The organism is Streptomyces sp. NPDC102360, from assembly GCF_044766085.1.
Classification (GTDB): Bacteria; Actinomycetota; Actinomycetes; order Streptomycetales; family Streptomycetaceae; genus Streptomyces.
In genome coordinates this window covers 1-111,395 of the sequence record NZ_JBIWLG010000015.1, presented here as the reverse complement: position 1 = coordinate 111,395, position 111,395 = coordinate 1, and the positions used below count along the sequence as shown (strand labels likewise).

Genomic DNA, 111,395 nt, shown 5'->3' with positions numbered 1-111,395 from the left:
CGCACCTCCGGATCGCTGCGGAGGCTCACGAGCAGGATCAGAGCTTCCTCACGCAGCGACAGGTCCCCGTCGGCACCGGCCCTGGCGAACAGCAACCGGTGCACCTCGTCGTCCATCGGCCACCGCTGCGCCAGCACCCCCAGCACCACCGCGCCGGCTCCCGTACGCTCCAGATCGAACAGCAGACCGCGCACCTCGGCATCCGTCGGCCAACGATCGGCCATCACCCTCAACGCATCGAGCCGCATGGCCCAGTCGGACCCCTCGCGCGCAATGTCGAAGAGCCGTGCACGCTCGGTGGTGTTCAGGCGCCACCGGTTCACAAGCACCGCGCGTGCCCGGGAGCGCGCCGTCATGTCCTCATCCTGGACTGCCAGGTCCAGGAGCATCATGTGTATCGGCTCGTCCTCCAACCACTGTGTTCTCAGTATGTCCAACGCCGGTCGGCGCATCGTCGGGGAAGCATCGCCTTGTGCCCACGCCATGAACAGGTCGCGGATCTCCGGGTCCCACTGCCATTGCTCCGCGAGTTCTCGCATCGCCGCGTACTGCACGGCGTAGTCCTCGTCGGACGCGGACCACGCGATCAGCAGCGCACGGACGTCGACGTCCCCCGGCCGCTCCTCGGCCAGCAGCTGCAGGAGGACGACTGGCAGCTCCTCAAAGTCCTCGACACCCATCAAGGGCAGCTGCGGCCCGATGTCCACGGCCCAGCGTTCGACGACGGCGTCAGACGACGCGCCGCTCCCAAGCCGTACGTTCTGGCGGAGGAGGAGTTCCCGCAGCAAAGGTCGAGCATCGATGCCGGCGGGCCGCACGTCGGCGAGCGCCCACAGGGCCGTCCACTGCGCGCTCTCCGCCGTGTCATCCTGAGCCACAGCGGAGAACACGGCACGCACCTCGGCGTCGTCCCGCCAGTGACGTGCCAACTCCAGTAGCGCGACCCGACGCATGCCACTGTCCCTGTCGGCCCGCGCCCGGCCGACGAGCAACGCACGGAGCTCCCGCGCTTCCAACGGGTGCTCGCACAGTGCAGTCAGGGCCGTGCGCCGCACTTCTCCGCTTTCGTCACTGTCAGCCAGCTCGAAGAGGAAAGCGCGCACCTCAGTGTCGTGTTCCCAGCTCTCGGCCAAGGTACGGACGAACACCATCCGGTCGTAGCCACTGTGCGCGTGGCGTGCAAAACGGATCAGCTCCGCCGGGGACGGCTGGAAGAGGCACACGATGCGCGGCGTATCCACATCCGGGGAGAACTGCCCACGCGTGCGAAACCAGCGGAGGAACGCCTCCCTGCCGACCCAGTACTCACCGAACGACGCGAGCGCGGAATGGGCGGCCGGACCGAAAGAACCACCCCACCCGTAGTTGAGCACCTCCGTCATGGCCGCCACGACCCGCTTGCTCTGCTCGTTCAGCATCCCGATCCTGCGCACCTCCGCGAGCGCACGGATGGCCACCTCCAGCAGCTCGCTGTCGTCGAGGTCGTCCCTGCTGTCATGCAGATCGAGCAGCCGGTCGATGGCCGCCGCCGCGTCGACCGGCTCCAACTGGCCGATGAACAGCAGCAGTACCTCGTGCCACGCCGGGTCGTGCGCGTGCGGTGCGATCACCTCGTCGAGAAGCTCCTGCGGCGTCCACTCCCGCCCCCGCGTATAGCGCTGGTAGATGTCGGCCGCCGCCAGGTGCTCCAAGAAGGCCCGATGGACGAAGCCGTACACCTCGCCGCCGTACCGGGCGAGGATGAAGTTGCGCTCACGAAGCTGGGAGACGAGCGCCTGCGCACCCGTCCCTGCGGGGGCGGGAGGCAGTCCGTGCTGCTCAAGCTGCGTGCGCAGCAGCTCCGCCAGGTCGTCTCCGTGGATACGGTTCCCGGCGATGCCGTGCGTGCCCGCCTGCATTGCGTGCGCCAGCGTCATCAGCATCTCTTGGCGGTCGAGCCCGTCGAGGACGTCCTTGATGGCAGGCGGAAGGGCGGCCTCCAGGTGCTTGGCCTGCTGGTCCCACTGCGCGGTGAGTACGGTCACGGCCTGCCGGTACACGCCGATGCGGTCCTTGGGCAGCGCCTGGCGTCGGCCGACTATCGCCAGGATCGTCAACAGCAGCGGATTGCCCGACAGTTCACGGATCGGCCGGGAGTCGCGCACCGCGTCCTGGAGTCGCTGGGCGAGGAGCGCCGCCTTCTCCGTGTCATCGGGTGCCGACAGGGTGTACCAGCGCTCGGTGAACGTGGCGATCTGCTCCCGGTCGAGGTCCTGGAGCATGTAGTGCGTGAAGTCCGCGCCGTCGAAGACATGCCGCTTGTACCCGATGGCACGGGACGTCACCACGATGCGGGCCTCCGGCCAGCGCGCGGCGAAGGCCGCGATCTGCTCCGAGGCCGCCTGCCGCACCTTGGGGTCGAAGACCTCGTCGAGGCCGTCGAAGATGACGACGGCCCGGCCGGTACGGAGCAGATGACGCAGGACCGGCGGCGGCACGCACATGCCGAACTGGTCCTGCCGGTGCGCGAGGAAGTCCTCGTAGTTCCGGTGACACCACTGGGGTTCGGCGTACTGCCGGAGCTCGACGATGACGCCCACCCGGTCGGCCAACGTCTGCGTGAGCGCGAGGTATTTCGCCAGCGTCGACTTGCCGGCGCCGGGATCGCCCAGCAGCACGCACTTACGTGTGTCCTCCTGCCCCAGCACCTGGAGCACGGGGAGCGTCGGCCGCTTCTCGTACGCGCCCCGGAGGTCCTTGAGCGCGTCCAGGGTGCCGCTCGGCAGATGCTCGGACTCCGGGAGTTCTCCCGACTCGACCAGCCTGCGCACCAGCTCGCGCGGCAGCTCCACGGGCGGCGGGTCCGCCCGGACGCTGGGCTCGACGAACACCTCCCGCAACCGGATCTCGGGATGGCGGCCCTGGTCGTCGAGCGGCAGCAGTACCTCCAGGTCCAGGTGACCCCAGGTCTCCCGGGCGCGCTCGGCGTATGCCGCGACGGCGGTCTCGACGTCTCGCGGATCGGGCTCCTCGTCCGTCGGCGCCGACGCCGGCGAACCGGCTGCCGCCTCCAAAGCCCTGACCAACGCCGTATGTTCGGCCTTCCAATCACCCAGGTCGAAACGCGCCGGTGGGACAGGCGCCTTCGTAACACCGGCATGCACCCGGCACGCCTCCACGAACGCCGCGACCACGTCCCAGTCCGGCGCCTTCACGCCTGCCGCGGACAGCAGCCGGCTCACCGTGTTCGGCGTCAGCGTCCGGCCGCCCGGCACCCTGCCCGCCATCCGCCCGGAGGCCGTCACGACGTCGGCGTTCTTCGCGCCCGCCGCGTCCCTCAGATCACGCAAGCGGCGCGCGAACTCCTTGCGCGCGACCGCGGCCGGACCATCAGCGTCGTTCGTCGTCGTCATCCCCACCCCGAGCCACCTGCGCATGTCACGGCGTACCGAGCCGTACCGAGACCCGTCCTCAAGTTAGGCGATGACCTGCGACGACGTCAGCCCACTACCAACTCGTCCCGGTTTGACGGCCGATGAGGACCCGGCGACGCAATCTGGCTCCCGTCACATCCACTGCCCCTACCGGGAGACCACCGTGAACACACTCGTCACCGACACCCTGACCGCCCTCGGCCCCTTCGGTACCCTCGCCCTGTTCGTCTTCCTGCTGCTCTTCGCGGGCATCGTGCTCCCGGCCGTATGGTCCCGCCACGCCTACCGCCGCAACGCGGCCCGGCAGACCCTGACCGCCCTCGCCGACCTCGCCAACCGCCTGCTGCGCCGCGTACGACCCCCGCAGTGAAGAAGCGACCTTCAGCCGACGTCGAACTTCGCCTCCACACGAAGGAGTTCGGACACATCCGCCCCCACCGCCAGCTCCTCCGGCGCGGACCCCCGCCGGAACAGCCGCGCCGCATGCGCGCCCTCCACCGACGCCCGGTCCCCGGCCACCCGCAGCCACGAGCCCTCCCGCAGGCCGAGGACCGGGACGTCGTTCTCCTCCAGGAACTCGGTGAGGCGCTGCTCGCGGGTCTCGCCCTTGTGGGTGGAGGACGGGTCCGGGTCCAGGTAGTGCGGGTTGATCTGGAACGGGACCAGGCCCAGCGTCTCGAAGGACGGCGGCTGCACGATCGGCATGTCGTTGGTCGTCCGCAGGGTGGGCGCTGCCATGTTGGTGCCCGCGCTGGCGCCCATGTACGGGAGGCCCGCGTGGACCGCCTTCGTCACGGCCTCCCGCAGGCCCGTGCGGTACAGCGCGCTCAGCAGCCGGAACGAGTTGCCACCGCCGATGAACACCGCGTCGGCCGACGCCAGTTGGGCCAGCGGGTCGCCACCCTCGTGGACACCGTGGACCTCGATCCCCGCACCCTCCAGCGCGCCGCGCACCTTCGCCGTGTACGCGTCGTGGTCGGCGAGCGCATACGGCACGAACGCGAGCCGGGCCCGCGCCGGCAGGAAGCCGGTGACCGTGTCGAGCGCGTGCTCCAGGTAACCCTGGCCGTGCTGGGTGGAGTTGGAGAGCAGCAGAAGGTTCACGACGGGGTCGCTCCGATCAACGTAATCAACAGGCTGTGCACAAAGGTCAGTTGGTGGCGGCGCGGGTGCGGCGCGGCGGCTGCGGCGGATGCGTCAGGCGCCGCTCCAGGAGGCGGGCGGCCTTGCGCAGGGCGTCGAGGCGGTCGCCCGGACCGTCGGGGAAGCGGTCCTTCGCGGCGCCGAGGCTGAGGCTGCCGTAGGGCTCGCGGCCGAGGAAGACGGGGACGGCGACGGTGCCGATCCCGGCGTCGTACTCGCCGACCGTCCACGCGTACCCCTGGGCGCGGACCCCGAGGAACTCGCGCTCCAGCTCGTCCGCGTCGGTCACCGTGCGCTCGGTGAAGCGGGCCATGGGGCGGCCGCGGAACAGCCGGTGGCGCTGGTCGTCGGGCAGGAACGCGTAGTACGACTTGCTGGTGGCGCCCGCGTGCGCCGGGTACAGCTCGCCCACCAACGGGTAGTAGCGCAGCGGCCCTTCCTCGCCCTCGACCGCCGCGACGCAGCGCATGTGGAAGTTGTCGGGCAGGCAGAACAGGACCGTGTCGCCGGTCGCCGCCCGCAGTTCCTCCAGTACCGGTCCCGCCAGCAGCTCCAGTGAGCCCGAGCGCTCCCACAGCCTGCCGAGCCTGAGCACCGCGGGCCCGATCCGGTAGCGCCGGGTCACGGGGTCCGAGACCAGGAAGCCGCGCCCGGCCAGTGTCGAGAGCAGCCGCTGCGCGACCGACGTGTCCCAGCCGAACTCGGCGGCGACCTCCGTCACGCCCCAGTCCGGCCGCGTCCGCTCGAACGCGAGCAGCACGAGGAGGGCCCGGTCGACGGTCTGCAGGGCGCCGGCCGGGGTCTTGCGGTCGAGCGGGATCTCCGGCACGCCATCTCACCATCCAGACCTGTATTGCAAATAACGGGAAAGACTTGCCGACAACGCTATCCGATCCCGAATCTGCTGTCAGTACCGGTGTAAATCGCGGCCGGGCACGGAGCAGCGAGAGGGACCCCGCATGTTGAAGTACGTCCTCGATGTCGTCGATCTGCTGGACGACCCCGACGCCGACGGCAAGCGCACCGTCGCGTATCTCGACTCGGTCGCGGGCCCCGAGGGCTCCGGAGCCGAGGTGACCACGGTGGAGGGCGAGCGCGGGTCCACCGACTTCGTGCTCGTCCGGATCCCCGGCGCCAAGGGCCGCAGCCGCGGCGGCAGCGCCCGCACGCTCGGCGTCGTCGGGCGGCTCGGCGGGGTCGGCGCCCGGCCCGAGATGACCGGGCTCGTCTCCGACGCGGACGGCGCCGCCGCCGCGCTCGCCACCGCCGCGAAGCTCCTCGACATGCGCCGCCGCGGCGACGTGCTCGACGGGGACGTGGTCGTCGCCACGCACGTCTGCCCGGACGCCCCGACCGCGCCGCACGACCCGGTCCCGTTCATGGACTCCCCGGTCGACATCGCGACGATGAACCGCCACGAGGTCACGGACGACATGGAGGCCGTGCTCTCCATCGACACCACCAAGGGCAACCGCGTCATCAACCACAAGGGCCTCGCCCTGTCCCCCACCGTCAAGGAGGGCTGGGTGCTGCGGGTGAGCGAGGAACTGGGCGAACTCCTCGCCGTCGTCACCGGTGAGCCGTTGGTCACGTATCCCGTGACAACCCAGGACATAACGCCTTACGGTAACGGCGCCCACCACATCAACTCGATCCTCCAGCCGGCCACCGCGACCGCCGCCCCGGTCGTCGGCCTCGCCGTCACCTCGGCCTCCGCGGTCCCCGGCTGCCAGACCGGCGCCAGCCACGAGACCGACATCGCGGCAGCCGCCCGGTTCGCCGTCGAGACCGCGAAGGCGTACGGCGGCGGTCGCCTCGACTTCCACGACGCCGAGGAGTTCGACGCCCTCGTGAGCCGCTACGGCCCGCTCACCCACCTTCAGACCCTCGGCAACACACCTACGGAGTCGTGACGCCATGGCCACCACCAAGAAGAGCGTGGGCAGCGACGACTACGCGCTGTCCAGAGTCCCGAAGGACAAGCGGCTCGGCTTCTGGACGATGCTGCTGCAGTGGCTCGCCCAGTCCGGCTCCATCTCGCAGTTCACGCTGGGCGCCACCATCGGCGTCGGCATGACCTTCGGCGACGCCTTCCTCGCCTTCACGCTCGGCGCGGTGATCCTGGAAGTCGTCATCTTCCTCATCGGCATGGCGGGCATGCGCGAGGGCCTCGCGACGCCACTGCTGACCCGCTGGGTGGGCTTCGGGCGCAACGGTTCGGCGCTCGTCAGCTTCATCATCGCCGTCAGCCTCGTCGGCTGGTTCGGCGTGCAGAACACGATCTTCGGCGACAGCGTCTCGTCGCTGGTCGGCGGCCCGTCGTGGCTGTGGTGCATCGTCGCAGGGCTCGCCATCACCGTCCTGGTGATCTTCGGCTTCCGCTACATGGCGGTCATGGCGAAGATCGTCACGCCCCTCTTCTTCGCGATGGTCGCCTGGTCCGTGATCGACGCGCTCTCCGACCACTCCATCGGCGACCTCATCAGCTCCCCGCCGCCCGGCCAGGCCATCCCGCTCTCGGTCGCCGCGACCGCCATCGCGGGCGGCTACATGACCGGCGCGATCGTCTCCCCGGAGATGACCCGCTACAACAAGAAGGGCACGCACGTCTTTCTCCAGTCGGCGTCCTCGATGATCCTCTCCGAGTACATCGTCGGCCTGACCGGCGTGCTCCTCGGCCACATGGTCAAGAGCGACCAGGTCTCGCAGATCGTGCTCTCCACGTCCGGCGTCTTCGGCGTCCTCGTCGTCCTGATGTCGACCGCGAAGATCAACGACTGGAACCTGTACGGCTCCTCGCTCGGCGTCGTCAACTTCTTCCAGGTCGTCTTCAAGAAGCGCCTGCACCGCGGCGCCGTCACCATCGCCCTCGGCGTCGCCGGCACGGCCCTCTCCGCGGTGGGCATCATGACCCACTTCACGGAGTTCCTCTCCGTGCTCGGCGTGGCCATCCCGCCCATCGGCGGCATCGTCGTCGCCGAGTACTGGGTGGTCCGCACGATGCGCAAGCCACTCGACGAGACGCGCGAGGCGGGCACCCTCCCCGCCACCTCCCCCACCTGGGTCCCCGCGTCCCTGGTCATCTGGGCCGCGGCCTTCTGCGTCGGCAAGTTCTACGACGGCGGCATCCCGGCCCTGAACTCCCTGGCCACCGCGTTCGTCCTCTACGCCGTGCTCGGACTGCTCGGCTGGATCAGGACGTACGGCACCACCACCCTGGCCGACGACGAGGACACCCACGCCGCCGCGACCGAACAGACCCCCGTAGGAGCGGCATGACCACCCTTGCTTCCGAAGAGGCCCAGCGCGAAGTGGTCGAGCTCTGCGCCGAGTTGATCCGCTTCGACACGTCCAACCCGACCAGCGACGAGCGGGCCTGCGCGGACTGGGTCGTGTCCCGCCTCGCCGAGGCCGGCATCGACTCCGAGCTCGTGGAGAGCGCACCCGGCCGCGCGAGCGTCATCGCCCGCATCGAGGGCACGGACCGCACCCGCGGCGCGCTCCTGGTCCACGGCCACCTCGACGTCGTCCCCGCCGACGCGGCCGAGTGGCAGGTCCCGCCCTTCTCCGGCGAGATCCGCGACGGCTACCTCTGGGGCCGCGGCGCGATCGACATGAAGGACACGGTGGCCGTCATGCTGGCCACAGCCCGCCACTTCGCGCGTACGGGTACGAAGCCGTCCCGCGACCTGGTCCTCGCGTTCCTCGCCGACGAGGAGGCGGGCGGCAAGTTCGGCGCGCACTGGCTCGTCGAGCACCGCCCCGACCTCTTCGAGGGCGTCACGGAGGCCATCGGCGAAGGCGGCGGATTCTCGTACGCCCTCGACGACACCCGCCGCCTCTACCCGATCGAGAACGCCCAGCGCGGCATGGCCTGGATGGAGCTGACGTCGACGGGCCGGGCGGGCCACGGCTCGTCCCCGAACGCCGACAACGCGGTCACGGACCTCGCCGAATCCCTCACCCGCATCGGCCGCCTCACGTTCCCCATCCGCCTCATCGAGCCGGTCCGCGCCCTGCTCCAGGAGGCCGCCGACCTCAAGGGCGTGGAGCTCGACTTCGAGGTGGAGGACCTGGACGCGGAACTCGCGAAGCTCGGTCACGTGGCCGACTTCATGCAGGTGGTGCTCCGCAACTCCGCCAACCCCACCATGTTCACGGCCGGTTACCAGACCAACGTCATCCCCGGAAAGGCGACGGCCCGCGTCGACGCCCGCTTCCTCCCCGGCCACGAACAGCAACTCCTCGACGCGATCGACGAACTGCTCCTCCCCTCCGTCTCCCGCGAGTGGGTCAACCACGACATCGCGATGGAGACGACGTTCGACGGACCGCTCGTCGACGCCATGTGCGAGGCCGTGCGCGCCGAGGACCCGGACGGCCATCCGGTCCCGTACTGCAACCCGGGCGGCACCGACGCGAAGGCCTTCACCAAGCTGGGCATCCGCTGCTTCGGCTTCAAGGGCCTGAAGCTGCCCGCCGACCTGGACTACGGGCGGCTGTTCCACGGCGTGGACGAGCGGGTCCCGCTGGACGGGCTGCGCTTCGGGGTGCGCGTGATGACCCGCCTCTGGCAGGGCTGCTGAACGTCTCCGCCGTGCGGGACTGTGACGTGTAATGACGGTGGGACGGTCATCACACGTCACAGTCCGTCCCACCCCCGGGCCGGACCGCCGTCCGCGTAGGGCAGAGTGAGCGGCATGAGCATCACAAGCCGCAGCCACACCCCCGCCCCGGAGGTCCTCGCCGCCTTCGAGGCGGCCAAGGGATTCATGCCGCACGGTGAGGGACTCGCGCTGTACGGGGCCGCCGTCGAGGCGGCGGCGCTCGGCCTCCCCCTGCTGGAGGTCGGCACGTACTGCGGGCGCTCCACGATCCTGCTCGCCGACGCGGCGCGCGCGGCCGGGGTCACGGCGCTCACCGTCGACCACCACCGGGGCAGCGAGGAGCAGCAGCCGGGCTGGGACTTCCACGACCCCGAGACGGTCGACCCCGAGCTGGGGCTCATGGACACCCTCCCCACGTTCCGGCGCACGCTGCACGCGGCGGGCCTGGAGGACCACGTGGTCGCGCTCGTCGGGAAGTCGCCGCGGGTCGCCAAGGCCTGGGGCGGCCCGCTCGGGCTCGTCTTCATCGACGGCGGGCACACCGACGAGCACGCCACCGCCGACTACGAGGGCTGGGCCCCGCACGTCGCCGAGGGCGGCCTCCTCCTCATCCACGACGTCTTCCCCGTCAAGCACGACGAGTGGACGGGGCAGGCGCCGTACCGCGTGTACCAGCGGGCACTCGCGTCCGGGGCGTTCACCGAGGTCTCCGAGTGCGACTCGCTGCGCGTCCTGCGTCGAATCGGCGCAGGGATCTGAGCGCGCGGTTAAGGTCAGGAACGTGTCGTACGCAGGTCCGGAACCCGATGGCTTCGATGAGGACTACTACCGGGACGGCGCCCCCCGGCGCCGCTTCGGCGGGCGTCCCGTGCTCGTCACCTTCGCCGCGCTGGTGCCCACCGCGCTCGCGGCGTGGCTGGTGTGGCAGGTCGTGAGCGGGCCGGGTGACAGCGAGCCGCCGAAGGTGCTGCCCGCGCCCGGCCAGTCCTCGACCGTCTCGCCCTCGCAGGACGAGAAGGCTTCGAGCCCGGCGCCTTCGACGTCCAAGGAGTCGAAGTCCGCCGCTTCCTCCTCCGCCCCGTCGAAGGCGTCCAAGGCCCCCGCGAAGCCCGCCGGTGGCTCGGGCCCTCTCAAGGGCAAGCTGGTCGTCATCGACCCCGGCCACAACCCGGGCAACTTCCGGCACACCACCGAGATCAACCGGTCCGTGAACGTGGGCAACGGCTCCAAGGAGTGCGACACCACGGGGACGTCGACGAACGCGGGCTACACCGAGGCCCGGTTCACGCTGGACGTGGCGAAGCGCATGCGGGCGTATCTCGAACAGCGGGGCGCGACCGTGCAATTGACCCAGGACGGCCATCGCGCCTGGGGCCCCTGCGTCGACGAGCGCGCCGAGATCGGCAACAAGGCGAAGGCCGACGCCGTCGTCTCCGTCCACGCGGACGGCTCGGGCGAGGGCAACCGCGGCTTCCATGTGATCCTTCCCGCATCCGTGCGCGCGGGAGCCGCCGACACCACCCCGATCGTGAAGCCCTCCCGCGACCTCGGCGAGCGGATCGCGGGCCTCTACGTGAAGGCCACGGGCCAGGCCCCGTCGAACTACGTCGGTGGTGGCACGGGCCTCGACACCCGCAGTGACCTGGGAGGACTCAACCTTTCCAAGGTTCCGAAGGTCTTCATCGAGTGTGGCAACATGCGGGACTCGCAGGACGTCGAGCGACTGACCTCGGACGCCTGGCGGCAGAAGGCGGCGCAGGGCATCTCTGAGGGAATCATGAGTTTCCTCGGCGGGTAACTGTCACCCTATGGATCTCGGCAGACACTCCCCGGACCCGGGCGATAGTGTCCTCCGTACGATGTGGGGCCACCCCTGCGCTATGCGCCGCCTCCACCGATGACCGGACGACTGACGAAGGATTTGAAGTGAATATCCGCTCCCTCACTCGAGGCGACGGCGTGGTGATCGGAGCAGCGGTATTGCTGTTGATCGCCTCGTTCCTCGATATCTACAACGTCGACGGGGCTCCCGACAGCTACGAGTTCCCGAACTCCTGGGAGAGCGGCCCGCTTCTCATGAGCGTGGTGCTCGCGGGTGTCATCGGCGCCGTGCTCATCGTGATCAGCCGCGGTACCGCGCAGCCTCGTAAGGTCGCCGGGATCGACCTCGGCCAGTTCGGCATCGCGGCCACGGTGCTGGCCGCGTGGGCGGCGCTCGGCAACATCTTCGACCCGTCGGGCGGCAGCAACAACGTCACCACGGGCCTCACCAACGGGAGCTCCGACGGCCCGGACGCCGGCATCGGCCTCATCCTCGCCCTCGTCGCCACGCTGATCATGGCCGCCGCCGCGATCGCGACGCCGCTGGTCCCGGCCCTGAAGGGCGCCCTCCTCGGCGCCCCGCGCCCGCAGCAGCCGCAGCCGTACGGCGGCCAGCCGCAGCAGGGTTACGGCTACCCCGGCGCCCAGCAGCACCCCGGCGGCCCCGGCGGCCCCGGCCAGCAGCAGCCCTACGGCGCGCAGCAGCCGGGCCCGGGTCAGCAGCAGCCGTACGGCGGTCAGCCGCAGCAGCAGGGTGCTCCGGCGCCGCAGGCGGCCGCGCAGCCGCCGGCCGCGGACTTCTCGCCGTTCTGGTTCGCCGTGCCGGTGCCGCGCCCGCTCTTCGCGGAGGACGGCTCGCAGGCGCAGATCGCGGAACTGGCGCCCGGTACCTGGTACTTGGCGGTCGAGCAGCGGGGCCCCGGCCTCGTCGCCCAGACCCAGGACGGCCGCCGCGGTGTGCTCCAGGACACCTCGGGGATCCAGCGCGGCTGACCCGATCGCCCGATCGCCCTACGGGGATCGAAGCAGTTCAAGGCCCCTCACCCGTCTTCCGGGTGAGGGGCCTTTCGCGTAGTGTCGCTCGCGCAATCTGACATGCCGTCAGTTCAGTTCAGTTTACGGGCAGGGGGCACGCATGCGGCTCGGCATCGCACTCGGCTACTGGGGTCGCGGACCGAACCCCGATCACCTTCAACTCGTGCGCGACGCCGAGGAGTTGGGCTACGACTCGGTGTGGACGGCCGAATCCTGGGGCAGCGACGCGTTCACCCCGCTCACCTGGTTCGCCGCGCACACCTCGCGGATCCGGCTCGGCACGGCGATCGCGCAGATGGCCGCCCGCTCCCCCACCACGACCGCGATGCACGCCCTCACCCTGGACCACCTGTCGGACGGCCGGATGATGCTGGGCATGGGGCTCTCCGGGCCGCAGGTCGTGGAGGGCTGGTACGGGCGCCCGTTCCCCCGCTCCCCGCTGACGGCCACCCGCGAGTACGTGGACGTCGTGCGGCAGGTGCTGCGGCGCGAGGGGCCCGTCGAGGTCGACGGGCGGTTCCACTCGCATCCGTACCGGGGCGAGGACGGCACGGGGCTCGGCAAGGCCCTCAAGCCCATCACGCACCCCCTGCGCCCCGATCTGCCGATCCTGCTCGGCGCGGAGGGGCCGAAGAACATCGCGCAGACCACGCGGATCGCGGACGGCTGGCTGCCGCTGTACTGGTCGCCGACGCGGACGGACGTGTACGAGGCGTCGCTGACCGACCTGCCGGAGGGCTTCACCGTCGCGCCGATGGCCCGTGCGAAGGTCTGTGACGACGTCTCCGAGGGGCTGCTGCCGGTGAAGGCGATGCTCGGCTTCTACATCGGCGGCATGGGGCACGCGACCCGCAACTTCCACGCCGATCTCATGGCGCGCATGGGGTACGAGGCCGAGGCCCGGCACATCCAGGACCTGTTCGCCGAGGGGCGCAAGGAGGAGGCGGTGCTGGCCGTGCCGGACGCGTTCGCCGACGAGATCTCGCTCGTGGGGCCGCGCGAACGGATCGCGGAGCGCCTGGAGTTGTGGCGCAAGGGCCCGGTGACGGACCTCCTGGCCCTGTCCCCTGACCCGCACACGATGCGCGTACTGGCCGAGTTGAACTCGTAGGCCCTGTCCTCGAACTCCCGGGCCCCTACGAGCCCTTGGTGAGTTGTGAGGCCGAGGGGACCTTGTTCGTCACTTCGGCGCCCGCGCCCTTGCCCGCGTCCTTGACGCCGCTGATGACCTCGTTGAAGGAGGAGGTGACGTCGCCGAGGCCCTCGCCCTTGCGCAGCTTGGACGACAGGCCCTTCAGCGACGCGATGCCCGCCGACAGCGGTGCGACCGCCTTCGAGAGCGTCGGGTCACCCTCGGCGTTCTTCTGCGCGGCCTTCAGCCGGTTGTACGTGAAGGCGCCCGCGAGCCCCGCCTTGACCATGGCGAACCTGCGGCCGTCCGCGCCCGCCTTGAACTTGCCCGCGCGGTACGGCTTCACGATCCACTGATACGTGGCCCCCGCCGCGAGCCCCGCGTTCGCCGCGAACCGCGTCTTGGCGAACTTCTGCTTCTCGGCCTTCGTGGTGGCGCTCGACGACGCCTTCGTGGCGGACGCCGAACCGCTGTCGGAACCGCACGCCGTCGCGCCCGCGAGCAGGGCGCCGCACAGCATCAGGGCCGTGAGCAGGCGTCGTACGGGAAGAGGGGAACGGGTGACCACCGACTACCTCCGTGGCTGAAGTGACACTCGTGGCAGCGTCACCCGGCCGCTGCGCGTGCGCCACTTGAGGAAGCCCGTACGGGTTTCACCGGGGCCGGTGGGGTAACCCGGATCGACATGTCTGCGAATCGGCACTACCGAGGCACCAACGAGGCAGCCCGCGTCGTGATGATCGTGGCCGATGTATTCGCCGTGATCCTCGGGCTGTGGATCCTGATGTACCTCCTGGACGCGAACCGCGGCAACGACCTGGTCCAGTTCGTCCACAACGTGTCCGCATGGCTGGCCGCCTGGTCCCATGACCTGTTCACCTTCGATGCGACCTGGGCCCGTGTGGTCGCGGGCTACGGTCTCGCGGCCGTCGTCTACCTGTTCGTCGGCCACGCGGTGGCGAACCGGCTGCGCAGGTACTGAGCCGACGGCAGGGCTACGCGCAGCAGTCCGGTTCGACGCCCGTCGGGAGCAGCTGGCCACCGAACACGGAGCACGTGGCATCGTCCCCGCCGAGGGCCGCCACCGCGAGCAGCACGGAGCCCGCGGTCCACGTGGTCAGCTCCTCCGGCCAGATCGCCTTGTCGTCGAAGACGTAGCCCGTCCAGTACAGGCCGGTCTTCGGGTCGCGCAGGTGCTGGATGTCCTGGAGGATCTCGAGCGCCCAGTCCGACTCGCCCACCGCCCAGAGCGCGAGGGCGAGTTCGGCGCTCTCACCGCCGGTCACCCACGGGTTGGGGACCACGCAGCGCACGCCGAGGCCGGGCACGACGAACGTGTCCCAGTCGGCCTGGATGCGGGCCTTCGCCTCGGCGCCGCGCAGGGCGCCGCCGAGGACCGGGTAGTACCAGTCCATCGAGTAGCGGCCCTTGTCGAGGAACCGCTCGGGGTGGCTGCAGATGGCGTGGCCGAGCGCGCCGAGCGCCAACTCCCAGTCGGGCTGCGGCTCTTCGCGCTGGTCGGCGATGGCGAGCGCGCAGCGCAGGGCGTGGTGGACGGACGAACTGCCCGTGAGGAGCGCGTCGTTCACCGGCGCCCCGTCGGGCTCGCGCTTCCAGCCGATCTGGCCGCCGGGCTGCTGGAGGCGGAGCACGAACTCCGTCGCCGCGCACACGGCGGGCCACATCCGGTCGAGGAAGGCGTCGTCGCCGGTGGAGAGGTAGTGGTGCCAGACGCCGACAGCGATGTACGCGACGAAGTTGGACTCGCGGCCGTGGTCCGTCACGTCGTCCGGGTCGCCGTCGCGGTAGGCGGCGTACCAGGAGCCGTCCTCGCTCTGGTGCCGGGCCAGCCACTCGTAGGCGCGCTCGGCGGCCTCGTGCTCGCCGGCCACGTCGAGCGCCATGGCGGCCTCGGTGTGGTCCCACGGGTCGAGGTGGTGCCCGCGGAACCACGGGATGGCCCCGTCTGCGCGCTGGGCGCCGAGTATCCCGGCGACGGTCTGCGCGGCCTGATCCGCCGTCAGCACACCGGGGAGTACGAGGAGTTCGGTCCGCTCCGGGCTGCTCACTCAGCGGCCCCGTCGACCTTCGGCAGGTGCGGCTTCGTGGCGTACGCGACGAAGCTCTTGCCGACGACGGGGTTGAGGAGGCCCTCCGCGACCCGGGTGAGGGCGGGCTTCTTCATGATGTCCCAGACCAGGAGCTTGTGGTACGCCTTCACCGGCAGCGCCTTGTCGTTGTCGACGCCGAAGGCGCACTTGAGCCACCAGTACGGCGCGTGCAGCGCGTGCGCGTGGTGCGTGCCGTACGGCTTGAGGCCCGCCTCGCGCATCTTGCCGAGCAGCTCGTCGGCCTTGTAGATGCGGATGTGGCCGCCCTCGACCTCGTGGTACGCGTCGGAGAGCGCCCAGCACACCTTCTCGGGGCCGTAGCGCGGCACGGTGACCGCTATCCGGCCGCCCGGCTTCAGGACCCTGACCATCTCGGCGAGCACGCCCTTGTCGTCGGGGATGTGCTCCATCACCTCACTGATGATGACGACGTCGAACGACTCGTCGGGGAAGGGGAGTTGGAGCGCGTCACCCTCCATGGCGGTCGCGGTGGCGCCCGCGGGGGCCTCGCCCGCCTCCTCCATCGCGGCGAACCACTTGGCGACCTCGGCGATCTCCTCGGTGTTCTGGTCGAGGGCGACGACCCGCGCCCCGCGCCGGTAGCACTCGAACGCGTGCCGTCCGGCCCCGCACCCGAGATCGAGGACGCGGTCGCCCGCGGCGAGCGGGAAACGGGTGAAGTCGACGGTCAGCACGTGGCCCTGCTTTCCTGGGGGGTTTCGGTGACAACGGTGTTGCTCGCGGGGCGGTTCTGCCGGGGCGCGGCCTGCATCGCCTCGCGGTAGAGCTCGGCGGTGCCCTGCGCGGCGCGCGCCCACGTGAAGCGTTCCAGGACGCGGGCGCGGCCGTCCGCGCCGAGCCGGGCGCACAGTTCACGGTCGCCGAGCAGCCGGCCGAGGGCCGCGGCGAGCGCGCCCGGGTCGCCGGTCGGCACGGCCAGGCAGGTCTCGCCGTCGCGCCCCGCGACCTCGGGGATGGCGCCGCCCGTGGTGGCGACGAGCGGGGTGCCGGTGGCCATGGCCTCGGCGGCGGGCAGCGAGAAACCCTCGTAGAGGGAGGGCACGCAGGCGACCTGCGCCGAGCGCACGAGGTCGACGAGCTCCTGGTCGCTGATGCCCTTGACGAACTCGACGGCGCCCTCGAGCCCGTACCCCGCGATGGCCTGCGCGACCGGCCCCTCCTCGGGCCGCTTGCCGACCACCACGAGGTGCGCGTCGGGCTGCTCGGCCCGCACCTTGGCGAGTGCCTCGACGAGGTAGACGAGTCCCTTGAGCGGGACGTCGGCGCTGGAGGTCGTCACGATCCGGCCCGGTACCTCCGGCACGGCCGGATCCGGCGAGAACAGATCGGTGTCGGCGCCGATGTGCACGACGTTAATCCGCCCGGGACGCACGCCCAGGTGCTGGACGATCTCGTCGCGGGACGTGCCGGAGACGGTGACCACGGACGGCAGCCGGCGCGCGACCCGCTTCTGCATGCGCGTGAACGCGTACCAGCGGCGCTTGGACATCCGCTGCCGCCAGCTCTCGGCGGCGTCCAGCTCCAGCTGCCGGTCCACGGTGATGGGGTGGTGGATGGTGGTCACCAACGGGGCGCCGACATCGCCCAACAGCCCGTACCCGAGCGTCTGGTTGTCGTGCACGACGTCGAACTCGCCGCGTCTGGCCCGCAGATGACGGCGGGCGCGCAGCGAGAACGTCAGCGGCTCGGGAAAGCCGCCGGTCCACATGGTGCCGACTTCGAGAGCGTCGACCCAGTCGCGGTACTCGTCGCGCTTGGGTGTACGAAAGGGGTCGGGGCTGCGGTACAGGTCGAGGCTCGGCAGCTCGGTGAGCGAGAGCCCCGCCAGGGCGGCGCCGTCGGCCGCCTCGTCGAGCACGGGGTACGGCTGGGAGCCGATGACCTCGACGCGGTGCCCGAGCCGGACCAGCTCCCGCGAGAGGTGCCGGACATATACGCCCTGACCACCGCAGAACGGGTTGCCTTTGTACGTGAGGAGAGCGATACGCAAGGACTCCGCGGTCACTCCAGGCCACCCTTCTTCCTGCTTGCCCGTGGACACTACGTGGGGACGCTAATCTAGAACAAGTTTCAGACTTGATCGTTCAAGAGCATCGAATCTACCGGCTGGTAGCCGGGCCGCGAGAGGTGGATCAGGTGATTCACGCCACGGCGGGCTCCACGGGACACGGAAAGCTTTCTGATGACAGCTCCGGACGCGAGAACCACCACCCGCACGACCCCCGCGCTCACCGAGCGTCAGGAGGCCAGGCGCCGCCGGATCCTGCACGCGAGCGCGCAGCTCGCCGCGCGCGGCGGCTTCGACGCGGTGCAGATGCGGGAGGTCGCCGAGTCGTCCCAGGTCGCGCTCGGCACGCTGTACCGCTACTTCCCGAGCAAGGTGCACCTCCTGGTCGCCACCATGCAGGATCAGCTCCAGCACATGCACACCACCGTCCGTAAGCGGCCGCCGTCCGGCGACACCTCCGCGGAGCGGGTGGCCGAGACGCTGATGGGCGCCTTCCGTGCGCTGCAGCGGGAGCCGCATCTCGCGGATGCGATGGTGCGGGCGCTGACGTTCGCGGACCGCAGTGTGAGCCCGGAGGTCGACCAGGTGTCGCGGCAGACCACGGCGATCATTCTTGACGCGATGGAGCTCGACGACCCGACGCCGGAGCAGCTCTCCGCGGTGCGGGTCATCGAGCACACGTGGCACTCCGCGCTCATCACGTGGCTCTCCGGCCGCGCTTCCATCGCCCAGGTCAAAATCGACATCGAGATGGTGTGCCGGTTGATCGATCTGGCCGCTCCTCGCCCCTCGTGACCCGAGCAAATCAAGCCCCGCCGGCGGGGCTTGGTATTTCAAGCCCCTGCGGCGATTGAGCAGCGGGGTCCGGGGCGGAGCCCCGCGGCCGCAACCACGGTATGGCGCAACAATCAGTCCTCCGGAGGGAAGACGACCTCGCCCGTGTCCGCCAGCGTGAGCGTGATCGCCTCCACCGGACACCCCTCCGCCGCCGCGAGCACCCGCTCGTTCGCGTCGCCGTCCGCCTCCACGGGATGGGACTGCCGCGCGCTGTCGAGGCGGAACCCGTCCGGCGCCGCGTTCACGCACATCGCGGAGCCGATGCACACACTCCGGTCGACCTCCACATGCCACCGGTCACCCATGCTCAGTTCGCCTCCGGCTCGTACCCCGCGGGCAGGTGGATCATCTTGTGCTCGAAGTACTCCCCGTACCCCTCGGGCCCGAACTCCCGCCCAAGGCCGGAGTTCTTGTAGCCGCCGAACGGCCCGAGCATGTCGAGGCTGAACGTGTTCACGCTGTACGTGCCCGTGCGCACCTGCCGCGCGATGTCGACGCCGTGCGCGGTGTCGGCGGTCCATACGCTGCCGCTGAGGCCGTAGTCGGAGTCGTTGGCGATCTTGACGGCCTCGGCCTCGTCGCCGTACGGGAGCAGGCAGATGACCGGGCCGAAGATCTCCTCGCGGGCGATGCGCATGGAGTTGTCGACGTCGCCGAAGAGGGTCGGCTCGACGTACCAGCCCTGCTCGAAGCCCTTCGGAACGCCGCCGCCCGTGAGGATCTTGGCGCCCTCGTCCTGGCCGATGCGGATGTAGTCGAGGGAGCGCTGCTGCTGGCGCTTGGCGACGAGCGGGCCGAGCTCGGTGGCCGGGTCGAGCGGATCGCCGACCTTGAGCGCGGAGGCCGCGCCGGCGAAGGCGTCGGCGAACTCGTCGTAGCGCGAGCGCGGGACGAGGATGCGCGTCTGCGCCACACAGGCCTGCCCGTTGATCATCCAGGCGAACGGGACGATGCCGGAGACCGCGGCGCTCGCGTCGGCGTCCTCCAGAATCACGGCCGCGGACTTACCGCCGAGTTCGAGGGTGACGCGGGTGAGGTTGCGCGAGGCGACCTCCATGACGCGCTTGCCCGCGGCGACGGACCCGGTGAAGGAGACCTTGTCGACGCCGGGGTGACCGACCAGGTACTCGCTGACCTCGCGGTCGGCGGGAAGGATGGACAGCACACCCTCCGGAAGCCCGGCCTCCGTGGCTATCTCGGCCAGCAGATACGCGTCGAGCGGCGTCTCCGGCGAGGTCTTCAGGATCACCGGGTTGCCGGCGAGCAGCGCGGGCGCGAGCTTCGCGGCGGCGGTGAACTGCGGGACGTTCCACGGAACGATGGCCGCGACGACGCCGACCGGCTCGCGCCGCACGAGGAGCTTGCCGAGGGCGCCGTCGCGCGTCTCCTCGTACGTGAAGTTCCGGGCGACGTTGATCGCGGAGTCCCAGACCATCATCGCGGCGAGCGCCTGCACCATGACGCCCGAGGTGTACGGGGTGCCGTTCTCGCTGCTGATGACGCGGGCGATCTCCTCGTGCCGGACCGCGAACGCGTCCTTGATCTTCGTGATGACCTCGATGCGCTCGTCGAGGCTCATTCGCGGCCAGGGGCCGTCCTCGAAGGCGCGGCGGGCGACGGCCACGGCGCGGTCGACATCGGCGGGTGCGGCGTGCGGCACCCGGCCGAACACCTCTCCGGTGTGCGGCGAGACGACCTCGATGACCTCCTTGCCGAGGGGGTCGGTCAACTCTCCGCCGATGAACAGCTGTCCGTGTTCCACGAGCTCGGTCATGGCCAACATCCTCACGCACGACATTTCTGACGGTGTTTCAGAACTGATACCAGTTCTAGTTGCGATCCGGAAGGGTGGTGCGCACCCTGAAGGTGGTGTGCTCGGGCGACCATTGAAACGAGTTCTACAAGTTCCCGTACAGTGGCGGCAGTTCGGCTGGAGCGGCGGAGGGTGTCCGATGGCAGAGGCGACGCAGGTGACCGACCACAGCGGGGGCGTGCACAGCATTCGTGTGCCGATCCCCGACAACCCACTCGGCTACACCCTCGTCTACCTGGTCGACACCGACGCGGGGCCCGTCCTCATCGACACGGGCTGGGACGATCCGACGTCCTGGGACGCACTCACCACCGGCCTGACCGCCTGCGGAACGAGCGTCGAAGACCTGACCGGCGTCCTGATCACCCATCACCACCCGGACCACCACGGCCTGTCGGCCAAGGTGCGGGAGGCGTCAGGTGCCTGGATCGCGATGCACGAGGCGGACGTGGCGGTGGTCAGGCGCACCCGGGAGAACAAGCCGGCGCGCTGGTACGCGTTCATGGTGGCGAAGCTGGTCGCGGCCGGTGCGCCCGAGGAGCACATCGCCCCGCTGATCGCGGCCCGCGACTCCGGGAAGCAGCGCCAACTGCCGGGCTTCGCGCCCGCGTTGCCGGACCGCACCATCACCCCCGGCGACCTCCTCGACCTGCCGGGCCGCAGGCTGCGCGCGATCTGGACGCCGGGCCACACCCCCGGCCACGTCTGCCTGCACATGGAAGAGGACCACCCGGCGAACCTGCCCGGCAACGGCCGCCTCTTCTCCGGCGACCACATGCTTCCCGGCATCACCCCGCACATCGGCCTGTACGAGGATCCGGACGACGCCACCGTCACGGACCCGCTCGGCGACTACCTCGACTCGCTCGAACGGGTGGGACGGCTCGACCCGGCGGAGGTCCTCCCGGCACACCAGCACACGTTCACCGACGCCCCGGCGCGCGTAGGCGAGTTGCTGGACCACCACGAGGAACGCCTCACCGGCCTCCTCACCCTCCTGGCCACCCCCCTCACCCCTTGGCAGCTCGCCGAGCGCATGGAGTGGAACCGTCCCTGGTCCCAAATCCCTTACGGATCGCGGACCATCGCGGTCTCCGAGGCGGAGGCCCACCTGCGCCGCCTGCAGAAAACGGGCCGCGTGGAACAGGTCCCGGACAGCGACCCGGTGACATACCAAGCCACCAGCTAAAGCCCCTGCGGCGTTTGAGCAGCGGGGCCCGGGGCAGAGCCCCGCGACCGCAACCCCGGTGCAGCGGATCTTTGCCGCGCCTTCATGGAAGGGCCGCCCGCAGAGGCGTATCTTCAGCCCCCAAGGGCTCGTACGAGCTGGAACGACAAGGGGGCGCCCGCCGATGACGCCGGACGAGGCAGTGGTCGGCCAAACGGGGAAGCTGGTCCTCGGCACACGTGGGGCCGATGGTCCGGGTGAGGTGTTGGTGCAAATCAGGGGCGGTACCGAGACCTTTCTCGCGTACTCGGACGACCCCCTGGAGCGGGGCGCCACCGTGCTCGTGATCGAGTCCCGCGGCTGCCGGCAGGTCGTGGTCATGGCCTGGCCCGACCCTCTTCTCTCCGGTGGCGAGGGCGACGCCCGCTAAGGAGACGTACAGGCATGTTCGGATATCGCGTTCCCGCGCCCGACGAGGCGATGCTGATCTCGGGCGGCAGGCGGGGACTTGGGGGAGCGCCGTTCCGCGTCGTCACCGGGCACGGGAAGTTCGTGCTCCCGGTGTTCCGCAAGACCCGCTTCCTGTCGCTCGCGATGAGCGAGGCGGAGGTCGTCGAGAAGTGTGTGACCAAGCAGGGCATCGCCCTGACCGTGCGCGCGGTGATCGCCTTCAAGGTCGGCAACGACCATGAGTCGATCGTCAACGCCGGGCAGCGGTTCCTCTCCGACCAGGACCAGATGTCGGTCCTCACCGGGCGCATCTTCGCCGGTCACCTGCGCTCGATCATCGGCTCGATGACGGTCGAGGAGATCGTGACCGAGCGGCAGAAGCTCGCCACGGAGGTCCTCGACACGTCGAAGGCCGAGATGGCGAAGATCGGCCTGCACGTCGACTCGCTGCAGATCCAGTCCATCGACGACGGCCAGACCGGATACATCGAGGCGATGTCGCGCCCGCACAAGGCCGCCATCCAGCGGCAGGCGCAGATCGCGCAGGCGCAGGCCACGCAGGCCTCGGCGGAGGCCGAGCAGGCGGCGGCCCGTAAGCAGGCCGAGTACGCGCGGGAGACCGCGGTCGTACAGGCCGAGTACAACGCCGAGGTCGACCGGGCCAAGGCGCAGGCCGAACAGGCGGGCCCGCTCGCGCTCGCCCGCGCCCAGCAGGAGGTCCTCGCGGCGCAGACGGAACTGGCCATGCGGCAGGCCGAGTTGCGGGAGAAGCAGCTGGTGTCGGAGGTCGTCAAGCCGGCCCAGGCCGACGCGGAGCGCATCCGCGTCCTTGCCCTCGCCGAGGCCGAGCGGATGAAGATCCAGGCGGAGGCGGCGGCGTCGTACGACCGGGTCGCGCTCGACCGCATGCTCATCGACCAGCTCCCGCAGATCGTGAAGGAGGCGTCGGCGGGGCTCGCCGGGGCGAACGTCAACGTTCTGAACGGGGCGGACGGCCTGGGCGAGATCGCGGCGGGTCTGGTGGGCCAGGGCCTGACCATCCTGGACTCGGTCCGCAAGAACCTCTCCGGTGAGGGTCCCGGCTCCCAGGTCGAGCCCTACGTAGGCGCTCCGCGCGGCAGCGACGACGGCCCGGTCGACGTGCGCTAGGCCACGGGGCTCCGCCCCGGACCCCGCGCCTCAAACGCCGGCGGGGCTGGAAAGATCGCCTCAATCGCCGGCGGGGCTTAAAGACCAATCGCCGACGGGGCTTGAACTATCAAGCCCCGCCGGCGATTGAGGCGATCAAGCCCCTGCGGCGATCGAGCAGGCCTCTCAAGCCCCCGCGGCGATCGAGCAGACCCTTTAAGCCCCTGCGGCGATTGAGCAGGCCCTTCAAGCCTCTGCGGCGATTGAGCAGGCCCTTCAAGCCCCGCTCTTGTGACGAGAGCCAGCGGGGTCCGGGGCGGAGCCCCGAGGGCGGGGCCACGGCGCCGGGTACAGTGAAGACGTCGTCAGAACGTACGCGGAGCCGGAGCCGCCCGGTACCTCCGTGTACCGCGCCACCCCGCTCCCCGCAGGGAGAGGCATCCGCCCCACCATGAACATTCGCCGCAGCGCCGCGCTCATCGCCGCGACCGTCGCGATCGGCGCCGTGGGCGCGCAGGCCGCGGCCGCAGACGGTGCGGACAGTGCCTCCCCGTCGCCGAAGGTCGTCGTGCCCTCGGGCCTGTACGGCAAGGGCGACCCCACGTACGACGGAGTCTGGCGGCAGTCCCTCGCGCTCGTCGCGCAGGACACGGTGGGCGTCAAGCCCGCGCAGAAGGCCGTCGACTGGCTGGCCGGTCAGCAGTGCGAGAACGGCGGCTTCGCCGCCTACCGCGCCGAACCGGGCAAGCCCTGCGACGCCAAGACCAAGATCGACAGCAACGCCACCGCGGCCGCCGTCCAGGCACTCGCCGCGGTCGGCGGCCGGGACGGCGAGGTCCGCGCGGGCGTCGACCGGCTGAAGAAGGGCCAGAACGCCGACGGCGGCTGGGGCTACAGCCTCGGCATGGACAGCGACGCGAACTCCACGTCCGTCGTCATCGGCGCCCTCGCCGCGGCCGGCGAGAAGCCGTCCGAGGTGAAGTCGGGCAAGGGGAAGACCGGCACCGACGCCCTCGCCTCGCTCGCCCTCCCCTGCTCCAAGGGCAAGGACGGCGGCGCCCTCGCCTACCAGCCGGACAAGAAGGGCGAACTCGCCGCCAACGCGGATGCCACCGCCGCCGGCGTGCTCGGCGCCCTCGGCACCGGATTCGCGCCCGGCAAGGGCAAGGCCCCGGACGCGTACACCTGTGAGGACGGCAAGAGCCCGGAGGCAATCGCGCACAACGGCGCCGTCTACCTCCAGAACCAGCTCGACACCCACCTCTACCTGAAGTCCCAGCTGGCCGGCTCCACCGACCAGCCCGACTACGGCAACACCGCCGACGCGGTCACCTCGGTCGCCGCGGCCGAGGGCGTCAAGGCCACGAAGGACTCGTACACCTGGCTGGAGAAGAACGCGAAGGGCTGGGCCGCGCAGACCGGGCCCGCCGCCTACGCCGAGCTGATCTTCGCCGCGCACGCCACCGGCAACGACCCGCGCGACTTCGGCGGCAAGGACCTGGTGGCCGCCCTCAACAAGACGGGCCCGGAGCCCGCGTCCGCGAAGTCTTCCGCGTCCGACTCCGACGAGAAGAAGGACGACGGCGGTGGTGGCACCAACTGGTGGATCATCGGCGTGATGTTCATCGCGGCCGTGGGCGCCGGTTTCCTGCTCAGCGGTCGCAAGAAGCAGCAGCCGTGACCGCGCGCCGGTCGGCCGGGCTCGGCGGGCTCGTCATCGGACTGCTCGTCGCGCTGCTCGCCATGACCGTCGCCCCCGCGCAGGCGGCCGGGTACCGGTACTGGTCGTTCTGGGAGCGGGACGGCGGTCAGAAGGCATGGACGTACGCGACAGCGGGCCCCTCGCAGGCCAAGCCGTCGGACGGCGACGTGCAGGGCTTCCGGTTCGCGGTGAGCGCCGACTCGAAGGACGCGAAGCAGCCGCGCGGCGCCGCCGACTTCGACACGATCTGCGCCGATACGTCCGCCAAGGACGGCAAGAAGCGGATCGCGCTCGTCATCGACTCCGGCACGGCGGCCGACGCCCCGGGCAGCGAGACCCCGCCGAAGCCGCGCACCGCATGCGCGCGGGTGGCCGAGAACGCGACGAGCGCCGACGCCCTCGCCGCGGTCGCGAAGCCGCTGCGCTACGACAGCAGCGCGATGCTGTGCGCGATCTCCGGCTACCCGAAGTCGGGCTGCGGCGAGCAGGTGTCCAAGGAGACGTCCGACAAGACGCCCTCGACGCCCTTCGCGAAGGACTCCGCCTCGCAGACCGACGACGACGGCGGCCCCTCGGTCGGCCTCATCGCCGGTGTCGCCGTGGTCGTCGTGCTCGGCATCGCGGCCGGCGTGCAGGCCCGACGCCGCCGCCGCTGACGCATGGCCGCCTCCCAGCTCCGCGCCCCCCGGGCGCACCGCTCCAACTCCCTGCACCCGGGCGCCTGGTGGATCTGGGCGCTCGGCCTCGGCACGGCCGCGTCCCGCACCACGAACCCGCTGCTGCTCGCGCTGCTGATCGGCGTCGCCGGGTACGTGGTGGCGGCGCGCCGCACCGAGGCGCCGTGGGCGCGTTCGTACGGGGCGTTCGTGAAGCTGGCGCTTGCCGTGCTCGGCATCCGCCTGGTCTTCGCGACGCTGCTCGGCTCGGCGATCCCGGGCACGCACCTCCTGTTCACCCTGCCCGAACTACCGCTGCCGGACTGGGCGCAGGGGGTACGGATCGGCGGCCCGGTCACCCTTGAGGGCCTCGTCTTCGCGCTCTACGACGGCCTGAAGCTCGCCACCCTCCTCATCTGCGTGGGCGCCGCGAACGCGCTCGCCTCCCCGTCCCGGCTGCTCAAGTCGCTGCCGGGCGCGCTGTACGAGGCCGGGGTCGCGGTCGTCGTGGCGATGACGTTCGCCCCGAACCTGGTCGCGGACGTCCGCAGGCTGCGGGCGGCGCGACGCCTGCGCGGCCGCCCGGACAGCGGCCTGCGCGGACTGCTCCAGGTCGGCCTCCCGGTCCTCGAAGGCGCGCTGGAGCGCTCGGTGTCGCTCGCCGCCGCCATGGACGCACGCGGCTACGGCCGCACCGCCGAGGTGCCGCCCGCCGTCCGCCGTGCCACGGCCGCGCTGACGCTGGGCGGCCTCATCGGGGTGTGCGCGGGAACGTACGGCCTGCTCGCGGCCTCCGGATCCGGGTACGGACTCCCGGTGCTCCTGGCCGGGGTCGCCGCCGCGCTCGGCGGGCTCTGGCTCGGCGGGCGCCGCACGGTGCGCACCCGCTACCGGCCCGACGTGTGGGGCGTACGGGCCTGGCTGGTCGCGGCGTCCGGAGCGGTGGCCGCGGCGGCGCTGATCTGGACCGGAACGCAGGACCCTGCGGCCCTCCAACCACCGGTGGTCCCGCTCGCGGCACCCGAGCTGCCGCTGTGGCCCGCGGCGGGCATCCTGCTCGGCCTGCTCCCGGCCTTCATCGCACCCGCTCCCGACAAGCCGACGGAGGCGTCGTCATGATCCGCTTCGAGAACGTCTCCGTGACCTACGACGGCGCACCGCGCCCCACCGTCCACGGCATCCACCTCCACGTTCCCGAGGGCGAGTTGATGCTCCTCGCCGGCCCGTCCGGGGTCGGCAAGTCCACGCTCCTCGGAGCGGTGAGCGGGCTCGTGCCGCACTTCACCGGCGGCACGCTGTCCGGCCGGGTCACGGTCGCCGACCGCGACACCCGCACCCACAAACCCCGCGAACTCGCCGACGTCGTCGGCACGGTGGGCCAGGACCCGCTCGCGCACTTCGTGACGGACACGGTGGAGGACGAACTCGCGTACGGCATGGAGTCGTTGGGCCTGACGCCGCCGGTCATGCGCCGCCGCGTGGAGGAGACCCTCGACCTCCTCGGCCTCGCGGACCTGCGCGACCGCCCGATCTCCACCCTCTCCGGCGGCCAGCAGCAACGCGTCGCGATCGGCTCCGTCCTCACCCCGCACCCCCAGGTCCTCGTCCTCGACGAACCGACGTCCGCCCTCGACCCGGCAGCGGCGGAGGAAGTCCTCTCGGTCCTGCAACGCCTGGTCCACGACCTGGGCACGACCGTCCTCATGGCCGAACACCGCTTGGAGCGGGTCATCCAGTACGCGGACCAGGTGGCACTGCTCCCGGCGGCCGGGGAGCCATTGATGGTGGGCGCCCCAGCGGAGATCATGACCGTCTCCCCGGTCTACCCACCGGTGGTGGGCCTGGGCCGCCTGGCGGGCTGGGACCCGTTGCCCCTGACAGTGAGAAACGCGCGGCGAGCAGCAGGCGACTTGCGGGACCGGCTAATTCAAGCCCCGCTCTTGGACGAGAGCCAGCGGGGTCCGGGGCAGAGCCCCGATCTTTCAGCCCCGCCGGCGATTGAGGCGCGGGGCCCGGGGCAGCGCCCCGCGACCGCAACCACTCTGGCCGCAACGAAAAACCTGGGCGTACGCAGAGGACGTATCGAGGCCCTCCGCCACATCGACCTGAGCGTCACCCCCGGTGAAATCCTCGCCTTGATGGGCCGCAACGGCGCCGGCAAATCCACCCTGCTCTCGACCTTGGTCGGCCTGATCAAACCAACCTCCGGCACCGCCACGGTCAGCGGCGCCACCCCGCACAAGACCACCCCCCGCGACCTCATCCGCAAGGTCGGCCTCGTCCCCCAGGAACCCCGCGACCTCCTCTGCGCCGACACCGTGGCAGCGGAGTGCACCGCGGCGGACAAGGACGCGTCCGCCACCCCCGGCACCTGCCGCGCCCTGCTCACCGACCTGCTCCCCGGGATCTCCGACGACACCCACCCCCGCGACCTCTCCGAGGGCCAGCGCCTCACCCTGGCCCTGGCGATCGTGCTGACGGCGGCCCCGCCGCTCCTCCTCCTCGACGAGCCGACCCGCGGCCTGGACTACGCCGCCAAGTCCCGCCTCGTCGCGATCCTGCGGAACCTCGCAGCCGAGGGTCACGCCATCGTCATGGCGACGCACGACGTGGAACTGGCGGCGGAACTGACCCACCGCGTGGCGATCCTCGCGGACGGCGAGATCGTGGCGGACGGCCCCACCCCCGACATCGTCACGTCGTCCCCGTCCTTCGCCCCGCAGGTCGCCAAGATCCTGGCGCCGCAGCGCTGGCTCACGGTGTCCGAGGTAGAGAAGGCCCTGGCATGACGGGGACCACCACGCCGCCACCCCTCACCGGACGAGCGAACCCGGTCCGCCTCGGCCCCCGCTCCATCGCCGCCCTCCTCCTGGTCAGCGCCGTGGGCATCGTCGGCATCGGCTGGCCGCTCATCACCGGACCCGGGTCCGAGGTGAACGCGCACGCGCAGGACGCGCCCTGGCTGTTCGCGGCGCTGCTCGTGCTGCTGGTCGCCGTGGTCGCGGCCACGATCTCGGAGTCCGGCATGGGCCCCAAGGCGGTGGCGATGCTCGGCGTGCTGGCCGCCGCGGGGGCGGCCCTGCGGCCCATCGGCGCGGGCACGGCCGGACTGGAGCCGATGTTCTTCCTGATGGTCCTGAGCGGCCGGGTCCTGGGCCCCGGCTTCGGCTTCGTCCTGGGTTCCCTCAGCATGTTCACCTCGGCGCTGCTGACCGGGGGCGTGGGTCCCTGGATGCCGTTCCAGATGCTGTCGATGGGCTGGTTCACGATGGGCGCGGGGCTGCTGCCGGGGCCGCACATCCTGCGCGGCCGTGCGGAGCGCGTGATGCTCGCCGCCTACGGATTCCTCGCCGCCTTCGCGTACGGCACGATCATGAATCTGGCGGGCTGGCCGTTCATGAACGCGCTGGCCTCCTCCGTGGCGTACCAGCCGGACGCCGCGCTGCACGAGAACCTGGCCCGCTTCCTCGCCTACTGCGCGGCCACCTCGCTCGGCTGGGACCTGGGGCGCGCCGCGCTCACCGTCGTCCTGACGCTGGTCGTCGGCGGCGCGGTCCTCAAGGCGCTGCGCCGGGCCACGAGGCGGGCCGCGTTCGAGGCCCAGGTCACATTCGACGACCCGCGAACGTGAAGCCACCCACATGACCCACGTCACGTACTAAGCAGGACCGTAGTCCCGCCAGGCACCTCTCCCATGTCACACAACGGACATTTAACCCATTTCCCACCACTTCCGACTTTCCTTAGTAAAAGCCAACATTGCCACCACCCCCCGGTCTTTGTTTCTGTGGAGCAACCGCACGGCACCACGCCCTGCACCCCCCTGCCTCCCACGGAAGGTTCCGTTTTGACCGCCACGCTCCTGCGCCGCATCGCCACTCCGAAGAAGGCCATCGCCGGTGTCACCCTCGCCGCCGCGACGACCGGTTTTCTCTTCGCATCGGCCCCGGCCCAGGCCGCGTCGACGTCGGGCTCGGCGAAGGCCATCGCCCAGCAGAAGATCTCGAACTCGGCCCAGTTCAGCTGCTTCGACAAGATCGTGTCCCACGAGAGCGGCTGGAACCCGAACGCGACGAACGCCTCCACCGGCGCCTACGGCCTGGTCCAGGCGCTTCCGGCCAACAAGATGGCGTCGTCCGGTTCCGACTGGAAGACGAACCCGGAGACCCAGATCGACTGGGGCGTGAAGTACATGAACGACCGCTACGGCAGCGCCTGCGGCGCGTGGAGCCACTGGCAGTCCAACGGCTGGTACTGACCGGCACCCTCAAGCCCGGTTCGGCAAAATCAAGCCCCTGCGGCGATTGAGCAGCGGGGTCCGGGGCAGAGCCCCGAGGCCTCAGCCCCATTGTGGGTTGCGGGCTCGGGGGCTTCACCCCGGACCCCACCGCTCAATCGCCGCGGGGGCTTGATGTGGGCACCCGAAGAGTTACAGCCGCTGGATGATCGTGCCGGTCGACAGCGCCCCACCCGCACACATCGTGATGAGCGCGAACTCCTTGTCCCTGCGCTCCAGTTCATGCAACGCCGATGCAATCAACCGCGCCCCCGTCGCCCCCACCGGATGCCCGAGAGCAATCGCCCCACCGTTCACGTTGACCTTCTCCAGGTCCTGCTCGAAGACCTGCGCCCAGCTCAACACCACCGACGCGAACGCCTCGTTGATCTCGACGATGTCGATGTCCTTCAAGGACATCCCCGCCTTGCCGAGCACCGCCCGCGTCGCATCCACCGGCCCGTCCAGGTGATAGTGCGGATCGGCCCCGACCAGCGCCTGCGCAACGATCCGCGCGCGAGGCCGCAGCTTGAGCGCCCGCGCCATCCGCTTCGACGCCCACATGATGGCGGAGGCCCCGTCGGAGATCTGCGAGGAGTTGCCCGCCGTGTGCACGGCCGTCGGCATCACCGGCTTGAGCTTCGCGAGGCCCTCCATGCTCGTGTCGCGCAGCCCCTCGTCACGGTCGACCAGCCGCCACATGCCCTGCCCCGCGGCCTGCTCCGCCTCCGTGGTGGGCACCTGCACCGCGAACGTCTCGCGTTTGAAGCGCTCCTCGGCCCAGGCGGTGGCGGCCCGCTCCTGGGATATGAGGCCGAGCGAGTCCACGTTCTCCCGGGTCAACTCCCGCTTGCGCGCGATGCGTTCGGCGGCCTCGAACTGGTTGGGCAGGTCCACGTTCCACTCTTCGGGGAACGGCTTTCCAGGACCGTGCTTGGACCCCGAGCCCAGCGGCACCCGCGACATCGCCTCGACACCGCACGAGATGCCCACGTCGATGACGCCCGCCGCGATCATGTTCGCGGTCATGTGCGAGGCCTGCTGCGAGGAGCCGCACTGACAGTCGACCGTCGTCGCGGCCGTCTCGTACGGCAGGCCCATGGTGAGCCAGGCCGTGCGCGCCGGGTTCATGGACTGCTCGCCCGCGTGCGTGACCGTGCCGCCGACTATCTGCTCGACGCAGTCCGGCTGGATGCCGGTGCGGCCGAGGAGTTCGCGATAGGTCTCGCCCAGTAGGTAGGCGGGATGCAGATTGGCCAGCGCGCCGCCGCGCTTGCCGATCGGGGTGCGTACGGCTTCGACGATGACGGGCTCGGCTGCCATGACCTACGTCCTCTCCAGGATTCCCGGACCAACGCGACCAGAACTGGACAGACTTCGCGGACCTCGTGCACACGAAACTAGAACGCGTACCAGTTCTGCTTGCAGTCTCGGGTCCCTTACCCCCGGTACGCAAGGGGCGTGCACGCACAACGCACCGAACCAACACGACCGTGGGCCTTGCCACTTCTAGAACCCGTTATTACCTTCGCAGCCAGACCTGACGGTTCGTCAGACCACTACGGGAGTGACCCCATGCCGTGCCCCGCGCTGCCCGACGGGTTCGACTTCACCGATCCCGACCTCCTCCAACACCGCATACCCCACCCGGAGTTCGCCCAGCTCCGGCAGGCCGAACCGGTCCGCTGGATCCCGCAGGAACACGGCATCTCCGGCTTCGACGACGCCGGCTACTGGGCCGTGACCCGGCATGCGGACGTCAAATACGTCTCCACCCATCCGGAGATCTACTCGTCCAACATCAACACCGCCGTGATCCGCTTCAACGAGTCGATCGAGCGCGACCAGATCGACGTACAGAAGATGATCATGCTCAACATGGATCCGCCCGAGCACACCCGGGTGCGCCAGATAGTGCAGCGCGGGTTCACCCCGCGCGCCATCCGGTCCCTGGAGGAGAAGCTCCGCAATCGCGCCGGCGACATCGTCGCCGAGGCGGTCCGGCAGGCGGGCCCGGACGGCTCGTTCGACTTCGTCACGAATGTCGCCGTCGAGCTGCCGCTGCAGGCCATCGCCGAGCTCATCGGCATCGAGCAGAAGGACCGCTCCAAGGTCTTCGACTGGTCCAACAAGATGGTCGCGTACGACGACCCGGAGTACGCGATCACCGAGGAGATCGGCGCCGAGGCCGCCATGGAGATCGTCGGCTACGCGATGAACCTCGCGGCCGACCGCAAGAAGTGCCCGGCCAAGGACATCGTGAGCCAGCTGGTCGCGGCCGAGGACGAGGGCAACCTGTCCTCCGACGAGTTCGGCTTCTTCGTGATCCTGCTCGCCGTCGCCGGCAACGAGACGACCCGCAACGCCATCACCCACGGCATGCACGCCTTCCTCACCCACCCCGACCAGTGGGAGCTCTACAAGCGGGAGCGCCCGGGCACCACGGCCGAGGAGATCGTGCGCTGGGCGACCCCGGTCGTCTCCTTCCAGCGGACCGCCACGCAGGACACCGAACTCGGCGGACAGAAGATCAAGGCGGGCGACCGGGTCGGCCTCTTCTACTCCTCCGCCAATCACGACCCGGAGGTCTTCGAGAACCCGGACACCTTCGACATCACCCGCGACCCCAATCCGCACCTCGGCTTCGGCGGCGGCGGTCCGCACTTCTGCCTCGGCAAGTCCCTGGCCATCCTGGAGATCGACCTGATCTTCAACGCGCTGGCCGACGCGGTCCCGGACCTGCGTCTCGCGGGCGACCCACGGCGCCTGCGCGCGGCGTGGCTGAACGGGGTGAAGGAGCTTCAGGTGGGTGTTTAGAGCCCCTGCGGCGATTGAGCAGGCCTTTAAAGCCCCGCACTTGGACGAGAGCCAGCGGGGTCCGGGGCAGCGCCCCGCGACCTCACCCCCGTCGCAGCAGCCACAGCCCCCCTCGGCCCCGACAACACGTACGTAAGCCCAAACCCGGCCCCAACGACCACCGCACCCCCCACCGCGTCAAGAACCCAATGGTTCCCCGTCGCCACGATCGCGGACACCGTGAAGAAGGGGTGGACGAGGCCGAGCGCCTTCATCCACCACTTCGGGGCGAGGGCCACGATGACGACGCCGCACCACAGGGACCACCCGAAGTGCAGCGAGGGCATCGCCGCGTACTGGTTCGTGACCGCGGTGAGCGTCCCGTAGTCCGGCTTGGAGAAGTCCTGCACGCCGTGGACCGTGTCGATGAAGCCCAGCGCGGGCATCAGGCGCGGCGGCGCGAGCGGGTACAGCCAGAAGCCGACGAGGGCCAGGACCGTCGCGAAGCCGAGGGAGGCGCGCGCCCAGCGGTAGTCCGCGGGGCGGCGCACGTAGAGGACCGCGAGGACGGTCAGCGGCACCACAAAGTGAAAGGACGTGTAGTAAAAGTCGAAGAAATTGCGCAGCCATCCGACCTGAACCACCGCATGGTTCACCCAGTGCTCGATGTCGATGTGCAGGAACCGCTCCAGCGCGTGCACCTGCGCCCCGTGCTCCTCGGCGCGCGGCCTGCCGCCCGCCGCGACGATCCTGACCTGCTGATACGCGGAGTATCCAACGCGGATCAGGAGCAGTTCGAGCAGCAGGTTGGGGCGGGCGAGCGCGCGCCGCCACACCGGCAGCAGCGGCACCCACGCCCAGCGGGCGGGGGCCGGCTCCGTATGGACGGTGGGCCGCATGGCCCCGAAGGCCGGGTCGGTGCGCCGCAGGAACGGGACGGCGCAGGCCGCGGCGAGCACGGCGACCAGCACGAGGTTGTCCCGCAGCGGCGCGAGCACCGGCAGCTGCGGCAGTACCGCCGAGGCCGGGAGCGTCATCACCAGGACGACGGCGACCGGCCACACCGCCCGGTCGGCGGTCTTGGCCCCCACGCGGCCGACGACCGCGAGCAGCACCCACAGCAGCTGGTGCTGCCAGGTCGTCGGGGACACGGCGACCGCGACACAGCCGGTGACCGCGACGGCGAGCAGCAGCTGCCCGTCGCGCGCGTACGCGATGGAGCGGCGCATGCCGAGCACGACCACGGCGGCGCCGAGAGCCAGGAAAAGGGCGATCTCCAGGGGTCCTGAGAGGCCGAAGCGCAGCAGCATGCCGTGCAGCGACTGGTTGGCGATCGCGGCCGGATCGGCGGCGAGTCCGGTGCCCGCCACATGGTGCACCCAGTACGTCCACGAATCCTGCGGCATCGCGAGCCAGGCGATACCGGTGCCCGCGGCGAAGGTGGCCCCCGTCGCGACGGCTGCCCGCCTGCGCCCGGTGAACCAGAGAAGCGGAGCGAACAGCAGCACGGTCGGCTGGAGCGCGGCGGCGACGCCGATCAGGACGCCGGACGCCGTCTGCCCGCGCACCGCGAAGCAGCCGAGCAGCACGAGCAGGACCGGGAGGATGCTGGTCTGGCCGAGCGTGAACGCGTTGCGCACCGGCAGCGACAGCATGAGCAGGCTGATCGCGACGGGCGCCGCGAACTGCGCCGTACGCCGGGACACGGGCGGCGGCAGGGCCCGCGCGACGACCAGGCCGAGCGCCACGACCAGGGCCAGCGAGCCGAACGTCCAGCCCCAGCCGAGCGCTTGCTCGGCCGCGCGCGCGAGCGGCTTGAGGACGAGCCCGGCGAACGGCGGCCCGGTGAACCGGTCGGGCGCGTCGTACAGCGAGCCGCTGACGTGAAGCACCCCTTCGGGTCCGATCCAGGTCTCCAGATCGGTGAGGCGCTCACCCGGAGGAGCGCTTAGCACCGCAACAAGTTGACGCGCGCCGAGCACGGCCGCGATCAGCCACAGGCCGGCGCGCAGCACGCCGAGCCGCCCCGTCACCGGATCCGTGGATCCCGGCGCCGCTCCTCCATGCTCCGCGTTCGCCACGCCTTTCGGACCTCCAGCTCAACTCGTCCGGTTCACCGGCATTCACCGCGCATCCGGTAAGACGCAGGCAACTGCGCCTTTACCTGTCTGTCCACCGGAATTTGACGGGTAGGCAGTGTCTTCGGCCACTTTGTCCAGGCCTTCACACGTGCGGTTCCGCGACATAGATCACAAGAATTTGCATCAGCACCGTGCGAAGGCTTTGACGTTTCCCCAGGCCGGAGGGGCTTTCCTCACGGTGTGGAGTTAACTGAACACTACCCGTTGTGGGTGCGGGCGCCCCTATGGTCGATGCGTCGGCCGTTCCGCGTGAACGGCCGTTGCTCATGTCCCCCACGAAAGGAAGGCGAAGGACCCGTGTCCAGCGCCACTTCCATCGCCCCCAGTACCGGCCGGTCCGACGCCCTCGCGAAGGACCGCACCTCATCCGAGCCCACCGCCACCGACCCCGCGCTGGTCAAGCGCGCGGTCAAGGCGGCAGCCCTCGGCAACGCGATGGAGTGGTTCGACTTCGGCGTCTACGGCTATCTGACCGCGACGCTCGGGCACGTCTTCTTCCCCTCGGCATCGAGCACGGCACAGGTCCTGTCCACGCTCGGCACCTTCGCCGCCGCCTTCCTCGTGCGCCCCCTCGGCGGCGCCTTCTTCGGCCCGCTCGGCGACCGCATCGGCCGTCAGCGCGTCCTCGCCATCACCATGATCATGATGTCGGCGGGCACCTTCGCGATCGGCTTGATCCCGTCGCACGGCGCCATCGGCATCTGGGCCCCGGTGCTGCTGATCGTGGCCCGCATGGTGCAGGGCTTCTCGGCCGGTGGTGAGTACGGCGGTGCCTGCACGTTCATCGCCGAGTACGCGCCCGACAAGCGCCGCGGCTTCTTCGGCTCGTTCCTGGAGCTCGGCACGAACGCCGGTTACGTCGCCGGCGCCGCCCTCGCGACGGTGCTCACGACGACGATGGCCTCCGACGACCTCTACAGCTGGGGCTGGCGCATCCCGTTCCTGATCGCGGGCCCGATCGGTCTGGTCGGTCTCTACGTCCGGATGAAGCTGGAGGAGACGCCGGCGTTCCAGAAGCTGGCGGACGAGGCCGAGGCGAAGGAGAAGTCCTTCCCGAAGCCGAAGCTCAAGGAGATGTTCGTCGGCAACGCGAAGCCGATGTTCCTGTGCATCGCGCTGGTCCTGGTCTTCAACGTGACCGACTACATGCTGCTCTCCTACATGCCGACGTTCCTGAGCGAGGAGCTGAACTACGACGCCACGCACGGCACGCTGATCCTGATCGGCGTGATGCTGCTGATGATGGTCGTGCAGCTCCCGATGGGTCTCGCCAACGACCGCTTCGGCCACCGCTGGGTGATCGGCATCGGCTGCGCCGGCTTCCTCGCGCTGTCCGTCCCCGCCATCCTGCTGATCCAGCAGGGCTCCACGTGGGCGATCGCGCTCGGCCTGGCCGCGCTCGGCCTGCTGCTCGTCTCCTTCACCTCGTCGATGCCCTCGACGCTGCCCGCGCTGTTCGACACGAAGGTCCGCTACGGCTCCCTGGCCGTCAGCTTCAACCTGTCCGTCTCCATCTTCGGTGGTACGACGCCGCTGGTCGTGGCCTCCCTCATCGCGGCCACGGGCAACCTGATGATCCCGGCGTACTACATGATGGCCGCGGCCGTCATCGGCGCCGTCGCGGTGTGGCGCATGAAGGAGTCCGCGGGCAAGCCGCTGCCGGGCTCGCCGCCGGCGGTGTGACAGTTCTTCGAGCGGGCGGGGTCCCGGCGGTGTTCATCGCCGCGGCCCCGCCCGCTTTCGCGTTCCCCTGCCTACGCTGACGGCCATGACGACTCAACCGGCACACCCTGAGCCCGAGTCCGCGGCCGCCGTCGACGCCTACCTCGCGAGGCTTCTCGCCCCAGCCGACGAGGCCCTGGCGGCCGCACTCGTCGACAGCGAGGCGGCGGGCCTGCCCGCCATCAACGTCTCGCCCACCAACGGGAAACTGCTGCACCTGATCGCCCGCGTCCAGGGCGCCCGCCGGATCCTGGAGATCGGCACGCTCGGCGGTTACAGCACGATCTGGCTGGCCCGCGCGCTGCCCGCCGACGGGGCCCTGATCACGCTGGAGTACAGCGACCGGCACGCCGAGGTGGCCCGCGCCAACATCGCCCGAGCGGGCCTGGACAAGGTGGTCGAGGTCCGGGTGGGCGCGGCGCTCGACTCGCTGCCGCGCCTCGCCGAGGAGGGCAGCGACTTCGACCTCGTCTTCATCGACGCGGACAAGGTCAACAACCCGCACTACCTGGAGTGGGCGCTGCGCATGACGCACCCGGGCAGCGTGATCGTCGTCGACAACGTGGTGCGCGGCGGCCGCGTGACGAACCCCGACTCCACGGAGGGCGACGTCGTCGGCACCCGCGCCGCGCTCCAACTCCTGGCTGATCACCCGAGGCTGGACGCGACGGCGATCCAGACGGTGGGCGCGAAGGGGCACGACGGCTTCGCGCTCGCCTACGTCAGTTCGTGACAGAAGCCGACGTGCACGCTGCGCGGCCCGCTCCGGTCGACCACGAGCACGTCACCCCAGGAGCCGCGCGGCAGCGTCACCACCCCGCCGTACGTGACGAGTTGCCCCATCCCCTGCCCCTGCGGCCCGAACCGCAACCGGACCTCCGAGGCGGGGTCGTCCTGCGAGCCGCGCAGCCAGAACAGGACCCACTCGCCTTCAGGGCCGCACCGGAACTCCAGGTGCACCCGCGACACGAACAGCCAGTCATCCGGAGTCACGAGCCGGCACACGCTCGCGTCGCGGCCGACCCGCAGCACAGATCCCGGCTCGCTCCGGGCGTCGGCCATGGCCATCGCGGCCGTCGCCCCCTCGTCGCCACCGGCCGTGGTGGCCATGGTCAGTTCGAGCACCGCGCTCCCCCTACCCACCGTCGAGCCTTCGTCGCCCGTGGTGACGCGCAGCCTATGGCGCCTCGAACCGCTCTGGGACACTTGCTTCATGACCGAACGAAAACCGCCTGGAGTCAGCTTCGAGTCATTCGTCGACAAGCAGATCCGCGACGCGGAACGACGCGGCGACTTCTCCTCGCTGCCCGGCTCGGGCAAACCCCTCGATTCCTCGGCCGACACCACGTACGACGAGAACTGGTGGATCAAGGGAAAGCTGGCCCGTGAGGGCTTCTCCGTCCTGCCGCCCTCGCTCGCGCTGCGCAAGGAGGCCGAGGACACCCTGGCGGCGCTGCCCAAGGCCCCGTCGGAACGGGTCGTGCGCGGCATGCTCACCGAACTCAACGACAAGATCCGCGACATGATGTTCAAGCCGCCGCCAGGACCACCGCTCGGCCTGAAGCCCTACACGCCCGAAGAGATCGAGGAACTCGTACGGGAGTGGCGGGAGGCGCGGCCGGGCCGCGAGTCGGCCTGAGAGGTCGCTGAGGCACGATGGACGCATGAGCATCGTGAAGATCAACGCACTCACCGTTCCCGAAGAGCAGCGGGAAGTCCTCGAGAAGCGCTTCGGCGCGCGGGCCGGCTCCGTCGAGAACTCCGACGGGTTCGAGTGGTTCGAGCTGCTGCGCCCGATCGAGGGCACCGACCAGTACCTCGTCTACACCCGCTGGCGCGACGAGGCCGCCTTCCAGGCCTGGATGGAGGGGCCCATGAAGGCGGCCCACCAGGGCCCGCAGGGCGGTGACCGGCCGAAGCCGGCCGCGAGCGGGTCCACGGTGTGGTCGTTCGAGGTCGTGCAGCAGGCGGCGCCGAAGACGGCGTAACGCCTCCGGGGTGACCGGGATCGGTCGGCCCCGGCCCCTTGACCTGCTGTTCGAGGGCTCGCCCGGTGGCCCGGGGCCGGACCGGTCACCTCCGGGGGTGAAGCTCCGGGCTCTCCCGTCGGTCTGACGCCGCCCCGGGCATCGGCTCAATGCCGACTCGGGCGCGCCCTACCGCCTCCGCGTCCTTCGCCCCCTTCCCACCCACCCGCCCCCTCCGGGGGCTCCCGCTCCGACGGGGCCGGCCCGGAGGGGGCCGACGGGGAACGGCCCCCGACCGGGCACGAGGCGCGGCCCGACGGCGGCGCGGCCCGACGGCGGGCCGGAGCCCGTCAAGTCCAGGCTCCGGCCCGCCCAGGGGCCCACGACTCACAGCCTCAGCAGGCGCTCCGCCGTTTCCCGGTAGTCCTGGAGGGCCAGGCGGAGCCGCTCCGTGTCCTCCGTCGAGCCCTGCCAGGACGTGCGCAGGGTGCGGCGGTGGCCCGCGAGGGTTTCCGTGAGGCGGGCCGTCAGGTCCTCCAGGACGTGGTCGGCCTCCTCCACGGCCGCGCGCGGCTCGTCGACGAAGCCGGTGAGCGCGTGCCGCAGCCGCCCTTCGAGCTCATCGCGCTCACCCGTGGGGACGAGGCCGGAGCGCCCTCCGGAACGTATCCCGCCCTCGGGACCGACCTGGCCACCTGCCGCCGGGCCCATGTCACGGCCCGCCGCGAAGTCCGCGCGACGGCCGGCCCCGCGGTCCACCATGGGGTCCGTGTCACGCCCCGCCCGCCGGTCCGCCACGGGGTCCGTTTCGCGGCCGGTTCCGCGGTCCGCGTCAGGGGCCGCCAGGGGATCCGCCTCGCGGCCCGCCCGCCGGCCCGCCGTGGGATCCACGGCGATCCCCTTGTCGACCCCGTCGGCCTCGGCCCGTCGGATGTCCGTCATGGCCCTCAACTCCCCTTCGCCAGACGTCCCTTGAAAACGCCGGGCCGCTTGTCGCGGTGCTGGTGCGCGGGCCCGTCCGTGGTGCGGGCGCGGGCCGTCGCGCGGTCCGGGCCGACGAGTTCGTCGAAGAGCGGCCGGGCCTCGACCAGCGCCTCGCGGAGCTCCTCCGTACCGGCCCTGCTCTCGTCCGCGCGGCCCGTGCGGGCGTGCGCCGCGCGGTGCACGCGCCGGTAGCCGTGCACGTGCGGGCCGTGGTGGACGGAGAGCGCGTCGAGCTGCTCGTCGTAGCGGCCGCCGTCCGGGAAGCCGCGCTCGTGCGCCAGGTCGGCGAGGAGCAGATCCGCCTCGGCGACGGCGACGTCCGGGGACTCGACGAACCGTTCCTGGGCGTCGGCCCAGCGCGCCAGATAACGCTCGCGGGCGACGGGGTCCAGCGGCCTCTCGCGCAGCGCTCCGTGCCGGCGCACGCGTTCGGCCAGCTCGCGCTCGGCGGCCCTGGTGTCACCGTCGTGCCGCGCCACGGCCCGCTCGTACTCGGGCCCGAACCTGCGCCGCAGCCCGCGTCCGCCACGGGGTGCGGTCCGCGCGGCGAAGACCCCGGCCGCGACGACGATCACGACCCCCACCACGATCAGAGCGATGATCAAGCCTGTGGACATGACTGCCTTCCCTCAACTGTGGCTGTTCCACGCCGAGTTGCCCTGACGGTCCACCTGAAACAGATCCCGGCCCACCGGGACTGCCGGTCACACCACGGGGCTCCGCTGTACAAACGCCGCAGGGGCCGGATACGGGTAATCCCGCTTGCGCCCGGCCGCCCCACCGGCCTCACCATGTCCCATGAACATCACGTCCTGGACCGTCACCCCGGAGCCGTACGACTCCCCCGCCGCGGCCGTGCTCTGGCGCGCGTACTACACAGAGGTGAGCGACCGCTGGTATCTGCTGCACGAGGGACACGCGTCGGACCCGGTCGAGTTGGAGCGGGCGATCGCCGCCGAGTCGGGCTCCGAACTGGCGCCGCCGCGCGGCCGGTTGCTGCTCGCGCGGTACGCGGGCGAGCCCGCGGGGACGGCGGGCGTACGGCTTGTGGACGCGGTCACGGCCGAGCTCACGCGGGTCTACGTCACCGAGGAGCTGCGCGGCAAGGGCGGCGCAGCTCTCCTGGTGGCCGCCGCGGAGGACGCGGCCCGCGCGCTCGGCGCCACCGCGATCCGCCTCGACACCCGCAGCGACCTGGTGGAGGCGCGGTCCCTGTACGCGCGGCTCGGCTACGAGGAGACGGCGCCGCACAACGACGACGTCTACGCCGAGCACTGGTTCAGGAAGCCGCTGGCGCCGCCCCCGCCGCCGCGTGCGGCCGCTCCTCGTCCGAGCCGCACATCTCCCTGTTGAGGTCGGAGACCAGCTGGACGAGGTCGCGGGGGCGGTCCGGGCCCCACCAGTCGCCGAGCAGTTCGGCGAGGGACTCCTCGCGGGCCCGCGAGAGGCGTTCGGCGACCGCGCGGCCCTCGTCGGTGAGGATCAGGTCGGGGCCCTCGCGCACGGCGAGGCGGCGCTCCTCGACCTGCCGGGCCGCGTCGAGGATCACGGGCAGCGGGATCGCCGTGTACTCGGCGAGCACGCCCGGCTCGGCCCACCCGTTGCGATGCGTGCGCAGGACCAGCCAGCTCGCCGCGGGCAGCAGGTCGTAGCCGGCCTTGGCGGTGATCTTCTCGTACACCTCGCGGCGCCCCTCGCGGCTGCCGAGCGTGGACAGGGCGCGCGCCGCCTCGTCGTACGAGGAGCGCTGGACGGGGTTGCTGGCGAGCGTCTCGGTGACGTCGGGCGCGGTGACCGAGCCGCGCAGCGGGTCCTCGTGCAGCAGCAGCGCGAGCGCGAAGGCGAGCAGCGTGACGGGGACCGCGTACAGGAAGACGTCGGTGATGGACGTGGAGTAGGCGTGGATGACCGGCGCCCGGATATCCGGCGGGAGGGAGGCGATGCCGCGCGGGTCGGCGCCGAGCGAGTCCGGGGTGACGCCCGGTGGCAGCTGCCGTCCGGCGAGGGCGTCGCCGAGCCTGCTGCCGAGCTGGTTCGCGAAGATCGTGCCGAAGATCGCCACACCGAACGAGGCGCCGATGGAGCGGAAGAACGTGGCACCCGATGTGGCCACGCCCAGATCCTCGTACGGGACGGCGTTCTGCACGATCAGGACCAGGACCTGCATGACGAGGCCGAGGCCCGCGCCGAAGACGAAGAAGTACAGGCTCATGACGCCCGTGGCCGTGTGCTCGTCCATGTTGTGCAGGAGCAGCAGCCCGATCAGGGTGAGGGCCGTGCCGGCGACCGGGAACATCTTCCAGCGCCCGGTGCGGCTGACGACCTGCCCGGACAGGGTGGTCGACAGCAGGATGCCGAAGACCATGGGGAGCATGTGCACGCCCGACATGGTCGGCGTGACACCCTGCACGACCTGCAGGAACGTCGGCAGGTACGTCATCGCGCCGAACATCGCGAAGCCGATGACGAAGCTGATGATCGCGGAGAGGGTGAAGGTGCGGACCCGGAACAGGCGCATCGGCAGGACCGGTTCCTGCGCCCTGAACTCGACGAACACGAAGGCGATCCCGAGGACGACGCCCAGGATCGCGAGACCGATGATCTGCGGCGAGCCCCACGCCCATGTGGTGCCGCCGAGCGAGGCGACCAGGACGAGGCAGGTGGCGACGGAGGCGACGAGGAACGTGCCGAGGTAGTCGATACGGTGCTTGGTGGAGCGGACCGGGATGTGCAGGGCGGCGGCGATCACGAGGAGCGCGACGACGCCGATCGGCAGATTGACGTAGAAGACCCAGCGCCAGCTCAGGTGCTCGGTGAAGAGTCCGCCGAGCAGCGGCCCGAGGACGCTCGTCGCACCGAACACGGCGCCGAAGAGGCCCTGGTACTTGCCTCGCTCACGCGGCGAGACGATATCGCCGACGATCGCCATGGACAGCACCATCAACCCGCCGCCGCCCAGGCCCTGCAGAGCACGGAAGCCGATCAACTGGCCCATGTTCTGCGAGAGTCCGCAGAGCGCCGAGCCCACCAGGAAGATCAGGATGGCGAGTTGGAAGAGCTTCTTGCGCCCGTACTGGTCGCCGAGTTTCCCCCAGAGCGGGGTCGCCGCCGTCGCGGCGAGCATGTACGCGGTGACGACCCAGGACAGATGCTCCAGGCCGCCCAGATCGCTGACGATGGTCGGCAGGGCCGTCGACACGATCGTCTGGTCGAGCGAGGCAAGCAGCATGCCGAGCAGCAGCGCGCCGATCGACACGAGGACGCCGCCGGACTTGGCGTTCTCCCTGGGCGCGGCGGGCGCTCCGCGACCGCTGTCCCCGGGCCCCACGCTCTCGATGTCCTGGCTGCTCATGACCGCCTCCGAAGCCGGCCCGGCACGAACGCGGCCGGGTGCTTGGTACTTCCCATCCTGGTAGGTGTGACCAGGTTTGGCCTGTTGAGTCATGCGGCGCGGGAAGTTTTACGCGGCGGTGTCCGGTCACGGTGTGCACATGGGCGCTGACGAGGGTTTATGGGACCGGCGCTGCGGGCGGGTCCCATGGGTCTGCATAATGCGCTGCAGCGACCTGGCGGGGGGCCGGAGCGCTCGGAGGGGGTTCGGCAGCGGTGAGTGAAGAACGTCGTACGTGTCCGGAGTGCGGGACCGCGGAGGGTCCCGACGGCGCACCGTCCTGCGCCTGCGAGCCGGAAGCCTTCGCTCCGCTCCGCGTCCGCCCCTACGTCTCGCTGTCGGAGCCCTCACAGCCGACGCCGCCGCGGGCCGCCGACCCGTACGCGTATCCGCCACCGCCCGCGCACACCCCGGACGACGAAGAAGAGCCGGCGCCGGACGAGCCGGCCAGGCACGGCCGGATGCTGCTGCTCTCCGCGGTCACGGGCGTGCTGAGTGTGGCGACCCTGGTGACGGTGCTGATCACGTCACCGGGCGACGACGGGGCCTCGGCCTCCGACACCACGGCCGCGAAAGCGACGGCGATGACGCTCGCCCCGTCCCGCTCGGCGACCCCCACCACGCGCTCCGCGTCCCCGTCGGCGAAGAGTTCCCCGGCCGCCCCGCCCTCACCCACGCACTCCCGGACGCTCACGGCGTCGCCCACCCCGACCCGCGAGAAGCCCGACACGGAGCGCAAGGAACGCAGGACCCCGTCCCCCTCGGCTTCCCGCACGACGTCGTCGACACCGACGGAGGAGACGACCCTGCGCAGGGGCGACAGCGGCCACGAGGTCGCCGAACTCCAGTGGCGCCTCAAGCAGTTGAACCTCTACGTGGGTGAAATCACCGGCGACTTCGACAGCCCCACGGAAACCGCGGTCGGCACCTACCAATACTCCCGCGGCATCACCACCGACAAGCACGGCGAATACGGCCCGTCGACGCGCACAGCTCTTGAGCGGGAGACGGGTGGGCGTAAGGGGCGCGGGGAACTGCGCGCGCAACCGTGAGTAGGCGAATCCCGCGCCGGGGCTCAGCCTCTGTGGCCCAGGGCAAAACGTCACCCCAGGTGCAGCGCGACTCCCCCGTCGGCCAGAACCTCAACCCGTACCGCCGAAAGATCCGGCACACACACGGTCGCCCCCTGCGACACGGCCCGGGGCCCGACCCCCACAACCCGCATCCCCGCGGAGCGCCCCGCCGCGATTCCCGCCCCCGAGTCCTCGAAGACCACGCAGTCCGCCGGATCGACACCCAGCTCGGCGGCGCCCTTCAGGAACCCCTCGGGATCGGGCTTGCTGGCCCCCACGTTCTCCGCGGTCACCCGCACCGCCGGGTACGCGAGCCCCGCCGCCCCCATCCGCGCCGTCGAGAGCGCGAGGTCGGCCGAGGTGACGAGGGCGTGCGAAACGCCGCCCGCGACCAGCGACTCCAGGAAGCGCGGAGCGCCCGGCACGGCGACGACGCCCTCGACGTCGGAGGTCTCCTCGGCGAGCATGCGCGCGTTGTCCGCGTAGTTCTCCTCCATCGGCCGCTCGGGGAGCAGCTCGGCCAGCGTGGCGTGGGCCTGGCGGCCGTGCGCGACGGCGAGGACCTGCTCGGCGTCGAATCCATGGGCGGCCGCCCAGCGCCGCCAGATCCGCTCCACGACAGCGTCGGAGTTGACGAGGGTGCCGTCCATGTCGAGGAGGAGTGCGCGCGCCTTGAGAACAGTGGGCACCGTGGGCGTGGCCGTCATCGGCGGGCTCCAGACCTGCGGAGGCGTAAGAGGGACAAGGCGGCCCCGCCCGCTGGTCAGGGTTGAACGGGCGGGTGCCACTTTGTTTCTTCACGATACAAAAACTCCCCCGAAGATCGCCACCCGCCCCCCTCACGCCCCGCCGACACCCCCGTCGTCGCAGCTCAGCCCGTCGTCGGCGGCGACGACGGGAACGTCTTCGTGTACGGATTCGGCAGCCCAGGCGGTGCGATCAGCGCGACCTGCGGAGCTCCGGGCTGCGGCACCGGCGGGGTCATCTGCGCCTTCGGGACCCGTGGCGGTCCGGTCTGCTCGGCGAGGGCCTGGTCCATGTTGACGAGCCCGGTCTTCTCCAGGACCTCCATGTGGTCGCGCACGACGTCGTTGGCCTCGTTCGCGAGCCGCCGTATCTCGGCGTTCTGCGTGGTGGCCCGGATATTGCTGATGGCCGGGAAGATCTGCCCGTGCGTGACGCGCATGATGTTCGACGCCGTGGAGTCGAACTCCTTGCCGCGCTTGGACTCCACCGTCGCCACGAACTGCTGCTGCTGCGGCGTGGGTTGATTGGGCAGGGTGATGCCCAGATCCTGGGAGATCTTGCGGCAACTGGCGTCCAGCAGGGAGTGCCCGACGACGAGGTGCTGCCCGGCCGTCTTCATCTCCGGCGTCGTACCCCGCTTCAACACCTCCCGGCCCAAAGGGAATTCCCACAGCCCGGCCGACCTGACCTTGACCACGAAGTCCCGGTCGGCCTCGGTGAGCGGGCCCCAGCGGGTGCTGCCGACGACGCGCGCCTGCGTCGTGGTCGTGTTCTGCACGCCGAGCATGGCGGGGTAGGCCAGGGCCGAGACGGTCACGATCAACGCGCCGATCACGAAGAGGTTTCCGGCCGTGGAGCGCGAGAGTCGCATGGTGCCTCCAGTCGCGAACAAGGGATACCGGAAGGTACGGACGAGAGCCCCGGTGCGATCAGCGCTCGACGAAAATCCCCACGTTGTTTTTCACGCCCGGCCCCGGCCAACTCCTGTTTTGCCGGGCCTACTTGTGATCGACCCCCTGGCCCGCCACCATATTGACGCGACCCTGCCACACGGAGCGCCCCACAGCACACGGTGCGGCAGGCCTGCCCCTGGACCTCGTAACTCCACCCCCACATCAAGGGAGTTCACATGCGCCCCACCTCGACCTCGCGCCGCATACGCCCGGTCTACGCGCGTCGATCCTCGTTCGCCGCGGCCGCCACCGGCGTCACCGCCCTCGCCCTGCTGCTCGCCACGCCGTCCGCCCAGGCCGCGCCGCCCACCCCCGTCAGCGCCGCCACCGCCCGTACGTACCTCGGCGAGCTGACGGAGAAGGCGGAAGGTTCCTCCGACGGCTACAGCCGCGAGAAGTTCCCGCACTGGATCACCCAGTCCGGCGCCTGCAACACCCGCGAGGAGGTCCTCAAGCGAGACGGCAAGGACGTCCAGACGGGCTCCGACTGCGCGGCGACGTCGGGGAGTTGGTACTCGGAGTACGACGGCGAGACCTGGACGGCCTCCGGCGATGTCGACATCGACCACGTCGTCCCGCTGTCCGAGGCGTGGAAGTCGGGCGCGAACTCCTGGACCAACGACGAGCGCCAGGGCTTCGCCAACGACCTCACACGCCCGCAGCTCATCGCGGTCACCGACAACGTCAACCAGTCCAAGGGCGACCAGGACCCCGCCGAGTGGATGCCCTCGCGCACCGAGTACACCTGCACGTATCTGCGGATGTGGGTCCAGGTGAAGCACCACTACGCGCTCAGTGTCGACCCGGCGGAGAAGTCGGCGATCCAGTCGGGGCTCAGCGGCTGCTGAGACCTGGGGTCCGGCCGATTCGGGCGTGCCCGGCCCGGTCGTTATAAGTCTGCCGGAACCGCCCCGCCCCCTCCGACGTTCCGTACCGTACGGGGCCGGAACGTCGGAGGAACGAGCGGGAGGCGATCACGTGGCGAGGCTGCGCCTTGGACCACTGCTGCGGTACGTGGACGAGGAGACGGCGACGGTATGGGTCGAGGCGAACCGGCCCTGCGTCGCCGAGGTGCGCTGCGCGGACGGCGCGTCGGGCAGCGCGCCCACGTTCCAGGTCGAGGGGCACCACTACGCGCTGATCCCGGTCACCGGACTCACTTCCGGCACGGAGACCACGTACGAGGTGATCCTCGACGGCGGCGGGGTCTGGCCGCTGCCGGACTCCCCTTACCCGGCCAGCACCATCCGCACCCCGGCGTACGACTCCGGGGACCCGGTCCGTGTCACCTTCGGCTCGTGCCGCTGGGCGGCTCCGCCCGCCGCCGAGCACGACCCGGTGGGCCCCGACGCCCTCGACACCCTGGCCGCCCGCATCGCCGCGGACCCGGACGCCGAGCGCCCCGACGTCCTCGTACTCCTCGGTGACCAGGTCTACGCGGACGAGACCTCACCGGCGACGCAGGCGTGGCTCGCGCGCCGCCGCGACCTGTCGGAGCCTCCCGGCACCGAGGTCGCGGACTACCAGGAGTACACGCACCTCTACTACGAGTCGTGGCTCGACCCGGAGGTCCGCTGGCTGCTCTCCACGGTCCCCAGCTGCATGATCTTCGACGATCACGACCTGATCGACGACTGGAACACCAGCTCCGCCTGGCTCGCCGACATGCGCGCGGTCCCGTGGTGGCGCGAGCGCCTGCTCAGCGGCCTGATGTCGTACTGGGTGCACCAGCACATGGGCAATCTCTCACCGGCCGAACTGGCGAAGGACCCCGTCTACGAGGCGGTCCGCGCGACCCCCGACGGCACGGACGCCCTACGGGAGTTCGCCGCCCGCGCCGACGCGACTCCGGAGTCGGTCCGCTGGAGCTACCGCCGCGACTTCGGCCGCGTACGGCTGCTGATGGTGGACACGCGGGCGGCCCGCGTCCTCGACGAGCAGAACCGGGCGATGCTCTCCCCCGGCGAGGCAGAGTGGCTGCGCGAGCAGGCCCTCGCGGACCGCGGCACGTACGACCACCTCCTCATCGGCACGTCGCTGCCCTGGCTGCTCCCGCACCTCATCCACGACGCCGAGGAGTGGAACGCGGCGCTGTGCCGGGGTGAACGGGGGCCGCGCTGGGCGCGGTTCGGGGAGGATCTGCGGCGCAGGGCGGACCTGGAGCACTGGGCGGCGTTCCCGAAGTCGTTCGAGGCGCTCGCGGACCTGATCGCGGAGGCGGGCTCGGGGGATGCCGCACCGGCGACCATCTCCGTCCTCTCCGGCGACGTCCACCACGCGTACGTCGCCGAGCCGAGCTGGCCCGCGGGCACGGAGGCCCCGAGCGCCCGCGTCCTCCAACTCACCTGCTCCCCGGTCCACAACTCCGTACCGGCGTCCATACGCGTCGGCTTCCGCTTCGGCTGGAGCCGGTTCGGGCGCCTCCTCGGCCGCCGCTTTGCCCGCCATGCCCGCGCGGGCTCCCCGCACATCACCTGGCGCCGCACAGGCGGCCCCTGGTTCGGCAACCAACTCATGACCCTCACGCTCCGCTCCCGCACCGCAACCCTGACCCTCGACCAGGCGACCGCGGGGCGCGGCCTGATCCGGGCAGACGACCGCCACCTGACGTAACCGTCCCCCACGCCACGGGGCTCCGCTGCTCAATCGCCGCAGGGGCTAGATCGCCTCAATCGCCGGCGGGGCTTGATAGATCAAGCCCCGCCGGCGATTGAGGCGATCTTTTCAGCCCCGCCGGCGTTTGAGGCGCGGGGTCCGGGGCGGAGCCCCGTGGCGTAGGGACGGCCCACCCGCACCGGCCGACGGCCAACCGCACCGGGTGACACCGACCACACCCCCACTGGTCTGCACCACTCCCGGCAGGGAACCGGCATGATGAGCCCACCCGTCCACTTCCCAGCAGCCCCACATGCCTCGGGAGTCCCACCGTGCCCGTCCCCCACCCCGAGCCCGCCCTCGCCATCGTCGGCGCGGGCCCCCGCGGCACCAGCGTCCTGGAACGGCTCACCGCCTCGGCGGACGAGCTCCTCCCGCCCGGGACCCGGCTCACGGTCCACGTGATCGACCCGCACCCACCGGGCGCGGGCGCCGTCTGGCGCACGGACCAGGCACCGGAACTCCTCATGAACACGGTCGCCTCACAGGTCACCCTGTTCACCGACGCCAGCGTCGACTGCTCGGGCCCGATCCACCCGGGCCCGAGCCTGCACGAGTGGGCCGCGCGGCACGACGTACCGGTGGGCCCCGACGCGTACCCCACCCGCGCCCAGTACGGGCGCTACCTGCGCTGGGTGTACGCGGAGACGGTCGCGGCCGCCCCCGCCTCCGTCGAGGTCGTCGCGCACGCCACCCGCGCCGTCCGCCTCGACGACGCCGAGGACGGTCTCCAGGCCCTCACCCTCGCCGACGGCCACCGCCTCACCGGCCTGCACGCGGTCGTCCTCGCCCAGGGCCACCTGCCCGCCGTCGCCACCCCGGCCGAGCACGACCTCGCCGAGTACGCCCGGCGGCACGGCCTGCGCCACCTCCCGCCCGCCAACCCGGCCGAGCTCGACCTGAGCCCCCTGGCCCCCGGCGAACCCGTCCTCCTGCGCGGCCTCGGCCTCAACTTCTTCGACCACATGGCCCTGTTGACGCAAGGCCGCGGCGGGCGCCACGTACGCACGGCGGACGGCGGCCTGCGCTACGTCCCCTCGGGCAACGAGCCCCGCCTGTACGCGGGTTCACGCCGCGGCATCCCGCACCAGGCGCGCGGCGACAACGCCAAGGGAGCGTACGGCCGCCACCGACCCGCCGTACTCACCCCCGACTTGATATCCGGATTCCGCAAGCGGGCCGACTCCGGCGACGCCCCCGACTTCCTCGCCGACATATGGCCACTGGTCGCGAAGGAGGTCGAGACGGTCTACTACGAGACGCTCCTGCGGACACTCCCGCGGACCGCGGACACCCCGCCCCGCACCGCCGGCTCCTTCCGCGAGCGCTTCCTCGCCACACCCCACCGCTCCCGCCAAGAGGCCGCCGTCCTCGGCGAGTTCGGGATACCCGAGGACCTTCTGTGGTCCTGGGACCGCGTCTCCCGCCCCGCCTCGGGCCGCACGTACACCTCTCCCGCCACATGGCGCGCCTGGCTTCTCGGCCATCTTCGCGAGGACGCCGCGCACGCCTCGCTCGGCAACGTGGACGGGCCACTGAAGGCCGCCCTCGACGTGCTGCGCGACCTGCGCAACGAGCTCCGGCTCGTGGTCGACCACGGCGGCCTCGCCGGCGACTCGCGCCGCGACCACCTCGACCGCTGGTACACCCCGCTCAACGCGTTCCTGTCGATCGGCCCGCCCCGGCGACGTATCGAGGAGCTGACCGCGCTGATCGAGGCCGGCGTCCTGACGGTCGTGGGGCCGCGCATGGAGGTGACGGCGCGGGACGGCCGTTTCGTCGCGCACTCGCCCGACGTGCCGGGTTCGACCGTGAGGGTCGCCACACTCGTCGAGGCCCGGCTGCCCGAGCCCGACCTCCGCAGGGCCGCCGACGACCTGCTGGTACGCCTCCTCAAAACCGGCGGCGCCCGGCCGCACACGGTCGACGGGCACGAGACCGGGGGCCTGGACGTCACACCTCGGCCGTACCGCCTGATCAACCGTCAGGGACGAGCGCACGCACGACGGTTCGCCTTCGGAGTACCCACCGAGGGGGTGCACTGGGTGACCGCCGCGGGGGCCCGCCCGGGCGTCGACTCGGTCACCCTCTCCGACGCCGACGCGGTGGCACGCGCGGCCCTGCGCACGGCCGGGGCGGACCCCGCGACGGCCGGGGCGGAGGCCGGTCCGGAGGGTGATCATGGCCGGATGTTGAACTTGCAAGCACTAATTAGGTTCCCCTAATCTTTGGCGCCCCACACCGGTGGCGGCAGCGGCGATGACGGCGCTCCCCGCGCCGGTGCTCTCGGTTTCGTCCCCACCGACCGAAGGAGCCCCACCATGACTGGACGTCTCAACCGCGCCCAGCCCTACGCTCTCGGCCTGTTCCGCATCGTCATAGGCCTGCTCTTCGCCTGCCACGGCGCCGCATCGCTCTTCGGCGTCCTCGGCGGCGCGATGGGCGGCGGCACCGTCGGGACCGGCACCTGGCCGGCCTGGTACGCGGCCGTGATCCAGCTCGTCGGCGGCGGCCTCGTACTGCTCGGCCTCGGCACCCGCTTCGCCGCCTTCGTCGCGTCGGGCTCGATGGCCTACGCGTACTTCAAGATGCACCAGCCCGAGGCCCTGTGGCCGATCCAGAACGGCGGCGAGGCCGCGGCCCTGTTCTGCTGGACGATGCTGCTGCTCGTCTTCACCGGCTCCGGCGCGCTGGGCCTCGACCGCCTCTTCGCCACGCGCGGCGAGCGGGTCGAGGACACGGCGCCGGCGGGCGAGGCCGTCCCGGCCTGAGCCCCTGCGCGTACGACGGCGGGCCCCCCCCCCCCCCCGCCCCCGGGGGGGGGGGCGGGGGGGGGGGGGCCCCCCCCCCCCCCCCCCCCGCCCCCCCCGGCCCCCCCCCGGGGGGCCCGCCCCCCCCGCGCCCCGGGGGGGCGCGGGCCGCCGTCGTACGCGCAGACCCCCTCAGGGAAAGACCCCTCAGGAAACCGAGGTGAACGGCACCGAGACGCACGCCACCCGGTCGCCCGACGCGCCCGGCTTGTCGTGGATCACGATGGAGCCCGCGCCGCCTGGCCGTAGCCCCCACTTCTTGTGCACCTTCGCCCGGCCGTCACCGTTCTCGTCGGCCGTGAAGTCGAGCCAGAGCTCGTTCTCCGCGGTCACCCGCTTCGGATCCACCACGTTCTGGTAGTGCCCGCCCGCCGCCTCGGGGTCGGCGCCGCACGACTTCTGGTGCACGTGCGCCCCGTACTTGTGACCTGGAACGAGCCCTCTCACCCGCATGCTCACGGTCATGCCGGAGTCCGTCCCGTGCTGCGCCACCTGGACCGACGACGCCGGCGGCACGAGGGCCTTGTCGTACGTGAGCGCCGTCGACGCGACGAAGGCGTCGGGCGGCGAGAAGTGCCCCGCCACCCGCACCCAGTAGCTCGTCGTCGCACTGGCGGTGCCGCTGCTCACCGCGAGCACGGCCGCCGCCAGGACACCCGTCACGATTCTTGCCTTCATTTCCGTTCCTTCCGATCACTTGGGGTCACCGGATCCGACCCTCTTCCTCCTTGCGATGACTTTTTGGTACGGGACGTGACCGACCCATCACGGCAGGAACACGCGGGAACGTGAGATCAGGAACAACTGTGCCCCTTTCGCCACTTCAGCCACTTCCGAGGCGTACGCTGTAGAGCTGTCATGTCAGCCGCTCCTTTCGGGAGGGAACGGCCGGAAAGCGCACCGGAACGGTCCTCACGGGAGTAGGCGAACAGTGCTGGAGAGTGTCCTGGGGCCGCTGACCGACAGCTCGTGGATCTACGCGATCGTGGCGCTCTCCGTCGTCTTCGACGTGTTCGTGCCCGTGCTGCCCAGCGGCTTCCTCGTGATCGCCGCGGCCACCGCGACCGCGGGCGGCGCGGCCGCCACCGGCGGTGTGCCGCACCCCAACCTCCCGGACCTGCTCGCCCTCACACTCTGTGCCGCGACGGCCTCGGTCCTCGGCGACCTGGTCGCGTACCGGCTCGCCGCACGCGGCAGCGAGCGCCTGGACCGCGCCCTCGCCCGCTCCCGGCGCCTGCGCACCGCGCAGGAACGTCTCGGCGGGGCGCTCGCGCGCTCCAGTGGCGGGCTGCTCGTGATCATCGCCCGGTTCGCACCCGCGGGCCGCTCGGTCGTCTCCTTCGCGGCGGGCACGGCACACCGCCGCGTCCGCGAGTTCCTGCCGTGGTCCGCGCTCGCGGGCGTGGCCTGGGCCGCGTACAGCGTGGCGCTCGGCTACTTCGGCGCCCAGTGGCTCGGCGCGAGCTGGCTCTCCACCGTCGTCTCGGTCCTCGCCCTGGTGGGCGCGGGCGCGGTGGCGGCGTACGTGATGCGCAGGCCGGTACCGGCGGCCCAGGAGGCCTGAGCGGGACCGGCGAGGCCTGTCCCCGCGCGGCTCAGGGGATCCGAGCCGGGCTCGACGGAATGTCGGGGCGGCTCAGGAGGCCCGAGCGGGCTCCGAGGGCTTGCTCGGTGGCCCGCCGGACCCGCGCACCTCAAGGCCGTCGAGCAGCTCGGCGGTCGCGCGGGCGATGTCGTCCACCGCCCGCTCGAACACCTCGCGGTTGTGCGCGGCCGGCGCCCGGAAGCCGGACACCTTCCGTACGTACTGCAGGGCTGCGGCCCTGATCTCGTCCCCGGTGGCCTCTTCGGGGAGCGCGGGCGGGCGAAGGGTCTTGATGCTGCGGCACATGCCTCCAGTCTGCCGCCGGACGGCGCCCTGCACCCGGCGATCGAACACCGTCGACCACACGTTCGCGTGAACCACCCGATGAAGTACCCGAAGTTGCTCGCACCCTGAATTCGAACAGACGTACCATTGCCGGGTGGCAGCGACCGATGATTCCGACTTCGACTTCCCCGACGACCTCCTCGCGGGCCAGGCCGAGCTGCATCAGATCAGGGCCGAGCTCCTGGCCCTGCTCAAGCGGCTCCCCTGGTCGGTCGAGCCCCACGACGCCGTCATGGACACCCAGGGCTGGCGCAAAATGGAGCGCGCGGCCTCGCCCGGCTGGAGCGAGGACGATCAGGCGGAGGTCGAGAAACTCCGCAGGCGCGAGCTGGAACTGGCCGTCTTCGTGACGTGCCATCGGTACTGGTCCGAACTGACGGGCGGCGACGCGGTGCGGGCCCGCGCCCGCCTCAAGCACGTGCACGACGAGCCCGCACGCGACGACCCCGGGAACGACGAAGGCCCCCGGGCTTGATCACCTGAGGGCCTTCGTTCAACACGCTTCACGGTGGGCGCGGACGGTTTCGAACCGCCGACATTCTGCTTGTAAGGCAGACGCTCTACCCCTGAGCTACGCGCCCGTGATCCCGGCGCACCGCCAGGACGAGTCGACAGCCTACCTTGCCGACGCCCATGCTCGGCAAACAGGGACCGCCCCGGCCGACGTGCGGGAAAGTCACCCGGCGAACCGCGAACTAATGGACCCGTGTGTTCGTCATTAACCGATGGGAGAATGTACCGGGCAGGGCTGATGAAGGCACGGACAGCGCGGAGAGGTCAGAGGTTAGTGACGGCGACGACGACCAAAAGGAACCGCCGCGCCCTCACCGACGTCCTGACACTCGCCCTTCTCCCGCTCCCCCTCCTCACGGCGACGCTCACGGGCGCGTTCAACGCCGGAGGCACCCGGCGGTGGTTCGGGGGCCGCGCCGAGTCGCAGCGCGCGCAGGCGCAGGCCGCCAAGGACGACGCGGCCGCCGCTTTCTACGACCTTGACACCGCCCAGCGGGACCTGCGCATCTCGATAGAGACGATCACCGCGGTCGACGACTCGCCGGCGGCCCGCCGCGCCGTCGACGACTTCGCGGGGCTCGGCCGCCGGATCGACGAGGTCAGCGGGCAGTACATCACCGCGGTCGACGCGCACGATCTGGACCGGGACGACCTGGAGGCGTCCGCCGCCTCCCGCGCCCATGCTCAACTGACCGAGGCCAAGCAGCAGTTGACGCAGGTCAAGCAGGACCTGGACCGCTTCGCGCAAGGCATCGGACCGCTGCTCGGCAAGGCGGAGACACAGCTGGCGCGGGTCGCCCCGTCGGTGGAGCGCGCGCGGCAGGCCCTGCTGGCGGCGACGACCGCGCTCGACGCCGTACGGCAGGCGGGCCTCCAGGCCGACGATCTGGCGGCCCGGCTCGCCACCCTCGGCCCCGAGCTGACCAAGCTCAACCAGGGAGCGGGGCAGCACGGCGTACCGGAGACGCTGGAGCGCGCGGAGCGGGTCGCGCGCGACGCCGAGTCCGTACGGGCCGAGGCCGAGCGGCTGCCCGAGCGGGCGGCCGAGATCGACCGCAGGCTCGTCTCCCTGCGGACCCGCGCCCAGGCGCTCCAGACGCGGGCCGGGCAGGTCGAGCCGGTGCTCAGCGAGCTGCGGCGGCGGTTCACCGTCGCGTGCTGGCAGGACCTGCAGTCCGTGCCGGAAACAGCCGCGGAGAACGTGCGGCAGGCCGAGTCCAAGCTCGCCGAGGCGCGGTCGGCCCGCGAGAGCCAGGACTGGCCGAACGCGACGGCGCGGCTCTCCACGGTCCGCGCCCTGCTGAACGCGACGGACGAGTCGGTGTCGGCGGCCTCCGACCGCCTTCAGCGGCTGAACGCGGTGGCGAAGGACCCGCGGGCGGAGATCGACCGCACGCGGTTCGCGATCCGGGACGCGCAACGCCTCGCGATGGCGGGCCGGTCCACGCCCGACCCGCGGCACGCCCGCCCCCTCGACGAGTCGGTGGCGCGCCTGGACCGCGCCGTCGCGGGCCTTGAGGGGCGCCACCCCGACTACTGGCACTTCCTGACCGAGACCGAGGGCGTGCGGCGGACGGTGGCCCGCGTGGTCACGCAGATCCGGGAGGACCGGGGCGGCGGCGTCTGACGTTGGCACAACCCGCGGGACGGGCGGATCCTTGAGGTACGTCCACGTGCGTACCGCAGGTGCGCGCGTACCGCGTACAAGGAGGCGGGGCGATCATGTCCACGCACATACTCCACCCCGGGCCCCGACGCCACGTCACACTCGACGAGCATCTGCCCCTCGACCATCGGCTCAGCAGGGTGTACCGCACCGGAGCCGGTCTGATGGGGCTCGTGCTGCTCGCCTTCGGCATCCTCGGGCTCATCGACAAGATCGGGTTCTTCGACACCCGCGGGGACTCCGTCGCGGGCCTCAGCACGAACGGCGCGCTGAGCGTCCTGTCCATCTGCGTCGGCCTGCTGCTCTTCGCCGGAATGGTGATCGGCGGCAACTTCGCGTCGACGCTCAACATGACGCTGGGGATCCTGTTCATCCTCAGCGGCTTCGTGAATCTGGCCCTGCTGGACACCGGCTTCAATTTCCTGGCGTTCCGCATCCAGAACGTGCTGTTCAGCTTTGTCGTCGGTGTGCTGCTGATGTTCTTCGGGATGTACGGGCGGGTCAGCGGAACGCTGCCGCACGACAACCCGTACTGGCAGGCCAGGCACGCTCCAACTGACCGGGCCTGACCGTACTCTTGGCGCATGCCACGCTACGAGTACCGCTGCCGCAGCTGCGCCGCCACGTTCGAACTGTCCCGCCCGATGTCCGCCTCCGCGGCCCCCGCCACCTGCCCGGAGGGCCACGCCGACACGGTCAAACTCCTCTCCACGGTGTCGGTGGCGGGCACGGCCACGTCCCCGCCCCCGAGCGCTGGGGCAGGAGGGGGCGGCGGCTGCTGCGGGGGCGGCTGCTGCGGCTGAGGGTGGGCTACGGGGCTCCGCCCCGGACCCCGCTACTCAATCCATTTCAAGCCCCGCCGGCGATTGAGGCGCGGGGTCCGGGGCGGAGCCCCGTAGCGGTGCCGCGCAACGAAACGACGGGCGCCGCCCCGGCACAGCCCCGGGACCCCCGTGCCGCGCGCACATCACACCGCCCCGAGGAACCCCCGCAACACCGCCTCCCCCGCCACAACTCCCCGCTCAGCCAACACCGTCACCCCGGGCGACGCCCAGCCCACATCCGCCAGCTCCCCGTGCCCGGGCCGCCACCCCCGGTCCACCACGCGGAGCAGATCCGCGTCCAGGAGCGAATCCCCCGCCCCCAGCGTCAACCCCGCACCGACCCTCCGCGCAACCTCCGAAACCGCCGCCCCCTTGGTCAACGGCTTCGGCACGGCGTACACCTTCCGCCCCTGAAGCGACACACCCCAGCCGAGCCCGTCGGCCCACTCCCCGAGTTCCTTGACCCACCCCTCCGGCAGCGCCGCCCGGTCGACGACCAGGTACGCGAACAGGTCCTCCGCGACCCGCTCCTTCAGGAGCCACGCCGGATCCGCCGCGGCGACCATCCGCTCCCGGACCTCCCCGAGCGGCGCGCACTCCGAGTCGAGCCGCTCCCCGACCGCCCGCCGCCACTCCGGATCCGACACCCCGTCGACCAGCAAGTGCCCACCGTTCGCACAGATCGCGTACGTCGGCGCCGCCCCCGGCAACCGCACCCGCCCGTACTGTTCCCGCGTCCGCGTGGTCGTGGGCACGAACACCGCGCGCCGCCCCAGCTCGACCAGCAGCTCGGCGGCGTCCTCGGTGACGTACGACAGGGGTCTGCCCTCGTACACCTCGACGCAGAGCAGCCGCGGCGCCTCGGCGTCCGGCATGGTCAGGCCGAGCGCGCCGGCGGAGTAGATGAGCGTACGGTCGAGATCGCTCGCGACGACGGTGGTGGTGTTGGTGGTCACTTGGCCGCCACCGCCTTGCCGTCCGTCCCCGTCGCCCCACGCGTGAACTTCGGGTGGATCAACCCGACGCAGGTGTACGGGAGTTCACCGACCATCTCGACCGGGACACCGCGCTGCTCCGCCAGCAGACGCACATGGTCGAGATCGGCCCCGGCGTCCTCGCGCGCCAGGATCTTCCACGGCACCCGCCGCAGCAGCACCCGCGTCGTCTCGCCGACCCCGGGCTTCACCAGGTTCACGTCGTGGATCCCGTACTCCTCGCTGATCCGCTCGACGGCCGCCCAGCCCTCCCACGTGGGCGCCCTGTCGGCCCCCTGCAACTCCTTGACCTCGGCGTCGACCGCCTCCGTGACCTCCGCGAACCGCTCCTCCACCGCGTCGAGGAACCGCCCGGAGACGTCCGCGTCGCCCAGCTCGGAGTAGAACTTCGCCCCGTGGAAGTCGTCGGGCCCGACCAGGTCGGATCGCAGCACCGTCCGCGAAATCAGCCCGGACACCGTGGAGTTGAGGCAGGCCGAAGGGATGAGGAAGTCCTCCCTCGTCCCGTACGTGCGCACGCACGACCCCGGGTCGGCGAGCACGGCGATCTCCGGGTCGAAGCCCTCGAACTCGGCGACCGCGGCCGCGAGTTCGCGCGTGATGGCCCCCTTGCCGGTCCACCCGTCCACGAACACGACATCCGCCGGATCGTGGTGCGCGGCGAGCCAGCGCAGCGCGTTCGCGTCGATGCCCCGACCACGCACGATCGACACCGCGTAGTGCGGCAGTTCGAGGCCGTGCCGCCGCAGCGCCCAGCGCCGCATCAGCACCCCCACCGGCGTCCCGGCGCGCGCGAGCGACACAAGCACCGGGCGCGGCGACCGCTCGGCGAGCACCGTCTCGGTGACCACGCCCACCGCGTGGGCTATTCGGCCCGCCGACGCCTCAAGGGCGGCGTGGAACAACTCCTGGTACTGCGCGCTGGGCTGGTACTCGACGGGCAGCGACTCCGCGTAGTGCGCGCCCCCGCCCTGAATGGCCTCCTCGCGCTCCTCGGTCGGCGCCTCCAGCTGTACGTCCGACAGGTCCTGGAGCAGCCACCCCACCTCGTCCGGCGCGTACGAGGAGAACGCGGGGCCGCGCAACGGCTCGGGCAACGGCATGGGGGACCTTTCCTGAGGAACGTACGACGGCACCACGGCCACGACCACCCGCGAAGCGTGCTCGGCGACCCGCTCCAGCAGCCCGCCGGGGCCTTCGAGTTCGGCGGTGTCGCCGACCGAGTCGAGCACGACGACGACCGTGTCGAAGCCGCCGCCCGCGACGTTGTACGCGAACCGGTCCCCCGGCCCGTCCGCCGGCGCGTCGTGCGCCGGGAAGACGAGGCGGCTGCGGATCGCGTAGCCGGGATCGTCGACGGCGAGGACGGGCGAGCGGGTCGTGGTGGAGTACGCGATGTCGGCGCCCGCCGCCTCCAGCTCGGTGGCGAGGCGCAGTGGCGCGTACATCAACTCCTCGTTACCGAGGACGAGTACGCGCCCGTCGCCCAGGTGCGGTGCGAGGCGCGCGGCCATGCCGGGCAGTGCCGCTTCGAGGCGCTCCCGGTGCTCCGGCGTGAATCCGTGCCGCCCGCCGTCCGGCAGGCCCCGCGGCCAGCCGAGGTCGTCGAGGCGTATGAGTTCGGCGCGCTCCCGGCGGGGTGCGGGCAGCTGCCCGTCCTCGTGCGCGGCGACGAGCGCCTGCCCCTTCTCGAGCACCCCGTCCGGCAGCTTCACCGCGCCGCGCGCCGCGACCACCAGGTCGACCCGCGCCCCTATCTCGCGCGCGAACTCCTCCAGTCGCCCCTGGTCGCCCGGCGAGCGCATGTCGACGAGCGCGACGATGACGTAGTGCCCGCGCGCGTGCAGTTCGTGCAGCGCGCGGATGGTGTTCAGGACCGTGTTCCCCGTGGAGAACTCGTCGTCGACGAGGACCAGCGGGCCGTCCCCCGCGAGCAGGTGCGGATCCTCGGGCAGCAGCAGGTGCGAGGTGGCGTGCGAGTGGGACTCCTCGAAGCCGCCCGCGCGGGCCACGCCCTCGACGGGCCTGCGCGTGGAGTGCAGGTAGGTCGCGAGGGCCAGGCCGTCGGCGACGGAGTGTCCGAGCCCCGTCGCCGTCTCGGCGTAGCCGAGGACGACCGCGCGGCGCGCCGCGTCGTCGCCCAGCAGTTCCCTTACCCGTACGCCGAGTTCGCGCCCCGAACCCCACACCACCGATGGACTCTGCGGGACGTGCTTGCCCAGCACGTTCGACACCAGCAGGTGCGCACGCTTGGGGTTGCGCCGCAGCGCGAGCCCAAGGAGTCCGGGCAGCTCCCGGTCACCCGTCAGCTCGACCCCGAGCCGCTCGGCGACCCACTCCCCGGACCACACCACGTTCCCGCCGCCTCCCGCCTCTTCACGCGTCCCGACCACCGGGCTCACCTCTTCATGCACCCCGAATCCACGCACCCCTGGTTCACGCACCCCGAAAGCCCGACTCTCCTCGTCACTCATCCCGGCAACCCGGCCGTCAGCAGCTCCACGAACCCCACGTCCTCCCGCGCCACCCCGAACGCCTCCGCACGCCGCAGCGTCCGCTCGGCCCACGCGCGGTGCGGCTTCACCTCGTTCATCTTGTTCGTGTACGCCGACCGCAGCACACCGCCACCGCCCCGCTCGGGCCGCAGTATGTCGCAGGCGTCGCTGTACTCCTCGTGACTCACGACGGAGAGCGCGTGCACGGGCAGCACGTGCGTGGGGTGGATGCAGGTCTTGCCGAGCAGTCCGTTGGCCCGGTCCAGCTCGATCTCGCGCAGCAGCCCGTCCATGTCGTGCTGGATGAGCGCCTTCCGCAGGTCGTCGGCCCGGCCCTCCAGGAAGGGGCTGCGGCGCAGCTGCGGCTTGAACATGCGCTCCTGGTGGCGGAAGTACTCCCAGACGGGCCCGGTCACCGTGAACCCGGTGCCGTCCGCCCGGCCCAGCAGATTGACCACGTCACCGATGACGGACGCCACGATCTGGACGTCGTACGCCGTCATGTCCGGCGGCCTGCGCAGCCCGTACGCCGAGCAGAAGTCGGTGACGCCGAGGCGCAGCGCGAGGACGCGCTCGCGGTACTTGTCGACGGTGCGGGCGATGCCGGCCAGCGTCTCGCCGCGCGTCTCCAGGTGCAGCAGGTCGGGCGACTCCAGGACCGGCATGGCGAAAAGCCGCCGTCCGGAGGCCGCCTCGGCGGCGGTGAGGGCCTCCAGGAACGGAACACCCCGCTCCTCGGTGAACTTCGGCAGCACGAATCCGGACAGCAGCTCCGCGGCGGGGCCGAGCCGTGCCACGAGATCGGTGATCTGCTCCGGGGTCCGTACCCGGATGAAGAGCAGGGGCGGCCCGGCCCCTTCGGTGTCCCTGCGCGCGAGCTCGGTGAGCTGCCGCACCAGGTTCTCCTCGGCGCCCGGCACCTCGCCGTCGTGTATCGAGTCCTCGAGGCACAGCACCATGGAGACGACGCCGTGCCCGGCCTGCTTGAGCACGTCGTCCGCGAGCTGCGGGCGGGTCGCCGGACTGTAGAGCGTCGCCCCGAGTGCCGCCGCGAGCATGCGGGGCGGGGAGTCCGCGGTGAAGTCCCGCGGCTCCTCGTGGAACAGGCGCTCCCGCACCTCAGGGGCGATGTGCCCGAAATGACGCATGAGACTCCCCCGACCTGCCGGTCCACCCGAAATGATGTGGCCGGTAATAGTACGTACAAGGGTGTGTCAAAGGTTCCCGACCGTAATGAAGTTCTGGTAACCGGCGCATGTCGCGCGCTGTTTTCCGGCCTCCCACCGGCCGCCCACAGGGCTGTCGATCTTGGTACCCCGCGTTGTCGTGACCAGGACCGGGGAGGCAGGATGACCGCATGACGCACGCGATGCTCAAGGGGGCGAACGTCCCGCTCGAAGCCACGGCGGTGCGCGCCGTGCTCCACTGGTCCCCGGGGCAGGGCGCGCCGACCGTCGAGGCCTCGGCGCTGCTGCTCGCCGCGGACGGGCGCGTCCGGTCCGACGAGGACTTCGTCTTCTACAACCAGCCGCGCCACCCCTCGGGGACGGTCTGGCGGCTCGGCCAGAAGCGCGTCGCCGACGGCATGACGGACACCGTCCAGGCGGACCTCTCGGCCGTTCCCGCGGAGATCACCCGGATCCTCGTGACGGCCTCCACGGACCCGGGCACCACCCCCTTCGAGACCGTTCGGTCGCTGCGACTTTCCCTCTACGACTCCGCGGCCGAGGGCGCCGAGCCGATCGCGTACTTCGACATCAAGCCGGAGACCGGCGCCGAGACCGCGCTGATCTGCGGCGAGCTGTACCGGCGCGGCGACGGCTGGCGGCTGCGCGCGGTCGGCGAGGGCTACTCCGACGGCCTGGTGGGCCTCGCCACGGATTTCGGCATCGCGGTCGACGAATCCGCCGAGCCCGATGCCGCTCCCGCCGCCGAGCCCGAGCCCGTGCCTGCCGTGTCCACCCCGGCCGCCGAGCCGGCACCGCCTCTCGCGGCGCCCGGCCCGATGCCCGAGGCGGCGCCGGTCGTGGCGGCGGCGTTCCCGCTGCCGCCCCAGCAGCCGCCCGCGTACGGCTATCCGCCGGCGGCCGCCACGCAGCAGCAGCCGCCCGCGTACGGGTACCCGCAGCCGGTGTCGGCGTGGCCCGACCCGGCCTTCAAACTGCCGCCGCAGGGGCCGCAGTTCATCGGCCAGTGACGCTCTTGTAGCCCCGACCCCACTGCAGGCCCCACCCGTACAGCCGGTCGAGCTCGGCCTGGAACCCGTACACGAAGCGCACCTCGCGTCGTACGACGAAGTCGCCCTTCACGTTCTCGATGGTGACCACGGCGCACGAGCGGGCCTGGGGTGCCCGCTCGTCGAGGCTGATCTCGATCCGGGGACCGTTGCTCGGGTACAGCGTCACATGGGCGTGCGTACGGTCGAAGGCCGGCGTCTGGTCGTAGATGTAGACGAACACCAGCAGGCGCTTGATGTCGTCGCGGTGATCGAGGTTGACGTAGACGGTCTCGCCGGACCCCGAGCCGAACCGGTCGTCGCCGCTCAGCTTCACGTACGGCGGCTCGTTGAGCGCTCCGAAGAAGCTGCCGAGGGGCTGCACGACCCCCTTCGAACCGTCCTTCAGCTCGTACAGACAGCCGAGGTCGAGGTCCACATTGACCATCGACTGGGTGTGTGCCTGGACCACATCGGGTTTGAACATGCTGAACGGATGCCGCATCAGGCTGTTCCGCTTGGGACCGCCGATGTCCGAAGTCCGCATCCGCCACGACAGGTTGATCCGCAGATTGCCGGTGGCCGCACCCTGCTTGGAGAGCGAGACGACCGGATGTCGCTTGGTGAGTTCGATGGCGTTGGTCGCCGCGCTGCCCGAATCGAACTCGAACTGCGCGGAGTTTCCGCGCCATACCCTGTCCCAGATGGACATACCGCCCCCAAGTGCCGCCGTACATGCCGACGGGGCGGCCGCTGAGGACTTGTCCTCGTACAACCGCCCCGCTCACAGCGTTCCAGGAATACCCCAGGGGTCAAACCCGTGAATCAGACTCCTGAGGACACCTCGGTCTTGTCCGAACTCCCGGAGGAGCCGCCCTCCTCGGCCGCGATCCGCTTGTTGCGCCGCACCGAGGACAGGAAGGACCAGGCGATCAGCACGACACCGATCAGGCCCGTGATGAGCTCGCTGATCTGGTACTGGATGGTGATCAGGAGGAGGACGGCGAGCGCGCCGATCGCGTAGTGCGCGCCGTGCTCCAGGTACACGTAGTCGTCCAGGGTGCCCTGGCGGACGAGGTAGACCGTGAGCGAACGGACGTACATGGCACCGATACCGAGGCCGAGGGCCATCATCACGATGTCGTTGGTGATGGCGAAGGCGCCGACCACACCGTCGAAGGAGAAGGACGCGTCCAGGACCTCGAGGTAGAGGAACATGAAGAACGCGGCCTTGCCGACCATCACCGCCGCCGACTGCGGCTTGCCCTCGCGCTTGGCCTGCTCCTCGGCCTCGTGCTCGCGCTCCTCCTCTTCCTCGAGACGGTGCTCGAAGAAGCCCGACAGACCGTTCACGACGAGGTACGTGATGAGGCCCGCGACGCCCGCGAGCAGCACGGTGGCCTGCTTGTCCGCGTGCACGCCGCCGTGCTGGTGCGCGTGGACCGCGACCGTCATGGAAGCGACGAGCAGCACGATCAGGGCGATGCAGACCGACAGCATGTCGACCTTGCCGAGCTTGGCGAGCGGGCGCTCGAGCCAGCCGAGCCACTTGATCTCGCGCTCCTCGAAGATGAAGTCGAGGAAGATCATGAAGAGGAACATGCCACCGAAGGCGGCGATGGACGGGTGCGCGTCCGTGACCAGTTGCTGGTACCGGTCGGGCTGGTTGAACGCGAGGTCGACCGCCTCGATCGGCCCCAGCTTGGCGCTGATGGCGACGATGACGACGGGGAAGACGAGCCGCATGCCGAAGACGGCGATCAGCACGCCGACCGTGAGGAAGATCTTCTGCCAGAAGGCACTCATCTTCTTCAGGATTCCGGCGTTGACCACCGCGTTGTCGAAGGACAGCGAGATCTCCAGGATCACGAGGATCAGGACGACCCCGAAGGCCTCCCAACCGCCGTAGAACACTGCGGCGATCAAGCCGAGCACGGTGATCGCGAGCGACCAGCCGAAGGTTTTCAGAACCACTGGCTTCCCCATCATGTGAACGGGTTTCCCCGTGCTGGTTGTACGGGGCTCCCCCGCTCCGTGCACGGCTTTACAAGGCATTGTTCCGGAGGGTGGCCCCCGGACCCCCAGCAGCAAAACCCCGGGACCGCCCGAGCTTGAACCTCACCAGGAGAACGCTTTAGGAAACGTTGACTCCGAAGTCTAGAGCGATGCCCCGCAGCCCGGACGCGTACCCCTGGCCGACTGCCCGGAACTTCCACTCTCCCCCGTATCGGTACACCTCGCCAAAGATCATGGCGGTTTCGGTGGAGGCGTCCTCAGAGAGGTCATAACGGGCGAGCTCCTGGCCGTCCGCCTGGTTCACGACACGGATGAACGCGTTGCTGACCTGGCCGAAGGTCTGGCTGCGGTTGTCCGCGTCATGGATCGAGACCGGGAAAATGATCTTGTCGCAGCCGGCCGGCACCTTGGAGAGGTCGACCAGGACCGACTCGTCGTCGCCCTCCCCCTCGCCGGTGAGGTTGTCCCCCGTGTGCTCGACCGAACCGTCGGGGCTCTTGAGCTGGTTGTAGAAGATGAACCACTCGTCGCCCATGACCCGGCCGCCGCTGCAGAGCAGCGCGCTGGCGTCGAGGTCGAAGTCGGCGCCGGTGGTGGAGCGCGCGTCCCATCCGAGCCCGACCAGGATCTGTGTGAGGTTCGGTGCGGCCTTGGAGAGGGAGACATTGCCTCCCTTGGCGAGTGTGACGCCCATGATCGTGTCCTCCCCGAGGTGTGGTGGTGCTGTGGTCGAGCGCGTCCGGCGCCGCACTGGGAGTGCGGCGCCGGACGGGATGAACGTGCTGCGGTGCTTCGGCTCAGACGTTGACGCCGAAGTCCTGCGCGATGCCGCGCAGACCCGAGGCGTAGCCCTGGCCGACAGCGCGGAACTTCCACTCCGCCCCGTTGCGGTACAGCTCACCGAAGACCATCGCGGTCTCGGTGGAGGCGTCCTCGGAGAGGTCGTAACGGGCGATCTCGGTGCCGCCCGCCTGGTTCACGACGCGGATGAACGCGTTGCGCACCTGGCCGAAGGACTGCTGACGGCTCTCGGCGTCGTAGATCGAGACCGGGAACACGATCTTGTCGACATCGGCCGGAACCGAAGCGAGGTCGACCTTGACCTGCTCGTCGTCGCCCTCGCCCTCGCCTGTGGTGTTGTCACCGGTGTGCTCGACCGAGCCGTCCGCGCTCTTCAGGTTGTTGAAGAACACGAAGTCCTGGTCGTTGCGGACCTTGCCCTCGGCGTTCGTCAGGATGGCGCTCGCGTCGAGGTCGAAGTCCGTACCCGTGGTGGTACGGACGTCCCACCCGAGGCCCACGACCACTGCCGTGAGGCCAGGGGCCTCCTTGCTCAGCGATACGTTGCCACCCTTGCTGAGGCTGACTCCCACGATTCCTCCCTATGGTCTCTAGGGGCGGGGAGCCCCCGTGCTGCTCTGGTATCGGATCAACGTCTGGATCCTAGTAAGGGGTTCCCGCCCCGGCGAGGGATCCAGCAGGGTGTCGTCCGTCGATGGCTCGCCCTACAGGGCGTCGATCGCCTTGACGTACTCGTTCAGGTCACGCGCGTCGGGCAGGCCGTTGACGACGGTCCAGCGGACCACGCCCTCCTTGTCGATGATGAACGTGCCGCGCACCGCGCAGCCCTTCTCCTCGTCGAAGACGCCGTACGCGCGGGATGCCTCGCCGTGCGGCCAGAAGTCGCTCAGGAGCGGGTACTCCAGGCCCTCCTGCTCGGCGAAGACACGCAGCGAGAACGGGGAGTCGTTCGATACGGCGAGCAGCTGCACGTCGTCGTTGACGAACTTCGGCAACTCGTCACGCAGCGCGCACAGTTCGCCGGTGCACACCCCGGTGAAGGCGAACGGGTAGAAGAGCAGCACCACGTTCTTCTCGCCGCGGAAGTCCGAGAGCTTCACGGTCTCACCGTGCTGGTTCTTGAGCTCGATCTCCGGAGCCTTGGTGCCGGCCTCGATCGCCATGGTGAAGCTTCCCTTCGGTGGGGCTGTTCGGGTGGCTTCAGCCTAGTTGCCCGCGTACGGGCGCCGCCGAGCAGGTCGGTGCGGGGCGTGCGGTCATGCGTGAGGGCCCCCGCGGGCGCTGTGGCGCACCTGCGGGGGCCCTCACTACGGTTCTCGTTCCGCTGCGGCTGCTATCGCTTCTTGGCTGCCGCCTTCGGCGTGGCCAGACGGCTTGCGGTCCAGTCCTTACCCGCGCTGACGCTCTTGCTCGCGGTCAGGCCCGCCGTGGTGGCGGCCTCGCCGATCTCACTGGCCTCGACGTAACCGTCGCGGCCGGTCTTCGGCGTCAGAAGCAGGATGGAGCCGCCTTCCTCCATGTAAGCGATGGCGTCCACCAGCGCATCAGTAAGGTCCCCGTCGTCATCACGGAACCAGAGCACCACGGCGTCAGCCACGTCGTCGTAGTCCTCGTCGACGAGCTCGGAGCCGATGGCCGCCTCGATGGTCTCTCGGAGCTCCTGATCGACGTCGTCGTCGTAGCCGATCTCCTGGACCACCTGGTCGGTCTGGAAACCCAGCCTCACGGCAAGGTTCGTTTCCGCGTGGTCCGCGGTCGCGCTCACGGATTGCCTCCTGATCGTGTTTACGAAGTTGTCTACAGCCTCGCGTACGCGCGAAGCGTTGGCCGTAGTCCACACGTGCGCGACGGATCGCGCAAGTACCCGGCCGTCAAGACCGCCGAAACGGTGACTTTCCAGGCCGTGTCACCGCAACTCCCGTCAAGGATCCCCACCGGCCAGTGATCTATGCCACAGCGATCTGTCAGCTTTGCCCGTCACTGCCCGAGCACCGAGCGCGACCGGGGACCGCCACCGCCACGGAGTTCTTGAACGAAATCGGCGTATCGTGGCGGTTTGAGCGCGACGGCTGGTGGGATGCGTACCGGACCTCGAATTACCTCTCGGTAGAGATGACGATTCCGAATTCGAGGTACACGATGGACAACGGCGTACCCGACAGTGGAACAGTGGCATCACCGACAGTGAAGGAACAGCGTGGTTTCCGGATCCGATCGCAACCCGATCATCATTGGCGGTCTTCCCAGCCAGGTCCCGGACTTCGATCCCGAGGAGACCCAGGAGTGGCTCGACTCCCTTGACGCCGCAATCGACGAGCGCGGCCGCGAGCGTGCCCGGTACCTGATGCTCCGGCTGATCGAGCGGGCCCGCGAGAAGCGCGTGGCCGTGCCCGAGATGCGCAGCACGGACTACATCAACACGATCGCCACCAAGGACGAGCCGTTCTTCCCCGGCAACGAGGACATCGAGCGCAGGGTCCTCAACGCGACGCGGTGGAACGCGGCGGTGATGGTGTCCCGCGCTCAGCGGCCCGGCATCGGCGTCGGCGGTCACATCGCCACCTTCGCCTCCTCCGCGTCGCTGTACGACGTGGGCTTCAACCACTTCTTCCGCGGCAAGGACGAGGGCGACGGCGGCGACCAGGTCTTCTTCCAGGGCCACGCCTCTCCGGGCATCTACGCCCGCGCCTATCTGCTCGACCGGCTCAGCGAGGAGCAGCTCGACGGCTTCCGCCAGGAGAAGTCGAAGTCGCCCAACGGGCTTTCCTCGTACCCGCACCCGCGCCTCATGCCGGACTTCTGGGAGTTCCCCACCGTCTCCATGGGCCTCGGCCCGCTCGGCGCGATCTTCCAGGCCCGGATGAACCGCTACATGGAGGCCCGCGGCATCGCCGACACCTCCAAGTCGCAGGTGTGGGCCTTCCTCGGCGACGGCGAGATGGACGAGCCCGAGTCGCTTGGCCAGCTCTCCATCGCCGCCCGTGAGGGCCTCGACAACCTCACCTTCGTCGTCAACTGCAACCTGCAGCGCCTCGACGGTCCCGTGCGCGGCAACGGCAAGATCATCCAGGAGCTCGAGTCCCAGTTCCGCGGCGCCGGCTGGAACGTCATCAAGCTGGTCTGGGACCGCAGCTGGGACCCGCTGCTCGCGCAGGACCGGGACGGCGTCCTGGTCAACAGGCTGAATACGACGCCCGACGGCCAGTTCCAGACGTACGCCACGGAGACCGGCGACTACATCCGCGAGCACTTCTTCGGTGACGACCACCGCCTGCGCACGATGGTCGAGAACATGACCGACAAGGAGATCCAGCACCTGGGCCGCGGCGGCCACGACCACAAGAAGATCTTCGCCGCGTTCACGGCCGCCAGGGAGCACAAGGGGCAGCCGACGGTCATCCTGGCGCAGACGGTCAAGGGCTGGACCCTCGGCCCGAACTTCGAGGGCCGCAACGCCACGCACCAGATGAAGAAGCTGACGGTCGACGACCTCAAGGGCTTCCGCGACCGGCTGCACATCCCGATCACCGACGCGCAGTTGGAGAGCGGCGCCCCGCCGTACTACCACCCCGGCCGGGACTCCGAGGAGATCCAGTACATGCACGACCGCCGCAAGGCGCTGGACGGGTACGTCCCGACCCGTGTCGTGCGCGCGAAGCCCCTTCAGCTTCCGGACGACAAGGCCTACGCGGGCGTCAAGAAGGGCTCCGGGCAGCAGTCGATCGCCACCACGATGGCCTTCGTCCGGCTGCTCAAGGACCTGATGCGGGACAAGGAGATCGGCAAGCGCTTCGTGCTGATCGCTCCGGACGAGTACCGCACCTTCGGCATGGACTCCTTCTTCCCGAGCGCGAAGATCTACAACCCGCTCGGCCAGCAGTACGAGTCCGTCGACCGTGAACTCCTGCTCGCCTACAAGGAGTCGGCCACCGGCCAGATGCTGCACGACGGCATCTCGGAAGCCGGCTGCACGGCGTCCCTGATCGCCGCCGGCTCCGCCTACGCGACCCACGGCGAGCCGCTGATCCCGGTCTATGTCTTCTACTCGATGTTCGGTTTCCAGCGCACCGGCGACCAGTTCTGGCAGATGGGCGACCAGCTGGCGCGCGGCTTCGTCCTCGGCGCGACCGCCGGCCGCACGACACTGACCGGCGAAGGCCTCCAGCACGCGGACGGGCACTCGCAGCTGCTCGCTTCGACCAACCCCGCCTGCGTGGCCTATGACCCGGCGTACGCCTACGAGATCGCGTACATCGTCAAGGAGGGGCTGCGCCGGATGTACGGCCCGACCGCCGACGGCAAGGCGGGCGAGGACGTCTTCTACTACCTGACCGTCTACAACGAGCCGATCCAGCACCCCGCCGAACCGGCCGATGTCGACGTCGAGGGCATCCTCAAGGGCATCCACCGCATCAGCACCGGGACCTCGGGCTCGATCCCCGCCCAGATCCTGGCGTCGGGCGTCGGCGTCCCGTGGGCGATCGAGGCGCAGCAGATCCTGGCCCAGGACTGGAACGTACGGGCCGACGTCTGGTCCGCGACGTCGTGGAACGAACTGCGCCGCGAGGCAGTGGAAGTGGAGCGCCACAACCTGCTGCACCCAGAAGAGGAGCAGCGCACGCCCTACGTCACGCAGAAGCTGTCCGGCGCGCAGGGGCCGTTCGTCGCGGTCTCCGACTGGATGCGCTCGGTCCCCGACCAGATCGCACGCTGGGTGCCCGGCACGTACCAGTCGCTCGGCGCGGACGGTTTCGGTTTCGCGGACACCCGAGGCGCCGCGCGTCGCTTCTTCCACATCGACGCCCAATCGGTCGTGGTCGGGGTGCTCACGGAGCTGGCTCGGGAAGGCAAGGTCGACCGGTCGGTCCTCAAGCAGGCGATCGACCGCTACCAGCTGCTCGACGTCTCGGCCGCCGATCCCGGCGCGGCCGGGGGCGACGCCTGAGCGATGACTGCCTGACGGGTGGCTCGGCGGAGGGCGGCGAGGGCTTTGGCCTCGCCGCCCTCCGGCATGTCCCGGTTCGCTCAGAACGCTCCGCCCGCGAGCGGCCCGGCCGCCGAGGCCAGCCAGACGATCGCGAGGAGAGTGTCGATCGCGCCGAGCACGACCGCGACGAGTGCCGGTACCGACTGTGTGCCGGTCCAGCGACGGCCCATGGCCAGCCAACCGCAGACGACGGCGACCGGTCCGAGCACGATCCCCAGGGTGAAGAAACCGGCGATCGCGCAGATGAGGCCGATGATTCCGAGCGACGCGCGGTCCGGCCCGGTCCGTGACCATGCGCGGCCACGTGAGCGGGGGTGCTTGCGCGTGGTGTGTCCGAAGCCCGCCATCATCACTCCCTGAGTTCTTCCGGTTTTTCCGGTTCTTCCGGACTCGGGCGATGCTTCGGGTACCCCGCTTGCCGCGGTCTATCGCGCGCCGTACTCCACGGCCCCCGTCGGCCGCCTATTGCTCCCAGACCTTGAACGCCCGTGCCCGGTACGGGGATTCGGGCTCCCACGTCCCGCTGCCGGGGTACGTCTGGAACTCACCGGTCTCCGCGCACACCGCGGACTGATAGGTGGTGACGGGTCGGCCCGTGCGGTTGGCGAGGGACGTCGCGCTACTCCCCTCCGGCAGCGCGATGCAGCTCTCGATATCGATATCGGCCAGTTCATAGGCGTGCCGGGACCCCTTGAAACCGCTCTTGCCCCAGAGGCACAGCTCCCCCGCCGCGCAGTCACCCAAGGTCGGTGGCGCCGCCGCGGTGGCGAGGCCCGGAGTGAGCGCCACCGCGGCGAGTGCGGTCGCGGCGGCAGCCGTGGTCATGAATGTACGCATGTGCTTCAACCCCCGTGTCGTGTCGACCAGTTGCGTTCGCGACTGATCGCGTGCCAGACACTCTGGCCCGGAAGATCTGGTTCCGGGAAGGTCTGCCGAGGGACGTCACCCTGATAAGCGAAAGCCCCCGGATAGTTCCCGGGGGCTTCCCTCGCACGAGCGGTTTCGCGCGCCGCAAAGGCGGTTGCACGCGATCTGGGCCGATGGCCGGCAGTCAGGGCCGATGGCCGGCCATCAGATGTGCGCTGCGCTCGCGCCCGCCTCCGCGTTCTCCCCGCGCTTGGTCAGCAGCGCGACGAAGATGGCGACGACGGCGACACCCGCGGCGACCAGGCAGGCCATGCTCATGCCCGAGATGAAGGTGTCCTGCGCGACGCCCGTGATCTTCTCGGCGAGCGCCGGCGGGGTGCCCGGAGGCGCCGGCGCGACGCCGACCTGGACCGCCTCCGCCGCCTGACCCAGCTGCTCGTGCGTGAGCGGCGGGAGCCCGGCGCCCGTCCAGTTCCCGGCGAGATCGCTGTCGACCTTGGACGCCATGACGGCACCGAGCACGGCGGTGCCGAGGCTGCCGCCGATCTGCATCGCGGCCTGCTGGAGTCCACCGGCCACGCCGGAGAGCTCCAACGGCGCGTTGCCCACGATGACTTCGGTCGCTCCGACCATCACGGGCGCGAGGCCAAGACCCAGCAGGGCGAACCAGAGGGACATGATCCCGCTGCCCGTTCCCGCTTCCAGCGTGGACATCCCGTACATGGCGATGGCGGTGAGTGTCATGCCGCCGGCGAGCGGGACGCGAGGGCCGAACTTCGTGATCATCGCCCCCGCCAACGGCGAGCCGACGATCATCATGCCGGTCAGCGGAAGCAGGTGCATGCCGCTCTCGACCGGGCTCATGCCGTGCACGTTCTGGAGGTAGAACGTGACGAAGAACAGCCCGCCCATGAACGCGATGGCCATGAGCACCATGAGCACCACACCGGCCGACAACGGCACGGACCGGAACAGGGCCATCGGGATGAGCGGTTCGGCGACGCGGGTCTCCCAGAGCGCGAACACCACGAAGCACAGCACCGATCCGGCGATGAACGTCCAGGTCATACCGTCGCCCCAGCCCCATGTCGGGGCCTTGATGAGCGCCCAGACCAGGCAGAACATCGCGCCGGACAGCAGCACGATTCCCAGGACGTCGAAGGACCGCGGCGCGTTCTCGGCACGGTGGTCGAGGAGGATGAAAAGCCCCAGGGCAAGGGCGAGAACGCCGATGGGGACGTTGATGAAGAAGACCGACTGCCAGCTGACATGCTCGACGAGCAGCCCGCCGACGATCGGGCCGCCGGCGGTCGAAGCGCCGATGACCATGCCCCAGATACCGATCGCCATGTTCAGCTTTTCGGCGGGGAACGTGGCGCGCAGCAGGCCGAGCGCGGCAGGCATGAGCAGTGCCCCGAACAGGCCCTGGAGCACGCGGAACGTGATGACGAGGGCGATGCTGTCGGACAGGCCGATGGCCCCCGACGCGGCGGCGAAGCCGATGACACCGATGAGGAAGGTCTGCCGGTGGCCGAATCGGTCACCGAGCTTGCCCGCGGTGATCAGCGCGACCGCGAGAGCGAGGAAATAGCCGTTGGTTATCCACTGGACGTCGGCGAAGGTCGCGCCGAGGTCCTGCTTAATAGTCGGGTTGGCGATGGCGACGATGGTGCCGTCGAGGGCGACCATCATGACGCCGATCGCGACGGAGAAGAGTGTCAACCAGGGGTGCCCGCGCAGCCCCTTGGCCGGTGCCGGGACGTGCTCGGGCTCCGGAACCCGATCCGCCTTGTCGACAGTGGTCTGACTAGTCATGTGTTCGAGGCTAATGACAGCCACTGACAGTTGACGAACCATTTAACAAGTCAGTAACTGTCACGTCGCTCACACTATGGTGAGCTGCACAAACGGCAAGAAAGAGGACCATGACGGATCGAATCAGCCTGCGTGAACTCAAGAAGCAGCGCACCCGAAACTCCTTGCTGCGCACCGCACTTGAGCTCTTCACGACCCAGGGGTTCGATCGGACGACGGTCGACGAGATCACCGAGGCCTGCGAGGTGTCCCAGCGCACGTTCTTCCGGTATTTCGCGAACAAGGAGGAGGTCGCGCTCGCGGTGCAGCAGACGGTGGAGTCCCGCTTCGTCGCCGCGCTGCGTGAACGCCCCTCAGAGGAAAGCCCGTTCGAGGCGCTGCGGCGAACCGTACTCGGCACTTGGGACGCGATGAGCCGCGTCGTCGAGGAGCTCGTCCCCCTCGAACTCCACATGCGCACCTACCAGATGATCGAATCCACGCCCTCCCTGCTCGCGGTGCACTTGCGCCGCTCCATCGAACTGGAAGAGGAACTCGCGCGCGTGGTCGCCGATCGCGAAGGCCTCGACGTGGACAGCGACCCGCGCCCGCGCGTGGCCGTCGCCGCGTTCGGCGGCGTCATGCGGATGACCGGACGCCTGTGGGGCGCGGGAGAGGACGCGAGCATCGAATCGATCCGCGCACTCACCGAGTCGTATCTGGAGCACTTGAGGCCTTCGCTGGCCGGGCAGTGGCGGGAGGCACTTCCTACCCCTACGTAGCGTGATGCCATCGCTGCAACCGTGTCCGGTTCTACCCAAATACACCACGGGAAACGTGATCCGACTCACCTCATTCACGGTGCCGCTCGCGCTTCTCTTAGGGTGTCCCGCAGTGACTTCCTTCGATACCTCTCCCCAACTCAACGTCTGGCGCGCACTGCTTGCGCTGGTCGTCGTGTTCGTCATGCTGGCCACCACCGGCTGGACCGCGGTGCGCCATCAGCGAGGCGTCACATCGCCGCTCCAGACCACGCTCACCGCTTGGGAGCACGGCCGGATAAACGGACATGCCCTGCCCGCGCACGACGGTTCCCCCAGCCGCCTCGCGCATTTCTTCGGCTCGCTGAGCGCGCACCAGCGCGGCGAGCTCGCCGCCCGGTATCCGCTCGCGGTCGGCAACATGAACGGTGCCCCTGTAGAGCTGCGATATCGCGCCAACCGCGTCGCGCTCGACCAGGCCCGCCAGGTCGAGCACAGGCGCATGTACGACAACCGGTTGTCGTCCGTGGGCCATGCCGACGCGAAGAAGCGCATGAACCGGTTCACGTCCCTGGCGAAGCCCGATCGCAAGATCCTCTCCTTCGACCCCCTGGGCGCCGGCCGGGTCGCCGAGGTCTTCGGTGACCTCGACAAGGCCCAGCGGGTGTCCGTGGTGGTGCCCGGCGTCGACACGAACGTGCTCACCTTCGAGCGCACGTCCCGCCAGTACTCGGCGCCCGTGGGCATGGCGCGCTCCCTGTACGGCGCCGAGCGCGGCGCCAGTCCGCACACACGTACCGCGGTCGTCGCATGGGCCGACTACACCGCGCCGGCCGGCCTGGGCGTGGACGCCGCCACGGCGATGCGCGCCGAGGACGGAGCGGTACGGCTCAACGCCATGCTGCGCGGTCTGCCCGGCCGGTCCTCCGTCGCCCTGTACTGCCACAGCTACGGCTCGGTGGTGTGCGGCGTCGCGGCGCACCACATGCCGGGGCGGGTCAGCGACATCGCGGTGGCGGGCAGTCCCGGCATGCGTGCCCAGAGCGCAGCTGGCCTGGACACACACGCGCGCGTGTGGGCCACCCGCGACAGGGACGACTGGATCCAGGACATTCCCTACATGGAGGTGGGCGGCCTCGGTCACGGAGCCGACCCGGTCTCCTCCGCGTTCGGCGCGCGCGTCATGGCGGCAGGGGACTCCAAGGGCCATACCGGCTACTTCGTGCCGGGCACCGAGAGCCTCGCCAACTTCGCCGACATCGGCACCGGCGGGTACAAGACAGTGCACTGTGCCGGCGGAGGTCAGGGCTGCCTGGACGGTTTTTCCGGGAACGTCTCCGCCTGACGCGCGTAGAAAGCGCGGAAACAGCGGTCTGACGCGATAGGCGACGGAGACGCGCGCTCCGCCTACGATGAGCCACATGGGTGACGTACTGGCCGGATTTCATGCCGCCTGGGAGTTCGAGTCCGACTCCGTGCTCATCCGCTTCGAACGGGGGATCCGCACGCCGAAGCTGCTTCAGGCGCTGGGCGAACGCCGCATCCCTCTGGAAGCGGTCGCGGCGGTGTCCCTGACGCCTGGCAAACGCGGGACCGTCGTGCTGCACGCGGTGCCTCGGCCGGGCGCGGACCCTCTGATGGACGCTGCCGCGGGTCAGCTCAAGGAGGGGAGCGACCCGTACCGTCTCGTGCTGCCCGCCGAGCGGGAGACGCTCGGCGAGTACTACGCGGACGAGCTGCGGGCGAAGCTCTCCGACCACGAGGACATGCGTCCGGAGAGCTATCTGGTGGCTCCTCCCGAGGCTCCCCGCCAGTTCAAGGCCTACGACGGGAAGGCGACCTTCGACGGCGACGCGGTGGCCTTCCGCTGGTTCTGGACCGGCGCGTCCTCCGCGAAATGGAAGGCCGGGGACAAGACGTTCCCGATCTCGGACCTGAGCGGCGTCGAATGGCGCTCGCCCGAACTCTTCGAGGGCCATCTGCGCCTGCTTCCCCGGGACGCTTCCGGGGAACAGCCTGGTCAGGCGGACCAGGATCCCGCCGCGGTCGTCTTCGGTCTCGGCTACGGCCCGGTGCACGAGTCACTGCCGTTCGCCGCCTCGGTGCTGGCTGCCGTGCGGGCGTCCGGTCCCGCGCCTCCGCAGGGCGGGACGTTGTGCACCGAGTCGGCGGGGCCCGGAAGACGCGATCCCGCAGACATCGCCGACCGCATCCGACATCTGGGCGAGCTGCATCAGGCCGGTCTGGTGACCGACGCGGAGTTCACGTCGAAGAAGGCCGAGCTGCTCGCCGAGCTGTGACGGCCGGCCGCGCGACCCGTCACTGGGGACACCGCCACCCCCGACCGCCGGCCCTCTCATACCTGGGTAGGGGGTGCGGTTGAGCACTCCGGTATGACGGCGCGATCGGGCCCGGGTGTCTACGCTGATCTGGCCATGAGCACTGCACCGCCATCACCCGAGAAAACGCCCCGCCCACCGGAAGACGGTTCCGGTCGGGCGGGCTCTCGGCGCATGACCGGAGCAGTGCGTGGACTGAGCGACCGGCTGGCCTCGGCCGGGGCGACGTTGACCGCGGCCCTGGGCGACGACCGGTCGGAACCCCTGCTGGCGCACGCGCCCCGCCGTTGGATGCGGCTGCTGCCCTATCTGATCGCGCTGGGCTTCACCGCGTCGCTGATTCCGGTCACGACCCAGGTTCTGTCGAACGACTACGGGGTCGGAGGTGGCCTCGCCGCGGCGATCGGCGTGGCACAGTCCGCTCCCCTGGTCCTCGCCGTGAGCCGGCCGCTGGCCGCCTGGTACATCATGATCACCGCGGCCGTGCTGGGCACGATCCCGGTCTTCCAGGGAGACGCCCACCATCCGTCGCCGTGGACACCCATGGTGATCGTCGCGTATCTGGTGCTGTGCATCGCGCTGGCTCTGCGAGAGAGCCGTCGCACTCTCGTCAACATCTGGCTGGTGACCGTCGCCGCCAGCATCGCGGTCGGCATGTTCCGCGACAGCACCAGCCAGGACACGGGAGTACTCCTCATCGTCCTGAGCGGTGGAGTGCTGCTCCTGGGAGCCCTGCTGCGGGAGCGCGGCGAGACCAGACGCAAGCTCGTCGTGCAGGAGACGATCAGCGAGGCAGAGCGGACCCGCAGAACACTGCTCGAGGAGCGGGCCAGGATCGCGCGCGAGCTGCACGACGTCGTCGCCCACCACATGTCGGTGATCACCGTGCAGGCGGACTCCGCGCCCTACCGGCTGCAGGACCTGCCCGGCGAGGCGCGCGAGGAGTTCGAGTCGATCGCCACGGGTGCGCGCGCGTCGCTGACCGAGATGCGTCGTCTCCTCGCGGTCCTGCGCAGCGAGGAGGCGCAGGGCGACCTGCTGCCGCAGCCCGGCCTCGCGCATCTGCGCCAGTTGGTCGAGGCGACCGTACGAGGCGGGGTGCCTGCCGAACTGTCCTATCCGGAGCTGACTCTCGTCGGGGAACTGGTCCAGGTGCCCCCAGCGGTGGACCTCTCCGCGTACCGCATCGTGCAGGAGGCGTTGTCGAACGTGGTGCGGCACGCTCCGGGTGCACGGACTCAGATCTCCATCGGCCTCGACGACGACGCCCTCCTGGTCGTCGTGGTCAACGGGCCGGCGGCGGACCCGGTGTCGCCCGTCGAATCGACCGCCGGTACCGGACACGGACTGATAGGGATGAACGAGCGCGTACGGTTGGTCGGCGGCACGCTGGACGTGGGCCCGCTGTCCGACGGAGGTTTCCGTGTCGCGGCCCGGCTCCCGTTGACCGTGCCCGACTCCCCGACGGCGTAAAGGAATTCGGCACGCATGACCATCCGCGTGATCATCGTCGACGACCAGAGCATGGTGCGGGCGGGGTTCGCCGCGCTGCTCAACGCGCAGAGCGACATCGACGTCGTGGGCGAGGCCCCGGACGGCAAGGAGGGCGTCCAGGTGAGCCGCTCCACGCACCCCGATGTCGTTCTCATGGATGTACGGATGCCCGAGATGGACGGGCTGGCCGCTGCCAAGGAGTTGCTGGACCCGCCTCCCGGTGTGGTGCACCAGCCGAAGGTGCTGATGCTCACCACGTTCGACGTCGACGACTATGTGTACGCCGCGCTGCGGGCGGGCGCGTCCGGGTTTCTGCTCAAGGACGCGCCACCGGCCGATCTGATCGCCGCGGTGCGTGTGATCGCGGCCGGTGAGGCACTGCTCGCTCCGACGGTCACCAAGCGGCTCATCGCGGACTTCGCCAAGACCCGCCCCGCGAACCGCAAGAGCAACTCTCCGCTGCTGAAGAGCCTGACACCGCGTGAGGCCGAGGTTCTCGAGCTGATCGCGCGCGGGCTGTCCAACCAGGAGATCGCGCAGAAGTTGGTGCTGGCCGAGCAGACGGTGAAGACCCATATCGGCCGCGTGCTGGCGAAGTTGGGCCTGCGAGACCGTGCACAGGCCGTGATCTTCGCGTATGAATCGGGGCTTGTCGAACCCGGCGGACAGTGAATCGCCCGTCCTGAGACGCCCGACCCCCTACTGCGGTATCGGCCTGAGTACCCAGGTATCAGGCGCTAGTTGGCTCCGCAGTGTGACGTCCAGACCGCGTCCGTCCTCCTACCTTCCTCTCGTCACACCACTGGACGAAGGGGAGACGGGCGATGGGTCTGAACTCTTGGAAAAAACGCGGCCGTCGCGCCGTGGCAGCCGCCGCGCTCACGGCAATCGCCGTGTCCGGCACGGCGGGTTGGGCATCGGGCCAGGAGCAGCACCCGCTCACCGGCCCGCCCCCGGGCTCCGCATCGTGGCGTGCGGACGATTCGCTGGGCCGCGGACTGCCCGACCCCGCGACGGCGAAGCCCTCGCAAGTAGCGCTCTTCTTCCGCGGGTTGAGCGGAGCGGAACGGCACGATCTGGTCGCGCGGCATCCGTCGGTCGTCGGCAATATGGACGGAGCCCCGATCGCGCTGCGGTACGAGGCGAACACACTGTCGCTGCGGGCCGAGCAGGCCCGGGCCCGCGCCGACGCCAAGGACCGGACACTCACAGAGCAACAGCGGTCCACGGCACGTGCGCTCGCCGCCCGCTGCTCCCAACTGCTCGCGCAGGGCCGCCGGATACTCGCCTTCGATCCCCGTGGGCGTGGCCAGGTCGCCGAGGTCTACGGGGACTTGGAGGCGGCTCGGCACGTCTCCGTGATCGTGCCGGGTTCCGATATCGACCTGGGTACGTTCGACCGGGCCAGGGACGTGTACGGGACGCCGGCCGGGATGGCGCGCTCGCTGCACCGGGCGACGGGCGGGCAGACAGCCGTGGTGGCGTGGGCCGGATACACCACTCCGGTGGGTCTGGGCCCGGACGCTGCCACCGGTCGACTCGCCGAGGCGGGAGCCCCCAGGCTGGCCCGCTTCGTCCAGGGCCTCACCGCGTCGGGCACCCCGAAGCCGGCCGTCTTCTGCCACAGCTACGGGTCGGTGGTGTGCGGGCTCGCCGCGTCCCGGCTTCCCGCAGCGGACCTTGTGGCCCTCGGTTCGCCCGGACTGCATGCCGACACGGTCGCCGAACTGCACACCCGCGCCAGAGTGTGGGCGGCCCGCGACGACAGCGACTGGATCGGCAAGGTGCCGAACGTCGAGCTGTTCGGTCTTGGGCACGGAGCCGACCCGACGGACCCGTCCTTCGGAGCCCGCCGGGTGCCCGCCGAACGGGCACAGGGACATACGGGCTACTTCGCGCCGGGCACCGACTCGCTGCGCGCCTTCGCCGACATAGCCACCGGAGGTGCGTCATGACCCCATGGTCTGTCCGCCTACTCGCGGCCGGCCGATGTGGGGGTCATGTCCGCGTACCGGTCACCCGAGACCTTGGAGGCGATCGGCTCGAGGAATGACCGTTCCTCGTCGGTGAGCACGATGCGGGTAGCGGCGGTGTTCTCCTCGACGCGCGTGCGCTTGCGGGTGCCGGGGATCGGGACGACACCGAGGCCGAAGGCCTCCGCCCGCTGCTGCACCCAGGCCAGCGCGATCTGACCGAGTGAGGCGCCATGGGCGTCGGCGATCTGCCGGATCGGCTCCAACAGGGCCGCGTTGGCAGTGGCGTTGTCACCGGTGAACCGGGGCTGTTGGCGTCGGAAGTCGTCGCCTGCGAGTTCCTTGTCGGCGGAGACGAAGGCGCCGGTGAGGAAGCCACGGCCGAGCGGGGAGTACGGGACGAGCGCGACGCCGAGCTCCGCGGCGGCGGGCACGACCGAGCGTTCGATGTCCCTGCTGAAGAGGGACCACTCGGACTGGACGGCCGCGATCGGATGGACGGTGTGGGCGGCGCGCAGTTCGGCGGCGGTGACCTCACTCAGGCCGAGGTGCTTGACCTTGCCGGCGGTGACGAGTTCGGCCATCGCGCCGACCGACTCCTCGATCGGCACCTCGGGGTCGCGGCGGTGCATGTAGTACAGGTCGACCGCATCGACGCCCAGGCGTTGGAGGCTGGCGTCGATGCAGGTCCTGATGTAGGCGGGGTCGTTTCGGATGACTCGCTTGTACGGGTCGCTCGGATCGGACCCGATGGCGAACTTGGTCGCCAGGACGATCTCGTCCCGATGCGCCTTGACGAAAGGAGAGAGGAACTTCTCGTTCTCACCGGCACCGTAGGCGTCGGCGGTGTCGAACAAGGTGACGCCGAGTTCAAGGGCCCGCTCCAGGGTCGCCCTTGCCTCGTCGGCGTCCGTCGGTCCATAGGCCCAGCTCATCCCCATGCAGCCGAGGCCCTGAATGCCCACTACGGGCCCGTTGTTTCCCAACTCAACAGTGGGAATGCGCCGCTGCTCGCCCGCCCGCGGCGTCCGCTCCGTGCTGCTCATGCGGTTCACGCCCTTTCCGGCGCCGGTCGGGCGCCCGCATAGAAGTCGATCTTGTAGTCCAGCACAGCCAGGGTGTCCTGCAGCTCCGCCACCCGGTTCAGGACGTCGCGGCGGGTCGCTTCGAGCAGTTCCCTGCGCTCGTCGAAGGTCTCCTCACCCCGGCGCACGAGCTCGGCGTAGCGCACCATGTCGGCCACCGGCATCCCGGTGAGCCGGAGCTTGCCGACGAGCGCCAGCCAGTCCAGGTCACGGTTGCTGTAGCGGCGCTGCCCGGTGTGCGAGCGGTCGACGTCGGGCATCAGGCCGATCCGTTCGTACCAGCGCAAGGTGTGGGCGGTCAGTCCGGTGAGGGCGACGACCTCGCTGATGGTGTAGTGGTCCTGGCCCTCCGGGCGGGGGTGCGCGGGTGGCGCCGCGGCACAGTGGTCGGTCTTCCGGGTCGCCGCGCGGGACCGGGGCGTGGTCTCCATCACCGTCATGGCCCCCACGCTAGAACCTTGGAGTGCACTCCAAGCAAGCACGGCAAACAAATTCGGGACGACACCTCGAAGACGCTCGGGCTACGGTGCGGGCCATGACTGCCGTACGCCGTGCCACGCCTGCCGATGCCGAGGAACTGGTCCGCCTGCGCAAGATCATGCTGGACGCGATGCGACCGAGCGACGACGTGGAGTGGCAGCCGTACACGGCGCGGGCCCTGCGGTCCCATCTGGCCGACGGGAGTGGCCCGTTGGTGGTCTTCGTGGTCGAGGCGCCGGATGTTCCTGGCGCGCTCGCGGCCTGTGTGACCGGCACGGTCAACCTCAGCCTGGGCAGCCCCGGAAACCCGGAGGGTACTTCGGGGCACGTCTTCAATGTCTGCACCGATCCGGCGTACCGACGCCGCGGCTACTCACGGGCCTGCATGGATGCGCTGCTGGCCTGGTTCAAGGAGCGGGCCGTGCGCCGCATCGACCTGCACGCCTCCACCGAGGGTGAGCCCCTGTACTCCTCCCTCGGCTTCGCTCGCACTCCCGCACCCGCGATGAGGCTGACTCTCTGACGACGACAGCGAGGAATTAGGCTCGTAGGCATGCAGAGCCTCGCGTTGATCGAGAACTGGCCGGTACCGACCGCCGCAGCAGCCGTCGTCCGTGCGGACGGCACGGTACTGGGGACCCGGGGACCCACGGCCCACCGTTTCCCGCTGGCCTCGGTCACCAAGCCGCTCGCGGCCTACGCGGCACTGGTCGCGTACGAGGAAGGGGCGATCGAGTTCGAGGAGCCGGCGGGCCCCGAGGGCTCGACGGTCCGGCATCTGCTGGCCCACACCAGCGGACTCGCCTTCGACGAGCACAGAACGACGTCGGAGCCGGGAACCCGGCGGCTGTACTCGAACGCGGGCTTCGAGGTGCTCGGGGACCACATCGCGAAGGCGACGGACATTCCGTTCGGCGAGTACCTGCGCCAGGCCGTGCTCGAACCGCTGGGCATGACGGCGACGGCGCTCGACGGTTCGCCCGCCAAGGACGGTGTGTCGACGGTGGACGACCTGGTGCGGTTCGCCGCCGAGGTGCAGGCGCCTCGACTGCTCGACCCGCGGACCGTGGCCGAGGCGATGACCGTGCAGTACCCGGGCACGAAGGGCGTGCTTCCCGGGTACGGGCACCAGAACCCGAACGACTGGGGCCTCGGATTCGAGATCCGGGACCACAAGTCGCCGCACTGGACGGGGAGTTCGTCGTCGTCGCGGACGTTCGGGCACTTCGGGCAGTCGGGCACGTTCCTGTGGGTGGACCCGGATGCCGGGGTGGCCTGTGTGGCTCTGACGGACCGGGCGTTCGGGCCGTGGGCGGCCGAGGTGTGGCCGCCGTTCACCGACGCGGTGCTCGCGGAGGTCTGACCGCGGAACGGGTGCATCGGGCCCCTCGGGTCACCCGTCCATCTCCCAGAGCAGCAGCTGTGTCTCCGTCGCCGCCAGTACCTCGAGGCCGGTCTCCGCGGTGATGCGGGCGGCGTCCCCGTCGGCCAACTCCGTGTCCCCGAGCCGCACTTCACCCTGCACCACGTGGATGTAGACATACGGGGCGGTCGGCACCTCTCCTCGCTCCCCTGCCGCCAGGCGTCGGACGTGCAGCATGGCGCCCGCTGCGGGGACGTCGTAGGGGGTGGAGTCCGCGATGCCGTGCACCACCTCGTACGCAGGGTCGCCTCCCGGGTCGAGGGGGGCGAGCCACATCTGAACGAAGGTGAGGGGCTCGACGCCGTCGTTGCGTTCGACGTGGCGGACACCGCCACCGGAGCTGAGGCGCTGCACATCGCCGGGGCGGACCACGGATTCGTGGCCGGTGGAGTCGCGGTGGGTGAGCTCGCCGGTGACGACCCAGGTGACGATCTCCGTGTGGCTGTGGGGGTGTTCGCCGAAGCCGGCGCCCGGCGCGAGACGCTCCTCGTTGCAGGCGAGGATCGCGCCGAAGCGCAGGTTGTCCGGGTCGTAGTGCGGGCCGAAGGAGAACGCGTGGAGGGATTCGATCCCCGCCTCGGGTTCGCCGCCGAGGTAGCGGTCGTCGGAGCGGCGTACGTCAATCATGCAGGTTCGTCTCCTGGCAGCACCGCGGGCCTGTCGTTCGGGCTGGGGGTCCGGGGGGGGCGTCCCCCGGGGAGATGCAGCGCGGTCGTCGGAGCGGCGTACATCAATCACGCGGTACACGGTAGCCCTCGTTTCCGGCCTTTCGACGGGCTCGCCTCGGACCCTCCACTCCGCTGAGCCGTCCCGATAAGGCAGTCTTGTCCCCGTGCCCCAATCGGAATCAGAGCAGCCCTCAGCGAACGAACCAGCGGACCGTCCAGGCGGCCCCGTGGAGCCTCACCCGCACTCGGCGACCCTGAAGCGTCTGGAGAAATCCTCCGGGGCACTCGCCGCGCAGGCGATTACGCGCATGGACGAGACGTTGCCCTGGTACCGGGCGATGCCTCCGGAGAACCGGTCGTGGATCGGTCTGGTGGCGCAGGCGGGTATCGCCGCGTTCACCGAGTGGTTCCGGCGCCCGGACGCCCCGCAGGCCATCTCGACGGACGTGTTCGGCACCGCGCCCCGGGAGTTGACCCGGGCGATCACGCTGCGCCAGACCGTGGAGATGGTGCGGACGACGATCGAGGTCATGGAGTCCGCGATCGACGAGGTGGCGGCGCCCGGCGACGAGAGCGTGCTGCGGGAGGCGCTGCTCGTGTACGCGCGGGAGATCGCGTTCGCGACCGCCCAGGTGTACGCGCAGGCGGCGGAGGCGCGGGGCGCCTGGGACGCGCGGCTCGAGTCGCTCGTCGTGAACGCCGTGCTGTCCGGGGAGGCCGACGAGGGCGCGATCAGCCGGGCCGCGGCGCTCGGCTGGAACTCCCCCGAGCACGTGTGCGTGGTACTCGGCACGGCGCCCGACGGGGACAGCGAACTGACGGTGGAGGCGATCCGGCGGGCCTCGCGCCACGCCAAGTTGCAGGTCCTGACCGGAGTGCTCGGGAACCGGCTCGTGGTGATCGCGGGTGGCAGCGACAATCCGCTGGCCGTGGCGAAGTCGCTGATCGGGCCGTTCGCGGCGGGACCCGTGGTCGCCGGGCCCGTGGTGCCGGACCTGTTGGCCGCCACCCGGTCCGCCCAGGCCGCGGCCGCCGGGCTCAAGGCGTGCGGCGCCTGGCAGGACGCTCCGCGTCCTGTTCTGGCGGACGATCTGCTTCCGGAGCGCGCGATCGCAGGAGACCCCGCCGCGCGGGACCAGTTGGTGGAGGAGATCTACAGACCGCTCGAGGAGGCGGGCTCGGCGCTCCTCGAGACGCTCAGCGTCTATCTGGAACAGGCAAGCAGTCTGGAGGGCGCGGCCCGGATGCTCTTCGTGCATCCGAATACCGTCCGCTACCGGCTTCGACGTGTGACCGACGTCACCGGGTGGTCGCCTTCGGACGTCCGCTCGGCGTTCACCCTGCGCATCGCCCTCATCCTGGGGCGTCTGGCCGAGGCCGATCCCCAGCCGTAGGCTTTTGTCGGGGGTCTACAATTCCCCCTTCGGTTCTTCGTCCCTGTCCCCACCGGCGGCCCGACCCGTCCCCAAGAGAGAGTGTGAGAGTGCTCGTACTCGTCGCTCCCGGCCAAGGCGCCCAGACGCCCGGCTTCCTGACTCCCTGGCTCGAACTCCCCGGTGCCGCGGACCGCCTTGCCGCGTGGTCCGACGCCATCGGCCTCGACCTTGCCCACTACGGCACGCAGGCCGACGCGGACGCGATCCGTGACACGGCCGTGGCCCAGCCGCTCCTTGTCGCGGCCGGGCTGCTCTCCGCCTCCGCGCTCGGCGATGTCGCGCCGGGCGCCGTGGCGGGGCACAGCGTCGGTGAGATCACCGCCGCGGCGTTCGCGGGGGTGCTCGACGAGGCCACCGCGCTGAAGCTCGTGCGCACGCGCGGTCTGGCCATGGCGGAGGCCGCGGCGATCACGGAGACGGGGATGTCGGCGCTGCTCGGCGGCGACCCCGAGGTCACCGTCCCGCACCTGGAGAAGCTCGGCCTGACGCCGGCGAATGTGAACGGCGCGGGCCAGATCGTGGCCGCCGGCACGCTGGAGGAGCTGGCCGCGCTCGAGGCCGACAAGCCCGAGGGCGTGCGCCGCGTGGTGCCGCTGAAGGTGGCGGGCGCGTTCCACACCCGGCACATGGCTCCGGCCGTGGCGAAGCTGGAGGAGGCCGCCAAGGAGCTGGCCCCGGCCGACCCCACGGTCGCGTACGTGTCGAACAAGGACGGCAAGGCCGTCGCGTCCGGCGCCGAGGTGGTATCCCGCCTGGTCGGCCAGGTCGCGAACCCGGTCCGCTGGGACCTGTGCATGGAGACGTTCAAGGAGCTCGGCGTGACCGCGCTCATCGAGGTGTGCCCGGGCGGCACCCTCACCGGGATCGCCAAGCGCGCGCTCCCCGGCGTCAAGACTCTCGCCCTGAAGACCCCCGACGACCTCGACGCAGCCCGCGCCCTGATCGCCGAAACAGCCGCAGCAGCCACGGCCTGACAAGGAGATCCGAGCAGCATGTCGAAGATCAAGCCCAGCAAGGGTGCCCCGTACGCGCGCATCCTCGGCGTCGGCGGCTACCGTCCGACCCGGGTCGTGCCCAACGAGGTGATCCTCGAGAAGATCGACTCGTCCGACGAGTGGATCCGCTCGCGCTCCGGCATCGCCACCCGTCACTGGGCCAGTGACGAGGAGACCGTGGCGATGATGTCGGTCGAGGCGTCCGGCAAGGCCATCGCCGACGCGGGTATCCGGCCGGAGCAGATCGGCTCCGTGGTCGTGTCGACCGTCTCGCACTTCGCGCAGACACCGGCCATCGCGACGGAGATCGCGGACAAGCTCGGCACGGACAAGGCCGCCGCGTTCGACATCTCCGCGGGCTGCGCCGGTTTCGGCTACGGCCTCACGCTCGCGAAGGGCATGATCGTCGAGGGCAGTGCCGAGTACGTACTTGTCATCGGCGTGGAGCGGCTGTCCGACCTCACCGACCTGGAGGACCGCGCGACGGCCTTCCTGTTCGGTGACGGCGCCGGTGCCGTGATCGTCGGTCCGTCCCAGGAGCCCGAGATCGGCCCGACCGTGTGGGGCTCCGAGGGCGACAAGGCCGGCACCATCAAGCAGACCGTGCCGTGGGACAAGTACCACGTCGGGGATGTCACGCAGTTGCCCGTGGACTCCGAGGGCAACATCAAGTTCCCTGCGATCACGCAGGAGGGCCAGGCGGTCTTCCGCTGGGCCGTGTTCGAGATGGCGAAGGTCGCCCAGCAGGCGCTGGACGCGGCCGGGATCAACCCGGACGACCTGGATGTCTTCATTCCGCACCAGGCCAACGAGCGGATCATCGACTCGATGGTGAAGACTCTGAAACTGCCGGAGCATGTCACGGTCGCCCGTGACATCCGCACCACCGGCAACACGTCGGCCGCCTCGATTCCGCTCGCGATGGAGCGGCTTCTGGCGACCGGCGAGGCGAAGAGCGGCGACACTGCGCTCGTCATCGGCTTCGGGGCGGGTCTCGTGTACGCCGCCACGGTCGTTACCCTCCCCTAGGCAACTCGTCCGGATCTTCGGATCCGGACAGCTGCCGCCACACCCTCTGGATACACACCGAAGGAGCGCCACAATGGCCGCCACTCAGGAAGAGATCGTCGCCGGTCTCGCCGAGATCGTGAACGAGATCGCCGGGATCCCCACCGAGGACGTCCAGCTGGACAAGTCCTTCACCGATGACCTGGACGTCGACTCGCTGTCCATGGTCGAGGTCGTCGTCGCCGCCGAAGAGCGCTTCGACGTCAAGATCCCGGACGACGACGTCAAGAACCTCAAGACCGTCGGCGACGCCACGAAGTACATCCTCGACCACCAGGCTGCCTGAGCCTCAGGCTCAGCCCGTTGGTCAGTCGCTCCGCCACCCGGCGGTGGCGCCGCTGAATCCCTCGGATCCGTTGGAGAAAGAATTCCTGTGAGCTCGACCAATCGCACCGTGGTCGTCACCGGTATCGGCGCAACCACACCGCTGGGTGGCGACGCGACATCCACCTGGGAGGGACTGGTCGCCGGACGTTCCGGCGTCAAGCCCCTCGAGCAGGAGTGGGCCGCCGACCAGGCGGTTCGCATCGCGGCGCCGGTCGCCGTGGAGCCGGGCGAGGTCATCCCCCGCCCGCAGGCCCGCAAGCTGGACCGGTCCGCTCAGTTCGCGCTGATCGCCGCCAAGGAGGCGTGGGCCGACGCCGGTTTCACCGACAAGGCGGGCGACGACCCGCATGTCGACCCCGACCGTCTTGGCGCCGTCATCGCGTCCGGCATCGGCGGCGTGACCACGCTCCTCGACCAGTACGACGTGCTGAAGGAGAAGGGCGTACGCCGCGTCTCCCCGCACACCGTGCCCATGCTGATGCCCAACGGCCCTTCGGCCAACGTGGGCCTGGCCGTGAACGCCCGCGCGGGTGTGCACACGCCGGTCTCCGCCTGCGCCTCCGGCGCCGAGGCCATCGGCTACGGCATCGAGATGATCCGCACGGGCCGCGCCGACGTCGTCGTCTGCGGTGGCACGGAGGCGGCCATCCACCCGCTGCCCATCGCCGCGTTCGGCAACATGATGGCGATGTCCAAGAACAACGACGACCCGCAGGGTGCGTCGCGCCCCTACGACACGGCCCGGGACGGCTTCGTCCTCGGTGAGGGCGCGGGCGTCGTCATCCTGGAGTCGGCCGAGCACGCCGCGGAGCGCGGCGCCCGCGTCTACGCGGAGGCGGTCGGCCAGGGCATCTCCGCCGACAGCCACGACATCGTGCAGCCGGAGCCGGGGGGCCGCGGCATCGCGCACGCCCTGCAGAACCTGCTGGACAACACCGATCTGGACCCGTCGGAGATCGTTCACGTCAACGCGCACGCGACGTCGACGCCCGCCGGTGACATCGCCGAGCTGAAGGCGCTGCGCAAGGTGTTCGGTGACGAGGCCGACCACTTCGCCGTCTCCGGCACCAAGTCGATGACCGGGCATCTGCTCGGCGGCGCCGGTGGTGTCGAGTCCGTGGCGTCGGTGCTCGCGCTGTACAACCGCCTGGCTCCGCCGACCATCAACGTCGAGAACCTCGACCCGGAGGCCGAGGGCACCGCCGACGTCGTCCGCGGCGAGGCGCGCAAGCTGCCGGTCGACGGCCGGATCGCCGCGCTGAACGACTCGTTCGGCTTCGGTGGGCACAACGTGGTGTTGGCCTTCCGCACGATCTAGCGCTCCGCTGAACGTGGGAGTGGGCCCGCCCCGGGGTTCTGGGGTGGGCCCACTCCGTTTTTCGCGTGCGTATGTGTGTGGCGTGATTGGTGTTTGCGGGTGCGGATTCGCTGTGGGTTTGCGCAGTTCCCCGCGCCCCTGAAAAGCAGATCCCCGTGCCCCCCTTGGGCGGCCCTGCCCTCAGCGCCCAAAAGGCCGGGGTCACACCACCTGGTGGAGCCATCGGACGGGGGCGCCTTCGCCGGCGTAGCGGAAAGGCTCCAGTTCGTCGTCCCAGGGTTTGCCGAGGAGGGCGGCGAGTTCGGCCTCCAGGTCTGTCTCGCCGGCCTTGGAGCGGGTCAGTGCGGCACGCAGGCGGTCCTCCGGGATGAGGATGTCGCCGTGGATGCCGGTGATGGCGTGGAAGATGCCGAGTTCGGGGGTGGCGCTGTAGCGCTCGCCCTCGGCGGCGGCGCAGGGTTCGGCCGTCACCTCGAAGCGCAGCAGCTGCCAGCCGCGCAGCGCGGAGGCCAGCTTGGCCGCGGTGCCCGCCTCCGCCCGCCAGGAGAACTCGGATCTCCAGGTGCCCGGCGCCGCGGGCTGCCTGATCCAGTCGAGGCTGACGCGCGCGCCGAGTACGCCCGCGACCGCCCATTCGACGTGCGGGCACAGCGCGCGCGGAGCGGAGTGCACGTACAGAACTCCACGTGTCGTCACCGGGACCTCCAGTGTGGGTCGAGGTTCGCCTTCCCCAGCGGCCTCGCGCCCGTGCCGAGCCTTCTTCCCCTGCTGCCCGGAACGAAAAGGTCTAGACAAAAAGGGACACATCTGACGTGTAGTAATTTAGCGGAACCGGTACAGCGGGCCCCCAGTGGGTCGACCGGGGATCCCGGGGCGAGGCTATCGCGCAGCAGCGCAAGGAGTGTGACGTACTGTCGGTCCCGGGGGTCACAAACACCGACCTTTCACCCGCGGGACGCAACCCCGCCCCCGCGTACGACGTCAGACGGGGCGGTGAGTGAGAGAGGGCGGGGCGTGAGGGAGAGGGCAGGAGGGCTGATGCGGAAGCGTAGCGACCGGTCGTTCGCCGTTCGGGCCGCCGTCGCCGCCGTGACGGCGGCCGTGTGCGGTGTCGCCTCGCTCACCGCGTGTGACGCCACGGGCGACAACTCCCCCGGCCCTTCCGGATCTCCGAGCGCCGCGAAGCCGTCGCCGAAGCCCACTCCCACGTGGGACACGAAGCCTCGCTCGGTTGCCGCGGTGGGTGACTCGATCACGCGCGGCTTCGACGCGTGCTCGGTGCTCTCCGACTGCCCCAAGGTGTCGTGGGCGACGGGGACGGACAAGTCGGTCAAGAGTCTGGCCGTGCGACTGCTCGGTGAGAGCCGCGCACAGACGCACAGTTGGAACCATGCGCGGACCGGGGCGCGGATGGCCGATCTGCCGGAGCAGATGCATCGGGCGGCGGCCGAGAAGCCCGAGCTGGTGACGGTCATGGCCGGGTCGAACGACGCGTGCCGGCCTACGGCCGCCGGAATGACCCCTGTCGCGGACTTCCGGGCCGATTTCGAGGAATCCCTGCGGCAGTTGCGGCGCACGGCGCCCAAGGCGCAGGTGTACGTACTGAGCGTGCCGGACCTGAAGCGGCTCTGGTCGCAGGGGCGGGCGAATCCGCTGGGCAAGCAAGTGTGGAAGCTCGGCATCTGCGCCTCGATGCTGGCCGATCCGGACGACCTGAAATCGGCGGCCACCGCGCGGCGGGACTCCGTGCAGGCGCGCGTGATGGCGTACAACGAGGTGCTGCGCGAGGTCTGCGCGAAGGACAGGAAGTGCCGGTACGACGGCGGGGCCGTGTTCGGGTACAAGTTCGGGCAGGCGCAGTTGAGCGAGTGGGACTGGTTCCACCCGAGCGTGAACGGGCAGGCACGGCTCGCCGCGCTCGCGTTCCGCGGAGTGACGGCCGAGCGGCCGTAGCAGCCTCCCGGCCAGGGCCGGAGCGCGCGGGCGTAAGGTCGCGATCATGAGCAGCGAACTCTTCGGCACCCTGCCGGACCCCGACCGCACGCCCGTCCACCGGTGGACCCTGGAGCGGGACGGTGTGCGGGTACGCGTCCTGACGTACGGCGGGATCCTGCAGTCGGTGGAGGTGCCCGACCGGGACGGCGCGGTGGCCGACGTGGTGCTCGGGTTCGCCGATCTGGACGGGTATCTGAAGCACCCGGAGCCGTATCTGGGGGCTGTGGTCGGGCGGTACGCGAACCGGATCGCCGGCGGCCGGTTCGAGCTGGACGAGCGGATCTACCACCTCGCGCAGAACAACGGGCCGAACGCGCTGCACGGCGGCGAGCGCGGCTTCGACAAGCGGGTCTGGGACGCGGAGGCCTTCGGCGAGTTCGGGGTGCGGCTGAGTCGTGTGTCGCCGCACGGCGAGGAGGGGTACCCGGGGCGGGTCGAGGTCTCGGTGACGTACGAGCTGAAGGCGGGCGGTGTGCTGCGGATCGCCTACGAGGCCATGACCGACGCGCCGACGCATCTGAACCTGACCAATCACACGTACTGGAATCTCGGCGGGGCCTCCTCCGGGAGTGCGGTGGGGGGTCACGAACTGCGGATCGACGGTGGGCGTGTGACGGCCGTCGACGAGGGGCTCATTCCGACCGGTGAGCTGGTGGACGTGGGCGGGACGCGGTTCGACTTCCGGGAGAGCCGGAAGGTCGAGGCGGGGTACGACCACAACTACGTGCTCGACAAGGGGGTTGGTGACGAGGTGGTGGAGGTGGCCGAGTTGCGGGATCCGGGGTCCGGGCGGGTGGTGGGCGTTGCCACGACTGAGCCGGGTGTGCAGTTGTATACGTCGGATGGGTTTGACGAGTCGGTGGGGTTCGCCCCCGGCGATGGGGTTGCGTTGGAGACGCAGCACTTTCCGGATTCGCCGAACCGGGTGGGGTTTCCGTCGACCGTGGTGCGGCCGGGGGATGTGTATCGGTCGGAGACGGTGTATCGGTTCGGGGTCCGGGGGTAGCGGTTCGGGAGCCGGGGTTGACGACTCGGGGCTCTGCCCCGGACCCCGCTGCTCAATCGCCGCAGGGGCTTAAATCGGCTCGATCGCCGCAGGGGCTTGAAAGGCCTGCTCAATCGCCGCAGGGGCTTAAATCAGCTCAATCGCCGCTGGGGCTCAAATCAGCTCGATCGCCGCTGAGGTCTGAATTGGCCGAACCGCCGCTGAGGTCTGAAGTGGTGCGTAGGCGGGTGTCGGTCAGGGAGCGGCCGGCGAGGAGCTCGTAGGAGGTGGCCGGTGTTGTCCACCCGTTCGTGGACTCGTCCCAGGTCTCGAAGGCGCGGCGGGGGAGGTCGATGGTGGCCGAGACCGTCTCGCCGGGGGCGGCCGTGACGGTTGCGAAGCCGGCGAGCCAGCGGGTGGGGCGGGTCGCGTCGGGGGCGGTCGGCGATACGTAGAGCTGGATGACCTCGCGGCCGGGGCGGTCGCCCGTGTTGCGGATGCGGACCGTCGCCGTGGTGCCGTGGAGTGCGATCGACTCGTACGTCCAGTCGGTGTAGCCGAGGCCGTGGCCGAAGGGGTAGGCGGGAGTCGCGCCGGACTTGTCCCAGGCGCGGTAGCCGATGAACACGTCTTCCGCGTAAGGGAGTTGGCCGTCCACCGGTGTCACCTGCGTGACCGGGGCGTCGGCCAGCGGGCCCCACGTGGTGGGGAGGCGGCCGCCCGGTTCCTCGGCTCCGGTGAGTACGTCGGCGAGGGCGGCGCCGCCCTCCTGGCCGGGGAACCACGACAGCAGCACGGCGGCGACGTCCTCGCGCCACGGCAGCTCCACCGGGGAGCCGGAGTTGACGACGACCACGGTGTTCGGGTTGGCGGCGGCCACCGCGCGCACCAACTCGTCCTGGCGGCCCGGGAGTCGCAGGTCGGCGCGGTCGAAGCCCTCGGACTCCACGCGGTCCGTCGTGGCGACCACGACGACGGCGACCTCGGCGTCGCGCGCGGCGGCGACGGCCTCCGCAAGGAGCGCGTCCTCGTCCCGGCGCGGGTCGAGGTGCACGAGGCTGAAGAGGACGGCGGGCAGCGGCATGGCCAGGGACTTGTCGAGGGTATGGAGGAGCGAGACCTCGACCGGGCGGCCCTCCGTCAGCGTCACCTTGCCGCGTTCCTCCGGGGCGCCGAAGAACGCCTCGAAGGGGTCGGATTCCGCCCCCAGGGCCTGCACACCCTCGTACAGGACCGTGCCGTCGACGGTGAGGGCGAAGGCGCCGAGGCCGCGCGTGCCGAAGGCGTGCTCGCCGCTCTCGCGCGGGGTGAAGGTGCCCGTCACCTCGATGCTGTGCAGGGCGTCGTGGGTGACTCCGGGCGGCAGGTCGGCGCCGAGCCACTGGACCTGGCCGTTCGGGAGCGTGCCCTCGCCGAGGACGGTGCCTTCGGTGTCGCGGCAGATGGCGCGCAGCGTGAACCCCTTGTCGGCGACGGCCAGTTCGTCGCTGGGGTCGGCTCCGACGCTGTATGTCAGGGACGGCAGCGCGGCGCTCAGGCCGTCGAGCGGTGAGACGATCCGGGACGGGAAGACGGTGGCGGAGCCGCCGCCGAGGACGCGGGCGTCGCGCGCGGCGGCCCCGATGAGGGCGACCCGGGCGTCCGGACGCAGCGGCAGCACACCGGAGTTGCGGACGAGGACGAAGGAGCGGTGGGCGAGTTCGCGGGCCAGCGCCTCGCCGTCGATCTCGGCCGGGAGCCCTGCGGGAGACACGACGGGCTCCGCGCCCTCGAGTGCGCCGACCCGCGCCGCGAGCCGCAGCACATTGCGTACGGCCCCGTCGACCTCGGACTCGTCGACCTCGCCGGAGCGGACGGCCTCGACCAGCGCCGGTCCGTACACCGTCAGCGGGCCGGGCATCGCGACGTCCAGGCCGCCCTTGATGTCCCCGACGGTCGAGCGGGCGGCCATCCAGTCGGAGACGTTGAAGCCGTCGAAGCCCCACTCGCCGCGCAGGATCTCGTTGACCAGGTAACGGTGTTCGGTCATCGAGGTGCCGTTGACGGAGTTGTAGGCGGTCATGACGCCCCACGGGTGGGCGTTCCTGACGATGGCCTCGAAGGGGGCCAGGTACAGCTCGCGCAGGGCCCGTTCGGAGAGCAGGTTGTTCACCGTGAAGCGGTCCGTCTCGGCGTCGTTCGCCACGTAGTGCTTCATGGTCGTGCCGACGCCGCCGGACTGGACGCCCTGGACGTAGCCGGTGCCCATGAGCCCGGCGAGGTACGGGTCCTCGCTGTACGTCTCGAAGTGGCGGCCGCCGAGCGGGGAGCGGTGCAGGTTCACGGTCGGGGCGAGCAGCACGTGGACGCCCTTGCGGCGGGCCTCCTGGGCGAGCAGCACACCCGCACGGCGCGCGAGCGAAGGGTCCCAGGTGGCGCCGAGCGCGGTCGGGGACGGCAGTGCGATCGACGGGTCGTCGGCGCTCCAGCGCACTCCGCGCACACCGATGGGGCCGTCGGACATGACGAGGGACTTCAGGCCGATGTCGGGGACCGCGGGCAGCGACCACATGTCCTGACCGCCGAGCAGCCGGGCCTTGGTGTCCAGGTCGAGCTTGCCGAGCGCGGCCTCGACCGCCGCCTCGCGGGCCCGGTCGGCCCGCTCCCTGCCGTCGTCCGCCTGCTGCGCCATGTCGGCACCTCCTCGTCGAAGTGTGGGCGCCTCCATCCTGCACCCGCGACTTGTGAAGCGGTAGGTTTCGTTACTCTGCCGTTATCTGCAAGATCGGGACGTGCCCTGGCCGTGTCGTACCGTGACCGCATGAGCAGCACCAGGACCGCCAGGAGCCAGGAACGTCGGGCCGAGATCTTGCGGGCCGCGCTCGACGTCATCGCCGAGCGCGGGTACCGGGGCGCGAGCCTGGCGGCGGTGGCCGAGCGCGTGGGACTGACCCAGCAGGGGCTGCTGCACCACTTCCCCACCAAGGAGGCGCTGCTCGTCGCCGTCCTTGAGGAGCGCGACCAGTGGGACTCGGTGCCGAGCAGCCAGTGGCGGCTCGATCTGCTCGGCACGCTGGTCGAGTACAACGCGATGCGGCCCGGGATCGTACAGACCTTCTCGGCGCTGCTCGGCGAGTCGGTGACCGAGGGGCACCCGGCGCGGGAGTTCTTCACGCGGCGCTACGCCGATGTGCGCGGGGCGATGGCCGAGGTGCTGCGCGCCGAGTACGGGGAGCGGCTGCCGGGCGGGCTCACGCCCGAGCGGGCCGCGCCGCTGCTCGTCGCGGTGCTGGACGGCTTGCAGTACCAGTGGCTGCTCGACCCGGAGGCCGTGGACATGCCCGGCGCGGTGCGGGACTTCCTGGAACTGCTGGCCGGGGAGAGCTAGTTGGCCAGGAGGGCTAGTTGGCCTGACCCTGGTCGTGCGGGCCGGACCACTGCGCGCCCTGACCCTGGCCATGAGGGGCCGGGTGGCCCTGGCCGTACGCGGCCGGCCACTGCGCGTTGGAGCCCTGGGCCTGCGCGCGTGCCGGGTCCTGGGCCTGCGGCTCGCCCTCCAGCTCCCGCACCATCAACGTCGCGCCGGCCACCGCCCCCGGCATCAGGAACACCGCGACGAACGGCACGAGGAACGCGAGCGCGAGCGGCGTGCCGAAGCCCCACGCCAGTCCCTTGCGCGAGCGCAACAGGGCCAGTCGCTCCCGGACTTCACGACCCCGGCGCTGCCACGCCACCGACGTCAGCTCCTCCGTGAGGAAGTAGCCGGTGACGAAGAAGCCGATGACCGGGACCACGGTCTGGCCCACGAAGGGGATGAATCCGAGCGCGAAGAGGAGGATCGCCCAGAGGGCGGCGCGCACGAGCAGCCGCAGGCTGTCACGCGTCGAGATCCACAGTTCGCGCCAGAGCGGGAGGCCGGACTCCGGCGCGTGCCCGCCGCTCTCGGTCCGGTCGACCTCCTCGGACAGCGACTCGTAGAAGGGCTGGCCGATCAGCAGGGTCACCGCGGTGAAGGTGAGCACCGCGAGAAGCAGGGCGAGGGCGAACAGGACCGCCGTGAGGAAGCCGCGGAACAGGCCCTGCCACGGGGACGTCCAGTCGTCGGCGAACGGGGTGGTCCAGGAGACGAAGTCGCCGCCCCAGACGCCGAGGCAGACCAGCGCCGCCGCGTACAGGACGAGGGTGATCAACCCTGGCAGCAGGCTCCAGCCGTACTGCTTTCCGTGCTGGGCAACCCAACGCTGCCCCTTCATCAAATAGCCGAAGCCCGCCCCGAGATCACGCATGGCGCAAACCTTACGGGACGGGCCCCGGCCCCCGAAAAGTACGGGGATCAGGCTCAGACGGAGAGCGTGACCGTGATGTTGCCGCGGGTCGCCTTGGAGTACGGGCAGACCTGGTGGGCCTTCTCGATCAGGGACTTGGCGGCGGCAGCGTCCACGTTCGGGATCGCGGCGGAGATCTCGACGATGATGCCGAAGCCGTCGTCGTTCTTGCCGATGCCGACGTTGGCGGTGACGGTCGAGCCGGAGACGTCGGCACCCTCCTGGCGGGCGACGACGGCGAGCGCGCCCTGGAAGCAGGCGCTGTAGCCGGCCGCGAAGAGCTGCTCGGGGTTGGTGCCCTCGCCGGAGCCGCCCTGCTCCTTGGGCGGGTTGACGACGAGGTCGAGCTTGCCGTCGCTGGTGGAGACGCGGCCGTCGCGGCCGTTCTCCGCGGTGGCGGTGGCGGTGTAGACGACGTCCGACTGCGTGATGGCCATGACCGGCTCCCTCGTTCGCGCGGGTGATTCTTTCGGTTAGCGGAACGAGGTTACCGAATCATGGAATCAACGGGTGTGGCGGGGGTCACTCCCCCGGCACTGGAACGCAGAGATTCAGAGCTTGACGATCATCTTTCCGGTGTTGTCGCCGCGCAGTACCCCGAGGAACGCCTCCAGGTTGTTCTCGATGCCCTCGACGAACGTCTCGCGGTACTTCAGCTCGCCGGAGCGCACCCACGCGCCGACCTCCTGCACGAACTGCGGCTGCAGGTCGTAGTGGTCGCCGACGAGGAAGCCCTCGATGCGGCCGCGGGTCTGGATGAGGCGGGAGAGGTTGCGCGGGCCGGGGGCCGGCTCCGTGCTGTTGTAGACGGAGATCGCGCCGCAGATGGCGATGCGGCCGTCGCGGTTCAGGCGGGCGATGGCGGCCTCCAGGTGGTCACCGCCGACGTTGTCGAAGTAGACGTCGACACCGTCGGGAGCGGCCTCCTTCAGGAGCGTGTGGACGTCGCCCGTCTTGTAGTTGAAGGCGGCGTCGAAGCCGTACTCCTCCAGGAGCAGCTTGACCTTCTCGTCCGAGCCGGCCGAGCCGATGACCCGCGAAGCGCCCTTGAGCTTGGCGATCTGGCCGACCTGGCCGCCGACCGCGCCCGCGGCGCCGGAGACGAAGACGCTGTCGCCCTCCTTGAAGTCCAGCGTGCGCAGCAGGCCCGCGTAGGCGGTGAGGCCCGTCATGCCGAGAACACCGAGGTACGTGGACAGGGGCGCGGCGTCCGGGTCGACCTTCACGGCCTGCTTCGCGTCGAACGTCGCGTACTCGCGCCAGCCGAAGAAGTGCAGCACGTGGTCGCCGACGGCCACGCCCTCGTCGTTCGAGGCCAGGACGACACCGACGGCGCCGGCCTGCATGGGCTCGCCCAGCTCGTACGGGGCGACGTAGGACTTCGCGGCGCTCATCCGGCCGCGCATGTACGGGTCCACGGAGACGTACAGGTTCTTGACGAGGACCTGGCCGGGGCCCGGCTCGACCACCGGGGCCTCGCGCAGCTCGAAGTCCTCGGGCTGCGGCCACCCGACGGGGCGGCTGACCAGGGTCCACTCGCGGCCGGTGGCGGGGATCTGGGGGGTGTCGGCGGTCATGCGCTGATCCTTTGTCGAGGGGGCGGAAGCACGTGGGCCGAAGCATGCGAAAAATACTTCAGTACCTGAAACAACAATGCTCCTGAATATTTCATGATGTCAAGTAACTCGGTACGCTGTGCCCCATGGCCGCAACACGTACCCCCCGCACGGACCCCCTCACCCTTCAGGTCGTAGAGCTGATCGGGGAAGTCGTCGCGCGCTACCACCAGGAGTACGAGGAGGCCGCCTCGCGGCACGGGCTGACCGGGGCGCAGGCGCGCGTGCTCGGGCTGCTGGCGCTGGAGCCGCTGCCGATGCGGCAGGTGGCGACGCGACTGAAGTGCGAGCCGTCGAACGTGACGGGCATCGTGGACCGCCTGGAGGCCCGCGGTCTCGTGGAGCGGCAGCCCTCACCGGGCGACCGGCGGGTGAAGGTGGCCGCCCTCACCGTGGAGGGGCGGCGGATCGCGCGGGCCCTGCGCGAGTCCCTCGACTTCGCCCGGGAGCCGCTGGCCGGGTTGTCGCAGGAGGAGCGGGTGGCGTTCCGCGGCATGCTGCGGCGGATGCTCGGCGCGGACTGAGACCGGCCCCGTCCGGACCACCTGCCGAGATCGGCCCTACGTACACCACCACAGGAAGCGCTCGCACATGGCCGACGGGTCCGGCTCGGCCGTAGGCGTGGCGGACGAGGAGCGGGAGGCCGAGGGCGCCGGTCCGGAGCTCGCGGAGGAGCGGGGCGCGGACGTGGCCGGGGCGGGCCGTGTCGCGCGGTGTGTCGCCTCGGCGTCCACCGGGCCCGAGGTCCGCGTGCGCTCCGGTCGCGGCGGCGCCGACGCGGGGGCCGATGACGTACGCGAGGCGCGGGACGCGGGCGGGGTGGAGCGTTCGGCCGTGGCGGAGGGGGACACGGTGTCGGCGCCCTCCGTGGGCGCCGCCGACGTATCGGGCGCCGCCTGGGTGTGCGAACCGCCCCCGGCGGGGTCCTGGCCCAGCTGAGCGACGCCGAGGCCGACGCCGCCCGCGACCAGCGCGATCCCCGCTGTGGCGAGGAGGACGCGCCCCCGCCGCCGGGAGCGCGCGGAGCGGCGTGTCGAGCGGTGCGCGCGGCGCCGGCCGCGTGCCCGGACCGGTGCGCCCGCACGGCCCGACTCCTCTTCGGCCGCCCCTTCTTGCGCGGCGATCGACGCCCCGTACGCACGCACGGCGTCGACCGGCGTGCCGCAACCCGGGCAGGCCAGCGCGCCGTTGAGGTGCCTGTGGCACGGATGGCAGTAGTCGTCCATGACCAACGGAGGCTAGGCGCAGGGTCGGTGAGGGAAAAAGTCCAAGCTGTGAATCTTCTGCACGGAATGCGACCGCGCCCGACCGATCGCCGACCGATCCCCGACCCATGCGGGCCGAACGCGCGGACCTGCGCGAACCATTGACACCCCGGGAGGGCCGATTTACTGTCACGCCAGCATTTCGAACGTGTGACGAAATTTCGAACAGCACAGGGGGCAACTGCCTTGCGGATCACGGGAATCAGCACGCACGTGGTCGGGACTCCGTGGCGGAACCTGACCTACGTACAGGTGCACACCGACGAAGGACTCACCGGTGTCGGCGAGACCCGGATGCTGGGCCACACCGACGCGCTCATCGGCTACTTGCACGAGGCCCAGGCCAACCACATTGTCGGGTCCGATCCGTTCGCCGTCGAGGACCTCGTACGGAGGATGAAGTACGGCGACTACGGCCGGGCCGGCGAGATCGTCATGTCCGGCATCGCCGTGATCGAGATGGCCTGCTGGGACATCAAGGGCAAGGCCCTCGGCGTACCGGTGTGGCAGCTGCTCGGCGGCAAGGTGACCGACAAGGTCAAGGCGTACGCGAACGGCTGGTACACCACCGAGCGGACCCCGGAGGCCTACCACAAGGCCGCACAGGCGGTGGTGGAACGCGGGTACAAGGCGCTGAAGATCGACCCGTTCGGCACCGGACACTTCGAGCTCGACCACGAACAGTCCCTGTACGCGGTGTCGTTGATCGAGGCCGTGCGCGACGCCATCGGGCCCGAGGCCGAGCTGATGCTGGAGATGCACGGGCGGTTCTCCCCCGCCACGGCGATCCGGCTCGCCCGCGACCTGGCGCCGTTCAACCCGGCGTGGCTGGAGGAGCCGGTGCCGCCGGAGAACCTCAAGGCGCTGGAGAAGGTGGCCGCGAAGGTGGAGATGCCGGTGGCGACCGGTGAGCGGATCCACGACCGGATCGAGTTCCGGGAGCTGTTCGAGAGCCAGGCCGTCGACATCCTGCAGCCGGACGTCGGCCACATCGGCGGCATCTGGGAGACGCGGAAGCTGGCCGCCACGGCGGAGACGCATTACATGCTGGTGGCTCCGCACAATGTGGGTGGGCCCGTGCTCACGGCTGCCTCTCTCCAGGTGGGTTTCTCCACGCCCAACTTCAAGATTCTCGAGCACTTCAACGACTTCGCGGACGCCGAGATCAAGAAGGTCGTGAAGGGCGCGCCGAAGGTCGTCGACGGCTACTTCGAGCTGTCCCACGAGCCGGGGCTCGGCGTCGAGCTCGATGTCGACGCCGCCGCCGAATTCCCGCAGCAGCAGGCCCGGTTCGACCTGTGGGCCGAGGGCTGGGAGAAGCGCGACCCGAAGGCGGCGTCGTGAGCTCCGCCGTCGTCGTCGAGGCGCCGGGCAAGCACCGGGTGGTGTCGCACGAGCCGGTGGCACCCGGGCCCGGCGAGGCGCGGGTGCGGGTGCACGCCGTGGGGATCTGCGGCAGCGACCGCGAGGTGTACCAGGGCAACAGGCCCGAGGGGTACGTGCGTTACCCGCTGACGCCGGGGCACGAGTGGTCCGGCGTCGTGGACGCGGTGGGCGCAGGGGTGCCGGAGTCCCTGGCCGGGCGCAAGGTCGTCGGCGAAGGGTTCCGGAACTGCCAGGTGTGCGCGCGGTGCCATGCCGGTGAGACGACGCTGTGCACCGACGGGTACGAGGAGACCGGGTTCACTCAACCGGGAGCCATGGCCGCGACGTTGACGCTCCCGGCGCGGCTGTTGCACGTGTTGCCCGACGATGCCGACCTCACCGCTGCCGCGCTGCTCGAACCCGCCGCGTGCATCGCCGCCGCCGCGCTCAAGGCGGAGGCGGTGCCCGGTCAGCGGGTGGGTGTGGTCGGGACCGGAACGCTCGGGATGTTCGCCGTGCAGTTCCTCGCGGCTGCCTCGCCGGCGGAGCTGGTGGTGGTCGGCACGCGGGGCGAACGCGAGGCTCTGTCGCGGCAGTTCGGCGGCACCGACTTCCGGCTGCGTACGGACGTGCTGCCGGACGATCTCGACGTCGTCATCGAGACCGCCGGGTCCGCCTCCGCGGCGCGTACCGCCGCGTCGTTGCTGCGGCGGGGCGGGCGGCTCGTGCTCACCGGGATTCCGGCGGCCGGGGCTGCGGAGGGGCTCGACCCCACGGATCTCGTGGTGCGGCAGCTGGAGGTGCGGACGGTGTTCGGGGCGGCGGCGGATGCGTGGGGGCATGCGGTGCGGATGTTCGGGGCGGGGTTGTTGGATCCGTTGCCGCTCGTCACGCACGAGGTGCCGTTGGAGCGGTTTGCCGAGGCGATCGAGTGGGTGGGGGCGGGGGACCCTGCGGTGGGCAAGGTGTTGTTGCGGCCCTAGCCACACGGAAGTCCTGCGGCACCGGGGTCTTGTGGGGCTCTGCCCCACACCCCGCTCCTCAATCGCCGCAGGGGCTTAACCCGTCCGAACCTAGTCCGAAATATCGAACAACCTGTAAAGGAACACCGTGACCGACACACCCCGCCGACCCGGCGAACCCGCGCTCTCCGCGCTCGGACTGAGTGGTCCCGACCGGCAGGACGCCGACGTCTCCCCCCACGCCTTCCCCGACGGTGGTACCTGGCGGACCGAGGTTCCGTCGGTCGAAGGGCCGGAGGCCGTCGGGGTCGTGCTCAAGGAGGCGTCCCGGCTCGACGTGCCCATTCACCGGATCAGCCAGGGCAGCGGCATCTGGATGCTGCGGGACGCCGAGATCCAGGAGATGGTCGAGGCGACCGCCGAACGCGACATCGAGCTCTGCCTGTTCACCGGGCCGCGCGGCAGCTGGGACACCGGCGCCTCCGTACGGACCGACTCCGGCGGCGCGGGGCTGCGCGCCCGTGGGCACGACGCCGTCGCCGGATGCGTCGAGGACGCCGTGCGGGCGACGGAGCTGGGCGTGAAGTGCCTGCTCGTCGCCGACGAGGGCGTGCTGTGGACGCTGCACAGGGCGCGTAGCCAGGGGATCATCCCGGCCGACACGACACTGAAGGTGTCCGCGCTCGTCGGGCCCGTGAACCCCGCCTCGTACGCCGTGTACGAGCGGCTCGGGGCCGACTCGCTGAATGTGCCGAGTGATCTGACGCCCGCGCATCTCACCGAGATTCGGCGGGTCTCCGGCGCGCCCATGGACATGTACGTCGAGGCGCCCGACGACCTCGGCGGCTATGTCCGGATGTACGAGATCGCCGAACTGGTCCGCCGCGGCGCCCCGTTGTACCTGAAGTTCGGGCTCGCCAAGGCGCCGGCCATCTACCCGTACGGGGCCCAGCTGCGCGACGTCACCCTGGACACCGCCCGCGAGCGGGTGCGCCGGGGACGGCTCGCGCTCGACCTGCTGGAGCGGCACGGGGCCGACGGCGGGATGTCCCCGCTGGGCTCACGGCTGCCGGGGGCGCTGAGCCGGTTCGACACGGGCCAATAACGTTCCGGGCGCGGAACTTCCCAGAACTGGACAGGGCCGCGCAGAATCCAACGCATCTCCACTCGGTCAACCCACGCTCCGCACAGGGGACTTCGCACCGCCCGCAGTTGTGCACTCACACATCAAGGATGATGACCATGCGAAACCGCCGAGCCGTTCTCACCGCGATAGCCGCTTCCGCCTCTCTCGCGCTCGCCCTGTCCGCCTGCGGCCAGAGCGGCGAGGGCGGGAGCAAGGACGAGAAGAAGAGCGCGAAGGGCTCTACCGTCGGCATCGCGATGCCGACCAAGTCCTCCGAGCGGTGGATCGCCGACGGCAACAACGTTGTCAAGTCGCTGAAGGCGAAGGGTTACAAGACCAAGCTGGCGTTCGGTGAGGACGACCCCGACCAGCAGGTCTCGCAGATCGAGAACATGATCACCCAGGGTGTCTCGGCGCTGATCGTCGCCTCGATCGACAACAAGTCGCTCACCAACGTGCTCCAGGAGGCGAAGGACGCGAACATTCCGGTGATCGCGTACGACCGCCTGATCCTGGACTCGAAGAACGTCGACTACTACGCGACGTTCGACAACGAGAAGGTCGGCGAGCTGCAGGCCGGCGCGATCGTCAAGAAGCTGGGCCTCGACAGCGGCAAGAAGGGCCCGTTCAACCTGGAGCTGTTCGCCGGCTCCAACGACGACAACAACACCAAGTACTTCTTCAACGGCGCGATGTCCGTGCTCAAGCCGTACATCGACAAGAAGCAGCTCGTCGTGAAGTCCGGTCAGACCAAGCTCAACCAGGTCACGACGCTGCGCTGGGACGGCGCCACCGCGCAGAAGCGCATGGACGACATCCTGACCTCCACGTACAAGAGCACGAAGGTCGACGCGGTGCTCTCGCCGTACGACGGCATCTCCATCGGCATCCTGTCCGCCCTGAAGTCCGACGACTACGGCACGAAGGCCAAGCCGCTGCCGGTGGTCTCGGGTCAGGACGCCGAGGTCGCCTCCGTGAAGTCGATCATCGCGGGCCAGCAGTACGCGACCGTCTACAAGGACACCCGCAAGCTCGCCGAGGTGTCGGTGGACATGGTCGACGACGTGCTCAACGACAAGAAGCCCAAGGTCAACGACACCAAGACGTACGACAACGGCGCCAAGGTCGTCCCGTCGTACCTGCTGACCCCGGTCAGCGTCGACAAGACCAACTACCAGAAGACCCTGATCGACAGCGGCTACTACACCAAGTCCGACCTGGGCCTGAAGTAGGCCGCGCGACTCAGCAGACCGTCTTCGCTCACCAGCAACTAGTAAGAAGGGCACGACCATGGCGGGACCCGTCCTGGAAATGCGCTCGATCGTCAAGACCTTTCCCGGCGTCAAGGCGCTGTCGGACGTCTCCCTGAGCGTCCGTCCCGGCGAGGTCCACGCCATCTGCGGGGAGAACGGCGCCGGAAAGTCCACCCTCATGAAGGTGCTCTCCGGCGTCCACCCGCACGGGAGTTACGAGGGGGACATCCTCTTCGACGGAGAGCACTGCGAGTTCAAGGACATCAACGCGTCCGAGAAGCGCGGCATCGTCATCATCCACCAGGAACTGGCGCTCGTGCCGTTCCTGTCGATCGCCGAGAACATGTTCCTCGGCAACGAGCACGCGAGCCGCGGCTTCATCAACTGGCACGAGACGCTCGGGCACGCCACGCGGCAACTGCGCCGCGTGGGACTGAACGAGAACCCCAACACCCGCGTCACCGACATCGGGGTGGGCAAGCAGCAGCTCGTGGAGATCGCCAAGGCGCTCGCCAAGGAAGTGAAGCTGCTCATCCTGGACGAGCCGACGGCCTCCCTGAACGACGAGGACTCCGACACGCTCCTCGATCTGATCCTGGAGCTGAAGGACCAGGGCATCACCTCGATCATCATCTCGCACAAGCTGAACGAGATCCGCAAGGTCGCCGACTCGGTGACGATCCTGCGCGACGGGCGGACCGTCGAGACCCTCGATGTGCGGGCCCCGGAGACCACCGAGGACCGGATCATCTCCGGCATGGTCGGCCGGGACCTGGACAACCGCTTCCCCGACCGCACGCCGCACCACCCGGAGGCGGGCGCGGCGCCGGCCATGGAGATCCGCAACTGGACGGTGCGCCACCCCATCGACCGCGAGCGCAAGGTCGTCGACGACGTCTCGCTCACCGTGCGCCGCGGCGAGATCGTCGGCATCGCGGGTCTCATGGGCGCGGGCCGCACCGAGCTGGCGATGAACGTCTTCGGGCGTACCTACGGCCGGTACGACGGTGGCGTGGTCCTCAAGGACGGCAAGGAAATCAGTACGCGGCACGTCTCCGACGCCGTCGGGCACGGGATCGCGTACGTCACCGAGGACCGCAAGCACTACGGCCTCAACCTGATCGACACCATCGGCCGCAACATCACGATGAGCGCCCTGGGCAAGGTCGCCAAGCGCGGGATCGTCGACGAGCACGAGGAGCGGCAGGTCGCCGAGGGCTACCGCAAGTCGATGAACATCAAGGCCCCGACGGTGTTCGAGCCGGCGGGCAAGCTGTCGGGCGGCAACCAGCAGAAGGTCGTCCTCAGCAAGTGGATCTTCGCGGGCCCCGATGTGCTGATCCTCGACGAGCCGACGCGTGGCATCGACGTCGGCGCCAAGTACGAGATCTACACGGTCATCGACAAGCTCGCGGCCGAGGGCAAGGCGGTCGTCTTCATCTCCTCCGAGCTGCCCGAGCTGCTCGGCATGTGCGACCGCATCTACACGATGGCCGCGGGCCGCCTGACCGGCGAGGTGCCGCGCGCCGAGGCGACGCAGGAATCGCTGATGCGCCTGATGACGAAGGACAAAGAGGTAGCGCGATGAGCACGAACGTCACGAGCAAGGTCCCGGCGGACGCGCCACCGCCGCCGCCGCGCAAGGCCGGCGACGCGGCCGGTGGCGGGCTGCTCCAGCTCGTCGTCGACGGCATGCGCCGCAACATGCGCCAGTACGGGATGCTGATCGCGCTCGGTCTGCTGGTCGCCGTCTTCGCCGTGTGGACCGACGGCGACCTGATCCTGCCGCGCAACGTCTCCAACCTGGTGCTGCAGAACAGCTACATCCTGATCCTCGCGATCGGCATGATGCTGGTGATCATCGCGGGCCATATCGACCTGTCCGTCGGGTCGTTGACGGCCTTCGTCGGATCGATGGCCGCGGTGCTCACGGTCAGCCACGCCATCTCCTGGCCCGTCGCCGTGATCCTCTGCCTGGTGATGGGCGGCATCGCCGGTTCCATCCAGGGCTGGCTCATCGCGTACGGCGGCATACCGTCGTTCATCGTGACCCTGGCCGGCATGCTGGTGTGGCGCGGGCTCACCGAGATCCTGCTCAAGGGTCAGACGCTCGGCCCGTTCCCCGACGGGCTCCAGAAGATCGGCAACGGCTTCCTGCCGGCCGTCGGCCCGAACACGAACTACCACAACCTCACGCTGCTGCTCGGTGTCGTGCTGGCCGCCGCCGTGGTCTGGCAGGAGATGCGGGACCGGCGCAGGCAGCGCGAGTTCTCCCTGGACGTCGTTCCGTTCAACCTGTTCGTGCTGAAGCTGGTCGCGATCGTCGCGGCGATCGCAGTCGTGACGCTGCTGCTCTCCAGCTACAAGGGCACGCCGATCGTCCTGATCATCCTCGGCGTCCTCGTGGTCGGCTACGGCTACGTGATGCGCAACTCGATCTTCGGCCGGCACATCTACGCGATCGGCGGCAACCTTCCGGCGGCGAAGCTCTCCGGCGTGAAGGACAAGAAGGTCACCTTCTACGTCTTCCTGAACATGGGCGTGCTCGCGGCCCTGGCGGGTCTGGTCGTCGCGGCCCGCCTGAACGCGGCCTCGCCGAAGGCGGGGCTCAACTTCGAACTCGAGGCGATCGCCGCGTCGTTCATCGGCGGCGCGTCGATGAGCGGAGGCGTCGGCACCATCCTCGGCGCGATCATCGGCGGTCTCGTCCTCGGCGTGCTGAACAACGGCATGAACCTGCTCGGCGTCGGCTCCGACTGGCAGTCGGTGATCAAGGGCCTGGCCCTGCTCGCCGCGGTCGGCTTCGACGTGTGGAACAAGCGCAAGTCCGGTTCGTAGTCACGGTTTCGCCTCTCATTACAGGAGCCGCACAGATGGAACTGAGCAGACGTACGGTCATGGCCTCCGCCGCGGCGGCCGGTGTCGCAGCCACCGCGCTCGGCGGCACGGCACACGCATCGGGAACCGCATCGGGAACCACCTCCGGAAGCAGGAAGCCCGTGAAGGAGTCCTTCGGCAAGCTCGCCGACGGCACGAAGATCTACCGCTGGTCGCTGGAGAACGGCGGCACGCGCCTGAAGGTCCTGAACTACGGCGGCATCGTCCAGTCGCTCGAACTCCCGGACCGCCACGGCAAGTACGTGAACGTCTCCCTCGGCTACGACACCATCGAGGAGTACGTCGCCGGCACCACGTTCTTCGGCGCCACCATCGGCCGCTACGGAAACCGCATCGCCAAGGGGAAGTTCACCCTCGACGGCAAGGCGTACCAGGTCTCCGTGAACGACGGCGAGAACTCGCTGCACGGCGGCGCGAAGGGCTTCAACACGCGGGTGTGGGACATCGAGCCCTTCACCTCCGGCCCGGACGTCGGCCTGCACATGCACTACACCTCCGTCGACGGCGAGATGGGCTACCCCGGCACGCTGAAGACGACGGTCACGTACACGCTGACGGCGCGCGGCGACTGGCGCATCGACTACGAGGCGACGACGGACAAGGCGACCGTCGTGAACCTCACCAACCACACGTACTACAACCTCGCGGGCGAGGGCAGCGGCACCATCTACGACCACGAGCTGTCGCTGGCCGCCTCCCGCTACACGCCCACCGACGCGGGCCTCATCCCGACCGGCGAACTGGCGAAGGTCGCGGGCACCCCGTTCGACTTCCGCAAGGCGAAGCCCATCGGCCGCGACATCCGCACCGCCCACCCGCAGCTGATCACCGCGAAGGGCTTCGACCACAACTGGGTGATGGACAAGGGCATCACCGCGAAGCCCGTCCTCGTGGCGACGCTGCGCGATCCGTCCTCGGGCCGCAGCCTGAAGATCGCCACGGACCAGCCGGGCCTGCAGTTCTACTCGGGCAACTTCCTCGACGGCACGCTCGTCGGCCAGTCGGGGCGCACCTACCGGCAGGGTGACGGCCTGGCCCTGGAGACGCAGCACTTCCCGGACTCGCCGAACCAGCCGAAGTTCCCTTCGACGGTGCTGCGTCCGGGCGAGACGTACCGGACGACGACGGTGCACTCGTTCGGCGTCTGACGTACAGCGTGGGGCCCTACGAGGAGGTCTTCTCGTAGGGCCCCACTGTCATGCGGCCTCTCAGTACGCGACCGGCCAGCCACTCCCCCAGTTCAGCAGGTTGACGCCCATCTTCGGCGTCCCGCCGTCCGTCCCGTCGTAGTAGTGGTAGACGAGCAGATCGCCGTCGGAGTCCGCGAGCACGGACTGGCCGCCGGGCCCGACGTACTTGCCGTGCGTGGCGAGCACCTCGGTGCCGCCGTTCTCCGTCATCCGCACGCCGTTCTTGTCGACGTAGGGCCCCGTGGGCGAACTCGCCCTGCCCACCTTGATCTTGTACGTGGACGAGGTGCCGGCGCAGCAGGTGTCGTAGGAGGCGAAGAGGTAGTAGTACGAGCCGTGCTTGACGACGGCGGGACCCTCCACCGCCTTCGTCCCGGTCGGCCGCGCGGCCAGCGAGCGGACCGTCTTGTCGGCGGCGTACTGCTTGCCGGTCGACGGGTCGAGCCTGATCATCTTGATGCCGGAGGACCAACTCCCGAACGACAGCCACCACTTGCCGTCGCCGTCGACGAAGAGGTTCGGGTCGATGGCGTTGTAGCCGGAGGACGTGGTCGTGGCGTGCACGACGCCGTGGTCGGTCCAGGTGCCCGGCTGTCCGCTCGGCGAGGACGCGAAGCCGATCGCCGAGTGGGTCGAGCCGAAGGTCGAAACGGCGTAGTACATCAGGTACTTGCCGCCGTGGTACGAGACGTCCGGCGCCCACACGTCGTTGTCGGGGTTGTACGTCGACCACCACGACGGGAGCGTCGTGAAGGCGGCGCCCGCGCGCTTGAAGGCCGTGCGGTCGGTGGAGGTGCGGGCCTCGACGCCGTTGTGCGTGGAGTAGACGACGTAGCCGCTCGCCGTCTTGACCATCGACGGATCGTGCACCGAGACGTCCCCGGTGAGCACGCCCGAGCCGGGGTAGGCGGCCTGGGCGGTGCCGGGGACGAGGGCGTATGCGGTCGCGGCGGCAGCGGCGGCGAGTACCGGGAGCAGGCGGCGCCCCCGGAGGGCGCGGGCTCTGGGTGTGGAGGTCTCTTCCTTCATGCCGGTGAGTCGCCGCGGGCGGGGCGTGGGTTGCCGCGTCACGCACGTCACATTCGCCCCACGCGCTGAACACCGCCCGCCCCACCCTCGTACTCATGCCCGACAACCGGCCGATGGGAGGCATGTGATGAGCGGAAGTGTCGTCTCGCTGTTCCAGGGCTCGACGGCCCACTCCCCCTCCTACGGCCAGCTGGCGCGGGCCGGGGCGGGCGGCGACAACGGCGGGGTCGTCGACTTCTGCATCCCCTGCAACCCCTACTTCCCCACCCCCGCGATGCTGGACGCGCTGCGCGGCCGGCTGCACGAGATCCTGACGTACTACCCCAGCAGCGCCGAGCACATCACCGCCGAGCTGTGCCAGGTCCTCGGCCTCAACCCACAGACCGTCGCGATGGGCAACGGCTCGACCGAACTCATCACCTGGATCGATCACCTGCTCGTGCGTGAGTCGCTGGCCGTGCCCGTTCCGACGTTCGGCCGGTGGACGGACCAGCCGATGGAGACGGGCAAGCGGGTCGACATGTTCCCGCTGCCCGAGCGCGACGGCTTCGCGCTCGACCCGGCCGCGTACGCGGAGTTCATCCACGCGCGCGGCTCGCGGGCCGCCGTCGTCTGCAACCCGAACAACCCCGACGGCGGCCTGCTCCCGCGCCGGGCCCTGCTCACCCTCGTCGACGAGCTGCGGCATCTCGATCTGATCGTGATCGACGAGTCGTTCCTCGACTTCGCCGACGCCGAGGGCGGGCAGGACCCCAGCCTCGTACAGGAGGCGGTCCTCCGCCCGAACGTGATCGTGCTGCGCAGCCTCGGCAAGAACTTCGGCCTGCACGGGGTGCGCTTCGGTTACCTGGTCGCGAACCCGGGCCTGGCGGGGAAGGTTCGCTCCGCACTCCCCAAGTGGAACCTCAACTCCTTCGCGGAATCGGTCGTCTTCATGCTCCGCGAGCACCGCCAGCAGTACGCCGACAGCCTGCGCCAGGTGTGCCGCGACCGCCAGGACATGCGCTGGCACCTCTCCCGTCTGCGCCCGCTCACCGTCTACCCCTCGCAGGGGAACTTCCTCTACGTGCGGCTGCCGGACGGGGTCGACGGGGTGGCGGTCCGCGACCGGCTGCTCGCCGAGCACGGCGTCCTGGTGCGCGAGTGCGGCAACAAGATCGGATCGTCCAGCAGCTTCCTGCGCCTCGTGGTGCGACCCCAACCGGACGTCCTGCGCCTGGTGGCCGGTATGGAGTCGCTCATGGGGAGCGGGAATGGAGCCGCCGTGCCCGAGCTGAGCGGAGGGACCACCTACAGCTCGGGCACGGCGGCGGTGGACCGGCTGATGACCTCGGTCGGCACGTGACTCACGGGTTGCGCCAGGCGGCCGGGTCCTCGGCCAGTTCCTTCACCGGTTCCGGCAGCCGGTCGTGCGCGAGGTCGGCGAGCGTGACGCCCTCCAGGATCTTGCGCACGTTGGCCCGCAGCGCCACCCACAGCGGGAGCAGCGGTTCGGCGGGGCCCGTGTAGCTGAGCGCGTTGGGCCGCTCGCCGCGCACCGAGACGATGGGGCCCTCCACGGCGCGTACGACGTCGGCGACGGTGATCTCGGCGGCCGGCCGGGCGAGCAGATAGCCGCCGTTGCCGCCCCGCTTGCTCACGACGATGCAGCCGCGCCGCAGGTCGCCGAGGATCCCCTCCAGGAACTTGTGCGGAATCTCCTGTGCCGCGGCGACGGCCTCCGCCTTGATCGGAACACCGTCCCCCTCGGCATGAACGGTGATTTCCAGGCAGGCACGTACGGCGTAGTCGGCGCGGGCGGAGATCCTCATGGGCTCATTGTGGTGGACGTTCGGGGCGCGCGGTGCGGTGGATCTTGCTCGAGCCTCCTCGGGTCTTCCAGCATCTGGGACACACGGATCTTCCCTACCTTTCCCATAGGGATGGTGCGTACAGTCGCCGACATGGACTTCTCATGGGCGATAGTCGTCGCGGGTGCGCTCGTCGGTGTGGCAGTGGGCCTCACCGGCATGGGCGGCGGCGCGCTGATGACACCGATCATGGTGATGCTGTTCGGCGTCAACCCGACGGCCGCGATCGGCAGCGACCTGGCGACCTCGGTGTTCATGAAGCCCTTCGGGGCGGCCGTGCACCAGCGGGCCGGGACCGTACGCTGGGACATCGTGCGCTGGCTGCTGCCGACGGCGATGCCCGCTGCGGTCCTCGGCGCGCTCTGCCTGGGGCTGCTCGGTGACGGAGAGCAACTGCAGGAGCGCGTGAAGTACGTCATCGGCGGCGCGCTCGTCCTCGCGGTCGTCGGGATGCTGGCCCGCATGCGGCTGGACGCGCGGCGCGGCACGGGCGCGGAGGAGGCCGAGGACGCACACGTGGCGGTCCGCCCGCTGGCCACCCTCGCCATCGGCCTGATCGGCGGCTTCATCGTCGGCATGACGTCGGTGGGCTCCGGCTCGCTGATCATCGTGATGCTGATGCTCGCCCACCCGCGCCTGAAGGCGAACCACCTGGTCGGCACGGACCTCGTACAGGCCATCCCGGTGGTCGCGGCGGCGGCCCTCGGCCACGTGCTCTTCGGCGACGTCGCGTTCGGCATGGCGGGCACGCTGCTGATCGGCGCGATCCCGGGCGTGGTGGGCGGCGCGTTGTTGTCCACGCGCATCTCGGGCCCGGCCCTGCGGTGGGCGCTGGTGACGCTGCTCGCGGGGTCGGGCCTGGCGATGTGGGGCGTGTCGGGGATCCCGCTGCTGGCGGTGTGCGCGGCGTTCGCGGCGGTCGGCACCGTGGTCACGCTGCGCGGGCGGCGGCGCTCCCTGGTGGTGGCGGGCGGCAGCGGTCAGAGCTTGCCGGCTCCGGCTCCGTCCGACACGGAGGCGACGACGTCGGAGGCCGGTTCCAGGGTGTAGTCGCCCGACACATACCCCGCCCGACGCACGCCATGGACCATTGACAGACATGGCCATATCATGTGCGACATGAGCGACGACATGTCGGACTCCATCACGATCACTGTCCGCGACCTGCAGCGCAACGCCGCTGCCGTGCTGAAGCGGCTTGAGCACGGCGAGACCATCATCGTGACCCGGCACGGCAAAACGGTGGCTCGGATACTGCCTCCGGACCCGGCAGAAGAGGCCATCAACCAGGCCGCGGCCGAAGGCCTCATCGACCTGGCCGAGCTGGCCCGCGCGCGCACGGCACAGCAGACCGCTCGGGTACATCGTGCCCCGGCATCCCCCCGGGGCGACGTCGCGAGCGAGGCCCTGCAGTCCTTGCGCGAGCTGGAGGGCGACCGGTAATGGAGCTGATCTACCTCGACACCTCGGCAGCCATCAAGCTCTTCAAGGCCGAAACCGAGAGCCACGCACTGGACCAGTGGCTGACACAGCAAGGGTCGCTGACCGTCCTCACCAGCGACCTCACCCGCACCGAGCTCCGCCGGGCGCTGGCGGCGTGCGACGCGGAGGCGGCAGTGCGGCAGGAGGCCGATGAGTGGCTCGACGACTGCGCCCTCGTGCGCCTGCGCCCCGCCGTCTTCGACCGTGCCGGACGGCTTCCGCACACGGGGCGCCTGCACTCCCTCGACGCCGTGCACTGCGCCGCCGCGCTGAGCCTCGGTTCGGCCGTGCGTCATTTCGTGGCGTACGACAAACGCTTGATCGAGTGTGCTGAGGCGCTGGGTCTGCCTGTGCGAAGCCCTGGGGTGTAGTACCTCGCACAGGCCTGCGCCGGCGCCGCCCGCTGGTGGCGGTGGCCGCGGACGGTAGCGGTCAGAGCTTGCCGGCTCCGGCACCTTCCGACACGGAGGCGACGACGTCGGAGGCCGGTTCCAGGGCGTAGTCGTAGGGGGCCTTGGTGAAGTCGCCCTCCTGGGAGATCTCGGTGGCGGCGCCGCCGAGATCGTTTCCGCTGAGGTGGGCGGAGCCGTCCTCGTCGCTGCTGCGGTTCGTGGTCACGGCGACCTTGGTGTCACGGAAGACGTTGTTCTCGACGAACATCTGCGCGCCCATCCGGGAGTGGACGGCGGTGTCGGCGCCGGTGACGTAGTTGTCATAGAAGTGTCCTGTGCCGAAGCGCAGGGACGGGATGCGCGAGTACACGTTGCTGAACTGGTTGTGGTGGTACGTGACGTGCAGCTTGCCGGTGTCCTCGCCGGCGTTGCTGTCGCTGTGGCCGACCAGTGAGCCCGTCAACTACCCGGGACTGAAGTCCCGGGCTTGCTGCTCGGGTCGTCGATGGCTTCGACGAGGCCCGGCTGCGTCCAGCGCTCACGCGATGAGAGTGAGAGCAGGGGCCTGTGACTCGGCCCCGCGGACCCTTCCCCAAGCTCTCGGCTTCGCTCGAGCAGGGGAGACCCCATTCACCAGCCGCGGGCGGCGATGT

At 70.3% G+C, this 111,395-nt stretch carries 106 protein-coding genes, 1 tRNA gene and 2 pseudogenes (1 of these 109 running past the window's edge); 66 read left to right on the top strand and 43 right to left on the bottom strand.

All coding sequences use genetic code 11. The features are described from left to right. Positions 1 to 3,392: the 5' portion of an NACHT domain-containing protein gene (locus ACIRHA_RS38175; RefSeq protein ID WP_403855541.1), read on the bottom strand. It extends 535 nt beyond the left edge of the window; the window shows 3,392 of its 3,927 coding nt (coding positions 1-3,392); it begins with the start codon at positions 3,390 to 3,392; its stop codon lies off the left edge, out of view. A gap of 184 nt (positions 3,393 to 3,576) precedes the next feature. Between ACIRHA_RS38175 and ACIRHA_RS38170 the strand changes: the two genes are divergently transcribed. Continuing rightward, positions 3,577 to 3,783 carry a hypothetical protein gene (locus tag ACIRHA_RS38170; RefSeq protein ID WP_403855539.1) on the top strand — a complete coding sequence of 69 codons (207 nt, stop codon included), beginning with the start codon at positions 3,577 to 3,579 and terminating at the stop codon, positions 3,781 to 3,783. An 11-nt stretch (positions 3,784 to 3,794) separates the two neighbouring features. Here ACIRHA_RS38170 and pepE read toward each other — a convergent pair whose 3' ends face one another. Together pepE and ACIRHA_RS38160 are read right to left on the bottom strand one after the other, a co-directional pair. Next, positions 3,795 to 4,517: a dipeptidase PepE gene (gene pepE, locus ACIRHA_RS38165; protein ID WP_403855537.1), complete on the bottom strand. Its 723-nt coding sequence runs from the start codon at positions 4,515 to 4,517 to the stop codon at positions 3,795 to 3,797. A gap of 46 nt (positions 4,518 to 4,563) precedes the next feature. Continuing rightward, positions 4,564 to 5,385, bottom strand: a complete 822-nt coding sequence (locus ACIRHA_RS38160; protein ID WP_403855535.1) for an IclR family transcriptional regulator — start codon at positions 5,383 to 5,385, stop codon at positions 4,564 to 4,566. 130 nt (positions 5,386 to 5,515) lie between these two features. Here ACIRHA_RS38160 and ACIRHA_RS38155 point away from each other — a divergent pair, with 130 nt between their 5' ends. From ACIRHA_RS38155 to ACIRHA_RS38125, 7 genes are all read left to right on the top strand, one after another. After that, the gene (locus tag ACIRHA_RS38155) at positions 5,516 to 6,469 is read left to right on the top strand and encodes a DUF1177 domain-containing protein (RefSeq protein WP_403855533.1); all 954 of its coding nucleotides are present in this window, start codon (positions 5,516 to 5,518) and stop codon (positions 6,467 to 6,469) included. 4 nt (positions 6,470 to 6,473) lie between these two features. Continuing rightward, positions 6,474 to 7,835: a cytosine permease gene (locus tag ACIRHA_RS38150; protein ID WP_403855531.1), complete on the top strand. Its 1,362-nt coding sequence runs from the start codon at positions 6,474 to 6,476 to the stop codon at positions 7,833 to 7,835. Then, positions 7,832 to 9,142: a M20/M25/M40 family metallo-hydrolase gene (locus ACIRHA_RS38145; RefSeq protein WP_403855529.1), complete on the top strand. Its 1,311-nt coding sequence runs from the start codon at positions 7,832 to 7,834 to the stop codon at positions 9,140 to 9,142. The genes ACIRHA_RS38150 and ACIRHA_RS38145 overlap by 4 nt, the downstream gene beginning before the upstream one ends. A gap of 114 nt (positions 9,143 to 9,256) precedes the next feature. Further along, on the top strand, positions 9,257 to 9,922 hold the full coding sequence (locus tag ACIRHA_RS38140) for a class I SAM-dependent methyltransferase (protein WP_403855527.1): 666 nt from the start codon (positions 9,257 to 9,259) through the stop codon (positions 9,920 to 9,922). Between the two features lie 22 nt (positions 9,923 to 9,944). Further along, positions 9,945 to 10,961, top strand: coding sequence for an N-acetylmuramoyl-L-alanine amidase (locus ACIRHA_RS38135; protein ID WP_403855525.1), 1,017 nt, complete (start codon positions 9,945 to 9,947; stop codon positions 10,959 to 10,961). Positions 10,962 to 11,089: 128 nt separating this feature from the next. Continuing rightward, positions 11,090 to 11,977, top strand: a complete 888-nt coding sequence (locus ACIRHA_RS38130; RefSeq protein ID WP_403855523.1) for a hypothetical protein — start codon at positions 11,090 to 11,092, stop codon at positions 11,975 to 11,977. 142 nt (positions 11,978 to 12,119) lie between these two features. Next, the gene (locus tag ACIRHA_RS38125) at positions 12,120 to 13,130 is read left to right on the top strand and encodes an LLM class F420-dependent oxidoreductase (RefSeq protein ID WP_403855521.1); all 1,011 of its coding nucleotides are present in this window, start codon (positions 12,120 to 12,122) and stop codon (positions 13,128 to 13,130) included. Positions 13,131 to 13,155: 25 nt separating this feature from the next. Here the strand turns inward: ACIRHA_RS38125 and ACIRHA_RS38120 are convergent, their stop codons facing one another. Further along, the gene (locus ACIRHA_RS38120) at positions 13,156 to 13,671 is read right to left on the bottom strand and encodes a hypothetical protein (protein ID WP_403855661.1); all 516 of its coding nucleotides are present in this window, start codon (positions 13,669 to 13,671) and stop codon (positions 13,156 to 13,158) included. Between the two features lie 165 nt (positions 13,672 to 13,836). On the opposite strand from ACIRHA_RS38120, the gene ACIRHA_RS38115 reads away from it, so the two are divergent. Continuing rightward, a complete protein-coding gene (locus ACIRHA_RS38115; protein ID WP_403855519.1) occupies positions 13,837 to 14,133 on the top strand; it encodes a hypothetical protein in 297 nt (98 codons plus the stop codon). 13 nt (positions 14,134 to 14,146) lie between these two features. Here the strand turns inward: ACIRHA_RS38115 and ACIRHA_RS38110 are convergent, their stop codons facing one another. From ACIRHA_RS38110 to ACIRHA_RS38100, 3 genes are read right to left on the bottom strand one after another with little or no spacing between them, the layout of a single operon-like run. Further along, on the bottom strand, positions 14,147 to 15,220 hold the full coding sequence (locus ACIRHA_RS38110) for a prenyltransferase (protein WP_403855517.1): 1,074 nt from the start codon (positions 15,218 to 15,220) through the stop codon (positions 14,147 to 14,149). Continuing rightward, the gene (locus ACIRHA_RS38105) at positions 15,217 to 15,957 is read right to left on the bottom strand and encodes a class I SAM-dependent methyltransferase (RefSeq protein ID WP_403855515.1); all 741 of its coding nucleotides are present in this window, start codon (positions 15,955 to 15,957) and stop codon (positions 15,217 to 15,219) included. Before ACIRHA_RS38105 ends, ACIRHA_RS38110 begins: the two co-directional genes overlap by 4 nt. Continuing rightward, on the bottom strand, positions 15,951 to 17,288 hold the full coding sequence (locus ACIRHA_RS38100; RefSeq protein ID WP_403855513.1) for a glycosyltransferase family 4 protein: 1,338 nt from the start codon (positions 17,286 to 17,288) through the stop codon (positions 15,951 to 15,953). The genes ACIRHA_RS38105 and ACIRHA_RS38100 overlap by 7 nt, the downstream gene beginning before the upstream one ends. Positions 17,289 to 17,465: 177 nt before the next feature. Here ACIRHA_RS38100 and ACIRHA_RS38095 point away from each other — a divergent pair, with 177 nt between their 5' ends. Beyond that, positions 17,466 to 18,086, top strand: coding sequence for a TetR family transcriptional regulator (locus tag ACIRHA_RS38095; RefSeq protein WP_403855511.1), 621 nt, complete (start codon positions 17,466 to 17,468; stop codon positions 18,084 to 18,086). A gap of 113 nt (positions 18,087 to 18,199) precedes the next feature. Here ACIRHA_RS38095 and ACIRHA_RS38090 read toward each other — a convergent pair whose 3' ends face one another. Further along, complete coding sequence (locus tag ACIRHA_RS38090; RefSeq protein WP_403855509.1) at positions 18,200 to 18,433, bottom strand: ferredoxin; 234 nt, start codon at positions 18,431 to 18,433, stop codon at positions 18,200 to 18,202. 2 nt (positions 18,434 to 18,435) lie between these two features. Then, the gene (locus ACIRHA_RS38085) at positions 18,436 to 19,902 is read right to left on the bottom strand and encodes an aldehyde dehydrogenase (RefSeq protein ID WP_403855507.1); all 1,467 of its coding nucleotides are present in this window, start codon (positions 19,900 to 19,902) and stop codon (positions 18,436 to 18,438) included. A gap of 178 nt (positions 19,903 to 20,080) precedes the next feature. Between ACIRHA_RS38085 and ACIRHA_RS38080 the strand changes: the two genes are divergently transcribed. The 9 genes from ACIRHA_RS38080 to ACIRHA_RS38040 all read left to right on the top strand — a co-directional run bounded on the left by ACIRHA_RS38080 (position 20,081) and on the right by ACIRHA_RS38040 (position 29,303). Continuing rightward, entirely contained in the window at positions 20,081 to 21,130 is a 1,050-nt protein-coding gene (locus ACIRHA_RS38080) for an MBL fold metallo-hydrolase (RefSeq protein WP_403855505.1), read from the top strand. Between the two features lie 163 nt (positions 21,131 to 21,293). Next, complete coding sequence (locus ACIRHA_RS38075) at positions 21,294 to 21,539, top strand: hypothetical protein (RefSeq protein WP_403855503.1); 246 nt, start codon at positions 21,294 to 21,296, stop codon at positions 21,537 to 21,539. A gap of 14 nt (positions 21,540 to 21,553) precedes the next feature. Then, a complete protein-coding gene (locus ACIRHA_RS38070) occupies positions 21,554 to 22,708 on the top strand; it encodes a flotillin family protein (protein ID WP_403855501.1) in 1,155 nt (384 codons plus the stop codon). A gap of 430 nt (positions 22,709 to 23,138) precedes the next feature. Further along, entirely contained in the window at positions 23,139 to 24,368 is a 1,230-nt protein-coding gene (locus tag ACIRHA_RS38065; RefSeq protein ID WP_403855499.1) for a prenyltransferase/squalene oxidase repeat-containing protein, read from the top strand. Between the two features lie 62 nt (positions 24,369 to 24,430). After that, positions 24,431 to 25,045 carry an SCO2322 family protein gene (locus ACIRHA_RS38060; RefSeq protein ID WP_403855659.1) on the top strand — a complete coding sequence of 205 codons (615 nt, stop codon included), beginning with the start codon at positions 24,431 to 24,433 and terminating at the stop codon, positions 25,043 to 25,045. A gap of 3 nt (positions 25,046 to 25,048) precedes the next feature. Then, positions 25,049 to 26,164, top strand: coding sequence for an energy-coupling factor transporter transmembrane component T (locus tag ACIRHA_RS38055; protein WP_403855497.1), 1,116 nt, complete (start codon positions 25,049 to 25,051; stop codon positions 26,162 to 26,164). Next, entirely contained in the window at positions 26,161 to 27,834 is a 1,674-nt protein-coding gene (locus ACIRHA_RS38050) for an ABC transporter ATP-binding protein (protein WP_403855495.1), read from the top strand. The genes ACIRHA_RS38055 and ACIRHA_RS38050 overlap by 4 nt, the downstream gene beginning before the upstream one ends. Then, positions 27,831 to 28,676, top strand: a complete 846-nt coding sequence (locus ACIRHA_RS38045; protein WP_403855493.1) for an ECF transporter S component — start codon at positions 27,831 to 27,833, stop codon at positions 28,674 to 28,676. The genes ACIRHA_RS38050 and ACIRHA_RS38045 overlap by 4 nt, the downstream gene beginning before the upstream one ends. Positions 28,677 to 28,892: 216 nt before the next feature. Continuing rightward, positions 28,893 to 29,303 carry a transglycosylase SLT domain-containing protein gene (locus tag ACIRHA_RS38040; protein ID WP_389278749.1) on the top strand — a complete coding sequence of 137 codons (411 nt, stop codon included), beginning with the start codon at positions 28,893 to 28,895 and terminating at the stop codon, positions 29,301 to 29,303. A 171-nt stretch (positions 29,304 to 29,474) separates the two neighbouring features. On the opposite strand, the gene ACIRHA_RS38035 is transcribed toward ACIRHA_RS38040, so the two are convergent. Continuing rightward, positions 29,475 to 30,644, bottom strand: coding sequence for a steroid 3-ketoacyl-CoA thiolase (locus ACIRHA_RS38035; RefSeq protein WP_403855491.1), 1,170 nt, complete (start codon positions 30,642 to 30,644; stop codon positions 29,475 to 29,477). A 252-nt stretch (positions 30,645 to 30,896) separates the two neighbouring features. On the opposite strand from ACIRHA_RS38035, the gene ACIRHA_RS38030 reads away from it, so the two are divergent. After that, on the top strand, positions 30,897 to 32,138 hold the full coding sequence (locus tag ACIRHA_RS38030) for a cytochrome P450 (RefSeq protein ID WP_403855489.1): 1,242 nt from the start codon (positions 30,897 to 30,899) through the stop codon (positions 32,136 to 32,138). A gap of 26 nt (positions 32,139 to 32,164) precedes the next feature. Here ACIRHA_RS38030 and ACIRHA_RS38025 read toward each other — a convergent pair whose 3' ends face one another. Continuing rightward, on the bottom strand, positions 32,165 to 34,198 hold the full coding sequence (locus tag ACIRHA_RS38025) for a bifunctional glycosyltransferase 87/phosphatase PAP2 family protein (RefSeq protein ID WP_403855487.1): 2,034 nt from the start codon (positions 34,196 to 34,198) through the stop codon (positions 32,165 to 32,167). 357 nt (positions 34,199 to 34,555) lie between these two features. Between ACIRHA_RS38025 and ACIRHA_RS38020 the strand changes: the two genes are divergently transcribed. Both ACIRHA_RS38020 and ACIRHA_RS38015 read left to right on the top strand, forming a co-directional pair. Then, the gene (locus ACIRHA_RS38020) at positions 34,556 to 35,941 is read left to right on the top strand and encodes an MFS transporter (protein WP_403855485.1); all 1,386 of its coding nucleotides are present in this window, start codon (positions 34,556 to 34,558) and stop codon (positions 35,939 to 35,941) included. Positions 35,942 to 36,026: 85 nt separating this feature from the next. After that, positions 36,027 to 36,713, top strand: coding sequence for an O-methyltransferase (locus ACIRHA_RS38015; protein WP_403855483.1), 687 nt, complete (start codon positions 36,027 to 36,029; stop codon positions 36,711 to 36,713). Here the strand turns inward: ACIRHA_RS38015 and ACIRHA_RS38010 are convergent. Next, complete coding sequence (locus ACIRHA_RS38010) at positions 36,698 to 37,105, bottom strand: hypothetical protein (RefSeq protein WP_403855657.1); 408 nt, start codon at positions 37,103 to 37,105, stop codon at positions 36,698 to 36,700. The two genes, ACIRHA_RS38015 and ACIRHA_RS38010, sit on opposite strands and share 16 nt — an antisense overlap. Before the next feature lie 88 nt (positions 37,106 to 37,193). Between ACIRHA_RS38010 and ACIRHA_RS38005 the strand changes: the two genes are divergently transcribed. Next, complete coding sequence (locus ACIRHA_RS38005; protein WP_403855481.1) at positions 37,194 to 37,619, top strand: DUF1992 domain-containing protein; 426 nt, start codon at positions 37,194 to 37,196, stop codon at positions 37,617 to 37,619. 25 nt (positions 37,620 to 37,644) lie between these two features. Further along, positions 37,645 to 37,968: an antibiotic biosynthesis monooxygenase gene (locus tag ACIRHA_RS38000; RefSeq protein WP_326023400.1), complete on the top strand. Its 324-nt coding sequence runs from the start codon at positions 37,645 to 37,647 to the stop codon at positions 37,966 to 37,968. A 366-nt stretch (positions 37,969 to 38,334) separates the two neighbouring features. Here ACIRHA_RS38000 and ACIRHA_RS37995 read toward each other — a convergent pair whose 3' ends face one another. Further along, complete coding sequence (locus tag ACIRHA_RS37995) at positions 38,335 to 38,889, bottom strand: hypothetical protein (protein ID WP_403855479.1); 555 nt, start codon at positions 38,887 to 38,889, stop codon at positions 38,335 to 38,337. Positions 38,890 to 38,894: 5 nt separating this feature from the next. Further along, on the bottom strand, positions 38,895 to 39,548 hold the full coding sequence (locus ACIRHA_RS37990) for a hypothetical protein (RefSeq protein ID WP_403855477.1): 654 nt from the start codon (positions 39,546 to 39,548) through the stop codon (positions 38,895 to 38,897). Between the two features lie 181 nt (positions 39,549 to 39,729). Between ACIRHA_RS37990 and ACIRHA_RS37985 the strand changes: the two genes are divergently transcribed. After that, positions 39,730 to 40,284: a GNAT family N-acetyltransferase gene (locus tag ACIRHA_RS37985; protein ID WP_403855475.1), complete on the top strand. Its 555-nt coding sequence runs from the start codon at positions 39,730 to 39,732 to the stop codon at positions 40,282 to 40,284. Here ACIRHA_RS37985 and ACIRHA_RS37980 read toward each other — a convergent pair. Continuing rightward, positions 40,211 to 42,283: a DHA2 family efflux MFS transporter permease subunit gene (locus ACIRHA_RS37980; RefSeq protein WP_403855473.1), complete on the bottom strand. Its 2,073-nt coding sequence runs from the start codon at positions 42,281 to 42,283 to the stop codon at positions 40,211 to 40,213. The genes ACIRHA_RS37985 and ACIRHA_RS37980 overlap by 74 nt on opposite strands. A gap of 254 nt (positions 42,284 to 42,537) precedes the next feature. Between ACIRHA_RS37980 and ACIRHA_RS37975 the strand changes: the two genes are divergently transcribed. Then, the gene (locus ACIRHA_RS37975; RefSeq protein WP_403855471.1) at positions 42,538 to 43,374 is read left to right on the top strand and encodes a peptidoglycan-binding protein; all 837 of its coding nucleotides are present in this window, start codon (positions 42,538 to 42,540) and stop codon (positions 43,372 to 43,374) included. Between the two features lie 50 nt (positions 43,375 to 43,424). Here the strand turns inward: ACIRHA_RS37975 and ACIRHA_RS37970 are convergent, their stop codons facing one another. Both ACIRHA_RS37970 and ACIRHA_RS37965 read right to left on the bottom strand, forming a co-directional pair. Beyond that, on the bottom strand, positions 43,425 to 44,102 hold the full coding sequence (locus tag ACIRHA_RS37970) for an HAD-IA family hydrolase (protein WP_403855469.1): 678 nt from the start codon (positions 44,100 to 44,102) through the stop codon (positions 43,425 to 43,427). 164 nt (positions 44,103 to 44,266) lie between these two features. Continuing rightward, positions 44,267 to 45,013: a DUF4142 domain-containing protein gene (locus ACIRHA_RS37965; RefSeq protein ID WP_403855467.1), complete on the bottom strand. Its 747-nt coding sequence runs from the start codon at positions 45,011 to 45,013 to the stop codon at positions 44,267 to 44,269. Positions 45,014 to 45,298: 285 nt separating this feature from the next. On the opposite strand from ACIRHA_RS37965, the gene ACIRHA_RS37960 reads away from it, so the two are divergent. From ACIRHA_RS37960 to ACIRHA_RS37945, 4 genes are all read left to right on the top strand, one after another. Beyond that, positions 45,299 to 45,943, top strand: coding sequence for an HNH endonuclease family protein (locus tag ACIRHA_RS37960; RefSeq protein ID WP_403855655.1), 645 nt, complete (start codon positions 45,299 to 45,301; stop codon positions 45,941 to 45,943). 130 nt (positions 45,944 to 46,073) lie between these two features. Beyond that, positions 46,074 to 47,708 carry an alkaline phosphatase D family protein gene (locus ACIRHA_RS37955; RefSeq protein ID WP_403855465.1) on the top strand — a complete coding sequence of 545 codons (1,635 nt, stop codon included), beginning with the start codon at positions 46,074 to 46,076 and terminating at the stop codon, positions 47,706 to 47,708. A gap of 314 nt (positions 47,709 to 48,022) precedes the next feature. Next, positions 48,023 to 49,975 (top strand): FAD/NAD(P)-binding protein, encoded by a 1,953-nt coding sequence (locus ACIRHA_RS37950; protein ID WP_403855463.1) that lies wholly within the window; start codon positions 48,023 to 48,025, stop codon positions 49,973 to 49,975. Positions 49,976 to 50,071: 96 nt separating this feature from the next. Then, positions 50,072 to 50,521: a DoxX family protein gene (locus ACIRHA_RS37945; RefSeq protein ID WP_403855461.1), complete on the top strand. Its 450-nt coding sequence runs from the start codon at positions 50,072 to 50,074 to the stop codon at positions 50,519 to 50,521. Positions 50,522 to 50,707: 186 nt separating this feature from the next. On the opposite strand, the gene ACIRHA_RS37940 is transcribed toward ACIRHA_RS37945, so the two are convergent. Further along, positions 50,708 to 51,238 (bottom strand): superoxide dismutase family protein, encoded by a 531-nt coding sequence (locus tag ACIRHA_RS37940; RefSeq protein WP_403855459.1) that lies wholly within the window; start codon positions 51,236 to 51,238, stop codon positions 50,708 to 50,710. A 253-nt stretch (positions 51,239 to 51,491) separates the two neighbouring features. On the opposite strand from ACIRHA_RS37940, the gene ACIRHA_RS37935 reads away from it, so the two are divergent. Then, the gene (locus tag ACIRHA_RS37935; RefSeq protein ID WP_403855457.1) at positions 51,492 to 52,124 is read left to right on the top strand and encodes a DedA family protein; all 633 of its coding nucleotides are present in this window, start codon (positions 51,492 to 51,494) and stop codon (positions 52,122 to 52,124) included. 72 nt (positions 52,125 to 52,196) lie between these two features. On the opposite strand, the gene ACIRHA_RS37930 is transcribed toward ACIRHA_RS37935, so the two are convergent. Further along, complete coding sequence (locus ACIRHA_RS37930) at positions 52,197 to 52,451, bottom strand: DUF2277 domain-containing protein (protein ID WP_403855455.1); 255 nt, start codon at positions 52,449 to 52,451, stop codon at positions 52,197 to 52,199. Positions 52,452 to 52,584: 133 nt separating this feature from the next. Here ACIRHA_RS37930 and ACIRHA_RS37925 point away from each other — a divergent pair, with 133 nt between their 5' ends. After that, positions 52,585 to 52,965 carry a hypothetical protein gene (locus tag ACIRHA_RS37925; RefSeq protein ID WP_403855453.1) on the top strand — a complete coding sequence of 127 codons (381 nt, stop codon included), beginning with the start codon at positions 52,585 to 52,587 and terminating at the stop codon, positions 52,963 to 52,965. A 34-nt stretch (positions 52,966 to 52,999) separates the two neighbouring features. Here the strand turns inward: ACIRHA_RS37925 and ACIRHA_RS37920 are convergent. Continuing rightward, positions 53,000 to 53,071: transfer RNA gene (locus ACIRHA_RS37920), tRNA-Val, on the bottom strand. Positions 53,072 to 53,241: 170 nt separating this feature from the next. Here ACIRHA_RS37920 and ACIRHA_RS37915 point away from each other — a divergent pair. The 3 genes from ACIRHA_RS37915 to ACIRHA_RS37905 all read left to right on the top strand — a co-directional run bounded on the left by ACIRHA_RS37915 (position 53,242) and on the right by ACIRHA_RS37905 (position 55,472). After that, positions 53,242 to 54,630 carry a hypothetical protein gene (locus ACIRHA_RS37915; protein WP_403855451.1) on the top strand — a complete coding sequence of 463 codons (1,389 nt, stop codon included), beginning with the start codon at positions 53,242 to 53,244 and terminating at the stop codon, positions 54,628 to 54,630. Between the two features lie 95 nt (positions 54,631 to 54,725). Further along, positions 54,726 to 55,238 (top strand): DUF4383 domain-containing protein, encoded by a 513-nt coding sequence (locus ACIRHA_RS37910; RefSeq protein WP_403855449.1) that lies wholly within the window; start codon positions 54,726 to 54,728, stop codon positions 55,236 to 55,238. Positions 55,239 to 55,253: 15 nt separating this feature from the next. Further along, positions 55,254 to 55,472, top strand: a complete 219-nt coding sequence (locus tag ACIRHA_RS37905) for a zinc ribbon domain-containing protein (RefSeq protein WP_403855447.1) — start codon at positions 55,254 to 55,256, stop codon at positions 55,470 to 55,472. A 164-nt stretch (positions 55,473 to 55,636) separates the two neighbouring features. Here ACIRHA_RS37905 and ACIRHA_RS37900 read toward each other — a convergent pair whose 3' ends face one another. The 3 genes from ACIRHA_RS37900 to ACIRHA_RS37890 all read right to left on the bottom strand — a co-directional run bounded on the left by ACIRHA_RS37900 (position 55,637) and on the right by ACIRHA_RS37890 (position 60,131). After that, positions 55,637 to 56,368 (bottom strand): HAD family hydrolase, encoded by a 732-nt coding sequence (locus tag ACIRHA_RS37900; protein ID WP_403855653.1) that lies wholly within the window; start codon positions 56,366 to 56,368, stop codon positions 55,637 to 55,639. Positions 56,369 to 56,445: 77 nt separating this feature from the next. Then, positions 56,446 to 58,962, bottom strand: a complete 2,517-nt coding sequence (locus ACIRHA_RS37895) for a phosphoribosyltransferase (RefSeq protein WP_403855445.1) — start codon at positions 58,960 to 58,962, stop codon at positions 56,446 to 56,448. Continuing rightward, complete coding sequence (locus tag ACIRHA_RS37890) at positions 58,959 to 60,131, bottom strand: HpcH/HpaI aldolase/citrate lyase family protein (RefSeq protein WP_403855443.1); 1,173 nt, start codon at positions 60,129 to 60,131, stop codon at positions 58,959 to 58,961. Before ACIRHA_RS37890 ends, ACIRHA_RS37895 begins: the two co-directional genes overlap by 4 nt. A 209-nt stretch (positions 60,132 to 60,340) precedes the next feature. Here ACIRHA_RS37890 and ACIRHA_RS37885 point away from each other — a divergent pair, with 209 nt between their 5' ends. Next, positions 60,341 to 61,180 (top strand): TerD family protein, encoded by an 840-nt coding sequence (locus tag ACIRHA_RS37885; protein ID WP_403855441.1) that lies wholly within the window; start codon positions 60,341 to 60,343, stop codon positions 61,178 to 61,180. On the opposite strand, the gene ACIRHA_RS37880 is transcribed toward ACIRHA_RS37885, so the two are convergent. The 6 genes from ACIRHA_RS37880 to ACIRHA_RS37855 all read right to left on the bottom strand — a co-directional run bounded on the left by ACIRHA_RS37880 (position 61,167) and on the right by ACIRHA_RS37855 (position 65,780). After that, positions 61,167 to 61,910: a Tellurium resistance gene (locus tag ACIRHA_RS37880; RefSeq protein ID WP_403855439.1), complete on the bottom strand. Its 744-nt coding sequence runs from the start codon at positions 61,908 to 61,910 to the stop codon at positions 61,167 to 61,169. The two genes, ACIRHA_RS37885 and ACIRHA_RS37880, sit on opposite strands and share 14 nt — an antisense overlap. Positions 61,911 to 62,023: 113 nt before the next feature. After that, a complete protein-coding gene (locus ACIRHA_RS37875; RefSeq protein ID WP_403855437.1) occupies positions 62,024 to 63,172 on the bottom strand; it encodes a DUF475 domain-containing protein in 1,149 nt (382 codons plus the stop codon). 160 nt (positions 63,173 to 63,332) lie between these two features. After that, the gene (locus ACIRHA_RS37870) at positions 63,333 to 63,908 is read right to left on the bottom strand and encodes a TerD family protein (protein ID WP_403855435.1); all 576 of its coding nucleotides are present in this window, start codon (positions 63,906 to 63,908) and stop codon (positions 63,333 to 63,335) included. Between the two features lie 103 nt (positions 63,909 to 64,011). Further along, the gene (locus ACIRHA_RS37865) at positions 64,012 to 64,587 is read right to left on the bottom strand and encodes a TerD family protein (RefSeq protein ID WP_266720042.1); all 576 of its coding nucleotides are present in this window, start codon (positions 64,585 to 64,587) and stop codon (positions 64,012 to 64,014) included. Positions 64,588 to 64,719: 132 nt separating this feature from the next. After that, complete coding sequence (locus tag ACIRHA_RS37860) at positions 64,720 to 65,178, bottom strand: peroxiredoxin (protein ID WP_266720040.1); 459 nt, start codon at positions 65,176 to 65,178, stop codon at positions 64,720 to 64,722. A 170-nt stretch (positions 65,179 to 65,348) separates the two neighbouring features. Further along, positions 65,349 to 65,780 carry a DUF3052 domain-containing protein gene (locus ACIRHA_RS37855; protein WP_266720038.1) on the bottom strand — a complete coding sequence of 144 codons (432 nt, stop codon included), beginning with the start codon at positions 65,778 to 65,780 and terminating at the stop codon, positions 65,349 to 65,351. A 432-nt stretch (positions 65,781 to 66,212) separates the two neighbouring features. On the opposite strand from ACIRHA_RS37855, the gene aceE reads away from it, so the two are divergent. Continuing rightward, on the top strand, positions 66,213 to 68,960 hold the full coding sequence (aceE, locus tag ACIRHA_RS37850) for a pyruvate dehydrogenase (acetyl-transferring), homodimeric type (protein WP_403855433.1): 2,748 nt from the start codon (positions 66,213 to 66,215) through the stop codon (positions 68,958 to 68,960). 80 nt (positions 68,961 to 69,040) lie between these two features. Here the strand turns inward: aceE and ACIRHA_RS37845 are convergent, their stop codons facing one another. The 3 genes from ACIRHA_RS37845 to ACIRHA_RS37835 all read right to left on the bottom strand — a co-directional run bounded on the left by ACIRHA_RS37845 (position 69,041) and on the right by ACIRHA_RS37835 (position 71,684). Then, complete coding sequence (locus ACIRHA_RS37845) at positions 69,041 to 69,352, bottom strand: small hydrophobic protein (RefSeq protein WP_403855431.1); 312 nt, start codon at positions 69,350 to 69,352, stop codon at positions 69,041 to 69,043. A 112-nt stretch (positions 69,353 to 69,464) separates the two neighbouring features. Next, entirely contained in the window at positions 69,465 to 69,839 is a 375-nt protein-coding gene (locus tag ACIRHA_RS37840; RefSeq protein ID WP_351332847.1) for a peptidase inhibitor family I36 protein, read from the bottom strand. 234 nt (positions 69,840 to 70,073) lie between these two features. Then, positions 70,074 to 71,684 (bottom strand): MFS transporter, encoded by a 1,611-nt coding sequence (locus tag ACIRHA_RS37835; RefSeq protein ID WP_403855429.1) that lies wholly within the window; start codon positions 71,682 to 71,684, stop codon positions 70,074 to 70,076. 110 nt (positions 71,685 to 71,794) lie between these two features. Here ACIRHA_RS37835 and ACIRHA_RS37830 point away from each other — a divergent pair, with 110 nt between their 5' ends. The 6 genes from ACIRHA_RS37830 (at position 71,795) to ACIRHA_RS37805 (ending at position 78,212) form a co-directional block, all read left to right on the top strand. Further along, on the top strand, positions 71,795 to 72,445 hold the full coding sequence (locus ACIRHA_RS37830) for a TetR/AcrR family transcriptional regulator (protein WP_403855427.1): 651 nt from the start codon (positions 71,795 to 71,797) through the stop codon (positions 72,443 to 72,445). Positions 72,446 to 72,557: 112 nt separating this feature from the next. After that, positions 72,558 to 73,769 carry an alpha/beta hydrolase gene (locus ACIRHA_RS37825; RefSeq protein WP_403855425.1) on the top strand — a complete coding sequence of 404 codons (1,212 nt, stop codon included), beginning with the start codon at positions 72,558 to 72,560 and terminating at the stop codon, positions 73,767 to 73,769. A 76-nt stretch (positions 73,770 to 73,845) separates the two neighbouring features. Continuing rightward, positions 73,846 to 74,724 (top strand): DUF4429 domain-containing protein, encoded by an 879-nt coding sequence (locus tag ACIRHA_RS37820; RefSeq protein ID WP_403855423.1) that lies wholly within the window; start codon positions 73,846 to 73,848, stop codon positions 74,722 to 74,724. 135 nt (positions 74,725 to 74,859) lie between these two features. Then, the gene (locus tag ACIRHA_RS37815) at positions 74,860 to 76,236 is read left to right on the top strand and encodes a sensor histidine kinase (protein ID WP_403855421.1); all 1,377 of its coding nucleotides are present in this window, start codon (positions 74,860 to 74,862) and stop codon (positions 76,234 to 76,236) included. A 15-nt stretch (positions 76,237 to 76,251) separates the two neighbouring features. Continuing rightward, on the top strand, positions 76,252 to 76,929 hold the full coding sequence (locus ACIRHA_RS37810) for a response regulator (RefSeq protein WP_403855419.1): 678 nt from the start codon (positions 76,252 to 76,254) through the stop codon (positions 76,927 to 76,929). 152 nt (positions 76,930 to 77,081) lie between these two features. Continuing rightward, positions 77,082 to 78,212: an alpha/beta hydrolase gene (locus ACIRHA_RS37805; RefSeq protein ID WP_403855417.1), complete on the top strand. Its 1,131-nt coding sequence runs from the start codon at positions 77,082 to 77,084 to the stop codon at positions 78,210 to 78,212. Between the two features lie 17 nt (positions 78,213 to 78,229). On the opposite strand, the gene ACIRHA_RS37800 is transcribed toward ACIRHA_RS37805, so the two are convergent. After that, on the bottom strand, positions 78,230 to 79,276 hold the full coding sequence (locus ACIRHA_RS37800) for an aldo/keto reductase (RefSeq protein WP_403855415.1): 1,047 nt from the start codon (positions 79,274 to 79,276) through the stop codon (positions 78,230 to 78,232). Between the two features lie 5 nt (positions 79,277 to 79,281). Further along, the gene (locus ACIRHA_RS37795) at positions 79,282 to 79,755 is read right to left on the bottom strand and encodes a MerR family transcriptional regulator (protein ID WP_403855413.1); all 474 of its coding nucleotides are present in this window, start codon (positions 79,753 to 79,755) and stop codon (positions 79,282 to 79,284) included. Positions 79,756 to 79,850: 95 nt separating this feature from the next. Here ACIRHA_RS37795 and ACIRHA_RS37790 point away from each other — a divergent pair, with 95 nt between their 5' ends. Continuing rightward, positions 79,851 to 80,318: a GNAT family N-acetyltransferase gene (locus ACIRHA_RS37790; RefSeq protein ID WP_403855410.1), complete on the top strand. Its 468-nt coding sequence runs from the start codon at positions 79,851 to 79,853 to the stop codon at positions 80,316 to 80,318. Positions 80,319 to 80,348: 30 nt separating this feature from the next. Then, the gene (locus tag ACIRHA_RS37785; protein WP_403855408.1) at positions 80,349 to 81,158 is read left to right on the top strand and encodes a serine hydrolase domain-containing protein; all 810 of its coding nucleotides are present in this window, start codon (positions 80,349 to 80,351) and stop codon (positions 81,156 to 81,158) included. Between the two features lie 30 nt (positions 81,159 to 81,188). Here the strand turns inward: ACIRHA_RS37785 and ACIRHA_RS37780 are convergent, their stop codons facing one another. Next, positions 81,189 to 81,845, bottom strand: a complete 657-nt coding sequence (locus ACIRHA_RS37780) for a pirin family protein (RefSeq protein WP_403855406.1) — start codon at positions 81,843 to 81,845, stop codon at positions 81,189 to 81,191. Between the two features lie 268 nt (positions 81,846 to 82,113). On the opposite strand from ACIRHA_RS37780, the gene fasR reads away from it, so the two are divergent. The 5 genes from fasR (at position 82,114) to ACIRHA_RS37755 (ending at position 87,030) form a co-directional block, all read left to right on the top strand. Next, on the top strand, positions 82,114 to 83,280 hold the full coding sequence (gene fasR, locus ACIRHA_RS37775; protein WP_403855404.1) for a fatty acid biosynthesis transcriptional regulator FasR: 1,167 nt from the start codon (positions 82,114 to 82,116) through the stop codon (positions 83,278 to 83,280). An 89-nt stretch (positions 83,281 to 83,369) separates the two neighbouring features. Then, positions 83,370 to 84,296: an ACP S-malonyltransferase gene (locus tag ACIRHA_RS37770; RefSeq protein ID WP_403855402.1), complete on the top strand. Its 927-nt coding sequence runs from the start codon at positions 83,370 to 83,372 to the stop codon at positions 84,294 to 84,296. 18 nt (positions 84,297 to 84,314) lie between these two features. Beyond that, positions 84,315 to 85,346, top strand: coding sequence for a ketoacyl-ACP synthase III (locus ACIRHA_RS37765; RefSeq protein WP_403855400.1), 1,032 nt, complete (start codon positions 84,315 to 84,317; stop codon positions 85,344 to 85,346). Positions 85,347 to 85,419: 73 nt separating this feature from the next. Beyond that, complete coding sequence (locus tag ACIRHA_RS37760; RefSeq protein ID WP_403855398.1) at positions 85,420 to 85,671, top strand: acyl carrier protein; 252 nt, start codon at positions 85,420 to 85,422, stop codon at positions 85,669 to 85,671. An 87-nt stretch (positions 85,672 to 85,758) separates the two neighbouring features. After that, the gene (locus tag ACIRHA_RS37755) at positions 85,759 to 87,030 is read left to right on the top strand and encodes a beta-ketoacyl-[acyl-carrier-protein] synthase family protein (protein WP_403855396.1); all 1,272 of its coding nucleotides are present in this window, start codon (positions 85,759 to 85,761) and stop codon (positions 87,028 to 87,030) included. A 201-nt stretch (positions 87,031 to 87,231) separates the two neighbouring features. Here the strand turns inward: ACIRHA_RS37755 and ACIRHA_RS37750 are convergent, their stop codons facing one another. Further along, positions 87,232 to 87,726 carry a DUF3145 domain-containing protein gene (locus tag ACIRHA_RS37750; RefSeq protein WP_403855394.1) on the bottom strand — a complete coding sequence of 165 codons (495 nt, stop codon included), beginning with the start codon at positions 87,724 to 87,726 and terminating at the stop codon, positions 87,232 to 87,234. Positions 87,727 to 88,068: 342 nt separating this feature from the next. On the opposite strand from ACIRHA_RS37750, the gene ACIRHA_RS37745 reads away from it, so the two are divergent. Continuing rightward, the gene (locus ACIRHA_RS37745) at positions 88,069 to 88,983 is read left to right on the top strand and encodes an SGNH/GDSL hydrolase family protein (protein ID WP_403855392.1); all 915 of its coding nucleotides are present in this window, start codon (positions 88,069 to 88,071) and stop codon (positions 88,981 to 88,983) included. A 46-nt stretch (positions 88,984 to 89,029) separates the two neighbouring features. Continuing rightward, a complete protein-coding gene (locus tag ACIRHA_RS37740; RefSeq protein WP_403855390.1) occupies positions 89,030 to 90,031 on the top strand; it encodes an aldose epimerase family protein in 1,002 nt (333 codons plus the stop codon). A gap of 136 nt (positions 90,032 to 90,167) precedes the next feature. On the opposite strand, the gene ACIRHA_RS37735 is transcribed toward ACIRHA_RS37740, so the two are convergent. Beyond that, positions 90,168 to 92,681, bottom strand: a complete 2,514-nt coding sequence (locus ACIRHA_RS37735) for a beta-glucosidase (protein WP_403855388.1) — start codon at positions 92,679 to 92,681, stop codon at positions 90,168 to 90,170. Between the two features lie 129 nt (positions 92,682 to 92,810). On the opposite strand from ACIRHA_RS37735, the gene ACIRHA_RS37730 reads away from it, so the two are divergent. Continuing rightward, complete coding sequence (locus tag ACIRHA_RS37730; RefSeq protein ID WP_403855386.1) at positions 92,811 to 93,377, top strand: TetR/AcrR family transcriptional regulator; 567 nt, start codon at positions 92,811 to 92,813, stop codon at positions 93,375 to 93,377. A 13-nt stretch (positions 93,378 to 93,390) separates the two neighbouring features. Here the strand turns inward: ACIRHA_RS37730 and ACIRHA_RS37725 are convergent, their stop codons facing one another. The 3 genes from ACIRHA_RS37725 to ACIRHA_RS37715 form a co-directional block, all read right to left on the bottom strand. Continuing rightward, entirely contained in the window at positions 93,391 to 94,275 is an 885-nt protein-coding gene (locus tag ACIRHA_RS37725; RefSeq protein ID WP_403855384.1) for an EI24 domain-containing protein, read from the bottom strand. A 53-nt stretch (positions 94,276 to 94,328) separates the two neighbouring features. Next, entirely contained in the window at positions 94,329 to 94,751 is a 423-nt protein-coding gene (locus ACIRHA_RS37720) for an organic hydroperoxide resistance protein (RefSeq protein WP_403855382.1), read from the bottom strand. Positions 94,752 to 94,865: 114 nt separating this feature from the next. Next, a complete protein-coding gene (locus ACIRHA_RS37715) occupies positions 94,866 to 95,891 on the bottom strand; it encodes an NADP-dependent oxidoreductase (protein ID WP_403855380.1) in 1,026 nt (341 codons plus the stop codon). A gap of 125 nt (positions 95,892 to 96,016) precedes the next feature. On the opposite strand from ACIRHA_RS37715, the gene ACIRHA_RS37710 reads away from it, so the two are divergent. The 9 genes from ACIRHA_RS37710 to ACIRHA_RS37670 all read left to right on the top strand — a co-directional run bounded on the left by ACIRHA_RS37710 (position 96,017) and on the right by ACIRHA_RS37670 (position 105,947). Beyond that, positions 96,017 to 96,454, top strand: a complete 438-nt coding sequence (locus tag ACIRHA_RS37710; RefSeq protein ID WP_403855378.1) for a MarR family winged helix-turn-helix transcriptional regulator — start codon at positions 96,017 to 96,019, stop codon at positions 96,452 to 96,454. A gap of 67 nt (positions 96,455 to 96,521) precedes the next feature. Further along, complete coding sequence (locus ACIRHA_RS37705; RefSeq protein WP_403855376.1) at positions 96,522 to 96,869, top strand: hypothetical protein; 348 nt, start codon at positions 96,522 to 96,524, stop codon at positions 96,867 to 96,869. Positions 96,870 to 97,381: 512 nt separating this feature from the next. Beyond that, positions 97,382 to 98,539 carry a mandelate racemase/muconate lactonizing enzyme family protein gene (locus ACIRHA_RS37700; RefSeq protein WP_403855374.1) on the top strand — a complete coding sequence of 386 codons (1,158 nt, stop codon included), beginning with the start codon at positions 97,382 to 97,384 and terminating at the stop codon, positions 98,537 to 98,539. Beyond that, a complete protein-coding gene (locus ACIRHA_RS37695; RefSeq protein ID WP_403855372.1) occupies positions 98,536 to 99,543 on the top strand; it encodes a zinc-binding dehydrogenase in 1,008 nt (335 codons plus the stop codon). Before ACIRHA_RS37700 ends, ACIRHA_RS37695 begins: the two co-directional genes overlap by 4 nt. A 127-nt stretch (positions 99,544 to 99,670) precedes the next feature. Beyond that, complete coding sequence (locus ACIRHA_RS37690) at positions 99,671 to 100,627, top strand: hypothetical protein (RefSeq protein WP_403855371.1); 957 nt, start codon at positions 99,671 to 99,673, stop codon at positions 100,625 to 100,627. Between the two features lie 137 nt (positions 100,628 to 100,764). After that, positions 100,765 to 101,880, top strand: a complete 1,116-nt coding sequence (gene chvE / locus ACIRHA_RS37685) for a multiple monosaccharide ABC transporter substrate-binding protein (RefSeq protein ID WP_403855369.1) — start codon at positions 100,765 to 100,767, stop codon at positions 101,878 to 101,880. A gap of 58 nt (positions 101,881 to 101,938) precedes the next feature. After that, complete coding sequence (gene mmsA / locus ACIRHA_RS37680) at positions 101,939 to 103,489, top strand: multiple monosaccharide ABC transporter ATP-binding protein (RefSeq protein WP_403855367.1); 1,551 nt, start codon at positions 101,939 to 101,941, stop codon at positions 103,487 to 103,489. After that, positions 103,486 to 104,739 (top strand): multiple monosaccharide ABC transporter permease, encoded by a 1,254-nt coding sequence (gene mmsB / locus ACIRHA_RS37675; protein ID WP_403855366.1) that lies wholly within the window; start codon positions 103,486 to 103,488, stop codon positions 104,737 to 104,739. The genes mmsA and mmsB overlap by 4 nt, the downstream gene beginning before the upstream one ends. A gap of 35 nt (positions 104,740 to 104,774) precedes the next feature. Next, a complete protein-coding gene (locus ACIRHA_RS37670; RefSeq protein WP_403855365.1) occupies positions 104,775 to 105,947 on the top strand; it encodes an aldose epimerase family protein in 1,173 nt (390 codons plus the stop codon). Positions 105,948 to 106,007: 60 nt separating this feature from the next. Here the strand turns inward: ACIRHA_RS37670 and ACIRHA_RS37665 are convergent, their stop codons facing one another. Then, on the bottom strand, positions 106,008 to 107,018 hold the full coding sequence (locus ACIRHA_RS37665; protein WP_403855363.1) for an arabinan endo-1,5-alpha-L-arabinosidase: 1,011 nt from the start codon (positions 107,016 to 107,018) through the stop codon (positions 106,008 to 106,010). Positions 107,019 to 107,145: 127 nt separating this feature from the next. Between ACIRHA_RS37665 and ACIRHA_RS37660 the strand changes: the two are divergent. Continuing rightward, positions 107,146 to 108,348 (top strand): annotated as a pseudogene (locus ACIRHA_RS37660) (pyridoxal phosphate-dependent aminotransferase); the annotation flags it as partial. A gap of 16 nt (positions 108,349 to 108,364) precedes the next feature. Here ACIRHA_RS37660 and ACIRHA_RS37655 read toward each other — a convergent pair. Beyond that, a complete protein-coding gene (locus ACIRHA_RS37655; protein ID WP_403855361.1) occupies positions 108,365 to 108,829 on the bottom strand; it encodes an RrF2 family transcriptional regulator in 465 nt (154 codons plus the stop codon). A gap of 132 nt (positions 108,830 to 108,961) precedes the next feature. Between ACIRHA_RS37655 and ACIRHA_RS37650 the strand changes: the two genes are divergently transcribed. The 3 genes from ACIRHA_RS37650 (at position 108,962) to ACIRHA_RS37640 (ending at position 110,721) form a co-directional block, all read left to right on the top strand. Next, positions 108,962 to 109,918, top strand: a complete 957-nt coding sequence (locus ACIRHA_RS37650; RefSeq protein ID WP_403855359.1) for a sulfite exporter TauE/SafE family protein — start codon at positions 108,962 to 108,964, stop codon at positions 109,916 to 109,918. A 69-nt stretch (positions 109,919 to 109,987) separates the two neighbouring features. Beyond that, positions 109,988 to 110,311 carry a type II toxin-antitoxin system Phd/YefM family antitoxin gene (locus tag ACIRHA_RS37645; protein WP_403855357.1) on the top strand — a complete coding sequence of 108 codons (324 nt, stop codon included), beginning with the start codon at positions 109,988 to 109,990 and terminating at the stop codon, positions 110,309 to 110,311. After that, entirely contained in the window at positions 110,311 to 110,721 is a 411-nt protein-coding gene (locus ACIRHA_RS37640) for a type II toxin-antitoxin system VapC family toxin (RefSeq protein WP_403855355.1), read from the top strand. Before ACIRHA_RS37645 ends, ACIRHA_RS37640 begins: the two co-directional genes overlap by 1 nt. Positions 110,722 to 110,782: 61 nt before the next feature. Here ACIRHA_RS37640 and ACIRHA_RS37635 read toward each other — a convergent pair. Then, positions 110,783 to 111,199, bottom strand: a pseudogene (locus ACIRHA_RS37635) (pectate lyase); the annotation flags it as partial. Positions 111,200 to 111,395 lie beyond the last annotated feature (196 nt).

What these genes read in the sequence shown, in the direction of transcription:
- ACIRHA_RS38155 (WP_403855533.1), top strand. Translation starts at nt 5,516, where the DNA reads ATGTTGAAGTACGTCCTCGATGTCGTCGATCTGCTGGACGACCCCGAC.
- ACIRHA_RS38150 (WP_403855531.1), top strand. Translation starts at nt 6,474, where the DNA reads ATGGCCACCACCAAGAAGAGCGTGGGCAGCGACGACTACGCGCTGTCC.
- ACIRHA_RS38145 (WP_403855529.1), top strand. Translation starts at nt 7,832, where the DNA reads ATGACCACCCTTGCTTCCGAAGAGGCCCAGCGCGAAGTGGTCGAGCTC.
- ACIRHA_RS38140 (WP_403855527.1), top strand. Translation starts at nt 9,257, where the DNA reads ATGAGCATCACAAGCCGCAGCCACACCCCCGCCCCGGAGGTCCTCGCC.
- ACIRHA_RS38125 (WP_403855521.1), top strand. Translation starts at nt 12,120, where the DNA reads ATGCGGCTCGGCATCGCACTCGGCTACTGGGGTCGCGGACCGAACCCC.
- ACIRHA_RS38120 (WP_403855661.1), bottom strand. Translation starts at nt 13,671, where the DNA reads ATGCTGTGCGGCGCCCTGCTCGCGGGCGCGACGGCGTGCGGTTCCGAC.
- ACIRHA_RS38115 (WP_403855519.1), top strand. Translation starts at nt 13,837, where the DNA reads ATGTCTGCGAATCGGCACTACCGAGGCACCAACGAGGCAGCCCGCGTC.
- ACIRHA_RS38095 (WP_403855511.1), top strand. Translation starts at nt 17,466, where the DNA reads ATGACAGCTCCGGACGCGAGAACCACCACCCGCACGACCCCCGCGCTC.
- ACIRHA_RS38090 (WP_403855509.1), bottom strand. Translation starts at nt 18,433, where the DNA reads ATGGGTGACCGGTGGCATGTGGAGGTCGACCGGAGTGTGTGCATCGGC.
- ACIRHA_RS38085 (WP_403855507.1), bottom strand. Translation starts at nt 19,902, where the DNA reads ATGACCGAGCTCGTGGAACACGGACAGCTGTTCATCGGCGGAGAGTTG.
- ACIRHA_RS38080 (WP_403855505.1), top strand. Translation starts at nt 20,081, where the DNA reads ATGGCAGAGGCGACGCAGGTGACCGACCACAGCGGGGGCGTGCACAGC.
- ACIRHA_RS38075 (WP_403855503.1), top strand. Translation starts at nt 21,294, where the DNA reads ATGACGCCGGACGAGGCAGTGGTCGGCCAAACGGGGAAGCTGGTCCTC.
- ACIRHA_RS38070 (WP_403855501.1), top strand. Translation starts at nt 21,554, where the DNA reads ATGTTCGGATATCGCGTTCCCGCGCCCGACGAGGCGATGCTGATCTCG.
- ACIRHA_RS38065 (WP_403855499.1), top strand. Translation starts at nt 23,139, where the DNA reads ATGAACATTCGCCGCAGCGCCGCGCTCATCGCCGCGACCGTCGCGATC.
- ACIRHA_RS38060 (WP_403855659.1), top strand. Translation starts at nt 24,431, where the DNA reads ATGACCGTCGCCCCCGCGCAGGCGGCCGGGTACCGGTACTGGTCGTTC.
- ACIRHA_RS38055 (WP_403855497.1), top strand. Translation starts at nt 25,049, where the DNA reads ATGGCCGCCTCCCAGCTCCGCGCCCCCCGGGCGCACCGCTCCAACTCC.
- ACIRHA_RS38050 (WP_403855495.1), top strand. Translation starts at nt 26,161, where the DNA reads ATGATCCGCTTCGAGAACGTCTCCGTGACCTACGACGGCGCACCGCGC.
- ACIRHA_RS38045 (WP_403855493.1), top strand. Translation starts at nt 27,831, where the DNA reads ATGACGGGGACCACCACGCCGCCACCCCTCACCGGACGAGCGAACCCG.
- ACIRHA_RS38035 (WP_403855491.1), bottom strand. Translation starts at nt 30,644, where the DNA reads ATGGCAGCCGAGCCCGTCATCGTCGAAGCCGTACGCACCCCGATCGGC.
- ACIRHA_RS38030 (WP_403855489.1), top strand. Translation starts at nt 30,897, where the DNA reads ATGCCGTGCCCCGCGCTGCCCGACGGGTTCGACTTCACCGATCCCGAC.
- ACIRHA_RS38015 (WP_403855483.1), top strand. Translation starts at nt 36,027, where the DNA reads ATGACGACTCAACCGGCACACCCTGAGCCCGAGTCCGCGGCCGCCGTC.
- ACIRHA_RS38005 (WP_403855481.1), top strand. Translation starts at nt 37,194, where the DNA reads ATGACCGAACGAAAACCGCCTGGAGTCAGCTTCGAGTCATTCGTCGAC.
- ACIRHA_RS38000 (WP_326023400.1), top strand. Translation starts at nt 37,645, where the DNA reads ATGAGCATCGTGAAGATCAACGCACTCACCGTTCCCGAAGAGCAGCGG.
- ACIRHA_RS37995 (WP_403855479.1), bottom strand. Translation starts at nt 38,889, where the DNA reads ATGACGGACATCCGACGGGCCGAGGCCGACGGGGTCGACAAGGGGATC.
- ACIRHA_RS37990 (WP_403855477.1), bottom strand. Translation starts at nt 39,548, where the DNA reads ATGTCCACAGGCTTGATCATCGCTCTGATCGTGGTGGGGGTCGTGATC.
- ACIRHA_RS37985 (WP_403855475.1), top strand. Translation starts at nt 39,730, where the DNA reads ATGAACATCACGTCCTGGACCGTCACCCCGGAGCCGTACGACTCCCCC.
- ACIRHA_RS37980 (WP_403855473.1), bottom strand. Translation starts at nt 42,283, where the DNA reads ATGAGCAGCCAGGACATCGAGAGCGTGGGGCCCGGGGACAGCGGTCGC.
- ACIRHA_RS37970 (WP_403855469.1), bottom strand. Translation starts at nt 44,102, where the DNA reads ATGACGGCCACGCCCACGGTGCCCACTGTTCTCAAGGCGCGCGCACTC.
- ACIRHA_RS37965 (WP_403855467.1), bottom strand. Translation starts at nt 45,013, where the DNA reads ATGCGACTCTCGCGCTCCACGGCCGGAAACCTCTTCGTGATCGGCGCG.
- ACIRHA_RS37945 (WP_403855461.1), top strand. Translation starts at nt 50,072, where the DNA reads ATGACTGGACGTCTCAACCGCGCCCAGCCCTACGCTCTCGGCCTGTTC.
- ACIRHA_RS37940 (WP_403855459.1), bottom strand. Translation starts at nt 51,238, where the DNA reads ATGAAGGCAAGAATCGTGACGGGTGTCCTGGCGGCGGCCGTGCTCGCG.
- ACIRHA_RS37930 (WP_403855455.1), bottom strand. Translation starts at nt 52,451, where the DNA reads ATGTGCCGCAGCATCAAGACCCTTCGCCCGCCCGCGCTCCCCGAAGAG.
- ACIRHA_RS37915 (WP_403855451.1), top strand. Translation starts at nt 53,242, where the DNA reads ATGAAGGCACGGACAGCGCGGAGAGGTCAGAGGTTAGTGACGGCGACG.
- ACIRHA_RS37910 (WP_403855449.1), top strand. Translation starts at nt 54,726, where the DNA reads ATGTCCACGCACATACTCCACCCCGGGCCCCGACGCCACGTCACACTC.
- ACIRHA_RS37905 (WP_403855447.1), top strand. Translation starts at nt 55,254, where the DNA reads ATGCCACGCTACGAGTACCGCTGCCGCAGCTGCGCCGCCACGTTCGAA.
- ACIRHA_RS37900 (WP_403855653.1), bottom strand. Translation starts at nt 56,368, where the DNA reads ATGCCGGACGCCGAGGCGCCGCGGCTGCTCTGCGTCGAGGTGTACGAG.
- ACIRHA_RS37895 (WP_403855445.1), bottom strand. Translation starts at nt 58,962, where the DNA reads ATGAGTGACGAGGAGAGTCGGGCTTTCGGGGTGCGTGAACCAGGGGTG.
- ACIRHA_RS37890 (WP_403855443.1), bottom strand. Translation starts at nt 60,131, where the DNA reads ATGCGTCATTTCGGGCACATCGCCCCTGAGGTGCGGGAGCGCCTGTTC.
- ACIRHA_RS37885 (WP_403855441.1), top strand. Translation starts at nt 60,341, where the DNA reads ATGACGCACGCGATGCTCAAGGGGGCGAACGTCCCGCTCGAAGCCACG.
- ACIRHA_RS37880 (WP_403855439.1), bottom strand. Translation starts at nt 61,910, where the DNA reads ATGTCCATCTGGGACAGGGTATGGCGCGGAAACTCCGCGCAGTTCGAG.
- ACIRHA_RS37870 (WP_403855435.1), bottom strand. Translation starts at nt 63,908, where the DNA reads ATGGGCGTCACACTCGCCAAGGGAGGCAATGTCTCCCTCTCCAAGGCC.
- ACIRHA_RS37860 (WP_266720040.1), bottom strand. Translation starts at nt 65,178, where the DNA reads ATGGCGATCGAGGCCGGCACCAAGGCTCCGGAGATCGAGCTCAAGAAC.
- ACIRHA_RS37845 (WP_403855431.1), bottom strand. Translation starts at nt 69,352, where the DNA reads ATGATGGCGGGCTTCGGACACACCACGCGCAAGCACCCCCGCTCACGT.
- ACIRHA_RS37840 (WP_351332847.1), bottom strand. Translation starts at nt 69,839, where the DNA reads ATGCGTACATTCATGACCACGGCTGCCGCCGCGACCGCACTCGCCGCG.
- ACIRHA_RS37835 (WP_403855429.1), bottom strand. Translation starts at nt 71,684, where the DNA reads ATGACTAGTCAGACCACTGTCGACAAGGCGGATCGGGTTCCGGAGCCC.
- ACIRHA_RS37830 (WP_403855427.1), top strand. Translation starts at nt 71,795, where the DNA reads ATGACGGATCGAATCAGCCTGCGTGAACTCAAGAAGCAGCGCACCCGA.
- ACIRHA_RS37820 (WP_403855423.1), top strand. Translation starts at nt 73,846, where the DNA reads ATGGGTGACGTACTGGCCGGATTTCATGCCGCCTGGGAGTTCGAGTCC.
- ACIRHA_RS37815 (WP_403855421.1), top strand. Translation starts at nt 74,860, where the DNA reads ATGAGCACTGCACCGCCATCACCCGAGAAAACGCCCCGCCCACCGGAA.
- ACIRHA_RS37810 (WP_403855419.1), top strand. Translation starts at nt 76,252, where the DNA reads ATGACCATCCGCGTGATCATCGTCGACGACCAGAGCATGGTGCGGGCG.
- ACIRHA_RS37805 (WP_403855417.1), top strand. Translation starts at nt 77,082, where the DNA reads ATGGGTCTGAACTCTTGGAAAAAACGCGGCCGTCGCGCCGTGGCAGCC.
- ACIRHA_RS37800 (WP_403855415.1), bottom strand. Translation starts at nt 79,276, where the DNA reads ATGAGCAGCACGGAGCGGACGCCGCGGGCGGGCGAGCAGCGGCGCATT.
- ACIRHA_RS37795 (WP_403855413.1), bottom strand. Translation starts at nt 79,755, where the DNA reads ATGACGGTGATGGAGACCACGCCCCGGTCCCGCGCGGCGACCCGGAAG.
- ACIRHA_RS37790 (WP_403855410.1), top strand. Translation starts at nt 79,851, where the DNA reads ATGACTGCCGTACGCCGTGCCACGCCTGCCGATGCCGAGGAACTGGTC.
- ACIRHA_RS37785 (WP_403855408.1), top strand. Translation starts at nt 80,349, where the DNA reads ATGCAGAGCCTCGCGTTGATCGAGAACTGGCCGGTACCGACCGCCGCA.
- ACIRHA_RS37780 (WP_403855406.1), bottom strand. Translation starts at nt 81,845, where the DNA reads ATGATTGACGTACGCCGCTCCGACGACCGCTACCTCGGCGGCGAACCC.
- ACIRHA_RS37765 (WP_403855400.1), top strand. Translation starts at nt 84,315, where the DNA reads ATGTCGAAGATCAAGCCCAGCAAGGGTGCCCCGTACGCGCGCATCCTC.
- ACIRHA_RS37760 (WP_403855398.1), top strand. Translation starts at nt 85,420, where the DNA reads ATGGCCGCCACTCAGGAAGAGATCGTCGCCGGTCTCGCCGAGATCGTG.
- ACIRHA_RS37745 (WP_403855392.1), top strand. Translation starts at nt 88,069, where the DNA reads ATGCGGAAGCGTAGCGACCGGTCGTTCGCCGTTCGGGCCGCCGTCGCC.
- ACIRHA_RS37740 (WP_403855390.1), top strand. Translation starts at nt 89,030, where the DNA reads ATGAGCAGCGAACTCTTCGGCACCCTGCCGGACCCCGACCGCACGCCC.
- ACIRHA_RS37735 (WP_403855388.1), bottom strand. Translation starts at nt 92,681, where the DNA reads ATGGCGCAGCAGGCGGACGACGGCAGGGAGCGGGCCGACCGGGCCCGC.
- ACIRHA_RS37730 (WP_403855386.1), top strand. Translation starts at nt 92,811, where the DNA reads ATGAGCAGCACCAGGACCGCCAGGAGCCAGGAACGTCGGGCCGAGATC.
- ACIRHA_RS37725 (WP_403855384.1), bottom strand. Translation starts at nt 94,275, where the DNA reads ATGCGTGATCTCGGGGCGGGCTTCGGCTATTTGATGAAGGGGCAGCGT.
- ACIRHA_RS37720 (WP_403855382.1), bottom strand. Translation starts at nt 94,751, where the DNA reads ATGGCCATCACGCAGTCGGACGTCGTCTACACCGCCACCGCCACCGCG.
- ACIRHA_RS37715 (WP_403855380.1), bottom strand. Translation starts at nt 95,891, where the DNA reads ATGACCGCCGACACCCCCCAGATCCCCGCCACCGGCCGCGAGTGGACC.
- ACIRHA_RS37710 (WP_403855378.1), top strand. Translation starts at nt 96,017, where the DNA reads ATGGCCGCAACACGTACCCCCCGCACGGACCCCCTCACCCTTCAGGTC.
- ACIRHA_RS37705 (WP_403855376.1), top strand. Translation starts at nt 96,522, where the DNA reads ATGGCCGACGGGTCCGGCTCGGCCGTAGGCGTGGCGGACGAGGAGCGG.
- chvE (WP_403855369.1), top strand. Translation starts at nt 100,765, where the DNA reads ATGCGAAACCGCCGAGCCGTTCTCACCGCGATAGCCGCTTCCGCCTCT.
- mmsA (WP_403855367.1), top strand. Translation starts at nt 101,939, where the DNA reads ATGGCGGGACCCGTCCTGGAAATGCGCTCGATCGTCAAGACCTTTCCC.
- mmsB (WP_403855366.1), top strand. Translation starts at nt 103,486, where the DNA reads ATGAGCACGAACGTCACGAGCAAGGTCCCGGCGGACGCGCCACCGCCG.
- ACIRHA_RS37670 (WP_403855365.1), top strand. Translation starts at nt 104,775, where the DNA reads ATGGAACTGAGCAGACGTACGGTCATGGCCTCCGCCGCGGCGGCCGGT.
- ACIRHA_RS37665 (WP_403855363.1), bottom strand. Translation starts at nt 107,018, where the DNA reads ATGAAGGAAGAGACCTCCACACCCAGAGCCCGCGCCCTCCGGGGGCGC.
- ACIRHA_RS37655 (WP_403855361.1), bottom strand. Translation starts at nt 108,829, where the DNA reads ATGAGGATCTCCGCCCGCGCCGACTACGCCGTACGTGCCTGCCTGGAA.
- ACIRHA_RS37650 (WP_403855359.1), top strand. Translation starts at nt 108,962, where the DNA reads ATGGACTTCTCATGGGCGATAGTCGTCGCGGGTGCGCTCGTCGGTGTG.
- ACIRHA_RS37645 (WP_403855357.1), top strand. Translation starts at nt 109,988, where the DNA reads ATGAGCGACGACATGTCGGACTCCATCACGATCACTGTCCGCGACCTG.
- ACIRHA_RS37640 (WP_403855355.1), top strand. Translation starts at nt 110,311, where the DNA reads ATGGAGCTGATCTACCTCGACACCTCGGCAGCCATCAAGCTCTTCAAG.